At 63.4% G+C, this 111,968-nt stretch carries 105 protein-coding genes, 1 tRNA gene and 1 other RNA gene (1 of these 107 running past the window's edge); 57 read left to right on the top strand and 50 right to left on the bottom strand.

The features are described 5' to 3' along the window. Positions 1-240: the final stretch of an LLM class flavin-dependent oxidoreductase gene (locus ACSQ3L_RS00535; protein ID WP_436158156.1), read on the top strand. 852 nt of this gene lie to the left of the window's left edge; only the last 240 of its 1,092 coding nucleotides appear in the window; its start codon lies beyond the left edge, outside the window; its stop codon occupies positions 238-240. 45 nt (positions 241-285) lie between these two features. On the opposite strand, the gene ACSQ3L_RS00530 is transcribed toward ACSQ3L_RS00535, so the two are convergent. The 13 genes from ACSQ3L_RS00530 to ACSQ3L_RS00470 all read right to left on the bottom strand — a co-directional run bounded on the left by ACSQ3L_RS00530 (position 286) and on the right by ACSQ3L_RS00470 (position 14,302). Then, positions 286-681, bottom strand: a complete 396-nt coding sequence (locus tag ACSQ3L_RS00530) for a RidA family protein (protein WP_436158155.1) — start codon at positions 679-681, stop codon at positions 286-288. Between the two features lie 63 nt (positions 682-744). Continuing rightward, on the bottom strand, positions 745-1,893 hold the full coding sequence (locus ACSQ3L_RS00525) for an acyl-CoA dehydrogenase family protein (RefSeq protein ID WP_436158154.1): 1,149 nt from the start codon (positions 1,891-1,893) through the stop codon (positions 745-747). Positions 1,894-1,972: 79 nt separating this feature from the next. Then, positions 1,973-2,785: an enoyl-CoA hydratase family protein gene (locus ACSQ3L_RS00520; protein ID WP_436158153.1), complete on the bottom strand. Its 813-nt coding sequence runs from the start codon at positions 2,783-2,785 to the stop codon at positions 1,973-1,975. Further along, positions 2,782-3,252 (bottom strand): MarR family winged helix-turn-helix transcriptional regulator, encoded by a 471-nt coding sequence (locus ACSQ3L_RS00515; protein WP_436158152.1) that lies wholly within the window; start codon positions 3,250-3,252, stop codon positions 2,782-2,784. The genes ACSQ3L_RS00520 and ACSQ3L_RS00515 overlap by 4 nt, the downstream gene beginning before the upstream one ends. Next, a complete protein-coding gene (locus ACSQ3L_RS00510; protein WP_436158151.1) occupies positions 3,246-4,004 on the bottom strand; it encodes an SDR family NAD(P)-dependent oxidoreductase in 759 nt (252 codons plus the stop codon). The genes ACSQ3L_RS00515 and ACSQ3L_RS00510 overlap by 7 nt, the downstream gene beginning before the upstream one ends. 199 nt (positions 4,005-4,203) lie before the next feature. Then, positions 4,204-6,498 (bottom strand): bifunctional salicylyl-CoA 5-hydroxylase/oxidoreductase, encoded by a 2,295-nt coding sequence (locus ACSQ3L_RS00505; RefSeq protein ID WP_436158150.1) that lies wholly within the window; start codon positions 6,496-6,498, stop codon positions 4,204-4,206. A gap of 141 nt (positions 6,499-6,639) precedes the next feature. After that, positions 6,640-7,239 (bottom strand): VOC family protein, encoded by a 600-nt coding sequence (locus tag ACSQ3L_RS00500; RefSeq protein ID WP_436158149.1) that lies wholly within the window; start codon positions 7,237-7,239, stop codon positions 6,640-6,642. A gap of 76 nt (positions 7,240-7,315) precedes the next feature. Next, the gene (locus ACSQ3L_RS00495) at positions 7,316-8,152 is read right to left on the bottom strand and encodes an ATP-binding cassette domain-containing protein (RefSeq protein WP_436158148.1); all 837 of its coding nucleotides are present in this window, start codon (positions 8,150-8,152) and stop codon (positions 7,316-7,318) included. Continuing rightward, positions 8,145-9,023 carry an ABC transporter ATP-binding protein gene (locus ACSQ3L_RS00490; protein ID WP_436158147.1) on the bottom strand — a complete coding sequence of 293 codons (879 nt, stop codon included), beginning with the start codon at positions 9,021-9,023 and terminating at the stop codon, positions 8,145-8,147. Before ACSQ3L_RS00490 ends, ACSQ3L_RS00495 begins: the two co-directional genes overlap by 8 nt. Next, on the bottom strand, positions 9,020-9,868 hold the full coding sequence (locus ACSQ3L_RS00485) for an ABC transporter permease (protein WP_436158146.1): 849 nt from the start codon (positions 9,866-9,868) through the stop codon (positions 9,020-9,022). The genes ACSQ3L_RS00490 and ACSQ3L_RS00485 overlap by 4 nt, the downstream gene beginning before the upstream one ends. Beyond that, positions 9,861-10,868: an ABC transporter permease gene (locus ACSQ3L_RS00480; protein WP_436158145.1), complete on the bottom strand. Its 1,008-nt coding sequence runs from the start codon at positions 10,866-10,868 to the stop codon at positions 9,861-9,863. The genes ACSQ3L_RS00485 and ACSQ3L_RS00480 overlap by 8 nt, the downstream gene beginning before the upstream one ends. Before the next feature lie 219 nt (positions 10,869-11,087). Further along, positions 11,088-12,617: an ABC transporter substrate-binding protein gene (locus ACSQ3L_RS00475; RefSeq protein ID WP_436158144.1), complete on the bottom strand. Its 1,530-nt coding sequence runs from the start codon at positions 12,615-12,617 to the stop codon at positions 11,088-11,090. Between the two features lie 110 nt (positions 12,618-12,727). Next, positions 12,728-14,302 (bottom strand): phytoene desaturase family protein, encoded by a 1,575-nt coding sequence (locus tag ACSQ3L_RS00470; RefSeq protein WP_436158143.1) that lies wholly within the window; start codon positions 14,300-14,302, stop codon positions 12,728-12,730. A 120-nt stretch (positions 14,303-14,422) separates the two neighbouring features. Here ACSQ3L_RS00470 and ACSQ3L_RS00465 point away from each other — a divergent pair, with 120 nt between their 5' ends. From ACSQ3L_RS00465 to ACSQ3L_RS00445, 5 genes are all read left to right on the top strand, one after another. Then, positions 14,423-15,214 (top strand): cyclase family protein, encoded by a 792-nt coding sequence (locus ACSQ3L_RS00465; protein WP_436158142.1) that lies wholly within the window; start codon positions 14,423-14,425, stop codon positions 15,212-15,214. 296 nt (positions 15,215-15,510) lie between these two features. Further along, complete coding sequence (locus tag ACSQ3L_RS00460; RefSeq protein WP_436158141.1) at positions 15,511-17,082, top strand: phytoene desaturase family protein; 1,572 nt, start codon at positions 15,511-15,513, stop codon at positions 17,080-17,082. Further along, positions 17,082-17,564, top strand: coding sequence for a MarR family winged helix-turn-helix transcriptional regulator (locus ACSQ3L_RS00455; protein WP_127270494.1), 483 nt, complete (start codon positions 17,082-17,084; stop codon positions 17,562-17,564). Before ACSQ3L_RS00460 ends, ACSQ3L_RS00455 begins: the two co-directional genes overlap by 1 nt. 60 nt (positions 17,565-17,624) lie before the next feature. Beyond that, a complete protein-coding gene (locus ACSQ3L_RS00450) occupies positions 17,625-19,778 on the top strand; it encodes a thiamine pyrophosphate-dependent enzyme (protein ID WP_436158140.1) in 2,154 nt (717 codons plus the stop codon). Further along, positions 19,771-21,351: an indolepyruvate oxidoreductase subunit beta family protein gene (locus ACSQ3L_RS00445; RefSeq protein WP_436158139.1), complete on the top strand. Its 1,581-nt coding sequence runs from the start codon at positions 19,771-19,773 to the stop codon at positions 21,349-21,351. The genes ACSQ3L_RS00450 and ACSQ3L_RS00445 overlap by 8 nt, the downstream gene beginning before the upstream one ends. A 123-nt stretch (positions 21,352-21,474) precedes the next feature. Here ACSQ3L_RS00445 and ACSQ3L_RS00440 read toward each other — a convergent pair whose 3' ends face one another. From ACSQ3L_RS00440 to ACSQ3L_RS00410, 7 genes are all read right to left on the bottom strand, one after another. Then, positions 21,475-21,756: a GCG_CRPN prefix-to-repeats domain-containing protein gene (locus tag ACSQ3L_RS00440; protein WP_436158138.1), complete on the bottom strand. Its 282-nt coding sequence runs from the start codon at positions 21,754-21,756 to the stop codon at positions 21,475-21,477. 113 nt (positions 21,757-21,869) lie between these two features. After that, on the bottom strand, positions 21,870-22,325 hold the full coding sequence (locus ACSQ3L_RS00435; RefSeq protein ID WP_436158137.1) for a periplasmic heavy metal sensor: 456 nt from the start codon (positions 22,323-22,325) through the stop codon (positions 21,870-21,872). Beyond that, positions 22,322-22,774, bottom strand: coding sequence for a hypothetical protein (locus ACSQ3L_RS00430; RefSeq protein ID WP_436158136.1), 453 nt, complete (start codon positions 22,772-22,774; stop codon positions 22,322-22,324). Before ACSQ3L_RS00430 ends, ACSQ3L_RS00435 begins: the two co-directional genes overlap by 4 nt. A 119-nt stretch (positions 22,775-22,893) precedes the next feature. Continuing rightward, positions 22,894-23,436 carry an RNA polymerase sigma factor gene (locus tag ACSQ3L_RS00425; RefSeq protein ID WP_436158135.1) on the bottom strand — a complete coding sequence of 181 codons (543 nt, stop codon included), beginning with the start codon at positions 23,434-23,436 and terminating at the stop codon, positions 22,894-22,896. 45 nt (positions 23,437-23,481) lie between these two features. Then, positions 23,482-23,892 carry an EF-hand domain-containing protein gene (locus ACSQ3L_RS00420; RefSeq protein ID WP_436158134.1) on the bottom strand — a complete coding sequence of 137 codons (411 nt, stop codon included), beginning with the start codon at positions 23,890-23,892 and terminating at the stop codon, positions 23,482-23,484. 185 nt (positions 23,893-24,077) lie between these two features. After that, positions 24,078-24,266, bottom strand: coding sequence for a YodC family protein (locus ACSQ3L_RS00415; protein WP_436158133.1), 189 nt, complete (start codon positions 24,264-24,266; stop codon positions 24,078-24,080). A 139-nt stretch (positions 24,267-24,405) separates the two neighbouring features. Further along, positions 24,406-24,481: transfer RNA gene (locus ACSQ3L_RS00410), tRNA-Thr, on the bottom strand. A 333-nt stretch (positions 24,482-24,814) separates the two neighbouring features. Between ACSQ3L_RS00410 and ACSQ3L_RS00405 the strand changes: the two genes are divergently transcribed. Continuing rightward, on the top strand, positions 24,815-25,963 hold the full coding sequence (locus ACSQ3L_RS00405) for a hypothetical protein (protein ID WP_436158132.1): 1,149 nt from the start codon (positions 24,815-24,817) through the stop codon (positions 25,961-25,963). A gap of 50 nt (positions 25,964-26,013) precedes the next feature. Here the strand turns inward: ACSQ3L_RS00405 and ACSQ3L_RS00400 are convergent, their stop codons facing one another. Then, positions 26,014-26,922: an isocitrate lyase/PEP mutase family protein gene (locus tag ACSQ3L_RS00400; RefSeq protein WP_436158131.1), complete on the bottom strand. Its 909-nt coding sequence runs from the start codon at positions 26,920-26,922 to the stop codon at positions 26,014-26,016. A gap of 25 nt (positions 26,923-26,947) precedes the next feature. Continuing rightward, entirely contained in the window at positions 26,948-28,549 is a 1,602-nt protein-coding gene (locus ACSQ3L_RS00395; RefSeq protein ID WP_436158130.1) for a cisplatin damage response ATP-dependent DNA ligase, read from the bottom strand. A 285-nt stretch (positions 28,550-28,834) separates the two neighbouring features. Here ACSQ3L_RS00395 and ACSQ3L_RS00390 point away from each other — a divergent pair, with 285 nt between their 5' ends. After that, positions 28,835-29,998, top strand: a complete 1,164-nt coding sequence (locus ACSQ3L_RS00390) for an IS4 family transposase (protein WP_436163350.1) — start codon at positions 28,835-28,837, stop codon at positions 29,996-29,998. Between the two features lie 89 nt (positions 29,999-30,087). Here ACSQ3L_RS00390 and ACSQ3L_RS00385 read toward each other — a convergent pair whose 3' ends face one another. Beyond that, a complete protein-coding gene (locus ACSQ3L_RS00385; protein WP_436158129.1) occupies positions 30,088-31,098 on the bottom strand; it encodes a ligase-associated DNA damage response exonuclease in 1,011 nt (336 codons plus the stop codon). A 105-nt stretch (positions 31,099-31,203) separates the two neighbouring features. Here ACSQ3L_RS00385 and ACSQ3L_RS00380 point away from each other — a divergent pair, with 105 nt between their 5' ends. Both ACSQ3L_RS00380 and ACSQ3L_RS00375 read left to right on the top strand, forming a co-directional pair. Continuing rightward, complete coding sequence (locus ACSQ3L_RS00380; protein WP_436158128.1) at positions 31,204-32,121, top strand: class I SAM-dependent DNA methyltransferase; 918 nt, start codon at positions 31,204-31,206, stop codon at positions 32,119-32,121. 379 nt (positions 32,122-32,500) lie between these two features. Beyond that, positions 32,501-32,863 (top strand): hypothetical protein, encoded by a 363-nt coding sequence (locus tag ACSQ3L_RS00375; protein ID WP_436158127.1) that lies wholly within the window; start codon positions 32,501-32,503, stop codon positions 32,861-32,863. On the opposite strand, the gene ACSQ3L_RS00370 is transcribed toward ACSQ3L_RS00375, so the two are convergent. The 7 genes from ACSQ3L_RS00370 to ACSQ3L_RS00340 form a co-directional block, all read right to left on the bottom strand. Further along, positions 32,860-33,801 carry a 2-hydroxyacid dehydrogenase gene (locus ACSQ3L_RS00370; protein WP_436158126.1) on the bottom strand — a complete coding sequence of 314 codons (942 nt, stop codon included), beginning with the start codon at positions 33,799-33,801 and terminating at the stop codon, positions 32,860-32,862. The genes ACSQ3L_RS00375 and ACSQ3L_RS00370 overlap by 4 nt on opposite strands. 27 nt (positions 33,802-33,828) lie before the next feature. Further along, positions 33,829-35,460 (bottom strand): ABC transporter ATP-binding protein, encoded by a 1,632-nt coding sequence (locus ACSQ3L_RS00365; RefSeq protein ID WP_436158125.1) that lies wholly within the window; start codon positions 35,458-35,460, stop codon positions 33,829-33,831. Then, complete coding sequence (locus ACSQ3L_RS00360) at positions 35,457-36,602, bottom strand: ABC transporter permease (RefSeq protein WP_436158124.1); 1,146 nt, start codon at positions 36,600-36,602, stop codon at positions 35,457-35,459. Before ACSQ3L_RS00360 ends, ACSQ3L_RS00365 begins: the two co-directional genes overlap by 4 nt. Further along, a complete protein-coding gene (locus tag ACSQ3L_RS00355) occupies positions 36,602-37,699 on the bottom strand; it encodes a microcin C ABC transporter permease YejB (protein WP_436158123.1) in 1,098 nt (365 codons plus the stop codon). The genes ACSQ3L_RS00360 and ACSQ3L_RS00355 overlap by 1 nt, the downstream gene beginning before the upstream one ends. Before the next feature lie 483 nt (positions 37,700-38,182). Continuing rightward, positions 38,183-40,051 carry an extracellular solute-binding protein gene (locus ACSQ3L_RS00350; protein ID WP_436158122.1) on the bottom strand — a complete coding sequence of 623 codons (1,869 nt, stop codon included), beginning with the start codon at positions 40,049-40,051 and terminating at the stop codon, positions 38,183-38,185. 14 nt (positions 40,052-40,065) lie between these two features. Further along, complete coding sequence (locus ACSQ3L_RS00345; RefSeq protein ID WP_436158121.1) at positions 40,066-41,943, bottom strand: extracellular solute-binding protein; 1,878 nt, start codon at positions 41,941-41,943, stop codon at positions 40,066-40,068. 157 nt (positions 41,944-42,100) lie between these two features. Beyond that, positions 42,101-42,775, bottom strand: a complete 675-nt coding sequence (locus ACSQ3L_RS00340) for a c-type cytochrome (RefSeq protein ID WP_436158120.1) — start codon at positions 42,773-42,775, stop codon at positions 42,101-42,103. A gap of 194 nt (positions 42,776-42,969) precedes the next feature. Between ACSQ3L_RS00340 and ACSQ3L_RS00335 the strand changes: the two genes are divergently transcribed. Together ACSQ3L_RS00335 and ACSQ3L_RS00330 are read left to right on the top strand one after the other, a co-directional pair. Then, positions 42,970-43,698 (top strand): 3-deoxy-manno-octulosonate cytidylyltransferase, encoded by a 729-nt coding sequence (locus ACSQ3L_RS00335; protein WP_436158119.1) that lies wholly within the window; start codon positions 42,970-42,972, stop codon positions 43,696-43,698. Between the two features lie 38 nt (positions 43,699-43,736). Continuing rightward, a complete protein-coding gene (locus tag ACSQ3L_RS00330; RefSeq protein WP_436158118.1) occupies positions 43,737-44,600 on the top strand; it encodes a prephenate dehydratase in 864 nt (287 codons plus the stop codon). Here the strand turns inward: ACSQ3L_RS00330 and ACSQ3L_RS00325 are convergent. From ACSQ3L_RS00325 to ACSQ3L_RS00315, 3 genes are read right to left on the bottom strand one after another with little or no spacing between them, the layout of a single operon-like run. After that, positions 44,597-44,902 carry a Dabb family protein gene (locus ACSQ3L_RS00325; protein ID WP_352604110.1) on the bottom strand — a complete coding sequence of 102 codons (306 nt, stop codon included), beginning with the start codon at positions 44,900-44,902 and terminating at the stop codon, positions 44,597-44,599. The genes ACSQ3L_RS00330 and ACSQ3L_RS00325 overlap by 4 nt on opposite strands. Positions 44,903-44,939: 37 nt before the next feature. After that, positions 44,940-45,884, bottom strand: a complete 945-nt coding sequence (nudC, locus tag ACSQ3L_RS00320; RefSeq protein ID WP_436158117.1) for an NAD(+) diphosphatase — start codon at positions 45,882-45,884, stop codon at positions 44,940-44,942. A 40-nt stretch (positions 45,885-45,924) separates the two neighbouring features. Then, complete coding sequence (locus tag ACSQ3L_RS00315) at positions 45,925-46,344, bottom strand: HIT domain-containing protein (RefSeq protein ID WP_436158116.1); 420 nt, start codon at positions 46,342-46,344, stop codon at positions 45,925-45,927. A 171-nt stretch (positions 46,345-46,515) separates the two neighbouring features. Here ACSQ3L_RS00315 and ffs point away from each other — a divergent pair. The 12 genes from ffs (at position 46,516) to ACSQ3L_RS00255 (ending at position 58,085) form a co-directional block, all read left to right on the top strand. Beyond that, positions 46,516-46,612, top strand: an RNA gene (gene ffs / locus ACSQ3L_RS00310) — signal recognition particle sRNA small type. 105 nt (positions 46,613-46,717) lie between these two features. After that, entirely contained in the window at positions 46,718-48,535 is a 1,818-nt protein-coding gene (locus ACSQ3L_RS00305) for a DNA polymerase III subunit gamma/tau (protein ID WP_436158115.1), read from the top strand. Between the two features lie 31 nt (positions 48,536-48,566). Further along, positions 48,567-48,890: a YbaB/EbfC family nucleoid-associated protein gene (locus ACSQ3L_RS00300; protein WP_013527931.1), complete on the top strand. Its 324-nt coding sequence runs from the start codon at positions 48,567-48,569 to the stop codon at positions 48,888-48,890. A 14-nt stretch (positions 48,891-48,904) separates the two neighbouring features. Further along, a complete protein-coding gene (locus ACSQ3L_RS00295) occupies positions 48,905-49,312 on the top strand; it encodes a hypothetical protein (protein WP_436158114.1) in 408 nt (135 codons plus the stop codon). 134 nt (positions 49,313-49,446) lie between these two features. Continuing rightward, the gene (locus ACSQ3L_RS00290) at positions 49,447-50,373 is read left to right on the top strand and encodes a cell wall hydrolase (RefSeq protein WP_436158113.1); all 927 of its coding nucleotides are present in this window, start codon (positions 49,447-49,449) and stop codon (positions 50,371-50,373) included. Between the two features lie 103 nt (positions 50,374-50,476). Continuing rightward, positions 50,477-51,082 carry a recombination mediator RecR gene (gene recR / locus ACSQ3L_RS00285; protein WP_436158112.1) on the top strand — a complete coding sequence of 202 codons (606 nt, stop codon included), beginning with the start codon at positions 50,477-50,479 and terminating at the stop codon, positions 51,080-51,082. Between the two features lie 23 nt (positions 51,083-51,105). After that, positions 51,106-52,386 carry a lytic murein transglycosylase gene (locus ACSQ3L_RS00280; protein WP_436158111.1) on the top strand — a complete coding sequence of 427 codons (1,281 nt, stop codon included), beginning with the start codon at positions 51,106-51,108 and terminating at the stop codon, positions 52,384-52,386. 261 nt (positions 52,387-52,647) lie between these two features. After that, entirely contained in the window at positions 52,648-54,291 is a 1,644-nt protein-coding gene (locus ACSQ3L_RS00275; protein ID WP_436158110.1) for an ABC transporter substrate-binding protein, read from the top strand. 18 nt (positions 54,292-54,309) lie between these two features. Then, the gene (locus ACSQ3L_RS00270) at positions 54,310-55,377 is read left to right on the top strand and encodes an ABC transporter permease (RefSeq protein ID WP_436158109.1); all 1,068 of its coding nucleotides are present in this window, start codon (positions 54,310-54,312) and stop codon (positions 55,375-55,377) included. 196 nt (positions 55,378-55,573) lie between these two features. Then, positions 55,574-56,500: a nickel transporter permease gene (nikC, locus tag ACSQ3L_RS00265; RefSeq protein ID WP_436158108.1), complete on the top strand. Its 927-nt coding sequence runs from the start codon at positions 55,574-55,576 to the stop codon at positions 56,498-56,500. Beyond that, positions 56,497-57,342 (top strand): ABC transporter ATP-binding protein, encoded by an 846-nt coding sequence (locus tag ACSQ3L_RS00260; protein WP_436158107.1) that lies wholly within the window; start codon positions 56,497-56,499, stop codon positions 57,340-57,342. Before nikC ends, ACSQ3L_RS00260 begins: the two co-directional genes overlap by 4 nt. Beyond that, positions 57,339-58,085: an ABC transporter ATP-binding protein gene (locus ACSQ3L_RS00255; protein ID WP_436158106.1), complete on the top strand. Its 747-nt coding sequence runs from the start codon at positions 57,339-57,341 to the stop codon at positions 58,083-58,085. Before ACSQ3L_RS00260 ends, ACSQ3L_RS00255 begins: the two co-directional genes overlap by 4 nt. Positions 58,086-58,295: 210 nt before the next feature. Here the strand turns inward: ACSQ3L_RS00255 and ACSQ3L_RS00250 are convergent, their stop codons facing one another. Genes ACSQ3L_RS00250 through ACSQ3L_RS00240 form a run of 3 tightly spaced genes read right to left on the bottom strand, consistent with a single transcriptional unit; the run spans position 58,296 to position 63,606 of the window. Then, positions 58,296-61,394: an efflux RND transporter permease subunit gene (locus ACSQ3L_RS00250; protein ID WP_436158105.1), complete on the bottom strand. Its 3,099-nt coding sequence runs from the start codon at positions 61,392-61,394 to the stop codon at positions 58,296-58,298. Further along, positions 61,394-62,470 carry an efflux RND transporter periplasmic adaptor subunit gene (locus ACSQ3L_RS00245; protein WP_436158104.1) on the bottom strand — a complete coding sequence of 359 codons (1,077 nt, stop codon included), beginning with the start codon at positions 62,468-62,470 and terminating at the stop codon, positions 61,394-61,396. The genes ACSQ3L_RS00250 and ACSQ3L_RS00245 overlap by 1 nt, the downstream gene beginning before the upstream one ends. Continuing rightward, positions 62,467-63,606, bottom strand: a complete 1,140-nt coding sequence (locus ACSQ3L_RS00240; protein ID WP_436158103.1) for an efflux RND transporter periplasmic adaptor subunit — start codon at positions 63,604-63,606, stop codon at positions 62,467-62,469. Before ACSQ3L_RS00240 ends, ACSQ3L_RS00245 begins: the two co-directional genes overlap by 4 nt. A gap of 232 nt (positions 63,607-63,838) precedes the next feature. Between ACSQ3L_RS00240 and ACSQ3L_RS00235 the strand changes: the two genes are divergently transcribed. Further along, positions 63,839-65,116, top strand: a complete 1,278-nt coding sequence (locus ACSQ3L_RS00235; RefSeq protein WP_436158102.1) for a 4-aminobutyrate--2-oxoglutarate transaminase — start codon at positions 63,839-63,841, stop codon at positions 65,114-65,116. Between the two features lie 111 nt (positions 65,117-65,227). On the opposite strand, the gene ACSQ3L_RS00230 is transcribed toward ACSQ3L_RS00235, so the two are convergent. Next, positions 65,228-66,481, bottom strand: coding sequence for an NAD(P)/FAD-dependent oxidoreductase (locus tag ACSQ3L_RS00230; RefSeq protein ID WP_436158101.1), 1,254 nt, complete (start codon positions 66,479-66,481; stop codon positions 65,228-65,230). 434 nt (positions 66,482-66,915) lie between these two features. Between ACSQ3L_RS00230 and ACSQ3L_RS00225 the strand changes: the two genes are divergently transcribed. The 18 genes from ACSQ3L_RS00225 to trmB all read left to right on the top strand — a co-directional run bounded on the left by ACSQ3L_RS00225 (position 66,916) and on the right by trmB (position 84,100). Beyond that, positions 66,916-68,205 (top strand): imelysin family protein, encoded by a 1,290-nt coding sequence (locus ACSQ3L_RS00225; RefSeq protein WP_436158100.1) that lies wholly within the window; start codon positions 66,916-66,918, stop codon positions 68,203-68,205. A 116-nt stretch (positions 68,206-68,321) separates the two neighbouring features. Next, on the top strand, positions 68,322-68,633 hold the full coding sequence (locus tag ACSQ3L_RS00220) for a (2Fe-2S)-binding protein (protein WP_436158099.1): 312 nt from the start codon (positions 68,322-68,324) through the stop codon (positions 68,631-68,633). Next, positions 68,599-69,084, top strand: coding sequence for a bacterioferritin (bfr, locus tag ACSQ3L_RS00215; RefSeq protein WP_013527914.1), 486 nt, complete (start codon positions 68,599-68,601; stop codon positions 69,082-69,084). The genes ACSQ3L_RS00220 and bfr overlap by 35 nt, the downstream gene beginning before the upstream one ends. Before the next feature lie 12 nt (positions 69,085-69,096). Beyond that, positions 69,097-70,698 carry a di-heme oxidoredictase family protein gene (locus tag ACSQ3L_RS00210; RefSeq protein WP_436158098.1) on the top strand — a complete coding sequence of 534 codons (1,602 nt, stop codon included), beginning with the start codon at positions 69,097-69,099 and terminating at the stop codon, positions 70,696-70,698. Next, positions 70,698-71,777 carry an imelysin family protein gene (locus ACSQ3L_RS00205; RefSeq protein WP_436158097.1) on the top strand — a complete coding sequence of 360 codons (1,080 nt, stop codon included), beginning with the start codon at positions 70,698-70,700 and terminating at the stop codon, positions 71,775-71,777. Before ACSQ3L_RS00210 ends, ACSQ3L_RS00205 begins: the two co-directional genes overlap by 1 nt. A 1-nt stretch (position 71,778) precedes the next feature. Continuing rightward, a complete protein-coding gene (locus ACSQ3L_RS00200) occupies positions 71,779-72,882 on the top strand; it encodes a DUF1513 domain-containing protein (RefSeq protein WP_436158096.1) in 1,104 nt (367 codons plus the stop codon). A gap of 103 nt (positions 72,883-72,985) precedes the next feature. After that, complete coding sequence (gene tsaB / locus ACSQ3L_RS00195; protein WP_436158095.1) at positions 72,986-73,663, top strand: tRNA (adenosine(37)-N6)-threonylcarbamoyltransferase complex dimerization subunit type 1 TsaB; 678 nt, start codon at positions 72,986-72,988, stop codon at positions 73,661-73,663. Continuing rightward, complete coding sequence (rimI, locus tag ACSQ3L_RS00190; protein ID WP_436158094.1) at positions 73,664-74,158, top strand: ribosomal protein S18-alanine N-acetyltransferase; 495 nt, start codon at positions 73,664-73,666, stop codon at positions 74,156-74,158. Between the two features lie 20 nt (positions 74,159-74,178). Further along, positions 74,179-74,979, top strand: a complete 801-nt coding sequence (locus ACSQ3L_RS00185) for a lysophospholipid acyltransferase family protein (RefSeq protein ID WP_436158093.1) — start codon at positions 74,179-74,181, stop codon at positions 74,977-74,979. A gap of 74 nt (positions 74,980-75,053) precedes the next feature. Next, entirely contained in the window at positions 75,054-76,463 is a 1,410-nt protein-coding gene (miaB, locus tag ACSQ3L_RS00180) for a tRNA (N6-isopentenyl adenosine(37)-C2)-methylthiotransferase MiaB (protein WP_436158092.1), read from the top strand. Positions 76,464-76,546: 83 nt separating this feature from the next. Next, complete coding sequence (locus ACSQ3L_RS00175) at positions 76,547-77,539, top strand: PhoH family protein (RefSeq protein ID WP_023758127.1); 993 nt, start codon at positions 76,547-76,549, stop codon at positions 77,537-77,539. 18 nt (positions 77,540-77,557) lie between these two features. Next, entirely contained in the window at positions 77,558-78,058 is a 501-nt protein-coding gene (gene ybeY / locus ACSQ3L_RS00170) for an rRNA maturation RNase YbeY (RefSeq protein WP_436158091.1), read from the top strand. 28 nt (positions 78,059-78,086) lie between these two features. Continuing rightward, positions 78,087-79,199, top strand: a complete 1,113-nt coding sequence (locus ACSQ3L_RS00165) for a hemolysin family protein (protein ID WP_436158090.1) — start codon at positions 78,087-78,089, stop codon at positions 79,197-79,199. A 16-nt stretch (positions 79,200-79,215) separates the two neighbouring features. Further along, on the top strand, positions 79,216-79,686 hold the full coding sequence (locus ACSQ3L_RS00160; protein WP_436158089.1) for a VOC family protein: 471 nt from the start codon (positions 79,216-79,218) through the stop codon (positions 79,684-79,686). 102 nt (positions 79,687-79,788) lie between these two features. Beyond that, complete coding sequence (gene lnt, locus ACSQ3L_RS00155; protein ID WP_436158088.1) at positions 79,789-81,381, top strand: apolipoprotein N-acyltransferase; 1,593 nt, start codon at positions 79,789-79,791, stop codon at positions 81,379-81,381. A gap of 140 nt (positions 81,382-81,521) precedes the next feature. Then, positions 81,522-81,941 (top strand): helix-turn-helix domain-containing protein, encoded by a 420-nt coding sequence (locus ACSQ3L_RS00150; protein WP_056584860.1) that lies wholly within the window; start codon positions 81,522-81,524, stop codon positions 81,939-81,941. Positions 81,942-82,109: 168 nt separating this feature from the next. Further along, entirely contained in the window at positions 82,110-83,375 is a 1,266-nt protein-coding gene (metK, locus tag ACSQ3L_RS00145; RefSeq protein WP_436158087.1) for a methionine adenosyltransferase, read from the top strand. 23 nt (positions 83,376-83,398) lie between these two features. Beyond that, positions 83,399-84,100: a tRNA (guanine(46)-N(7))-methyltransferase TrmB gene (gene trmB / locus ACSQ3L_RS00140; protein WP_436158086.1), complete on the top strand. Its 702-nt coding sequence runs from the start codon at positions 83,399-83,401 to the stop codon at positions 84,098-84,100. A gap of 66 nt (positions 84,101-84,166) precedes the next feature. Here trmB and ACSQ3L_RS00135 read toward each other — a convergent pair whose 3' ends face one another. Beyond that, positions 84,167-84,334: a hypothetical protein gene (locus ACSQ3L_RS00135; RefSeq protein WP_436158085.1), complete on the bottom strand. Its 168-nt coding sequence runs from the start codon at positions 84,332-84,334 to the stop codon at positions 84,167-84,169. 560 nt (positions 84,335-84,894) lie between these two features. On the opposite strand from ACSQ3L_RS00135, the gene rimP reads away from it, so the two are divergent. The 10 genes from rimP (at position 84,895) to ACSQ3L_RS00085 (ending at position 97,154) form a co-directional block, all read left to right on the top strand. After that, the gene (rimP, locus tag ACSQ3L_RS00130; protein WP_436158084.1) at positions 84,895-85,539 is read left to right on the top strand and encodes a ribosome maturation factor RimP; all 645 of its coding nucleotides are present in this window, start codon (positions 84,895-84,897) and stop codon (positions 85,537-85,539) included. 49 nt (positions 85,540-85,588) lie between these two features. Beyond that, entirely contained in the window at positions 85,589-87,184 is a 1,596-nt protein-coding gene (gene nusA / locus ACSQ3L_RS00125) for a transcription termination factor NusA (protein ID WP_292181226.1), read from the top strand. 38 nt (positions 87,185-87,222) lie between these two features. Then, positions 87,223-87,873, top strand: a complete 651-nt coding sequence (locus ACSQ3L_RS00120) for an RNA-binding protein (RefSeq protein WP_436158083.1) — start codon at positions 87,223-87,225, stop codon at positions 87,871-87,873. Continuing rightward, positions 87,870-90,452, top strand: a complete 2,583-nt coding sequence (infB, locus tag ACSQ3L_RS00115; RefSeq protein ID WP_436158082.1) for a translation initiation factor IF-2 — start codon at positions 87,870-87,872, stop codon at positions 90,450-90,452. The genes ACSQ3L_RS00120 and infB overlap by 4 nt, the downstream gene beginning before the upstream one ends. 125 nt (positions 90,453-90,577) lie before the next feature. Then, positions 90,578-91,003 carry a 30S ribosome-binding factor RbfA gene (rbfA, locus tag ACSQ3L_RS00110; protein ID WP_436158081.1) on the top strand — a complete coding sequence of 142 codons (426 nt, stop codon included), beginning with the start codon at positions 90,578-90,580 and terminating at the stop codon, positions 91,001-91,003. Beyond that, a complete protein-coding gene (truB, locus tag ACSQ3L_RS00105) occupies positions 91,003-92,010 on the top strand; it encodes a tRNA pseudouridine(55) synthase TruB (RefSeq protein ID WP_436158080.1) in 1,008 nt (335 codons plus the stop codon). Before rbfA ends, truB begins: the two co-directional genes overlap by 1 nt. A gap of 43 nt (positions 92,011-92,053) precedes the next feature. Beyond that, on the top strand, positions 92,054-93,148 hold the full coding sequence (gene corA, locus ACSQ3L_RS00100) for a magnesium/cobalt transporter CorA (protein ID WP_436158079.1): 1,095 nt from the start codon (positions 92,054-92,056) through the stop codon (positions 93,146-93,148). A gap of 140 nt (positions 93,149-93,288) precedes the next feature. Beyond that, a complete protein-coding gene (rpsO, locus tag ACSQ3L_RS00095; protein WP_269470859.1) occupies positions 93,289-93,600 on the top strand; it encodes a 30S ribosomal protein S15 in 312 nt (103 codons plus the stop codon). 278 nt (positions 93,601-93,878) lie between these two features. Further along, positions 93,879-96,026, top strand: a complete 2,148-nt coding sequence (pnp, locus tag ACSQ3L_RS00090; RefSeq protein ID WP_436158078.1) for a polyribonucleotide nucleotidyltransferase — start codon at positions 93,879-93,881, stop codon at positions 96,024-96,026. A gap of 108 nt (positions 96,027-96,134) precedes the next feature. Continuing rightward, on the top strand, positions 96,135-97,154 hold the full coding sequence (locus ACSQ3L_RS00085) for a class I SAM-dependent methyltransferase (protein ID WP_436158077.1): 1,020 nt from the start codon (positions 96,135-96,137) through the stop codon (positions 97,152-97,154). A gap of 15 nt (positions 97,155-97,169) precedes the next feature. On the opposite strand, the gene ACSQ3L_RS00080 is transcribed toward ACSQ3L_RS00085, so the two are convergent. The 4 genes from ACSQ3L_RS00080 to fabA form a co-directional block, all read right to left on the bottom strand. Further along, positions 97,170-98,717, bottom strand: a complete 1,548-nt coding sequence (locus ACSQ3L_RS00080) for a putative bifunctional diguanylate cyclase/phosphodiesterase (protein ID WP_436158076.1) — start codon at positions 98,715-98,717, stop codon at positions 97,170-97,172. Between the two features lie 200 nt (positions 98,718-98,917). Further along, entirely contained in the window at positions 98,918-99,730 is an 813-nt protein-coding gene (gene fabI, locus ACSQ3L_RS00075) for an enoyl-ACP reductase FabI (RefSeq protein WP_436158075.1), read from the bottom strand. A 13-nt stretch (positions 99,731-99,743) separates the two neighbouring features. Continuing rightward, the gene (fabB, locus tag ACSQ3L_RS00070; protein ID WP_292181251.1) at positions 99,744-100,964 is read right to left on the bottom strand and encodes a beta-ketoacyl-ACP synthase I; all 1,221 of its coding nucleotides are present in this window, start codon (positions 100,962-100,964) and stop codon (positions 99,744-99,746) included. Between the two features lie 31 nt (positions 100,965-100,995). After that, the gene (fabA, locus tag ACSQ3L_RS00065; RefSeq protein WP_292181253.1) at positions 100,996-101,511 is read right to left on the bottom strand and encodes a 3-hydroxyacyl-[acyl-carrier-protein] dehydratase FabA; all 516 of its coding nucleotides are present in this window, start codon (positions 101,509-101,511) and stop codon (positions 100,996-100,998) included. Between the two features lie 244 nt (positions 101,512-101,755). Between fabA and irrA the strand changes: the two genes are divergently transcribed. Together irrA and ACSQ3L_RS00055 are read left to right on the top strand one after the other, a co-directional pair. Next, on the top strand, positions 101,756-102,187 hold the full coding sequence (gene irrA, locus ACSQ3L_RS00060; protein ID WP_436163349.1) for an iron response transcriptional regulator IrrA: 432 nt from the start codon (positions 101,756-101,758) through the stop codon (positions 102,185-102,187). Between the two features lie 28 nt (positions 102,188-102,215). After that, on the top strand, positions 102,216-102,578 hold the full coding sequence (locus tag ACSQ3L_RS00055; RefSeq protein ID WP_436158074.1) for a DUF4260 domain-containing protein: 363 nt from the start codon (positions 102,216-102,218) through the stop codon (positions 102,576-102,578). Between the two features lie 44 nt (positions 102,579-102,622). On the opposite strand, the gene ACSQ3L_RS00050 is transcribed toward ACSQ3L_RS00055, so the two are convergent. Then, positions 102,623-103,060 carry a DUF302 domain-containing protein gene (locus ACSQ3L_RS00050; protein ID WP_436158073.1) on the bottom strand — a complete coding sequence of 146 codons (438 nt, stop codon included), beginning with the start codon at positions 103,058-103,060 and terminating at the stop codon, positions 102,623-102,625. A gap of 4 nt (positions 103,061-103,064) precedes the next feature. Continuing rightward, positions 103,065-103,604: a carboxymuconolactone decarboxylase family protein gene (locus tag ACSQ3L_RS00045; protein WP_436158072.1), complete on the bottom strand. Its 540-nt coding sequence runs from the start codon at positions 103,602-103,604 to the stop codon at positions 103,065-103,067. Between the two features lie 116 nt (positions 103,605-103,720). On the opposite strand from ACSQ3L_RS00045, the gene ACSQ3L_RS00040 reads away from it, so the two are divergent. Continuing rightward, positions 103,721-104,578 carry a LysR family transcriptional regulator gene (locus ACSQ3L_RS00040; RefSeq protein ID WP_436158071.1) on the top strand — a complete coding sequence of 286 codons (858 nt, stop codon included), beginning with the start codon at positions 103,721-103,723 and terminating at the stop codon, positions 104,576-104,578. Between the two features lie 111 nt (positions 104,579-104,689). On the opposite strand, the gene ACSQ3L_RS00035 is transcribed toward ACSQ3L_RS00040, so the two are convergent. Next, positions 104,690-105,250 carry an SH3 domain-containing protein gene (locus tag ACSQ3L_RS00035; RefSeq protein ID WP_436158070.1) on the bottom strand — a complete coding sequence of 187 codons (561 nt, stop codon included), beginning with the start codon at positions 105,248-105,250 and terminating at the stop codon, positions 104,690-104,692. A gap of 210 nt (positions 105,251-105,460) precedes the next feature. Here ACSQ3L_RS00035 and ACSQ3L_RS00030 point away from each other — a divergent pair, with 210 nt between their 5' ends. Beyond that, positions 105,461-106,462, top strand: a complete 1,002-nt coding sequence (locus ACSQ3L_RS00030) for a 2-hydroxyacid dehydrogenase (protein ID WP_436158069.1) — start codon at positions 105,461-105,463, stop codon at positions 106,460-106,462. 48 nt (positions 106,463-106,510) lie between these two features. On the opposite strand, the gene ACSQ3L_RS00025 is transcribed toward ACSQ3L_RS00030, so the two are convergent. The 5 genes from ACSQ3L_RS00025 to dnaA all read right to left on the bottom strand — a co-directional run. Then, positions 106,511-106,999, bottom strand: a complete 489-nt coding sequence (locus ACSQ3L_RS00025; protein WP_436158068.1) for a GNAT family N-acetyltransferase — start codon at positions 106,997-106,999, stop codon at positions 106,511-106,513. Positions 107,000-107,003: 4 nt separating this feature from the next. Next, positions 107,004-107,759 (bottom strand): molybdopterin-synthase adenylyltransferase MoeB, encoded by a 756-nt coding sequence (locus ACSQ3L_RS00020; RefSeq protein ID WP_436158067.1) that lies wholly within the window; start codon positions 107,757-107,759, stop codon positions 107,004-107,006. A gap of 87 nt (positions 107,760-107,846) precedes the next feature. After that, on the bottom strand, positions 107,847-108,986 hold the full coding sequence (gene recF / locus ACSQ3L_RS00015) for a DNA replication/repair protein RecF (protein WP_436158066.1): 1,140 nt from the start codon (positions 108,984-108,986) through the stop codon (positions 107,847-107,849). A gap of 82 nt (positions 108,987-109,068) precedes the next feature. Then, a complete protein-coding gene (dnaN, locus tag ACSQ3L_RS00010; RefSeq protein WP_256748923.1) occupies positions 109,069-110,187 on the bottom strand; it encodes a DNA polymerase III subunit beta in 1,119 nt (372 codons plus the stop codon). A 308-nt stretch (positions 110,188-110,495) separates the two neighbouring features. Beyond that, on the bottom strand, positions 110,496-111,968 hold a 1,473-nt coding region (gene dnaA, locus ACSQ3L_RS00005; protein ID WP_436158065.1), incomplete at its 5' end, for a chromosomal replication initiator protein DnaA.

Genomic DNA, 111,968 nt, shown 5'->3' with positions numbered 1-111,968 from the left:
AAGGAATTCTCGCAGTCGCACGACCCGCACGCCTATGACCGCTATCGGCAGCGCTTCGCCGGCGGCGCCGGTACTTACCCGCTGATCGGAACGCCGGAAACGATCGCCGCCGACATGGCCACCATTGCCGGGCATGGCTACCAGGGCATCGCGCTGTCCTTCGTCAACTACACGCAGGAACTGCCCTATTTCTGCGATCATGTGCTGCCGATTTTGCGGCAGGCGGGCCTTCGCGAATAATCTATTCCCGGGACAACGAATTGACTATTCCGGGATAACCAGGGGTTATTCCGGGATGACGGCGGTGGCCTGAATCTCCACCTTGGCGCGATCCTCGACCAGCGCCATCACCTGCATGGCGGCCATCGCCGGAAAATGCCGGCCGATCACCTCGCGATAGGCCTCGCCGATGCCCCTGAGGTTGGCCAGATACTCGGCCTTGTCGGTGAAATACCAGGTCATCGAGGTGATGTGCTGCGGCCCCGCGCCGGCCTCGGCCAGCACCGCGACGATGTTCTCGAGCGTCTGCCGCACCTGGCCGACGAAGTCGTCGGTTTCGAACTGGCATTGGCCGTTCCAGCCGACCTGTCCGCCAACGAAGACGAGCTGCCCGTGTGCCGCGACGCCATTGGCGTAGCCGACAGGTTTTGCCCAGCCTTCCGGCTGCAGAATCGTGTGCATTCAAAACCTCCCGGTATTCCAAAACCCAATTTTCAAAATCGAATGCCCGTCAATTTCTCGCCGTCAGGCCGCGCCCATCACTTGTCGCGCGATCACCACTTTCTGCACGTCTGAGGCACCCTCATAGATGCGCAGCGCGCGGATCTCGCGATACAGGCTCTCGACGATATGGCCTTTGCGGACACCGTCGCCGCCATGCAGTTGCACCGCCTTGTCGATCACCTCTTGCGCCTTGTCGGTGGCGAACAGCTTTGCCATCGCCGCCTCGCGGGTGACCCGCGCCGCGCCCATGTCCTTGGTCCAGGCGGCACGGTAGACCAGAAGCGCCGCAGCATCGACGTCGAGCGCCATGTCGGCGATATGTCCCTGGACCATCTGCAACTCGGCCATCGGCGCGCCGAACAGCTTGCGCCCGGCCACGCGTTTGATGCTTTCGTCCAGCGCGCGGCGGGCAAAACCGAGCGCTGCCGCGCCGACGGTCGAGCGGAACACGTCGAGCACCGACATGGCGATGCGGAAGCCATCACCGGGCTTGCCGATCAGCGCCGAGGCGGGCAGGCGGACCTGGTCGAACGACAGCCGCGCCAGCGGATGCGGTGCGATCACCTCCAGCCGCTCGGCGATGCCAAGGCCCTTGGCGTCGCCAGGCACGAGGAAGGCGGAAAGCCCCTTGGCGCCCGGCGCCTCGCCGGTGCGGGCAAAGACGACATAGAGGTCGGCGATACCGCCATTGGAAATCCAGGTTTTTTCACCAGTAAGAACATAGCTGTCGCCGTCGCGGGTCGCGGTCATTTCGGTGTTGGCGACATCTGATCCCGAGCGCGGTTCCGACAAGGCGAAGGCGGAAATCGCCTTGCCGGCGCGTGTCTTCGAAAGCCATTGTTGCTGCTGCGGAGTGCCGAACAGGCTGAGTGCGCCGGTGCCGAGCCCTTGCATGGCGAAGGCGAAATCGGCCAACCCGTCATGGCGCGCGAGCGTCTCGCGCGTGATGCACAAAGTGCGCACGTCGAGCGGACCCGGATTGTCGGTGTCGAGCGCCGTCGGCTTCAGCCAGCCGTCTCGCCCGAGCTTTGCCACCAGCTCGCGGCAAGCGGCGTCGACATCATGATGATCGACCGGCAGGTTTTTCGCGCACCATGCTTCGAGGTGCTCGGCGAGGTGGCGGTGGCGGTCTTCGAAGAATGGCCAGGACAGGAAGGAGCGGTCAGGCATTGGTGCCTCCGCAATTGAGGCCTTGCGCTCTACGGCGCCCCCCTCTGTCCTGCCAACGTCTCCACGGAATGCACCATCCTCAATCCCCCTCGAACACCGGCTTTTCCTTGGCCACGAACGCCTTGTAGGCGCGCTCGAAGTCGCGGGTCTGCATGCAGATCGCTTGCGCCTGCGCTTCCGCTTCGATCGCCTGGTCGAGGCCCATCGACCATTCCTGGTTCAGCTGCGTCTTGGTGATGCCGTGGGCGAAGGTCGGGCCGGAGACGATGCGTGCCGCCATGTCGAGCGCGTCGGCTTCAAGCGCCGCAGCATCGACCAGCCGGTTATAAAACCCCCAGCGCTCGCCTTCGGCCGCCGTCATGGTGCGGCCGGTGTAGAGCAATTCGGCGGCGCGGCCCTGGCCGATGATGCGCGGCAGGATCGCGCAGGCGCCCATGTCGCAGCCGGCAAGGCCGACGCGGGTGAACAGGAAGGCGGTCTTCGCTTCTGGCGTGGCGATGCGGATGTCGGAGCTCATGGCAATGATGGCGCCGGCACCGACCGCGACGCCATCGACGGCGGCAATGATCGGCTTACCGCAATTCAGCATCGCCTTGACGAAATCGCCGGTCATGCGGGTGAAGGCGAGCAACTGCTTCATATCCATCTTGACCAGCGGGCCGATGATGTCGTGGACATCGCCGCCGGAGCAGAAATTGCCGCCATTGGAGAGGAACACCACGGCGTCGACATCGTCGGCATAGACGAGGTCGCGGAAAATGTCGCGCAGCTCGGCATAGCTGTCGAAGGTCAGCGGGTTCTTGCGTTCCGGCCGGTCGAGCCGGACTTTTGCGATCCTGTCCTCGACGTCCCAGAGGAAATGCTTCGGCTTGCGGCCGGCCATCGCGGTCATTCGCGTCCCTCCCAGTTGCTGCGGAACGAGGTCAGCATACCGGTCAGCCGGCGCGCGTCATCCTCGCTGACCTTCCCCAGCAATTCGCCGATCCAGCCTTCATGCGCCGCGGCGATGGCGGCAAAGGCCTCCGTGCCTTCCTCGGTCAGCCGCACCATCGAGGTGCGGCGGTCGCCATTGCGCCGCGCACGGGCGACAAGTCCCTCTGACACGAGCCGGTCGACGATCCCCGTGACGTTGCCGTTGGAGACCAGCAGGAAGCGCGACAGGTCGCTCATCAGCATGCCTTCCGGCACCCTATAGAGGGCTGCCATCACGTCGAAGCGCGGCAGCGTCGTGTTGAACTCTTTCTTCAGGCGCTCGCGCAGCTCGGCCTCGATCGTGCGTGACGCACGTAGCAGCCTGATCCATAGCCGCAAGCGGTCCTTGCCGGGTCCCGACGGCGCGGGCAGGGGGCCGGCTACCATGTTTCGCCTCCTGAGATGGAAATCGCCTGTCCGGTGATCGATTGGGCAGCGTCGCTACAGAGCCACAGCACGGTTGCGGCAACCTCCTGCGGCTGGATAAAGCGGCCTTGCGGATTGGTCGAGGCGAGGCGCGACCGCGCCTGCTCGGCCGAGCGGCCGGTCTTCTCGATGATGCGCTGGATGGACTCTTCCAGCATCTCGGTCTCGACGAAGCCCGGGCACACGGCGTTGACGGTGACGCCGGATTTCGCCGTCTCGGCGGCCAGCGCCCGCATCAGGCCGACAACGCCATGCTTGGCGGCGACGTAAGGCGCGACATAGGCGTAGCCCTTCAGCCCTGCCGTGGAGGCGACGAACACGATCCGCCCCGCCTTGCGCGCGGCCATCCCGGCCAGCGCCGGCTTTACCGTCAGGAAGGCGCCGGTCAGATTGACGTCGAGCGTCCGCTGCCAGTCGGCAAGCGTGGTCTTGTGCGCCGGCGTGCTGCCGGCCATGCCGGCATTGGCGACGACGATGTCGAACGGCCCGCGCGCTGTTTCCGCCGCCTCGTAAAGCGACGCCATCGCCGCCTCATTGGTGACATCGGCGGCGATGCCGAAAATGCCTTTGCTCTCGCCGGCCACCTTGGCGAGCTCCGCTTCGCGGCGGCCGCAGATGGTGACGTCGATGCCGGCACCCGCCAGCGCCAGCGCGATTGCCCGGCCGACGCCAGAGCCGCCGCCGGTCACCAGCGCATGCTTGCCGGCGATCATGCTTCAATCCTCAAAACATGGCGCCAAGTACCCCCACCCCTAACCCTCCCCACAAGGGGGAGGGGGAAGGCCACGGCAGCACCTGTCTGTTGCAAACTTATGCGGTGCCGGCTGAGTCGAATGCGACGCAGTCCCCCTCCCCCTTGCGGGGAGGGGCTAGGGGTGGGGGTACAGCGCTGACGTGGCAAACGAAAAGCGCTCATACTTTCAACCCCGCGGCGGCGTCGCGCTCGGCCAGCCGGTAGAGTTGGTCGCGTCCGGGCAGATAGGGATCTGGCCATTTGACACCACGGTCGCCGAGCGTGACGGCGGCATGCAGCGTCCAGTAGGGATCGGCGAGATGCGGCCGTGCCAGTGCGACGAGGTCGGCGCGGCCGGCCATCAGGATCGAATTGACATGGTCCGGCTCGTAGATGTTGCCGACCGCCATCGTCGCCATGCCGACCTCGTTGCGGATACGGTCGGAAAACGGCGTCTGGAACATGCGGCCATAGACAGGCTTTGCCAGTGCCGAGGTCTGGCCGGCCGAGACGTCGCAGATGTCGACGCTGGCCTCGTGCAGCAGCCGGGCGATCTCGACGGCATCGGCCGGCGTCACACCTTCGATGCCGACCCAGTCATTGGCCGAAATGCGCATCGAGATCGGCTTCTCCGCTGGCCAGGCGGCGCGCACCGCGCGGAAAACTTCGAGGGGATAGCGCATGCGGTTTTCCAGCGAACCGCCATAGGCATCGGTGCGCCGGTTGGTGACCGGCGTGATGAAGGACGACAGGAGATAGCCGTGCGCGGCGTGGATCTCGAGCATGTCGAAGCCGCAGCGATCGGCCATCTCGGTGGACGCCACGAACTCATCGCGCACCCGGTCCATGTCGGCGCGATCCATCGCCTTCGGCACCTGATTCTGCGGCGACCACGCGACGGCCGAGGCCGCCATCACAGGCCAGTTGCCCGAGACCAACGGCACGTCGGTCCCCTCCCAGCCAAGCCGGGTCGAACCCTTGGCGCCGGAATGGCCGATCTGGGCGCAGATCTTCGCTTCGGTCTCGGTGTGGACGAAGTCGACCAGCCGCTTCCACGCCACCTCATGTTCAGGCGCGTAGAAACCCGGACAGCCGGGCGTGATGCGGCCTTCAGGGCTGACGCAGGTCATCTCGATATAGAGGAGCCCGGCGCCGCCCTTGGCGCGCTCGGCATAGTGGGTGAAATGCCAGTCGGTCGGGCAGCCGTCGACGGCCTTGTACTGCGCCATCGGCGAGACGACGACGCGGTTCTGCAGCCTCATGTCGCGCAGCTTGAACGGCGCGAACATCGGCGCGCGGCGCAGGCTGTTGCCCCCGGCGCCCGCCTGGCGCTGGAACCATTCCTCCGCCCCGCCAAGCCACTCGGCATCGCGCAGCCGCAAATTCTCGTGGCTGATGCGCTGCGAGCGGGTCAAAAGCGAGTAATTGAACTGCACCGGATCGAGGCCGAGATAGCGCTCGACTTCCTCGAACCATTCGAGCGAATTGCGCGCCGCCGATTGCAGCTTCAGCACCTCGGTGCGCCGCGCATCCTCATATTTGCGGAAGGCGGCGTCGAGGTCCGGCTCGGTTTCGACATACTCGGCAAGTGCCACGGCACTTTCCAGCGCGAGTTTGGTGCCGGAGCCGATCGAGAAATGCGCCGATGCCGCCGCATCGCCCATCAGCGCCAGATTTTTGTAGGACCAGCGCTCGCACAGCACGCGCGGGAAATTGATCCATGCCGAACCCCTGATATGGTTGGCATTGGTCATCAGCGCGTGGCCGCCGAGATGTTTTTCGAAGATGCGCTCGCAGACGGCGATCGATTCCTGCTGCGACATCGCGCCGAAGCCGAATGCAGCCCAGGTCTGCTCGCTGCACTCGACGATGAACGTCGCCGTATCGCTGTCGAACTGGTAGGCGTGCGCCCACACCCAGCCATGCTCGGTCTTCTCGAAGATGAAGGTGAAGGCGTCGTCGAACTTCTGGTTGGTTCCGAGCCAGACGAACTTGCATTTGCGGGTGTCGATGTCGGGCTTGAAGATGTCGACGAAAGTGTTGCGCGCCCTGGAGTTCAGGCCGTCGGCGGCGACGACAAGATCATGCGTCTCCATATAGGGCTTGGGATCTGCAATGTCGGTCTCGAACATCAGTTTGACGCCGAGTTCGCGCGCCCGGCGCTGCAGCAGGACCAGCAGCCGCTTGCGGCCGATGCCGCAGAAACCGTGTCCTGACGAGACCGTGCGCACACCGTCATGGATGACGGCAATGTCGTCCCAATAGGCAAAGTGCTTCTTGATCCAGACGGCGCTGACCGGATCGTTTTTCGACAGATTGTCCAGTGTTTCGGCCGACAGCACCACGCCCCAGCCGAACGTGTCGTCGGCGCGGTTGCGCTCGAACACCGTCACATCGTGCTCGGCGTCCCGAAGCTTCATCGAAATGGCAAAGTAGAGCCCGGCTGGTCCGCCGCCGAGAACCGCAACCTTCATGTCTGCGATCTCCTCTTCGCTTGCTGGTTTCGAGTATTGCGCCGGAGGCGAATTATTTCAAGCTTAAAGTTTCATATTGAAATGATTCAAGCTCACCCTTGTGTGGCGTGCTTGCGGAACATCCGCAAGCACGTTTTCCCATCACTTTTCCGGGTTCTTCGGGCTCCACAAAACGGTCTCGGCACCCTTCTCGTAGGCCATGCCCGAGGGATAGCTGATCGCTTCCAGCTGCAGCCCCCACGGCGCCTGGAAGTAGAGGATGGTCTGGCCGGCGGCCGGCCCTTCCTTGACCGGCAACGGTCCCATCCTTGTCTTGACGCCCTTGGCGTCGAGATAGGTCTTGGCGGCGGCGACATCGTCGACATAGAAGGCGATGTGGAAGCCGCCAATGTCGCTGTTCTTCGGCGTCAGGTCCTTCTGGTCCGGTGCTGTGTATTTGAACAGCTCGATGTTTGATCCGTAACCGCAGCGGACCATGGTGACCTCTTCGATCACCGCCTTCGGATCGACGCCCAGCAGATCCTGCATGAAGGTGCCCTTGTCGTCGGCGAACGGACCGAAAGACATCGCCTTCTGGCAGCCGACCACTTCGGTGAAGAAGTCGACCGCCTGTTTCATGTCGGGAACCGTGATGCCGGTGTGGTCGTGGCCGCGCATGCCAGGAATCGAACTGGCGGCGGCGATGCCTGCGCTGCCAAGGACAACGGCGGCGAGTGTTGCGTTTCGAAATATCGTCTTCATGTCAGTCCTCTCCATTGGCGGGACCAAGTCGTTGCGGTCGCACGTCCAGCCCCCGCTTTCCGGCGTGCGTTATCATTCATGTCGTGGCCTTTGCGGCGGCAGGGATGTCCAGCCAGCCCGCATCGATCTCGGGCAGCGGAATGGCTGCGATGAGGTCGCGCGTGTAGCTTTGCCGCGGCTTGTCGAACAAGGCGTCGGTGGCGCTGGCTTCGACGATCACGCCCTCGCGCATGACGATCACTTGCCGGCACAGCCGCCGGATGACCGACAGATCGTGGCTGATGAAGGCAACGGTGAGGCCCATCTCGGCGGCTAGCTTTTCCAGCAGGGTCAGGATCTGCGCCTGGGTCGAGACGTCGAGTCCGGAGACGATCTCGTCGGCCAGCACGAATTTCGGCGACAGCGCCAGCGCGCGCGCAATGCCGACGCGCTGGCGCTGGCCGCCCGACAGTTCGTGGCGGTAGCGGCTGGCGAAGCTCTGCGGCAGGCCGACGCGCTGCAGGGCCTCGGCGACGCGCGCCTTCAGATTATCGCCAAGGCCGTTCTGCTTGAGCGGTGCTGCGATGATGCTGGCAATGGTGCGGCGCGGGTTGAGCGACGACATCGGGTCCTGGAAGATCATCTGCAGATCGCGGCGCAATGGCCTGAGCTCCGCTTCCGCCAGATGCGTGATATCGCGGCCCTCGAAGCTGATGCTGCCGGCGCTCGGTTCCAGCAGGCGCACCAAAGCGCGGCCGAGCGTCGACTTGCCCGATCCGGATTCGCCGACGATGCCGGTGACCGATCCTCTCGGCAGGTCGAAATCCAGGCCCTTCAGGATCTCGGCCAGCGGCGCACGGCCGATCAGCGGCTTGCGCGTCATGTCGGGCAGCGCGACCTTCAGCCCGCGCACGGAAAACAGCGGCTCAGCCATGAGGCCGCCTCCAGGTCTGGTCGGCGGCGGCGATCTCGGCGGCCAGTCCGGCCAGCACCGCCTCATCGACCGGCTTCAACGAAGCGAAGGGATCAGTGTAGCGCGGCGTGGCCGCCATCAGCGCCCGTGTGTAGGGGTGCCGCGGGGCGGCGAAGAGAGCGGCCGTTTCGGCCTCTTCCACCACCTTGCCGGCATAGAGCACCGAGACCTTCTGGCTGATCTTGGCGACGACGCCGAGATCATGGGTAACGAACAGGATCGCCGTGCCGTGCTCGCGCTGCAATTGCACGATCAGCCGCAGGATTTGCTTCTGCACGGTGACGTCGAGCGCTGTCGTCGGCTCGTCGGCGACGATCAGCCTTGGCTCGGCTGCAAAGGCGGCGGCGATCAGCACCCGCTGGCGCATGCCGCCGGAAAGCTCATGCAGATAGCTTTTCAGCACACGGTCGGGGTCGCGGATCTGCACTTCGTCGAGCAATTGCCGGATGCGGGTATCGGCCCTCTCGCCACTCCAGCCGAGGATGCGCACCAGCCGGTCGGTCATCTGCGGGCCGATGCGCCGTGACGGGTTGAGCGCGGTCAGCGGATCCTGCGGGATCAGCGCCGTGCGGGCGCCGATCAACGTGCGCCGCGCCTTGGCTTCAAGCTTGCCTAGGTCTTCGCCCTCAAGCAGCATGTCGCCTTCGACAATGCGCACGCTTGATGGCAAGACGCCGAGCACCGCCTTGCCGATCATCGTCTTGCCGGCACCGCTCTCGCCGACCAGGGCGCGGACTTCACCGGGCTGGACGGCGAGCGACACCGAGCGCAGCACGCGCTGGCCGTCGGGCAGCACGGCGCTCAGATCCCTGATGTCGAGACAGGCGCTCATCGCAGCACCGGATCGAAACGCGTCTTCAGCGCCTCGCCGAACTGGCTGAACGAGAGGACTGTCAGGATCAGCGTGATCAGCGGAAACACCAGCACCCACCAGGCCTGATGGATCGACAGCCGGCCCTCGGCGATGATGCCGCCCCAGGTCGGATCGTCGGTCGAGATCGACAGATTGACGAAGGACAGGATCGCCTCGACGATGACGGCGATGCCCATTTCCAGCGACAGCAATGCGACGATCGACGGCACGACATTGGGCAGCACCTCGCGCAGCATGATGCCGATGCGGCCATAGCCGGCGATGCGGGCATTCTCGACATAGTCCATGCGCGACTGGCCCATCGTCTCAGCACGGATCACCCGGCAAAAGCGCGTCCAGTCGATGATGGCGATGGCGAGGATGACGGAGCTGAGGCCAGTGCCGAGCACCGCCACCAGCAGGATGGCGAACAGCACCGGCGGAAACGCCATCCAGACATCGACGATGCGCGAGATGATGCGGTCGGCCCAACCGCCGAAATAGCCTGCGATCAGCCCCAGCGTCGAGCCGACGAGACAGGCCGCGATGGCCGCGGCGAAGGCGACGATGAAGGCGATGCGGCCGCCGAAGATCAGACGAGACAACAAATCCCGGCCAAGGCTGTCGGTGCCGAGCCAATAGCCGGGTTCGGCGCCATCAAGCCAGAAGGGCGGCAGCCGCTCCAGCATCAGGTCTTGCGCCAGCGGATCCTGCGGCGCGACCAGCGGTGCGAAGACCGCAGCCAGCAGCGCCAGCAGCAGCCAGCCGCCGGCCAGCCACAGACGTGGCGACACACCTCGCCTTCGTGCGCGACCCTCATCCATGGCGCAGCCTCGGATTGAGCAGCGCATACATCATGTCGACGCTGAGGTTGATCAGCACGAACAGCAGCGCGAAGACCAGCACGATGCCCTGGATCAGCGGCAGGTCGCGGTTGATGACGGCGTCGATCGCCATGTTACCCAGGCCTTCATAGGAGAACAGCCGTTCGACGATGATCGTGCCCCCGATGAGGAAGGTGAACTGCACGCCGACCAGCGTCAGCGTCGGCAAAGCGGCGTTCTTCAGCGCCTCGCGCAGGATGACCTGCGTTTCCGAAAACCCTTTCACCCGCGCCAGCACGACATAGTCGAGGTCCAGAACTTCCTTCAGCGACTGTTTCAGCAGCTGCGAGATGATCGCCGCCAGCGGCAGCGCCAGCGCCACGGCCGGCATCAGCATGTGCTTCAGCAGATCCCAGGTGAGGTCGAGACGCAGCCGAAGCAAGCTCTCGAAGAGATAGAACTGGGTGACGAAGGGCAGGTCGAGCTGCGGCGACACCCGGCCGGAAATGTCGAAGATCGGCACCAGCACGCCGAACAACAGGATCAGCACCAGGCCCCACAGGAAGTCGGGAATGGAGAGCGCCGCACCGCTGGCGATGTCTATGCCGGCCTCGACCGCCGTGCCGCGTTCGCGCGCGCCGATGACTGCCGTGGTGCCGCCGACCACCACCGCCATGATGAGAGCGACGATGGCGAGCTCCAGCGTCGCCGGCAGCCGGTTGAAGACGAGACCCAGCACATCCTGCCTGAGCGAAATCGAGGTGCCGAAATCGCCCTGGGCGACACCAGACAGCCAGATGAAGAACTGCTGCACAATGGTCTTGTCGAGCCCGTAGAGCGCGCGCAGCCGGGTAATGTCGGCATCCGTCGCGCCGGGTGGCAACATCATGGCGATCGGATCGCCGGGCGCCACGCGGATCACGACAAAGACGACGACGGCCACGCCGAACAGCGTGATCAGCATCGTCAGAAGACGGATCAGGAATCGTTGCAGGAGCATGCCGGCGAGAGCCTAGTGCGTGTAAGCGACTGATGGAGCGAAAACCCCCTCATCCGGCCGCTTCGCGGCCACCTTCTCCCCTGGGGAGAAGAGGTCGCTGACGGCTGAGCCAGTCTCTTCTCCCCAGCGGGGAGAAGGTGGCCCGAAGGGCCGGATGAGGGGGCCTGCGTCGTTAAGAAGATACGCCGTCTCGTGACAGCGCGCCTTCCCCCATATTGGTCAGGCCGGGGTCATCAGGGCCGGCAGCAGTGCGCCGGACACATGCTGCACCACATTGACGCCCTTGGCATGCACGATCGGTTGCGCATACTGGATTAGCGGCAGCACATAGGCCTGCTCGGCGATGTACTTGTCGACAGCCTTCCAGCCGGCGATGCGCTTGGCCTCGTCCTTCTCGCCCCACAGCGGGTTGATCATGTCGATCAGGTCCTGGCTGTCCCACACCGAATGCGGGCTCGGGCCGTACATGGCAAAGCCTGTCGAGGTGGTCGGATCGCCGATGGCGTTGCCCCAATTGTAGAAGGCCGCCGGCGCCAGCTTGTCGGCGGCGCGCAGTTCATAGTGCTTGGCGATCTCGTAGACCTCGATCGTCGCCTCGATGCCGACCTTGCGCCACATGCCGACGATCGCCTGGATCATCTCGTAGTCCTTGGGCTTGAAACCCTTGGTCGTCTGGATGGTGAACTTGACCGGCTTTTCCGGTGAATAGCCGGAAGCGGCGAGCAATTCCTTGGCCTTTTCCGGATTGTGCTCGACCTTGATCGACGCGTCGTAGGCCGCGTATTCCGGCGTCTCCAGCGTGTCGATCGGCTGGCCGTAGCCGCGCAGCAGGCGGTCGACCAGCAGCTTCTTGTCGACGGCCATCACGGCGGCCTGACGGACGTTCTTGTCCAGCATCGCCTCGATGTCGTTGAAGAAGATCATGCCGATGTCGGAGACGTTCTTGCACGAGCCGGCCAGCCCATCCTTGGCGATCAGCCGGTCATACTCCTCATAGGGAATTTCGAGCGTCACCTGCGAGGAACCGGATTCGATCTCGGCGACGCGGCTCGCCGCATCGGCGACGAACTTGATCGTCACATTCTCGAAGGCCGGCTTGCCGCCCCAATAGTTCGGGTTGGCCTTCAGCCGCAGGAAGGCGTTGCGCTCGAATTTTTCGACCATGTAGGGGCCGGTGCCGATAGGCGCCTTCTCGAAACCTTCGGCGCCGACCTTCTCGTAGTAGGCCTTCGGCATGATGTAGCCGGTCAGGAACGACATCCATTTGAAATAGACCGGGTCGAACTGCACGACGTCGCCGGTGATCTTGTTGCCGTCGATCTTGAAATTGTTGACGTTCTTCCAGACGAACTGGATCGGGTTGCCGGTTTTTTCGTCACCCGCCCGCTGCAGCGACCAGACCACGTCCTCGGCCGTGAACGGCGAGCCGTCATGCCAGGTCACGCCTTCGCGCACCGTCATCATGATCTTGGTGCGGTCGTCGTTCCAGCCCCATTCGGTGAGCAGGCCGGGCGCGAAGGACAGGTCGGGCTTTTGCGGAATGAATTGGTCGAACACCGACTGGTAGAGACCCTGGATCGTCGGGTTGACGGCCGAGGGGCCGGTGGTCGGATCCCAGGACGGCAGATTGACATTATAGGCGATGGTCAGTTCGCCGGCGGCTGCCTTGGCGATCCGCGGCAGGCCGACGGCGGCCACCCCGAGTGCCGCGGCGCTGTATCCCAGCAATTCACGTCTGTTGATTGTCATGGTCGTTCCCCTTGTTGGTTTGTTTCTGCGCGGCGTCGTCGTCATTCAGTGGTTCAGGCTCTTTGGGCAGCAGCGCCTTGCCCCTCGTCGCCTCAAGGAATCTTCGGCTCCTACCTCCCGCCAAGCTGTTGCGCGAGCATGTAACCGGAAGCCGCACCGGTACCGGCGCCCGGCCATGTTGCAGCTCCAGTAAGATGCAGCTTGCCGATCGGCGTGTTCCAGTCGGCGTATCCGCGCGCCGGCCGGAACAAAAAGTTCTGCGCCAGATGGTGGCTGCCGCAGACCTGGTCGCCGCCGACGAGGTTCGGGTTTTCGCGCTCGAGATCGATGGGCGAGAACACCGCCCGGCCGAGGATCTTGTTGCGCAGGCCGGGTGCATAGGTCTCGATGATGTCGAGGACACGCTCGGCGTAGGCCTCCTTGACCTTGTCCCAGTGCGCTGGCGCGATCTTGCCGGCGGCGTCGCCTGTGATTTCGGCGGGCAGCATGCGCACCTGCACCCACAGCACATGCTTTCCCTGAGGCGCACGCGACGGGTCGATCGCGGTCGGCTGGCCGACGACCAGCACCGGCTCGTCCGGCAGCATGCCCGCCATCGCCTGCTGATAGGTGCGCGACATGGCGTCGAGCGAAGGCGACAAATGCACATAGGCGAACTGCCGAAGCTCGGGGTCGGCGCGCCAGTCCGGTAGATCGTCCAGTGCCAGATGGATCATCATCGTGCCCGGCGCATGGCGGAACTTTTGCATCGCCGTGTCGAAGCCGGCGTCACCCGAACCATTGGGCAGCAGTTTGCCGGTCAGCGCCTTGGGCGCGACGCCGGCGATGACCGCCCTGGTGGCGGTATGCGTCTCACCGGAGGCAAGCCGCACGCCCGTCGCCTTGCCGGCCGAAACCGTGATCTCGGCCACGTCGGCGCCGGTGAAGATCTTGCCGCCAGCGGAGGTCACCATGCCCGATAGCGCCCGGATGATGGTGTCGGCGCCGCCCTTGCCCAGCACCATGCCAAAGCTCTGGTTGGCCATCGATTCCAGATAGGGGAACACGGCACCGCCGGCGATGTCGGGGGCGAAGTCGAGATGCATGCCCCAGGTGGCGAGCGTTGCCCTGATATGAGGCGACTCGAAATTTTCCTCCAGCCATGCGCGGGGCGAGGATAACAGCAGCCGTCCCGTATCGAGCGCGCCGGCAATGCCCTTCTTGCGCCACAGGTTCCAAGCCGTGCCGGCCAGCGCGCGGGCGCTCATCGGCGATCCCAGCAGCCGGAACAGATGCTCGGCCTCCGCCGGGAAGGCGGCGACCAGTCTGCGCCATGTCTGGGCATCGGCTGCCGAGAAGGCGGCGATGCGCGCGGCGGTCTTTTCCAGATCGTTGCTGACGCCGAACCAGCGTCCGTCCGGGAACGCGCTGGCGAAACAATCGGCGACGGGTGCGAACTCCAGCCCCTGCGCTTTCAATTCATTTGCATATTTCCGGTGGAAGGCCGAGCCGGCGAACAGGCTGAGATTCATCGCGCCGAAATCGTGACGGAAGCCAGGCAGGGTGAATTCACGGGTCTGGACGGCGCCGCCAATTGTTGCGTTGCGCTCGAAAATCCCGATTTTCCAGCCTTTGAGCGCCAGATGCGCGGCGCATGCCAGACTGTTGTGGCCCGCCCCGACAAAGATGGCGTCAAACTCGCTCACGCCCCGGTCCCCATTTCCTTTATGCTTAAAGATAATTGCAGATGCATATGTTTTCGTCTAGTAGGATATTAAGGGCCGAGACGAGCCTTGATCATCATCACGAAAGAGGGAACACAGACCATGGACACCCAAAAACTCCTCGGCGAAGTCGCCGGTCAGCTCCTTTCAGGCGCCATCAAGGTGGTCGACCTGACCGCGCCGCTCGGACCCGACACGCCGCTGATCAAGCTGCCGCCGGAACTCGCCGTCGATACGCCCAAGGTCGAGATCCACTCGATCTCCCGCTATGACAAGAACGGCCCGTGGTGGGCATGGAACTGGCTGAAGCTCGGCGAGCATTCGGGCACGCATTTCGATGCGCCGCAGCATTGGATCAGCGGCAAGGACTATCCGGACGGCGCCACCGACACCATTCCGGCGCAGAACTTCGTTGGTCCGGTCAATGTCATCGACTGTTCGAAGGAAGCCGCCGCCGACCCCGATTTCCTGCTCACCGTCGACCACATCAAGGCCTGGGAAGCCAAACACGGCGCGATCAATGCCGGCGAATGGGTGGTGATGCGCACCGACTGGTACAAGCGCAACGGCTCGGAAGCCGAGTTCCTCAATGCCAACGAGACCGGTCCGCACACGCCCGGCCCGACGGCCGAAGCCATCCAGTTCCTGATCAGCAAGGATATCAAGGGCTGGGGCTCAGAGACGATCGGCACCGATGCCGGCAAGGCCGGCGGCATGGAGCCGCCATTCCCAGCGCATACGCTGATGCACAAGGCCAACCGGTACGGTCTCGCCAGTCTCTGCAATCTTGACCAGCTGCCGCCGAAAGGCGCCATTCTGATCGCCGCCCCGCTCAAGATCGAACACGGAACCGGCAGCCCGATCCGCGCGCTGGCGCTTGTTTCGAAGCAATAGGGCGAGGTGGGTCTTCGGGAGAAGATCATGCGCGAAGGCGAAACCGGAGTGATGATGCGGCAATCGTGCAGTGGTGGCGCTCTATGGCGCCCCCCTCTGTCCTGCCGGACATCTCCCCCTCAAGTGGGGAGATTGGCAGCCTCGGCGCCCCATTCATTCCTGCAGCGTTACAAATTGGCGAAAGCCGTGATGACGGCCGATCTCCCCCCTAGAGGGGGAGATGTCCGGCAGGACAGAGGGGGGCGCCATAGAGGGCTAACCTCGCAAGCCTACCCGCTGCCCACAGGAAACGCCCAATGAACGCCCCCGATCACATCATCGTCGGCAGCGGCATCAACGCGCTGGTTTGCGCGGCGATGCTCGGCGGCAAAGGGGCGCGTGTGCTCGTCCTCGAGCGCAACGACTGCATTGGCGGCTGCATGCGCACCGAGGAGATCACCGCGCCGGGCTTCATCCATGATGTGATGGCAACGACCTTCGTGCTGTTCATCACCTCGCCGGCCTTCGCGGCGCTGGGCGCGGACCTCGCGCGCCACGGGCTGGAGTTCTGCCACACCGGCACGCCGACCGGCGTGCTGCGGCCGGATGGCAGCCATGCCGTGCTCAGCACCGATCGCGCCGCCAACGTCGTCGCCCTCAACGCGATCGCGGCAGGCGACGGCGACCGGCACGCGGATGATGTCGGCGGCATCGAGCGCAATGCCGGCCTGCTGTTCGGTCTGCTTGGCGGCAGCCTGTGGTCCTATCCGACAGCGAAACTGCTGGCCGGCGATGCCTGGCGGCGCGGCCCGCGTGGCATCGCCGCCTTTCTCGGTGAAGCGCTCGTGCCGGCGCGCAACTGGCTGGAAGGCACCTACCAGTCCGAAACCATCCGCGCGCTGTGGGCGCCTTGGGTGCTGCATGCCGGCTTGGGGCCGGAGGATGCTTTCTCCGGTCAGATCGCTAGGGTTATCGCCTTTGCGCTCGAAGCCGCCGGAGCGCCGATCGTCAAGGGCGGCGCGAAGAATCTGCTCTCGGCCTTCGAGGCACTCATCACCGAGCGCGGCGGTGTCATCTCCACCGAGGCCGACGTTGCCTCCATCATCCTGACAGGGGGGCGCGCCACCGGCGTGCGGCTAGCCTCGGGCGAAACGGTCAATGCGAAGAAGAGCATTATCTGCTCGGTGACGCCGACACAGCTCTATGGTCGGCTGCTCGGCGCGGATGCGCCCAAGGCCGATGTCGAGGCGACCCAAAAGTATCGCTACGGCAAAGGCAATTTCCAGATCCATTATGCCCTGGACAAGCCGCCCGCATGGCGCGGCGAGGGGCTGGAAAAGGTCGCCTTGCTGCATCTGACGCCGGGCTTGGATGGCGTGTCGAAAGCCTGCAACGAAGCGGCGCGCGGCATGCTGCCGGAGGTGCCGACCATCTGTGTCGGCCAGCCGCATGCGCTCGACCCCTCGCGCTGCCCGGAAGGCAAGGCGATCCTGTGGCTGCAACTGCCCGAGGCGCCGCGCCACATCAAGGGCGACGCCGCCGGCAAACTGCAAGCACCGGCCGATGGCCAATGGACCGACGCGCTACGCGAAGCCTATGCGGATCGCACCGAGGCGATCCTCGCCAGCCATATCGAGGGCTTCAAGGACAGCGTCATTGCGCGGCGCGCCTATTCTCCGGCCGACCTCGAAGCCATGAACATCAATCTGGTCGGCGGCGACCCCTATGGCGGCTCCTCGACCATCGACCAATCGTTCCTTTGGCGCCCGTTCAAGACCAGCCGCAACCATCAGACCGGCATCAAGGGCCTCTACCATATCGGCGCCTCGACCCATCCGGGTGCCGGCCTTGGCGGCGGCTCCGGCTTTCTCCTGGCGGGGAGGCTGTGATGGAAGAGAAGGTCACTGAGAAGCGCCAGCGCATTTCGACCTTGGGGCAGATCGGCCTGCAGCAATTCGCGCCCTATCTGATGAACCGCATCATGGGACGCTACAACGCCACTCTGCGCGACGACTTTCGCAAGCAGGGCCTGACCATTCCGCAGGTGCGCACATTGGCCGTACTGTCGGTCACCGACGGCATCACCGTCAACGACCTCTCGGTTTACACGGTCATCGAGCAATCGACCTTGAGCCGCACGCTCGACTCGCTGGAGGGCCAGGGCCTTGTGCGGCGCGAGCAGGGGGTAACCGACAGCCGTATCCGCCATGTGTTCCTGACCGATGAGGGCCGCGCCGAGTTCACCCGCGCCTGGCCGGCCATGCATGACGCGTTCGAGGCGATGTTCGACGACATCGACGACGCCGAATATTCCGCGCTCATCGCCACGCTTTTGAAGATGCTGAAGAACATTCGCAAGCACGACATCTAGACCTACGCGCCGCCAATACCGGGCGAAAACGGGCAGGGCGGCAACGGAAGGGAGAAAAAAATGGCCGAACGGTCTTTTGCCAAGGAAGTCGAGAAGCTCAGGCTCGGCGCCGGCGAGGAGTTTGCCGGCGAAGGCATCCTCGCTATCACCAAGGCGCTGCTGCAATGCGGCGTCGGCTATGTCGGCGGCTATCAGGGCGCGCCGATCAGCCATCTGATGGACGTGCTGGCCGACGCACAGGACATTCTGGGCGAACTCGGCGTGCATTTCGAGGCCAGCGCCTCCGAAGCCACCGCCACCGCCATGCTGGCCGCCTCGGTGCATTACCCGATCCGTGGCGCTGCCACCTTCAAGTCGACCGTCGGCACCAATGTCGCCTCCGACGCGCTGGCCAATCTCGCCTCCGGCGGCGTCACCGGCGGTGCGCTGATCATCGTCGGCGAGGACTATGGCGAAGGCTCCTCGATCATGCAGGAACGCAGCCATGCCTTCGCCATGAAAAGCCAGGTTTGGCTGCTCGACCCGCGCCCCAATCTGCCCTCGATCGTCAAGGCGGTGGAGGACGGCTTCGAGCTGTCGGAGATTTCCAACACGCCGGTCATGCTGCAGGTGCGCATCCGCTGCTGCCATGTCCATGGCCATTTCATCGCCAAGGACAACAAGCGCCCGCCGATGACGGTTGCCGACGCGCTGGAAGCGCCGCGCCGCGACACCGGCCGCATCGTGCTGCCGCCCGCCTCCTTCCTGCACGAGAAGGAGAAGGTGCAAAAACGCTGGCCGGCGGCGGTGGATTTCATCGCCAAGAACAAGATCAACGAGTTCTTCGGGTCGGATCATGGTTCGGTGGGCATCGTCCTGCAGGGCGGTATGTACAATTCGGTCATTCGCGCCCTGCAGCGTCTCGGCCTTGCCGACATCTATGGCGACACCGATGTGCCCCTCTATGTGCTCAACGCCGTCTATCCCCTGATCGACGACGAATTCCTGTCCTTCTGCGAAGGCAAGCAGGCGGTGCTGGTCGTCGAGGAAGGCCAACCCAACTACATCGAGCAGGCCTTCGCCGCGATGCTTCACAAGGCCGGGCGAGGCACCAGGCTGGTCGGCAAGGAGCACCTGCCGATGGCCGGCGAATACACCGGCCAGGTCATGCTCGACGGCATCGGTGCCTTCCTGCGCGCCGAGGCGCCGCATCTGCTGCCGGGCGAGGTGCGTGCGCCCAACAAGGTCGGCGACGGCGTCGACACCGCCGATCTGATCAATGTCGTGCCGGGCCGTCCGCCGGGCTTCTGCATAGGCTGCCCGGAACGGCCGATCTTTGCCGCCACAAAACTGGTCGAGCAGGAACTCGGCAAGCACCACATCGCCTCCGACATCGGCTGCCATTTGTTCTCGATCATGCCGCCTTTCGAACTCGGCGCCACCACCATGGGCTACGGCCTGGGGCCTGCTTCTGCTTCGGCGTTCAATTCGCCCGATGCCAAGCGCCGCTCGATCTCCTTCGTCGGCGATGGCGGCTTCTGGCACAACGGCCTGACCTCCTCGATCGGCAATGCCGTGTTCAACAAGAACGACGGCGTCATCGTCATCGTCGACAATTTTTACTCGGCCGCCACCGGCGGCCAGGACATCCTGTCGTCCCGCGCCGGCAACAAGACCAAGTCGACCAAGCATCCGATCACCGAGGCGGTCAAAGGCATGGGGGTCAAATGGCTGCGCCATGTCGACCGCACCTATGACGTCGGCAAGATGCAGGACACGTTGCGCGAGGCGCTGACCACGGAGGAGAGGGGGCCGAAGGTCATCGTCGCCTCGTCCGAATGCATGCTCAACCGCCAGCGCCGCGAAAAGCCGCTGGTCGACAAGGCGATCAAGGGAGGGACCCGCGTCGTCAAACCGAAGTTCGGCGTCGACGAGGACATCTGCACCGGCGACCATGCCTGCATGCGGCTGTCTGGCTGTCCGTCGCTGTCGGTGAAGTCGCTCGACGATCCGCTGCGCGACGATCCGGTGGCGCATATCGATCAGAGCTGTGTCGGCTGCGGCAATTGCGGCGAGGTCGCCGATGCGGCGGTGCTCTGCCCATCCTTCTACCGCGCCGACGTCGTCCACAATCCAAGCCGCTGGGACCGTTTCCTGGAAGCCACGCGCTGCGCCGCCATCGGCCTGTTGCAGCGCCGCCGCGAAAGCCGGCGCCTGAGCTTCGCCGATGCTTGACGCCGTCCCCCCACTTCGTGCCCGCGCCGGCGCCCAGGATAGCGAGCATGTCATCAAGCTCGCCGTGCTGGCGGTCGGCGGTCAGGGCGGCGGCGTGCTGGCCGACTGGATCACCGATGTCGCCGAGCGCAACGGCTTTGTCGCGCAATCGACCTCGGTCGCCGGCGTCGCCCAGCGCACCGGCGCCACCATCTACTATGTCGAGATGGCCCGCGACACCGGCCGGCTGCCGGTCTTCGCGCTGTCGCCATCGCAAGGCGACGTCGATATCCTGATCGCGGCGGAACTGATGGAAGCCGGCCGTGCCATCATCCGCGGCTTCGTCACGCCCGAGCGCACCACGCTGATCGCATCTTCGCACCGCATCGCCGCCGTGTCGGAAAAGATCGAACCTGGCGATGGCCGGGCTTCGTCGTCCAAGGTTCATGCGACGGCGGAGGCCGCATCGAAGCGCTTCATCGCTTTCGATATGGAGAAGATCGCCGCCGACAATGGGTCGATGATCTCGGCCAGCCTGCTCGGCGCGCTGGCGGGGTCCGATGCCTTGCCGTTCACGCGCGAGAGCTACGAACAGGCGATCGGTGCCGGCGGCCGGGGCGTCAAGGCCAGCCTCGCCGCCTTCGGTGCTGCGTTTGATCGCGCGCGCGGTACGGCGGCACCGGCGCCGAAGCCGACCGAGCCCGCGATTGTCGAATCTGTCTCGGGCGCGGGACAGGTGAGTGGCCCGCAAAACCTGCTGCAAGGCTGGCAGGCCTTGGCCGCCCGCATCGATCTTATGCCCGTGGCGGTCCGTGACATGGCGCTCAGGGGCCTAAGAAAAGTCGTCGACTATCAGGATATCGCCTACGGGCGAGACTATCTCGACCGGCTGGACAAGGCCGTCGCGCTGGACGGGCCGGACCGCGGCTATGGCTTGTCCATCGCTGCCGCAAAGCACCTGGCCAACGCCCTATGCTACGACGACATGATCCGCGTCGCCGATCTGAAGACGCGTTCGACGCGCGACAAACGCGTGCGCCGCGAGGTCGGCGTCAAGGACGGCTCGATTCTGCAGGTGACCGAATATTTCCATCCGCGCATCGAGGAGTTCTGCGGCACGCTGCCGGCAGGGCTGGGCAGCTACATCGAGGACCGACCGAAGCTCGCCGCCTTTCTCGATCGCCGCATCAACCACGGCCGCCGCATCCGCACCGACAGCTTCGCTGGCTTTGCAGCACTCTGGTTCATCGGCGGCCTGCGCCGCTGGCGCCGCAGCCTGCTGCGCCACAAGGTCGAGATCGCGCATCTCGATCGCTGGTATGCGCTGGCGCTCGACCATGTGCCCCAGGATTACGCGCTGGCCGTCGAAATCCTCAACTGCCGCCGGCTGATCAAGGGCTACAGCGACACCCACGTCCGGGCGCAGTCGAAATTCGACCGCGTGCTATCGGCGCTGGACCTGGTCAAGGGCCGCACGGACGCCGCCGACTGGATCCGCCGCCTGCGCGAGATGGCGCTGAAGGACGAGAAGGGCGACATGCTCGACGGTGCGCTGAAGACGGTGGCAACGCTGGGGCCGGACCCAATCGGCTGAGATATCTAGCGGGCGTCCACGGATTGGAGTGGCGCTAACCTTAACTCCGGGCTGGCCGGCAGGATTGCCCGGTGCGTGCCGGCGCTGACGCGGGGCCAGGTGCCTGACCCCGCGATGCTTTGATCAGTAACGGTGCCAGCGGCGCCAGTGATGGTGCGGGTGCCAGCCATAGGCCGGAGCGTGCCAGTAGTGGTAGCGCGGGCGCACGATGACGACGCCGTTCGGCACGCAACGTCCCCATCTGTTCGGGTGCCAGCCGATGCCGCAACCCCAGCGGACATTCTCGACCAGGGTGGCCGGCTGGGCAACGGACACGATGGGCATTGCATTGGACGCAGTGGCGGTCACGACAGTTCCACTGACCGCCAGGATGGCTGCTGCTGCATAGTTTTTCAGGCGACTCATAAATTGGGCTCCGGGTGCATTCGAGTTTGAAGATGGCCGCCCCGCACGGTGCGATCGGGCAGGCTTGTCCCTTCCCTTCGTTAAACGGCGTCTCCGGCAGTTTCCGTCGGTCGTCATGGCGATTTTTTTGGCGCAACGGCAGCGCGGCGTTCCATATGGCGCAGCAATGCCTGTGCCAGCACGCTCCGGTTTTCGGGTGATGTGTTTGCCGCGAAGTCGACAATGGCCTGCTCAAGCCGGGTGCGCACCGTCCCGTCGGCGTTGCGCGCCCGCTCCAGGGCAGCAGACAAGGCGGCCTTGTCCATGACAGGCTGCCGCAACAGGTCCGCAGCATCCTGCCTTGCCTGCTGGCCATCGAGAATGATCTGACGGGACTGCACGCGGACCTGGCGCAGCGCCTCGCGGAACGTCTTGCGGTCCTGGTCGGGAAGCTGTCGGCCGGCCGATTCCAGCGAGACGCCCGATTTGGCATTTCTCAGCCAGACCGCGCCACCGACAAATGCGCTGGCCAAAAAGACGTTCAGCACCACGGAAGCAATGACCAGACGACGGACCCAGCTCTTGCTCATAGGCTTTCCTCACCGTTCTCGGCATCGGGGCCGGCATCGCCAAACGCCGTCACATTGGCATCCAGCACAGTGTGGTCCGGCTGGACCTCGGGCGTGACGACGGTCACCAAAGCTAGTCCTGCCACGGCGCCGGCCAGGCCAATGCCGGCGAGTCCCAGCCCCAACCACCAGAACCGCTGTCGCCGGCGCTGGACGAGATGCCGGCCGGCGACCTGCAGGATGCTGTCGTGCAGCGCTTTGCCGGGGTCGTCGACGCGGTAACTGTCGAGCAGCGTGTCGAGTGTCCCGGCCTGCTTCAGGATGGCCTCGCCCGCTTCGCTTGCAGCAAAGACCGTGCCGGCCATCCGTTCAGCCTCGGGCCATCGCCGCAAGTCGCCGCCATAGGCTTCGGCCAGGGTCGCAAAGCGCCTGGCATCCATTGCCGGCTCGTTCCTGGACCCTTCAGCCATGTGTTTTCCCCTTGCCCGTTGGGGCCGCGTGCTCGCATGGCACAGGGCCGACAGGAACCGGCCGCCAGGTGGTGCCGGCAAGGCGCTGTAACTGCCGCGCGGTCATGCTTGTCCGGGTTTCACTCATCGGCGCCATCCCTGGTCAGGATCGTCTGCAGCGAGCGCCGGCCGCGCGCAAGCAGGCTCTCCAGGGCATCGACGCTGATCTGCAGCGTCGATGCCGCTTCGATGTTGGACATCTCCTGATAGTAGACCAAAACGATCGCCTCGCGCTGGCGCGGCGCGATGCGTTGCAGCGCCTGTTCGATCCGATGGGCTTCTTCCCCGCAATGAGCATCGGGAAGCGGCGCAGGGTCGGCGACGTCCGGCACCTCGTCGGTCACCCATTCGCGCCTGCGGCGCAGCCGGTCGTAGCAGAGGTTCAACGTCACCCGGTGGATCCAGCTGTCGAAGCGCGCATTGCCGCGCCGCCAGCTCGACGCATGACGCCAGATCCGGACAAAGGTTTCCTGCGCGACGTCCTCGGCCTCCGCCGCATCGCCGAGCATGCGCACGGCAAGCGCCAGGATGCGCGGCAGCTTGCGCGCGACCAACGCTTGCACGGCTGCCGGATCGCCGGCGCCGACACGGCGAACCAGCTCCTCGTCCGGATCCGCGGCCATCAGTCGGCGCACTCCCGATGTGCATCGCGCGTCATTGCCTCTTGGTCATTGCTCCGGCTTGGGAGCGGTTTTGTGGTCCGGCAGTTCGTCGGCCGTCAAAATGCCGTCGGCATTCTTGTCCAGCCGGGCAAAGCGCTTGGCGAAGAATGCGTCGAGTTCGGCGCGGTCGATAAAGCCGTCACGGTTGGAATCGATCCGCGCGAAGGATTTGGCGGCGTCGCCTTTGACGTTGCGTTTCGCCTGAAAGGCTTCCCATTCCAGCAGGCTGACCTTGCCGTCGCCGTCCGTATCGGCCGCCATGATCGCCTTCTCGCGCCGCTTTTGGAATTTGGCCAGCGTGATATCGGATTTGACTGCCGGGGCAGTCGTGGAGGTGGGCGGTAGTGTCGCTGTCTGGGCGAGAGCCGCAACGGTTTGCAAACTCAGGGCAACGATGACTATCGAACGGCTGATCATGCTTGGCGTCTCCGGTTGGCGCGTTGCAGACGGCCTGTGCCGCCATCACGCTTCAACCGTTAAACGCCGCCAGCCGAGAAATCCGTCGGTCGCGCTGTCGATCCGTTCACGCGGCTGAATCCGCCCTTTCGATGCTAGTTCATTCGACGGCAATGCTGCCAAACAAAGCCGCGTTGGCCGGGCCGCTATTCTGATTGGTCAATCACCACCAACTGGTCCGGCTTGAAGCCGGCATGTTGCGGGGTCCACACATCACCCTCACGGTTGAACCAATGGCACATATACGTGCCCGAGGCAGCGCCGTCGCTGATCGTCATTTTCGGGCCTCCGGACTTCAGCTTGACGACGTCTCCGGTTTTGAAATTGTTGGGCATTTCGACCTCCCATGCTGAGACCACGAGTTTCCCACCAAACCCGAGTCGCGACAATGGCGGATGTGCTTCGCCGCGTCGCAATCCTTTGCGCCAGCGGCGGCGGTGCGGCAGGTGAAAAACGGGAGGAATGCAAGAGAGATGGTGCCGCTTGCGTGACTCGAACACGCGACCCCCGCATTACGAATGCGGTGCTCTACCAACTGAGCTAAAGCGGCCCGGAAGGCCAAGGCCTCCAAGATGGAGGGGGTGATAGACGCAACCGGCCGCGAATTCAAGATGCGACTTGGCAAATCATGCGGGCGTCCCGTGCCGGCATTGAAAGCCGGCCGCCACGTTCTTCGCCAATCGGCCATGACGTGACATCTCGGCGTGGCGCGCACGTTCCTGCGCGTGAAAATCGATGAAACATGCTGATTTCGTTGCCGGAACAGCGCCGGCATGGACTTTGGACACCTCTCCAAGGCAGAATGCGCCGCTCGCCCGTTGATTGATTGGTCGCCTGCGGCTAACGATCACGGCAAAGTTGATGAACGGACAGAGGGACCCGCTTGGACGCGATCGAAAAAGCGATCCGGAACGCCTTGGAGAAAGGCAACGCCGAGGACCGCGCGTTCCGCGAAAAGGTCTATCGCGCCGCTTTTGCCGCGCTTGATCGCGCGCTCCAGGCCAATCCCGGTGTGACCGTGGAAGTAGCCATCAAGCGCCGCAAGGCTATCCAGGCGAAAATCACCGAAATCGAATCCGAGTTCCTGCCGGCGGTGCCGGATGTCGACCCGCAAGGCGATGCACCAGCGGTCGAGCTTGGCGCGGACTCAGCACCCGCGGTCGAGACCGGCCAACAGGCACCGTCGCCCGATGTCGTCGTCGATAGGCCTGTGCAATCCGCCCGATCCGCCGACGACACGCCGCGCTCGCGGGTGCTGCCCGTCGTTCCCGACATCATGCCGGACGCCACGCTTCCCGACGCTCCGTCCATCGACATGTCGGCTCCGGCTTCGGCCGGCGGCGCGACGGAAGTGGCGCCTGATCGCGACGAACGGCGCATTCGAGGGCGTCGCCTGCCGCTGACCGCGATCTTCCTGACAGTGACGCTGCTTGCCGCTGTCGGCATCGGCCTGTTTTTCGCCGTGCAGACCGGCGTCTTCAAAACGTCGGCGCAGCTCGATACCGCCCCGCCGCAAGCGCCGCCGACCGTCGGCGACGACGATTTTACACCGGCCGATGGCGGCCCGGCAAAGCCCGGCGCCGAGGATCAGGCGCGCGACTGGATCAACGTGTTTTCGCCGACCGATGCGTCGCATGTCAGCGCACCGTCGGATGCCAAGGCCGAGGTGATGAAGGACGATACCGGTCCGTTCCTGCGCATCCGTTCCGGCGCGTCCGGTTCGGCAATCAGCTTCGATGTCGGGCAAGGCGTGCTGGAAAAGCTTGCCGGCAAACATGCCGTGTTCGACATCATCGCCCGCTCCGAGGAAGGCAAGGAGACGCAGATTTCCGTCGACTGCAATTTCGGCGAACTGGGCGACTGTGGCCGCAAGCGCTACGCGGTCGGCCAGCAGCAGAACGAATATCTGTTCGACGTGCAGTTCCCCGACAAGCGCCCGGGCTCGGCGGGCACGATCGCCATCAATTCCGACTTCGACAAGCAGGGCAAAGCCGCGGACATCTACGAAATCCGCGTCTCGGTCGAGCCGTAAGACTCGAAGTTGACGGGACATTGGTGATGGCCGGAGCGATCTATACGGACTTACATCACCGGTTTGGGGCTGCGTAGATCACCCCAGGCCGGAGCGGCTTCCAACGCGGCGAAGTTGCCCGTCGCAATTTCCTGACACATGTTCATCAGCGCTCCGCCGACTGCTCGGGCAAGCGAGCCACCAACGCTTATCCGCCGTACACCCGCCCGCGCAATCTGGTCAAAGGTCAGTCCGGATACACCTTGGCCGAGCACATGATTGACGGGCGCGCTGACTGAGCGGCAAAGCGTCTGGAGGGAAACCAGGTCTGGCACGCCGGGCGCATAGACGACCTCAGCGCCGAGTGACTCGAAGACCTTGAGACGGCGAATTGCCTCGTCGAGATCATATGCTCCCTTGCCGAGGCCATCGGCGCGGGCTGTGAGTACGATGTTGTGTTTTCGCGCAGCTTCGGCCGCAGCCGCGACACGTGCGGCCGCAGTGTCGAAATCGCGTATCGGAAAATCGGAATTCGGCTGCCTGTCCTCGATAGAAACCCCCGCCAGTCCAATCTCCGCCGCGAGCCGAACAGTCTCGGCAACACCTTCGGGGGTGGCTGCATACCCATCCTCCAAATCCGCAGTGACCGGCACTTCGGTCGAAGCCGCTATCTCGGCGGCGTATGCCAAGCTCTCATCGCGAGGGACCTCCATTGTCCCATCTTTCCTGCCCTTGGAGAATGCGTAGCCCGACGATGTCGTCGCGAGCGCTTTGAAGCCCATACCGACCATCATCCGGGCGCCTGCAACGTCCCAGGGATTGGGGATCAGGAAGCAGCCCGATCTATGAAGAGCACGAAAGCATTCAACCTTGTCGGATCGGGAAATCACGTGCGCTCCTGCCTGCGACAGGCAATCAGGCTGGAAGCAAATGGTCGCAAAAGCAAGCGACTTCCCGCCCGGACGAACATCAGGTTCCAATCCAGACAGCCTTCCTGCCGGGGATCTATCGGTCGAGCAGCGCCTGCAGCGTCTCGATGTGGTCGGCCTCGTTGGCCGGCTTGTCCCAGCGCAACCGCGAAATGCGGGGAAAGCGCATGGCGACGCCGGATTTATGCCGGGTCGAGCGGTTGAGCCCTTCGAAGGCGACTTCCAGCACCAGGCCATTGTCGCGGTCGGCGCGCACCGAGCGCACCGGGCCGAAGCGTTCGACCGTGTTGTCGCGGACATATTTGTCGATCTGCTTCAGCTCCTCGTCGGTGAAGCCGAAATAGGCCTTGCCGACCGGCACCAGTTCCTCTTCGCCTTCAGCACCGGACCAGACACCGAACGTGTAGTCGGAGTAGAAGCTGGAGCGCTTGCCATGACCGCGCTGCGCATACATCAGCACCGCGTCCACCGTATGCGGATCGCGCTTCCACTTGAACCATGGGCCTTTCGGCCTGCCGGCGACATAGGCTGAATCCCAGCGCTTCAGCATGACGCCTTCGATGACTGGATGCAGTGGCGCCCGCCGCAGTCCCTCCAGCGTCTGCCAGTCGGTGAATTCGACGAACGGTGACAGGTCGAAGCGGCTCGGGTCGAGCGTCTTCACGAAGCTTTCGAGGCGGTCGCGCCGCTCGCGAAACGGAAGCGCGCGCAAATCCTCGCCGCCGATCTGCAGCACATCGTAGCAGCGCATGAAGGCCGGGTACTGCTGCTGCATCTTCGGTGTCACCGTCTTGCGGTTTAGTCTTTGCTGCAGATCCGAGAAGGTGCCGGTCGCCTGCCGGGGATCGCCGACCAGCAGCTCGCCGTCCAGCGTCGCGGAAAAAAGCATGGCCTCGGTGAGGTCCGGAAAGGCGCCCGAAACATCGTCGCCGGTGCGCGAATAGAGCCGGCGGATGCCGCCTTCGGCCACCGCCTGGACACGGATGCCGTCCCATTTCCACTCGGCCGCATAATCCGCCGGATCGAGCTTTTCGAGATCGCCGTCGCCAACGGGGTTCGACAGCATCACCGGGCGAAAAAACGCCATCGCTGTGTTCCGGGGCTTTTCGGCCTTGCCTTCCAGCCACGCGAACAGCGCCGTGTAAGGCGGCGTCAGCCCGTGCCAAAGCTCCTCGATCTCGGTGACATCGACCTTGCCGAAATCCGCCAGCGCCTGTTTGGCCAGCCGCGCCGACACGCCGATGCGCAGCCCGCCGGTGACCAGCTTGATGATGGCAAAGCGCGCCGAGATGCCGGCGCTGTCGAGCAGCCCTGCCAGCACCTTCGGCCCGTCGGAGCGGCTTGCCGCCTGCAGTTTGGCAACGACCTCGCCAAGCGTCGGCTCGCGGTTCGGGATATTTCCAGGCGTTTGCGGCCAGACCAGCGACACCGTTTCGGCCAGATCGCCGACATAGTCGTAGGAATAGCCGAACAGCACCGGATCCATGCGCTCGGTGACCAGCGTGCGCAGCATCGCCGGCTTGACCGCGGCAATGTTGAGATCGCCGGTGATGGCGGCCAGCGCCAGCCCGCGGTCGGGATCCTCGACGCTGCGGAAATAGTCGGTCAGCAAGGTCAGCTTGCCGTTGCGCGACGGCGTCAGCACCAGGCGGTCGAGAAGTTCGGCGAAGCGGTTCATGACGGCGTGAGCCCGGCCAATCGGCGGACGTCGCGTTCTGTCGCGCCCCCCTCTGTCCTGCCGGACATCTCCCCCTCTAGGGGGGAGATTGGCGGCTTAGCTGACGGCTCATTTCCAGCAACGTCGGAGATTAGCGAAAGCCGGCACGGCATCCGATCTCCCCCCTTGAGGCAGGGCTGTCCGGGGAACTTATTGAGTGAATCGAAATGCCGCATGTGCATGCCCCGTAAAACGGGTTTTGTCCGTCTTCTCTCTGGTTGTCGAGACTCAGAAAAGGAACGGGGCATGCGCTTTGCACCTAGCATCTTCGGGCAGCTTCTTGAAGCCATCGATCGGCGTCGATTCCAAGCGATTGTGGATCGCCACGACGGGGATGCCTACGACAAATCGTTCAGGAGCTGGGATCATCTGGTGGCGCTGATCTATGCCCAGTTCTGCGGCAGCAGCGGCTTGCGTGGCCTGGAAGCCGGCTGGAACGCCAACAGCCAGCATCATTATCACCTGGGCAGCGGTCCCCTGACGCGTTCGACCTTGTCGGACGCCAACAGACGGCGTCCGGTGGCCGTCTTTGCCGAGGCGTTCGGCCTTGTGGCCGACCAACTCGACCGGCAGATGCGCCGCGAGAGCAAAGAAATGCTGCGGCTGATCGACTCGACCCCCATTCCGCTCGGCAAACTGTGCGATTGGGCCAAGTCGAATGGGCGCATCCGCGGCATGAAGATGCATGTCGTCTATGACCCGAAGGTCGACTGTCCGCGCGTGCTTGACATCACCGACGCCAACGTCAACGACGCCCAGATCGGCCGCCAGATCACGATCGAAGCTGCGGCGACCTACGTGTTCGACAAGGGCTACTGCCACTACGGCTGGTGGACGGCGATCGCCGAAGCCGGATCGATCTTCGTGACGCGGCCCAAGGCCAACATGGGGCTGGCGCTGGTGTGTGATCGCCCCATAGCCGAGCCGCAGGGCGATGGCTTCCTGGTTCTGGAAGACAGTGAGGTAAGCCTGGTCAGCAAGGGTGTTTGCAAGCTGCCGATGCGCCTGCGCCGCCTGCGCGTTCAGCGCCAAGAGGGCGACACCATTACGCTTTTGACCAACGATCTGGAGCGCTCGGCCGTCGAGATTGGCCGGCTCTACAAAGGTCGCTGGCAAATCGAGCTTCTGTTCCGCTGGATCAAGCAGCACCTCAAGATCCGCAAGTTCCTGGGCAACAACGACAATGCGATCCGCCTGCAACTCTTCGCAGCAATGATCGCATATGCGCTGCTGCGCATTGTCGCGCGCACTCGCCGTGTCCCTATTCCAATCTTGAGGTTCACAGAACTGGTCGCTCAATACTTGTTTGGGCGGCGTAAAATGCAATCCATCGACAAGCCGCCACCGGTCAATCCAAGCCGACCAAGAGACCGAGCCTCCCCCAATCAAATGGCCTTCATATATGAATGACTTTCCCCGGACAGCCCTGCCCTTGAGGGGGAGATGGCCGGCAGGCCAGAGGGGGGCGCCGTAGGGCGCGAAATCGGCCAAGGCTGCCATCAATCGCCCTCGTCCTCGTACCCCACCAGGTGCAGCGGCTTTGCCGCGATGCCTTCGAGTTCGCACCAGCGCACCAGCGCCTCCTCGCGGCCATGCGTCACCCAGATTTCCTCGGCTCCGGTCTCCTTGATGGTGGCGGTCAGCTCGTCCCAGTCGGCGTGGTCGGAGATGATCAACGGCAGTTCGACGCCGCCCTGCTTGGCGCGCTGGCGGATGCGCATCCAGCCCGACGCGAAGCACGAGATCGGATCGGGAAAGCGCCGCGCCCAGCGATCGGCGAAGGCCGATGGCGGGCCGACGACGATGGCGCCCGCGAAGTCTTGCCTGCCTCCGCTTTCGACGGTTGCAGGCTCCAACTGTCCGAGGTCTATGCCCTGGCTCTGATAGTACTCGCTCAGCGTCGCCAGCGCGCCATGGATGTAGAGCGGCTTGTCGTAACCGGCATCGCGCAACAGCCGCATCACCCGCTGCGCCTTGCCCAGCGCATAGGCGCCGACCAGATGCGAGCGCTCAGGAAATTGCGCCGCCGATTTCAACAGGCGGGCGATCTCTTCCGTGTCGGGCGGATGACGAAACACCGGCAGACCGAAGGTCGCTTCGGTGATGAACACATCGCACGGGATCGGCTCGAACGGCGCGCAGGTCGCATCCCTCTGCCGCTTGTAGTCGCCGGAAGCGACGATGCGCGTGCCCTGGTGCTCGACCGATATCTGCGCCGAGCCCAGCACATGGCCGGCTGGATGGAAGCTGACGCTGACGCCGTTGAGGACAATCGTCTCGCCGAACCGGGCCGCTTGCGTCGTGCCGGCAAAATCCTCGCCGTAGCGCAGGCCCATAATGTCGAGAGTCTGCCGCGTGGCCAGCACCGAGCGATGGCCGGAACGCGCATGGTCGGAATGGCCGTGCGTGATCAACGCCCGGTTCACCGGCCGCACCGGGTCGATGAAGAAATCGCCCGGCGGGCAATAGAGGCCTTCGGGCCGGGGATGAAGCAGGTCGCTGGCGCGCATGACCCCAAGATAGGATATAATTCCGTTGCGGGAAGCCTGTTGTAAGTGACTGCTGACTCCCGCATAAAGCACCGCCGGCTTGATCCGCCGACAGGACCCCTCGCCATGAAACCGCTTCAGGCCTCGTCCGGCGATTTGAACGCCGATCGCCGTGCCGATTATGCCGAGATGCTTCATGCGGATGGTGATCATGCGGCAGCCGCCGAATTGCTGCTCGGTGCACTGGAAATGACGCCGCAATGGGCGATGGGTTGGTTTCGCCTCGGCGAAATGCAGCAGGCGGCGGGCGCGCCGGATCTGGCAGCGCAGGCCTGGACGATGTCGCTGCAACTCGATCCGGCGGATCGTCAAGGTGCCGCACTCAACCTGCAATTGATCGGCAAGGTGCCGGCGGTCGACGCGCTCCCCAGCGCCTTCGTCGAGACACTGTTCGATCACTATGCCGAGAGCTTCGATGAATCCCTGGTCGGCAGGCTGGGATACCGGCTGCCTGAGACGCTTGATCGGGCCATTCGAGCGGCAAGGCCCGGCCGCTTCGCGCTGGCGCTCGATCTTGGCTGCGGCACCGGCCTGATGGGGCCGAGGCTGCGGCCGATCGTCGATCGGCTGGAGGGCTATGACATTTCGGCCAGGATGCTGAGAAAGGCGCGGGCCAAGGGCGTCTATGATTTCCTCGACAAGGCTGATCTGCGAGATTTTGTCCGTGCCGGTCCGAAAGCCGATCTGGTGACGGTGGCCGATGTTTTCATCTATGTCGGCGGGCTGGACGGCGTGGTGAAGACGATTGCCGGCTTGCTGGCCAGGGATGGCCTGTTCGCGTTTTCCGTCGAGACGCTGACTGGCGATGGCGATTTCGTGCTGCTGCCGTCGCGCCGCTACGCGCATGCGCAACACTATGTGCGCGACGTCCTGGCCGCCAACGGGCTTTCGGTCCTGTCACTGGAATCAACCGCGATCCGGCAGGATCGTGGGCAACCCGTCAACGGGTTGGTCGTTGTGGCCAGGGCTCCGAACTCAGGTTGACAAAAAGACCTGACGACAGCCAGTTCGGCGGTGTCGGCAGCTTTTGTGCTGGTAGCTTTTCCATAATAGGAATTTTTTCTTGACTCCATGCCGTCAGCTAAGGTACAAGTTTGCCTATGGTGCTGATTTGCGCCAGTGACCCGCCGCACAGGCGGGTTTTTCGTGTAGTGCTCCGTCAGCCGACGCGCCGGCGAAGGCTCCGAAGCAACCGTTAACCCGAGTTCGTAGCCCTGTCGTTGCGGCAGGCAAGCTGCCGGCGGCTTCAGGGGTCCGTCGCCGCCTCGCAAACATTCTTGCTGTGAAAAAGTCCGATTTGCATGCGCGACTGATATTTGCGATCAGGTCGCGTCAGGGCGGGATATCAGGAGGAGCATAGTCGATGCGCTGGAACATGATTGTCTTGGCATCTTGCCTGCTGACCGCGGGCTGCGTAGGCGGCACCTCGATGGCCGAGAGGCAGGACGCCGACATACAGTCTTCCCTGCAGTATGACACCGTGCCGTGCGATCAGTTGCTGGCGCAGCGCAACGGCTTGGCGCAGCAATACAATCTGTCGACGAAGGCCAAACCGACCTTCTCCAATCCGGCGATGGGCTTTGGCCCGTTCACGCCGGACATGCGCTCCAAGGCCAAGCGCGATGCCGACAAGGCGACCGGCGAGATCGATGCCATGAACCGGTCGATCGATCGCCGCCAGTGCGGCCAGCCGGACAAGCAGAAGAAGCTGGCGCTGCCTGGCTAATATCCCGCCTTGCGGTCCACCAGATTGTCGAGCTTTTCGCCGCGCTCGAAGGCGTCCATCTGGCGCAGCATGATCGGCGCCAGATGCACGGGATCGGAGGTCGCCGCCGCGTGCGGCGTCACGAATACTTTTGGATGACCCCACAGCGGACTGGTCTTCGGCAGCGGTTCGACCTCGAACACGTCGAGGCTCGCCTCCTTCAGCGTGCCGTCGTTAAGCGCCCGCACTATGTCGGCGTCCTTCTGCAGGCGGCCGCGTCCGGCATTGATCAGCACCGAGCCGCCGAGGCCGTTGCGCTTCCTCAATTCCTTCAGCACGCCATAGTTGATGATGCCCTTGGTCTCCGGCGTCAGCGGCAACAGCACGACCAGTATGTCGGTCGCCTTGAGGAAGGGGATAAGTCCAGCCTCGCCCGAATAGGTGGCGACACCTTCCATGGCCTTGTCGCTGCGCGACCAGCCGTTGACGGCAAAGCCGAGCGACAAAAGCACCGAGGCCGCGGCGCGGCCGAGGCTGCCGAGACCCATGATGCCGACCGAAATGTCACCCGCCGGCCTTTGCTGTGGCTCGTGCCAGATCTTCTTCAGCTGCTGCGACCGGTAGAGCAGGCCCTGGCGGTGATGGTCGAGCACCCGCCAGACGACATATTCGGTCATATACTGGGTCAGGTTGTCGGCGACGACCTTGACGATCGGCACATCGGGCAGGCCCGGATCGGCGAAGATATGGTCGACACCCGCGCCGATCGAGAAGATGGCACGCAGATTGGGCAACGAAGACAACAAATTGGGCTTCTGCTTCCACACCACCGCATAGGTGATCGAGGGGTCGCTGGGGCCGTCCGGTTCCAGCACCACCTCGCGTTCGGCCGACAGGAGCTCGCGCCAGCGCTGCGGATGAAAGCCGGTGACGGCAAGCAGGATGCGGCCTTTTTCCATTGCGGTCTGTTAGTCCCTTTAAGCAAATTACTCGCTGACGATGCCGACCGGCGCCGTCTCTATCTTGAAGGCGGCCGAAATCAGCGCCCGAGTATAGTCGGTTTGCGGATTTTCAAAAATCTGTTGGGAAGGGCCGGCTTCGACGATCCGGCCATTGCGCATGACGATGACGTCGTTGGCCAGCGCGCGGATGACTTTCAAATCATGGCTGATGAAGAGATAGGCGAGATCGTGCTTGGCCTGCAGGCTGCGCAGCAGGTCGACGACCTGCGCCTGCACGCTCATGTCGAGCGCCGATGTCGGCTCGTCCAGCATGACGAAGCGCGGGTTGAGCACCATGGCGCGAGCGATGGCGACGCGCTGGCGCTGGCCGCCGGAAAATTCGTGAGGATAGCGATTGCGTGTCGCCGGATCGAGCCCGACTTCCTTCAGCACGGCCGCTACCTTGTCGTCGCGCTCATCGGGCGACAGCTTCGGCTCGTGGATCTTCAGGCCTTCTTCGATGATCTCGGCGATCGACATGCGCGGGCTGAGCGAGCCGAACGGATCCTGAAAGACGATCTGCAATTCGCGCCGCAGGGGCCGCATGGCGTTAAAGGTGAGCTGGTTGATGTCGCGGCCGTTGAACTGGATCGCCCCGGTCGACGAGATCATCCGCGCCAGCGCCAGGCCGAGCGTCGTCTTGCCGGAGCCGGATTCGCCGACCACGCCCAGCGTCTGGCCGGCACGCACGGTGACGTCGATGCCGTCGACCGCCTTCACATTGTCGACGGTGCGGCGAAAGAAGCCCTGCTTGATCGGGAACCAGACTTTTATGTCCTTGCCCATCATCACAGGCTTGGCGGCGGCATTGGCAGCTGGCGGTTTGCCTTTTGGCTCGGCCGCCAGCAGATGACGCGTATAGGCATGCCGCGGATTGGCGAAGATCTCCTTGGTCGGGCCGGTCTCGACGATCTTGCCCTTGGTCATCACGCAGACCCGGTCGGCGATCTTGCGCACGATGCCGAGATCGTGGGTGATGAACAGCATCGACATGCCCTTGCGGCTCTTCAAGCCGGCCAGCAATTCGAGGATCTGTGCCTGCACGGTGACGTCGAGCGCCGTCGTCGGCTCGTCGGCGATCAAAAGTTCCGGTTCGTTGGCCAGCGCCATGGCGATCATCACGCGCTGTCGCTGGCCGCCGGACAGCTGGTGCGGATAGGCGTCGAGGCGCTTTTGCGGATCGCGGATGCCGACCTCGTTGAGCAGGGCCAGCGTGCGCTCCTTGGCCGGGCGATCGGCCATGCCCTGGTGCAGCTTCAGGATCTCGACGATCTGCTGCTCGATCGTGTGCAGCGGATTGAGCGAGGTCATCGGCTCCTGGAAGATCATGGTGATCTTGTTGCCGCGCACTTGCCGAAGCTGCTTCTCGCTCATGGCCAGCAGGTCGGCGCCCTGGAACAGGATCTTTCCCGAGGGGTGGCTGGCGCTGGGATAGGGCAGCAGCTTCAGCACCGACAGCGCCGAGACCGATTTGCCGGAGCCGGATTCGCCGACCAGCGCCACCGTCTCGCCCTTGGCGATGTCGAACGAGATGTGGTCGACGGCCAGCGACTGCTGTCCGCCTTGCGCAAAGGCGACGCTGAGATCCTGTACGCTGAGCAAGGGGGCTTCGCTCATCGGAACGTCTTGCGCGGATCGAAGGCATCGCGCGTTGCCTCGCCGACGAAGACGAGCAGCGACAGCATCAGCGAGATGACGATGAAGCCGGAAATGCCGAGCCACGGCGCGTTGAGGTTGCGCTGCGCCTGCTTCAGCAGTTCGCCCAGTGAAGCGGAGCCGGGCGGCAGGCCGAAGCCGAGATAGTCGAGCGAGGTCAGTGTCGAGATCGAGCCTGACAGCAGGAAGGGCATGAAGGTCAATGTCGCCACCATGGCGTTGGGCAACAAGTGCCGGAACATGATGGTGCGGTTGGGCACGCCGAGCGCGCGCGCCGCGTTGACATACTCGAAATTGCGGGCGCGCAGGAACTCGGCCCGCACCACGCCGACCAGCGCCACCCAGGAAAACAGCAGCATCAGGCCGAGCAGGATGAAGAAGCCCGGAGGCAGGATGGCGGCGACGATGAGCAGGAGATAGAGCACCGGGATTGCCGACCAGATTTCGATGAAGCGCTGGAACAGCAGATCCGTCCAGCCGCCGAAATAGCCTTGCACGGCGCCGGCCGCGACGCCGATCAAGGCCGAACCGGCGGTCAGGATCAGGCCGAACAGCACCGAGATGCGGAAGCCATAGATGACCCGCGCCAGCACGTCGCGGGCCTGATCGTCGGTGCCGAGCCAGTTCCAGTTGCCGATGTTGCAGGCAGGGTCGGCCGCCCCTTGCGGATACTGGACGCAGCGCGCCTTGGCGTCGTATTCCCATGACGGCTTGGCGGGCGCTGCTTCCGGAATAGCGTTGTTGACGGTCTGATAGGAGTAGCGGATCGGCGGCCAGATCATCCAGCCATTGGCGTTGATCTCGTCCTGGATGACCGGGTCGCGATAGTCGGTGACAGCATAGAAGCCGCCGAATTTTTCCTCGGGGTAGGCGACCAGCACCGGAAACAGGATCTCGCCCTTGTAGGAAGCAATGATCGGCTTGTCGTTGGCGATGAATTCGGCAAACAGCGACAGCACGAACAGGACGAGGAAGATCCACAGCGACCAGTAGCCGCGCCGGTTGGCTTTGAAGTTCTGCAGGCGGCGCTTGTTGAGTGGCGACAGCCAGGGCCGCGCGATCCGCTCCGGTGCTGCTTCAGCAGTGGCGCTGGCCCCCGACATCAGACGTCTCTCCGCTCGAAATCGATGCGCGGATCGACCCAGGTGTAGAGCAGATCGGACAGCAGACCGACGAACAGCCCCAGAAGCGAGAAGATGTAGAGATTGGCGAACACCACGGGATAGTCGCGCTCGACCACCGACCGGAAGCCGAGCAGGCCGAGGCCATCGAGCGAGAAGATGTTCTCGATCAGCAGCGAGCCGGTGAAGAAGGCCGAGATGAAGGCGCCCGGAAAGCCGGCGATGACGATCAGCATGGCGTTGCGGAAGACGTGTCCGTAGAGCACCTGCCGTTCCGACAGGCCCTTGGCCCGCGCCGTCACCACATACTGCTTGCGGATTTCTTCCAGGAACGAGTTCTTGGTCAGCAGCGTCGTGGTGGCGAAGGCCGACAGCACCAGCGCGGTCAACGGCAAGGTCATGTGCCAGAAATAATCGACGATCTTGCCCCACCAGGAAAGCTGATCCCAATTGTCCGAGGTGAGGCCGCGCAGCGGAAACCAGTCCCAGAACGATCCGCCGGCAAACAGCACCATCAGCATGATGCCGAACAGGAAGCCCGGGATGGCATAGCCGACAATGACGACGCCGCTGGTCCAGACGTCGAAGGGGCTGCCGTCCTTGACCGCCTTGCGGATGCCGAGCGGGATCGAGATCAGGTAGGACAGTAGCGTGATCCACAGCCCGATCGAGATCGACACCGGCATTTTTTCCAGGATCAGGTCGAGCACCGAAATGTCGCGGAAATAGCTGTCGCCGAAATCGAAGCGTGCATAGTTCCACAGCATCATGCCGAAGCGCTCGAGGGGTGGCTTGTCGAAGCCGAACTGCTTCTCCAGCTTTTTGATGAATTCCGGATCGAGGCCCTGCGCACCGCGATATTTCGAGCTGACATCGCCGGCGGCATCGAAGGTGGCGCTGCCGCCCGCGTCGCCACCGCCGCCGCCGAGGCGATCGCTGCCGCCCTGGTTGGTCAGCCTGGCGATGACCTGTTCGACCGGGCCGCCAGGGGCGAACTGGATGACGGCGAAGGATATCGCCATGATGCCGAACAGTGTCGGGATCATCAACAGGATGCGGCGCAGGATATAGGCGCCCATCAGTTTTTACCCTCCCCCTTGTGGGTAGGGCTATCGCATATGGATTCTTTCGAAGAGGACCCCCACCCTAGCTTGCTGGGGCGAGCCGCGGGTCTCGCCCGTCCTTCGGACCCCCACAAGGGGGAGGGAACGCTGCCGCGTGCCTTTAATTCTTCTTTGGCGCCGAAAAGACAGGCGACTAGCCTGGGTCGGCGCCAACGGAAGTCTCCCTTCCCCTTGTGGGGAGGGGTCAGGGGTGGGGGTCCGTGCCGCGCAGACATCTCAGGAATTCCATATGCGATAGCCCTGCCTTTGTGGGGGTCCGAAGGACGGGCGAGACGCGTGGCTCGCCCCGGCAAGTCGATCCGCGAAGCGGAGCGGGGCGGGGGTAATCTCAAGGCAATGCCGGCGCTAGCACCCCCACCCCGGTTCGCCATCCGCGCTGCGCGCGGAGTGCTCACCGACCCTCCCCACAAGGGGGAGGGTGAAGTGCTGCGCAACATCTCAGCCTTTGCCAATTTTTGCCGCCTTGCCCTTATCGAACCACCACAGCGTCTCGACCGGAAAGCCGAAATCGGGCTTCTGCTCGACAAAGCCGAACATGTCCCAATAGGCGACGCGGTGATTCGCCAGATAGTATGTTGGAATCCAGTCCAGCCGCGCGCGCAAGACCCGGTCGAGCGCTCTGAGCGCCGTGACGAGTTCAATTCGGCTTTTCGCCTTGCTGGCCGCCACGATCAGCGCGTCGATGGCCTTGCTTTCCGTGCCCGGATAGTTGCGCTGCCCCGGGATTTTAGCCATCCGGGAATCATAGAGCATCTGCAGGCTGTCGTCAGTCGGCGTCGCCCCGATCGACCAATGCAGCACGGTAAGATCGAAGTCGAAGTCGCTCTGCCGTTGTTCATATTGCGCCGAATCGACTTGCCGGATCGAGGCGTCGATCCCGATCGCCTTCATATTCTCGGACCACGGGGTGTAGATGCGAACGATACCGTCATCCTCCGTCAGCATTTCCACCCGCAGCCGCTCACCCTTGTCGTTGACGACGAAACTGCCGGCGCGCTTCCAGCCGGCTTGCGCAAGCAATCTCGAAGCCTCGCCCAGCAGCTTGCGGTCATGGCCCGAACCGTCGGAGACGGGCTGCGTTACCGCTTCACCAAAGACCTCTGGCGGCAACTCGGCGCGGAACGGCTCCAGCAGGGTCAATTCCTCAGCCGAGGGCAAGCCTTCGGCCTTGTAATCCGACCGTTCGAAGTTCGATTGAGAGCGCTCGTAAGAGCCGTAAAACAGCGCGCGCTTCATCCATTCGAAATCGAAGCACCGGGCGATTGCCCGCCGCACCCGCTCATCGCGGAACTGCGGACGACGCTGGTTTAGCGCGACGCCCTGCATGTCTGGCGTCTTCTCGCCGGGAAATTCCCGTTTGACGACCTTGCCGTCCTTCAGCGCCGGAAAGTCGTATCCGGTCGCCCACATCCGCGCGCTGAATTCCTCGCGAAAATGCGTGTCGCCTTTCTTGAAGGCCTCGAATGCCGCCTGCCGGTCAAGATAGAAGTCAATGCGGATGCGGTCGAAATTGTAGAAGCCGCGGTTCACCGGGAGATGGCGGCCCCAATAGTCGGCCACGCGGTCATATTCGACAGTCTGTCCGGCCGCCACGCGCCCAATCTTGTAGGGTCCCGAGCCAAGCGGCGGTGTCATGGTCGAGGCATCAAAATCGTTGGCCGTGTAAAAGGCCTTGGAGACGATCGGCATCCCCACGATCGCAAGGATGTTTTGCGCCGACTGCTCGCCATTGAAGGTGAGATCGACGGTGGCGGGATCGACCGCAACCGCGTCGGTCATGTACCGCAACGCCTGGGAAAGGTTCGGATGGCCCTTGTCCTTGTAAAGCTTCAGCGCGAAGACAACGTCTTCCGCGGTCAGCGGCGAGCCGTCATGGAAACGCGCTTGCGGCCGAAGGACGAAGCGGAAGCCGTTGCGGTCTGGCGACAGGGTAACGGTTTCGGCAAGCAGGCCATAGACCGCATCCGGCTCATCGAGCGCGCTTGCCATCAGCGAATCGAAACAGAGTTCGGTACGCGGCGGCGCGTCCCCTTTCAACACCAAGGAATTCAACGTGTTGAAGGTCAGGAAGCTCTGATTGAGGGCTGCGTTCGGCGGCGCGAAATTCATCTGGCCGCCCTTGGGCGCGTCCGGATTGACATAGTCGAAATGCGTGAAGTTCGGTCTGTATTTGAGGTCGCCGAAGGCCGACAGGCCATGCAGCTTGATGCCGGTCGCAATTTCGGCGAAGGCCTTGCCGGGCAACAGGGCGGCGGCGGCAGCAGCGCTGCCCAAGGCCAGGAAGTCGCGGCGGGCAAGGGCCGCCATCAATTGCCGCCCCATCAATTGCCGCCCTTGTATTTGGCCGCCAGCGCCTTCTCCTTGTCCGGGTCGATCCACCAGGAATCGATGTCGGCGCCGGCGTAAGCGGGCTGCTTGTCTGGAAAGCCGAACTTGTTCCAGTAGGCCAGCCAGACCGCGGACCGGTAATATTGCGGCACGACGTAGAAGTTCCACAGCAGGATGCGATCGAGCGCATGAGTGGCGGCAACAAGGTCGTCGCGATCGGTGGCAAAGATAATGCGATCGACCAGCGCGTCGATGATCGGATCCTTGATGCCCATCAGATTGCGCGAACCGGGCGCATCAGCCGCCTTCGAGCTCCAGAAATCGCGTTGCTCGTTGCCCGGCGAATCCGACTGCTGCAGGATGCCGGTGACGACATCGAAATCGAAATTGTTGACGCGGTTGATGTACTGCGTCTGGTCGATGATGCGCAAAGTTGCATCGACACCGATCTTACGGAGGTTGGCGATGTAGGGGCTGGCGATCACCTGATCGGTGTCGTTCCAACCGAGGATCTCGAATTTGAACGGCGCGCCGGTCTTGGCATTGACCATCTTGCCGCCCTTGATCACCCAGCCGGCCTTGGCGAAGAGATCGACCGCCTGTTTCAGGTACTTCCGTTCCGCCTGCGGTGAATCGTAGACCGGCAGCTTGAATTCCTGGGTGAAAAGTTCGGGCGGCAGCTTGTCGCGGTATTGTTCCAAGATCTCCAGTTCCTTGCCTTGCGGCAATCCGCTCGACGCCAGTTCGGTGCCCTGGAAATAGCTCGATGTGCGGGTGTTGAAGCCGAAGAACAGCGTGCGGTTCATGCTCTCGAAATCGAACGGGATGGTCAGCGCTTCACGCACCAGCCGATCCTGGAACAACGGCCGTCGCTGGTTGAGGGCGAAGCCCTGCATCGGTTCCGGCGCCTGGGTCTGAAAATCCTTCTTGATGACGTCGCCGGCCTGGAATGCCGGGAAATTATAAGCCGTCGCCCATTTGCGCGAACTGAATTCGCGGTTGATGTCTTCCAGCCCGCCCTTGGTGAAGGCGAGCCAGGCGGCATTGTCGTCGAGGATATAGGTGTAGCGTCGCGTGTCGAAATTCTCGCGGCCGATCTTCACCGGCAGCTTGGCCGCCCAGTAGTCCGGCACGCGCTGCCAGATGATCTCCGAGCCCGGCTTAAAGCTGGCGATCTTGTAGGCGGCCGAACCGAGAGGAATTTCCAGCGTCGGCTTTGTGACGTCACGCTTCTTGCCGTTGGCATCGGTGCCTTCCCACCAATGCTTCGGCAGCACGGCAAGATCGCCGATGATCTTGGGCAGTTCGCGGTTGCCCTTCTGGTTGAAATGGAACTCCACCTCGCGGTCTGAAATCTTCACCGCATCGGTGACGTTGTCGAAATAGCGACTGTATTGCGGGCTGTTGGCTTTGAGCACCTGGAACGACCAGATCACGTCATCGACGGTGATCGGCTGGCCGTCATGCCATTTGGCGCGCGGGTCGAGCCGGTAGGTGGCGGAGGAATAGTCGGCCGGATATTTGTAGGCATCGGCGATCAGCGGATGGCTGGTGCTGCCTTCGTCGGTCGCCTGCTCCATCAGCGTGTCGTAGAGCAGGCCACCGCCGAACCCGACGAGGCCGGCGGCTGGTGATCCCTGGACGATGTACGGATTGAAACTGTCGAATGTACCGGGCACCACCGAATTCAGCGTGCCGCCCTTGGGCGCGTTCGGGTTGACATAGTCGTAGTGCTGAAAATTGTCGCCGTATTTGGACTCGCCGATCAGCGATGAGGTGGTGCGCCATTCGTCGGCGCGGGCAGCCTGCAATCCTGCCGCCAGAAGGACTGCCGCCAGCATCGACTTGAGAAGCGTCCAGCCAACCGTCATGCACTATCCTCTTCGCAATGCCCGTTCATAGGCAATCTAGATGATTTGGCGCTCGTGAAAACCGGCATGCGCGGCTTTGTCGCCGCCTGTGCGGTTTTCCCAACAAAAAAGCCGGGCTGAACCCGGCTTTTTCAAGATCGTTGAGGTGACAATTTGTTTATTTGGCCGGTGCGGCCGGAGTTGGGGCGGCGGGAGCGGCTGGCTTGGCGGCGCCTTCAGCAGGCTTGGCCGGAGCGGCTGCATCGGCCGGCTTGGCGGGCGCGGTCGCGTCGGCGGCCGCACCCGGCGCCGGCAATGGCTTGGGATTGTCCGACAGCGTGCGCAGATAGGCGATGACGTTGGCGCGGTCTTCGTCCTTGGGCAGGCCGGCGAAGCCCATGGCGGTGCCTTTTACGAATTTCTTCGGCGAGGTGATGAAGTGGTTGATGTTGTCGTAGGTCCACTTCTCGGCGCCGCCCTTGGAGAATTCCTTCATGCCGGCCGAATAGGCAAAGCCTTCATGCTCGGCCACGGGGCGGTCGATGAGGTCCCACAGATCGGGGCCGACCTTGTTGGGGCCGCCCTTTTCGCCGGAATGGCAGGCCTGGCACTTCTTGAAGACCGCCGCACCCTGCTCGACATTGGCGGTCGCCAGCAGATCGGCGATCGGCTTGGCTTCGGCGGCAGGCGCGGCCGGGCCGCCTTCGGCTGGCTCGGCGGCCTCGATGGCGAAACCGGGCTTTTCCGGCGCCGGCGAGGCAAACAGCGCATCGGACACAATGCCGACCGAGAAGACGACGAAAACGGTTCCGAGCAATGCGGCGAGCAACTTGTTGACTTCGGTGGAATCCATACGCCCCTTGCTCCCTTTTCCGGCGGACAGAACCGTCCACTCCGTCCGTCGGTATCGTGGCCAGCCCTGCCAGGGCGGTCAAATCGGGCGGAAACTAGGTCTTTTGCTGCGGCGTTGCAACACCTATAAGGGCGCTTCCAGTGAGACCTTTTGCCACTTTCCCTGTCCTCTTTTTGAGACGCCTTGCACCCGAGATGTCCACGCTGATCCTGATCCCGGCCCGCATGGCTTCGACCCGCCTGCCGGGCAAGCCGCTGGCCGACATCGCCGGCGCCCCGATGATCGTTCATGTCGCCCGCCGCGCCGCCGAGGCGGGCCTCGGCCGGGTGGTCGTGGCGACCGACACGCAAAGCGTGGCGGAAGCGGTGCGCGCGCATGGTTTCGAGGCCGTGATGACGCGCACGGATCACGAATCCGGCTCCGACCGCATCCACGAGGCGCTGGTCGCGCTCGATCCCGAGCGCAAGGTCGAAACCATCGTCAATGTGCAGGGCGACCTGCCGACCATCGACCCCGGGATCATCGCCGCGTCGCTCAGGCCGTTCGAGGACGGCGCGGTGGACATCGCCACGCTCGGTGTCGAGATCGTCCGCGACGAGGAAAAGACCAATCCCAACGTCGTCAAGATCGTCGGTTCGCCACTCTCCGGCACCAGGCTGAGGGCGCTCTATTTCACCCGTGCCACGGCACCCTGGGGCGAGGGGCCGCTCTATCATCATGTCGGCCTCTATGCTTACCGCCGCGCCGCGTTGGAGCGCTTCGTCGCGCTGAAGCCGTCGCCACTGGAACGCCGCGAGCGACTGGAACAACTGCGGGCGCTGGAAGCCGGCATGCGCATCGACGCGGAGATCGTCCAGTCGCTGCCGCTCGGCGTCGACACGCCGGAAGATCTGGAACGCGCCAGAACCATCCTTTCAAACTAAGATTCCTTCGAACAGAGCCTCTAGAATCGAGAACTGGCATGCCTGAAAAGACCAACAGAATATCCTTCCAGGGCGAGCCGGGCGCCAATTCCGACACCGCCTCGCGCAACGTCTACCCTTCGATGGAGCCGTTGCCGTGCCCGACCTTCGAGGACGCGTTCAACGCGGTCGAGACCGGCAAGGCCGACCTCGCCATGATCCCGATCGAGAACACGATTGCCGGTCGCGTCGCCGATATCCATCATCTGTTGCCGGAATCGAAGCTGCACATTATCGGCGAATATTTCCTGCCGATCCATTTCCAGCTGATGGTGCTGCCCGGCGTCAAACGCGACGAAATCAAGACCGTGCACAGCCATATCCACGCGCTTGGCCAATGTCGCAAATACATCCGCAAGAATGGCTGGAAGGCGATCGTCGCCGGCGACACGGCCGGTGCCGCCAAGATGGTCTCCGAGGTCAAGGACCGCACCATGGCGGCGCTGTCGCCGGCGCTGGCGGCGGCGCTCTATGGGCTGGATATCATCGAGCAAAATGTCGAGGACACCGACTCCAACGTCACCCGCTTTGTCGTCCTGACCAAGAACAAGCAATGGGCCGAACGCCCGTCGCCTGACGTCAAGATGATGACGACCTTCATCTTCCGCGTCCGCAACGTGCCGGCCGCGCTCTACAAGGCGATGGGCGGGTTCGCCACCAACGGCATCAACATGACCAAGCTGGAGAGCTACCAGTTAGGGGCTTTCACCGCGACGCTGTTTTATGCCGACATCGAGGGCCATCCCGACGATCCGCTGGTCAAGCTGGCGCTGGACGAGCTCCGCTTCTTCTCGCGCGAAGTGCGGATCCTCGGCGTCTATCCGGCGAGCGAGTCGCGTGAGCAGTGGAAGGTGGCGGACTAAATCACCGCGCCCAGCGGCACATAGTCGATCTCCATGAAGGTCTCGACCTCCGGCACCCAGCGGTCGCGCACGAAGGCGACATGGTCGGGATGGTCGTTGTATCTCGTGTAAGCCGCCTGGTCGGCGAACTCCATCGAGAAGCCGAAGTGATAATCGTTCTTGGGGCTGATCTGCCGCAATTGCTCGAAATGCGTGACGCCCCTGATCGCGGTGAGGATTTTCTTGGCGTCAACCAGGAACCTCCTTTCCTCCAGCGAGTGCGGCGGATGCTTCAGCGTGAAGACGACGGTGTGACGGATCATGTGCTGCTCCTGCAATGTCTTTGAATAATCGCGGCCATCATTCCGAGTCGACCCAGGCGCGGATGAGGTGATGCGCGATGGCGCCTTTCGGCGGCGTGACCAGATTGTCCTTGTGCGTCCTTTCCAGCATCAGGCGCACCTCGTCGCGAAAGAACCAGCGGCAGTCTTCCAGCTCGTTGAAGTCGGCCTGGATATCGTCGTTGAGCGGCTCGCCAAAACAGCCGATCATCAGCGAATAGGGAAACGGCCAGGGCTGGCTGGCATGGTAGACGACGCGGCCAAGCCTGATGCCGGCCTCCTCCAGCGTCTCGCGGCGCACCGCCGCTTCGATCGTCTCGCCCGGCTCGATGAATCCGGCAAGGGCCGAGTACATGCCCGGCGCGAAATGCCGGCCACGCCCGAGCAGGCACTTCTCCCGCGTCGCCGTCAGCATGATCGCCACCGGATCGGTGCGCGGAAAATGCTCGGTGCCGCAATTCGGGCAATGACGCTTGTAGCCGCCGGCCCGCATCTGCGATTCGGTACCGCATTTGCTGCAGAAACGATGGCTGGCATGCCAGGCAAGCAGGGCCGCCCCTTGCGCCATCGCGCCGGCCGCCCCTTCGTCGATCAGTCCTTGCATGTAGACCGAGCGATAGTCGATGGCCTTGATGATTTCCGGAAGCTGTTCCGGATCGACGCCGGCGGGCACGGCAAGCACCGGCCCTTGCTCGGAAAAACCGAGCAAGATGCCTTGCGCCAGGGAAACCTTGAAGGGCTCGCTCTCGATCGCACCGAACCAAGGGTCGAGAGCGCCGCCATCCCCGAGCTTCAGATAGAGCCTGCCGCCATGCATCAGCAGCAGCCGCGTCGCTGGGTCGGCGAGCGCCTTGTCCACTGAATCGTCGGCGCGGTTCTCGGATTGTCGGTCGATCGTGTTGCCGGCAAAACCGACGAACTGGCTCGGCTCGCGCAAGGGCGCGTCAAACAGGCGGAAGCTCATGGGGACTCTGGGTACGTTGCGGGATGGACACGGGGAACGCTTATAACGCCGCCTTGATCGTTTCGGCAAACCGCCGCAGGTCGGAACGTTGATAGGGCTCACGCAGGCCGTATCCCCACACCGGGCCTGGCCAGCCGGGATCGCCTTCCGAACGCGCAACGATATGGATGTGCAGCTGGCGCACGATGTTGCCGAGCGCGCCGGTGTTGATCTTGGTGCAGCCTGTCGCCTTCTTCAGCGCCTGTGCCACCATATTGGTCTCGAAGGTCAGCATCGCCTGGTCGAGCGGCGTCATATCGTGGATTTCCTCCGCTCCCGGCCGCTGCGGCACCAGGAGCAGCCATGGCCAGCGACGGTCGTTCATCACGCGTAGTTCGCACAGCCCAAGCCACATCACCTGCTCGCTGTCCGCCTCGAGGCGAGCATCCAGCGTGAATCCGGCCTTCAGGCCCGGCATCATCGGCGTTTCCCTCGCTTTTCTTGGTTTCTTCAAACGCAGAACGCTAGAGCGGCGGCAAGAGGGCTGCAAGCGAATCATTGCGCTCCTCACGGTTTGGTGCGCCAATTCCATATTTTTGCGATTTCGTCGGCGCACTTGCATTTCGTCGCGCAATTGCCGATATGGAAAGTGGGAGGTTGGTGGTGGACGATCCACTCGCCAACCGGGTCAGGTCCGGAAGGAAGCAGCCCCAACGAGCCCGGAACGGGTCATTGTTCCAGCCTCCCACCTCATCGGCCCCTCTCGCGACATTGACGACGCATTGCAGCGCGGGCGAGACTATGCGCAGGAATCGGCCGCCTTCGGGCGCGGTCATTTGGAGCTTTACGGGCGAATGAGCGAAGCCGGAAATTCGGGACCAAAAAGCCTGGAGATAGGCAAGGCCGCCGCCTATCGCGTGCTGGCGCGCAAGTACCGTCCCTCGAACTTCTCCGAGCTGGTCGGCCAGCAGCCGATGGTGCGCACCCTTACCAATGCCTTTGCCACCGGCCGCATCGCCCAGGCCTGGATGCTGACTGGAGTGCGCGGCGTCGGCAAGACCACGACAGCGCGCATACTCGCGCGCGCCCTGAACTATAAAACTCCGACCATTGACCAGCCTTCGGTCGACCTTGCGGTGCTCGGCGAGCATTGCCAGGCGATCATGGAAGGCCGCCATGTCGACGTCATCGAGATGGATGCCGCCTCGCACACCGGCATCGACGACATCAGGGACATCATCGAGCGCGTGCGCTATGCGCCGGTCTCGGCCCGCTACAAGGTCTACATCATCGACGAAGTGCACATGCTGTCGACGCAGGCCTTCAACGGTCTGCTGAAGACGCTGGAAGAGCCGCCGCCGCACGTCAAATTCATCTTCGCCACCACCGAAATCCGCAAGGTTCCAATCACCGTCCTGTCGCGCTGCCAGCGTTTCGATCTGAGGCGCATCGACGCCGGCGCGCTCGTCGCGCATCTGTCGTCGATATCGGCAAAGGAAGGCATTTCGGTCGACGACGACGCGCTGGCGATGATCGCGCGCGCGGCCGAAGGCTCGGCCCGTGATTCACTCTCCATCCTCGATCAGGCGATTGCCCATGGCGCCGGCTCGGTCAGCGCCGATGCCGTTCGGGCTATGCTGGGGCTTGCCGACCGCGCCCGCATCGTCGACCTGTTCGAACATGTCATGAAGGGCGATGTGGCGGCCGCCCTTGGCGAGTTCCGCGCGCAATACGACACCGGCGCCGATCCGGCCGCCGTGCTGACCGATCTTGCCGAATTCAACCATCTCGTCACCCGACTGCGTTTCGTGCCGACGGCCATCGAGGATGCCTCGCTGTCCGAGGACGAACGGCAGCGCGGCGCGGATTTCGCCAGGACGCTGTCGGTCAGGGTGCTGTCGCGGACGTGGCAGATGCTGCTCAAGGGCATTCCCGAGGTGCAGTCCTCCAACCGGCCGGTGAGTGCCGCCGAAATGGTGCTGATCCGGCTGGCGCACGCCGCCGACCTGCCGACGCTGGACGAGGCGTTGAGATCGCTCGAGGGCACAGCGCCGGTGCAAAATGGCGCGCCGCGCCCGAATGGTGCGCCTGCAAGTTCCAGCAATGGCGGTGGCGCCAGCGCGGTGGCGCAGACGCGCATGCCTTCCGGGCCGGGCGGCGCACAGACCATGCGGCTGGTCGAGGCCACGCCTGCCCCCGTTGCCTTCGTCGCGCCGCCGGAACCGGTCGTGGAGGCGCAATCGGTGCCGCTGAAATCGCTGGCCGACATCATTGCCCTGGCCGACGCGCAGCGTGACATCGCCTTCAAGGTTCAAATCAAGAGCTGCATCCGTCTGGTGCGTATCGAGCCCGGCCGTATCGACGTCGGCCTGACCAGCGATGCGCCCAAGATGCTGCTCAACGACCTGACGACGAAGTTGCGTGCCTGGACCGGCCGCAGCTGGCTGGTCTCGCTGTCGAAGGAAGAGGGTGGCCAGACGCTCGCCGAAATGGAATCGGCCAAGCGCGAGACCGCTTTCCTCGATGCCAAGAGCGACCCGACCGTGGCCGCCATCCTGGCCCGCTTTCCCGGCGCCAAGATCATCGACGTGCGCATTCCAGACGCGCCGGAAGCCGAAACGCCCGAGGCCGAAGTGCCTGTCGAGCCGCCGGCGGACGACGACGAAACCTGACCATAGCCACGAATCCGCAAAGGACCAGACCATGAAAGATCTTCTCGGCTTGATGGGCAAGGCGAAAGAAATGCAGGCCAAGTTCCAGGCCATGCAGGACGAGATCGCCACGCTGGAAGCGTCCGGCCAGGCCGGCGGCGGCCTGGTCAATGTGACGCTGACCGGAAAATTCGAGATGAAGTCGCTGAAGATCGATCCGTCCTTGTTCAAGGAGGACGATGTCGAGATCCTGGAAGACCTCGTGCTGGCCGCCCACAACGACGCCAAGACAAAGGTCGAGCAGATCATGCAGGAAAAGACCAAGGCATTGACCGCCGGCCTGCCAATCCCGCCGGGAATGAAACTGCCCTTCTAGCCTTCGGTGCGGCCATGACCGAAGAGCCCTCCGAAAGATTGATCGAGCAACGCATCCGCAACAGGATCTACGAGATCCTGGAAATCCTGGCCGATTGCGACGACGGCGTCGATCTGGTCGGCATCAAGGGGTACTTCAATCTGTTCGAGGATTTCGTCCATCGGCCGTCGATCGAAGCCGGCACATCGGCGCTTTCGAAGGACGAGCGCGCGATCGTGCTGGAGATCGCTGAATTCCTGGAGGCGGCCTGCGAGACAAATCCGGACTTCACCAAGGCCGAGTTCATCGACAGCGACTGGCCGGGAAAGATCGCGCCGACGGCCAGGGACGCGCGGACGCTGTTTCTTCGGCGCGGCCTGTTTTCGGAGAAAGTCGAAGAGGCTGAACCTAGCCAGCCGGCCGCGATTGCAGCTGGGCGCTAGCCCGCATAAAGCCATGCAACCGTGCCAATTTGGCAACAGTGCCTCATTAATAACGTTTTGGCCATCTTTTTGCCGGAAAGTGTCTCATTCTTGCCGCAGCCTGGGGGCGGGCATGGAAGTGAGAGGGTTACCTGTTGATTGCCACGCGATGGAAGACGCCGCTGTTGCTCGGCGCCGTCATTTCACCCTTGTTTTTGGCTGCCTGCAGCCAGACCGCTTCACACGGCATGTCCGTCGCCAGCCTGACCGACGCCATCACGCCGAGTTTCCTTAGCTCCCGGGCTTACAGCCACACGCCGAAGGACAAGGAATGCCTGGAGCGGGCAATGTTCTTTGAGTCCAACCGCTCGAGCCGCGACGGCATGATCGCGGTCGGCACCGTGGTGATGAACCGGCTGCGTTCCGGCAACCACGGCAGCACCATCTGCGAGGTGGTGGGCGAGCGCGGACAGTTTGCGCCTGGCGTCATGACCAGGCCGATGAATTCACGCGCAATGCCCGATGTCGAAGAAGCTGCCGACGCGGTGCTCAAGGGCGAGCGCAAGGCCAAGCTCAAGAACACGATGTATTTCCATACCGCCGGCTTACGCTTCCCATACAAGAACATGCACTACACCATGGTTGCCGGCGGCAATGCCTTCTATGAGAAGCGCGGCCGCAACTGGCAGCCGTTGCCGGATGAGCCGCAGGTCGCCATTGCCTCGGCGGCGCCCCAGAAGCCGGCCGCGCCGGTGATAATGGTCGCTTCCGCCGAGCCGGCACGTCCGGCCAAGCCGGCAACCGGTCGATCCGCTCCCGCCGAACAGACCTATGTGACCGCGGCAGCGGCGCCGACCGCAAAATCAGCGCGTGTTTCGGCGGAGCCGACGGTGGTGGCGATGCAGGAGCCGATGGAGGAACCGGATGCCGCCCGTTTTGGCGGAACCTTGAACACAAGGGTCATCTCCTCGGTTCAGGACGCGCCGCAAGAGGCGTCGATGGGATTCCAGTCGACGCCCGAAAACACCGACGCCATCGGTGCGATGATTGTCAGTCAGGGCCGGCCGCTCGAAACCAACTGATCTCCACGCCGTGGCTCGCCCTATGGATCCGCCAAGGCCAATATGGCGGGTCATGCGGATGCGGGATGTTCCAAAGCGCTCTGAAAAATCCTAGATCAGTGCGATGTCCAAGCGAATCGCCGGTCCCGAGATCGAACGCCTGATCCAGCTCCTGGCCAAGGTGCCGGGGCTTGGTCCCCGTTCGGCCAGGCGTGCGGCACTCCATCTGATCAAGAAGAAGGAGCAGCTTTTGTCGCCGCTCGCCGCCGCCATGGCCGAGGCGGCCGACAAGGTGCGCATCTGCTCGACCTGCGGCAATGTCGATACGTCGGACCCTTGCATGATCTGCACTGATCCGCGCCGCGACGCCGGCACCATCATCGTCGTCGAGGACGTCTCCGACCTGTGGGCGCTGGAGCGGGCGGCGGCGATGAATGTGTGCTACCACGTGCTCGGCGGCACGCTGTCGCCGCTCGACGGCATCGGCCCCGACCAGCTCAACATGCGCTCGCTGGTCGACCGTGTCGCCGGTGGCGAGGTCAAGGAGATCATCCTCGCCGTCAACGCCACGGTGGAGGGCCAGACCACCGCGCACTACCTCACCGACCAGCTGTCTGGTTTCGACATCAAGGTGACACGGCTGGCGCATGGCGTGCCGGTTGGCGGCGAGCTCGACTATCTCGACGAAGGCACGTTGGCCGCGGCGCTGCGCTCGCGGACGGCGTTTTGACAAAGTTGGCGGGGATGCGGATCATGATTTTTGCGCGTCCATCAAGGCTGGTGACGGAACGCAAGCCTCTGAGATTGGCTCTGCTTTCCCTTCTTGTAGCTCTCCTCGCCGTTTTCCTCATCACCCCCGCCTCCGCGTCAAACATCGACGATCAGTTCCGCACCTGGCTGCAGAACGACCTATGGCCGCAAGCCAACGCGAAAGGCATTTCCAAAAACACCTTCGATGCCGCCTTCGACGCCATCAAGCCCAATCTGAAGCTGCCCGACCTGGTCAAGCCGGGCGAGAAGGCGATCACGCCGCAGAAGCAGCATCAGGCCGAATTCGGCTCGCCCGGCGCCTATTTCGCCGAGAAGACGGTTCGCGCGGTGACGGCAGGCGGACGGGCGCGGGAAGCCACCAATGCCAGGACACTTGCAGCCATCGAAAAGCGCTATGGCGTGCCGGGCGAAGTGCTGCTGGCGATCTGGGGCCGCGAGACTGGCTTTGGCGCGGCCAAGATGCCCTACGACGCCTTCGAGGTGCTGGGCACCAAGGCGTTCATGTCGACCAAGAAGGATTTCTTTCGCACCGAGCTTTTGGCCGCACTGGAAATCGTCGAGCGTGGGCTCGCCCCCGTCGGCGCGATGAAATCGTCCTGGGCCGGTGCGCTCGGCCAGCCGCAATTCATGCCGACGTCGTTCCTGAAACATGCCGTGGATTTCGACGGCGACGGCCGCGTCGACATCTGGAACTCGACGCCGGACGTGCTGGCCTCGATCGCCAACTATCTCGTCCATTATGGCTGGGTGAGAGGCCGTGGCTGGGGATTCGAGGTGACGGTGCCGGAAAGCGTTTCCTGTTCGCTGGAAGGCCCGGACCAGGGCAAGAAAATCTCCGAATGGGCGGCAATGGGCATTAGCCGTGTTGGCGGCAAACCGTTTCCGGCGAGTGAGCTGAAGGCCGAAGGCTTCCTGCTGATGCCGGCAGGGCGCAGCGGCCCGGCCTTCATCGCCACGCCCAATTTCTACGTGCTGAAGGAATACAACACCAGCGACCTCTACGCGCTGTTCATCGGCCATGGCGCCGATCGCATCGCCCGTGGCGACGCGAATTTTGCCGGAAGCTGGGGCGCGGTCGGCGGGCTGCACCGTTCGGACATCGCCGCCCTGCAGCGGGCGCTGGAAGCCAAGGGTTACGATGTCGGCAGCGCCGACGGCCTGCCCGGCTTCAAGACCCGCCGCTCGATCGGCACATGGCAAGCCAAGAATGGCCGCGCCGCCACTTGCTTTCCTGATGCCGGCCTGGTCGCAGCGCTGAAATAGCTCCGAGTCAGCAGGTTTTTCTCAACTGGCAGCCTCGATTGGCTGGCCTGTGCGTCGACACCCCCGCCGGTCTTTCTGGCCCAATGAGCCGTCGTGCAAATGCTCGTTGCCCGCCACGAGACTGCCGGATATGGTGTTGACCAACTGGACAAAAACCGCAACGGTAAGAGATCAGAAGGGCCGTCTCCAGGCCCGAAAAGAATTCCGCAGCCCTGAGCCGGGAACTCAGGTCAACAAACAACAAAACAGGGAACAATCACCATGATGATGGAAAACTTTGCTCTACGCTCCCGCATCTTGCTCGCGGGCGCAGCCATGTCCGCGCTGCTTCTGGCCGGCGCGCCAGCCGGTGCGGTCACGCCCGCCGACACGCTGGTCGAAGGTTTCGCCATCGACGACATCATCACCATGGATCCGGGCGAGGCGTTCGAGCTGTCGACCGCCGAGGTCACCGGCAACACCTATGACCTGCTTGTCCGTCTCGACCTCAGCGACACCTCCAAGGTCAAGGGCGACCTTGCCGAAAGCTGGACCGTCTCCGACGACGGCCTGACCTACACCTTCAAGCTCAAGCCCGGCCTGAAATTCGCTTCCGGCAATCCGATCACGGCGGCCGACGTCGCCTGGTCGTTCGAACGCGCGGTCAAGCTCGACAAGAGCCCGGCCTTCATCATCGGCCAGTTCGGCATCAGCGGCGACAACGTCACCGAAAAGGCCAAGGCGATCGACGACGGCACCTTCCAGTTCACAGTCGACAAGGCCTATGCGCCGAGCTTCGTGCTGAACTGCCTGTCGGCAACGGTCGCCTCGGTGGTCGACGCCAAGCTGGTCAAGGAACATGTCGCGGCGGTCACGCCAAGCGCCGATTACAAATGGGATAATGATTTCGGCAATGCTTGGCTGAAGACCGGCTATGCCGGCTCCGGCGTCTTCAAGCTGCGCGAATGGCGCGCCAATGAGGCTGTCGTTCTCGAGCGTAACGACAATTACTACGGCGAAAAAGCCAAGCTTGCCCGCGTCATCTATCGCAACATGAAGGAAAGCTCGGCCCAGCGCCTGGCGCTCGAAGCCGGCGATATCGACGTTGCCCGCAATCTCGAGCCGAACGATCTCGACGCCATCGCCAAGAACGCCGATCTGACCTCCACCAGCGCCCCCAAGGGCACGGTCTACTACATCAGCCTCAACCAGAAGAACGCCAACCTTGCCAAGCCGGAAGTTCGCCAGGCGTTCAAATATCTGGTCGACTACGACGCGTTGAGCTCGACCATCCTGAAGGGCATCGGCGAAATCCATCAGACCTTCCTGCCCAAGGGCGTGCTCGGCGAATTGGATGAGAATCCGTTCAAGCTCGATGTCGCCAAGGCCAAGGAATTGCTGGCCAAGGCCGGTCTGGCGGACGGTTTCAGCGTAACCATGGACGTACGCACCGGCCAGCCGACGACCGGTATGGCGGAATCGATCCAGCAGACGCTGGGACAGGCCGGTATCAAGCTTGAGATCATCCCGGGCGACGGCAAGCAGACGCTGACCAAATACCGCGCCCGCAACCACGACATCTATATCGGCCAGTGGGGCCAGGATTATTTCGATCCGAATTCCAATGCCCAGACCTTTGCCTCGAACCCGGACAATTCGGATGCAGCCAAGTCCAAGACGCTGGCCTGGCGCAATGCCTGGGATATTCCGGACCTGACCAAGGAGACGGAAGCGGCGCTGCTCGAGAAGGATGCGGGCAAGCGCGCCGATATGTACAAGGGTCTCGAGAAGAAGATCCTCGACACCAGCCCCTTCGTCGTCATCCACCAGCAACTGGAAGTCGCCGGCCTGCGCAAGAACCTCAAGGGCTTTGCGCTCGGCCCGAGCTTCGACACCAATTTCGTCGGACCGGTGTCCAAGGAATAGTGCTCGCGGACACGCCGCATGAGCATGGTTGAAAAAGAAGTGGCGGCGGGGCGTGGCAGCGCCCGCGCCGTCGCTATTGCATCATCGCTTGGCCGTTTCCTGGTCATCGCGATCACGACCTATCTTGGTCTGCTCGCGGTCACCTTCTTCATCGGCCGGGTCATTCCGATCGACCCGGTGCTGGCGGTGCTTGGCGACCGGGCGCCGGCCAATGTCGTCGAGCGCACGCGACGCGAGATGGGCCTCGACCTGCCATTGATCGAGCAGTTCTACATCTATGTGAAAAATGCCCTGAACGGCAATTTCGGCATCTCCGTGCTGACCACCAATCCGGTCATGACCGACATTCGCCGGGCCTTTCCCGCGACCATCGAACTGGCGACGTTGGGCACGCTGATCGGCTCGTTCATCGGCGTGCCGCTCGGCGTGCTCGCCGCGGTCCGCCGCGGCAGTCTGATCGACCAGATCGTGCGCATCATCGGCCTGATCGGCTATTCGGTGCCGATCTTCTGGCTCGGCCTGCTGGCGCTGGTGCTGTTCTACGCCAAGCTGCAATGGGTCGCCTTCCCCGCCCGGCTCGACGTCGTCTACGAATACACCTTCACGCCGATCACCGGCTTCTACCTCCTGGACTCCGCGATGCAGGGCCAGTGGGATGTTTTCTACGATGCCTACCGCCACATCGTCCTGCCGGCCTCGCTGCTCGGCTATTTTTCGCTCGCCTACATCAGCCGCATGACGCGTTCCTTCATGCTCAACGAACTTTCGCAGGAATACATCGTCGCGGCGCGCGCCAAGGGCCTGTCGGAAACCCGCATCATCTGGACCCACGCGCTGCGCAACGCCGCCGTGCCGATGGTCACCGTGATTGCGCTCTCCTATGCCAACCTGCTCGAAGGCTCCGTGCTCACCGAAACAGTGTTTTCCTGGCCCGGCATCGGCCTCTACATTACCAATTCGCTGCAGAACGCCGACATGAATGCCGTCCTTGGCGGCACCATCGCTATCGGCTCGGTGTTCATCGGCATCAATCTTTTCTCCGATCTGCTCTACCGCGTGCTCGATCCGAGGACCAAGGTTCAATGAGCAGAGGTAACCTACTTTCGGGCCTAGCTACGGCCAATCACCCCCACTCCGGCCCTTCGGGCCACCTCTCCCCCTGCCCGGGGGAGAGGAAAAGCCGGTCGCACGCTTGGCGCCTTTCCTCTCCCCCGTCGAACGGGGGAGAGGTGGTCTGCGAAGCAGACCGGAGTGGGGGTCGACAGCCCCAGGAGGCATCGTCATGACCGCCTCCGATGCCCGCCCTCTCTCTCACCGTGACTGGCTGCTCAGCGAGCGGCCGGCATCGCGCTCCCAGGCCAGGCTCGGCCGCGCCTATGTCGCTTGGCGGCGCTTTTCCGCCAATAGGCTGGCGTTTCTCGGCTTGCTCATCATCATCGCCTTGCTGGTTGTTGCCGCCCTTGCGGGCGTGCTGGCGCCCTATTCGCCGACATTCGGCGACCTCAAGGGGTCGCGCCTGCTGGCGCCGAGCGCCGAGCATTGGTTCGGCACCGACGATCTCGGCCGCGACATCCTTTCGCGCATCCTCTACGGCTCGCGCTGGACGCTCTATGTGGTCATCCTTGTTGCCGTCATCGCCGCTCCGATCGGCCTGTTGGTCGGCACCGTCGCCGGCTATGCCGGCGGCTGGACTGATGCCATCCTGATGCGCATCACCGACGTCTTCCTCGCCTTCCCCAAGCTGGTCCTGGCGCTGGCCCTTGTCGCGGCACTAGGCCCGGGCATCGAGAACGCGGTGCTCGCCATCGCCATCACCTCGTGGCCGCCTTACGCGCGTATCGCGCGGGCAGAGACGCTGACGGTGCGCAATTCGGATTACATCAAGGCGGTACAGTTGATGGGCGCCTCGCCCTTCCGCATCGTGCTGCGTCACATCATGCCGCTCTGCATCTCCTCGCTGATCATCCGGGTGACGCTCGACATGGCCGGCATCATTCTGATCGCCGCCGGCCTCGGCTTCCTCGGCCTCGGCGCGCAACCGCCGCTGCCGGAATGGGGCACGATGATCGCCTCGGGTCGCCGCTTCGTGCTCGACCAGTGGTGGGTCGCCGGTGCGCCGGGCTTCGCCATCCTCATCGTCAGCCTCGGCTTCAACCTGCTTGGCGATGGCCTGCGCGATGCGCTCGATCCGCGGAGCGGCGACCAATGAGTAGGGGGACGAAGACGCTTCTCGACGTCGATGATCTGCGCGTCACCTTCCCGACCCGCACCGGGCTGATCGAGGCGGTGCGCGGCGTCTCCTTCTCGCTCGGCCGTGAACGGCTCGGCATCGTCGGCGAGTCCGGCTCCGGTAAATCCCAGACCGGCCGCGCCATTATGGGCCTGACGCCGCCGCAGGCACGGATATCGGCTAACAAGCTCGCTTTCGACGGCATCGACCTGCTCAGCGTCTCGCCGCGCGAGCGCCGGGCGCTGCGCGGAAAGCGCATCGCCATGATCCTGCAGGATCCGAAATATTCACTCGACCCGGTGATGAGCATCGGCCGCCAGATCGTCGAGACGCTGCGCACGCATGAAAAAGTCGGCAAGGCCGAGGCACGCGACCGCGCGCTGGCGATGCTGGAGGCGGTGCAGATACGCGATCCGTCCCGCGTCTTCGACCTGCATCCGCATGAAGTGTCCGGCGGCATGGGCCAGCGCGCCATGATCGCCATGATGCTGATCGCCGGGCCGGAAATGATGATTGCCGATGAGCCGACCTCGGCGCTCGATGTCACCGTGCAGCTTGATGTGCTCGGCATCCTCGACAAGCTGGTCAGCGAGCGCGGCATGGGGCTGATCTTCATCTCGCACGATCTGCGCCTGGTTTCCTCGTTCTGCGACCGCGTCATCGTCATGTATGCCGGCAAGGTGGTCGAGCAACTCAAGGCCTCGGAACTCGGCCACGCCCAGCACCCCTACACGCGCGGCCTGCTCAATTGCATGCCCAAGATCGGCGCCGACCGCCACCCGCTGCCGGTGCTCGACCGCAAGCCGGAGTGGGCGGCATGACCGCAGCGATCGCCGTCGACAGGCTGGAAGTGATCTTCGACCGTTTCCGCGCGCTGAAGGGCGTCAGCCTCGACGTGCAGCCGGGCGAATCTTTCGGCCTGGTCGGCGAATCCGGTTCAGGCAAGTCGACGCTGTTGCGGGCCATCGCCGGCCTTGCGCCCGTTGCTTCGGGCAGCATCGCCGTCAATGGCAAGACGCTCGGCGCGCGCCGCGACAAGGCGTTTTACCGCGAAGTGCAGATGGTCTTCCAGGACCCGTATGGTTCGCTGCACCCGCGCCAGACCGTCGACCGGCTGCTGCAGGAGCCGCTTGCCATCCATGGCTTTGACGACGGCGAAAAACGCATCCAGCGGGCACTCGACGAGGTTGGTCTAGGAAACGGCTTTCGCTTCCGCTACTCGCACCAGCTCTCCGGCGGTCAGCGCCAGCGTGTGGCGATCGCACGTGCCTTGATCCTCGAACCGTCGATCCTGCTGCTCGACGAGCCGACTTCGGCGCTCGACGCCTCGGTGCAGGCGGAGGTGCTCAACCTGCTGGAAGAGGTCCGCCGGCGGCGCAAGCTGACCTTCCTGATGGTCAGCCACGACCTCGCCATCATCACCCATATGTGCGAGCGGCTGATGGTGATGCAAAGCGGCGAGGCGGTGGAGAACCTCGCGGCAAACGATCTTGTCGAACGCCGCGTGACCAAGGACTATACGCGCAATCTCTTGCGGGCCAGCGATGGGTTTGTGAGGGCGTAGTTCCGGAGGTCGCGTTCCGTCATACCCCCCTCTGTCCTGCCGGACATCTCCCCCGCAAGGGGAGAGATTGGCAGTTTCGTTGACCGCCCTCTTCCTGGAACGTCGGCGATTGGCGAAAACGATGGCGACATCCGATCTCCCCCCTTGCGGGGGAGATGTCCGGCAGGACAGAAGGGGGTGGGCGGGAACTCGGCGATCGTGTTTTGCGGCTCAGGCCGCTCCACCTTGCGTCACCGTTTTCTCCCGGACGCCGGCGCCCTCGGCCGCTTTCGGCTCCTTGATCCTGAACCACGCCACATAGAGCGCCGGCAGGAACAGCAGCGTAATCGCCGTGCCGGCAATGATGCCGCCCATCATGGCATAGGCCATCGGTCCCCAGAACACTTCGCGTGCGATCGGGATCAGTGCCAGGCTGGCTGCCGCCGCCGTCAGCGCGATCGGCCGCATGCGGTGTTCCGTCGCTTCGATGACAGCGGCCCAGCGGTCCTTGCCCTCCCGCACGAGATCCTCGATCTGCACGATCAGGATCACTGAGTTGCGGATAAGGATGCCGATCAGCGCCAGCACGCCGAGGATGGCAACGAAGCCAAGTGGTGCGCCGCTGGGCACCAGCGCCGCCACCACGCCGATCAGGCCGAGCGGCGCCACCGCCACGACCAGGAACAGCCGTTGGAAGCTCTGCAACTGGATCATCAGGATGGTCGCCATGACGAACAGCATCAGCGGCACCACGGCCGCGATCGGACCTTGGCTTTTGGCGCTTTCCTCGACCGAGCCGGCGGTTTCGACCGAATAGCCCGGCGGCAGCTTGGCGATGAAGGCATCGACCGATGGCTTCAGTTCGTTGACCACGGTGGCCGGCAGTGTGTCTCCGACCAGTCCAGCGCGCACGGTGATCGTCGGAATGCGGTCGCGTCGCCACACGGTCGGCTGTTCGAGGTCGTAGCGGAAATTGGCGACGGCCGCGAGCGGGATGGCCTCGCCGGTGCTGGTCGGCAGCTGCATGTTCTGCAGCGTCCCGATCGAGCCACGTTCGGCATCGCGTGAGCGCGCCACGACGTTGATGAGATAGGTGGCGTCGCGCACCTGCGTGATCGTGGCGCCACCGACCGTGCTGTTGAGCGCGCTGGCGATGTCGGAGGAGGTGATGCCGAGCTGGCGTGCCTTGTCCTGCAGCACGTCGACTCTCAGCACGCGTTGCGGCTCGTTCCAGTCGAAGGTCGGCGCGGCGAGCTTCGGATTGGCCGAGATGACGCCGGCGAATTGCTGCGCCACCTCGCGCACCGTCTGGATGTCGGGTCCGCCGACGCGATACTGCACCGGACGGCCGACCGGCGGCCCGAGTTCGAGCAGCTTGACGAAGGCGTCGGTGCCAACGAACTCCTCGCGCAGCAGCTTCTCCAACGCCGGCTTGACCCGGTTGCGGGCTTCGATGCTCTTGGTGACGATCACGGTCTGGCCGAAATAGGGGTTGGCCGGCTGCACGTCGTAGGCCAGCACGAAGCGCACCGCGCCCTGGCCGATATAGGACGAGAAATGGTCGATGTCGGAATTGCCGACCAGCGCCCGCTGCTCGAAGCGCTCCATCTGGTCGCGCGTCTCGGCGATCGACGAATTCTGCGGCAGGTTCCAGTCGACGATCAGCTCGGGCCGGTCGGAGGGCGGGAAGAACTGCTGCTGCACCAGACCGAAGCCGGCGATCGAGGCGGCAAACAACAGCACCGTGGCGATGATGGTCAGCCAGTGATGGCGCACCGAGCCGACAAGCACGCGCCGGAACAGCGCGGTGAGGCGGCCAGGTTGATCGTGGTGTTTCGCTTTCATCGTCGCCGGCAGGATCGTGACGCCAAGCAATGGCGCAAACAGCACCGCCACGATCCATGACACCAGCAGCGACACGGCGATGACGACGAACAGCGTGAAGGTATATTCGCCGGCGGCGCTGTTGTTGAGGCCGATCGGGATGAAGCCGGCAACCGTGACCAGCGTGCCGGTCAGCATCGGGAAGGCGGTCGAGGTGTAGACATAGGTCGCCGCTTTGCGCAGATTGTCGCCGACCTCCAGCCGCGCCACCATCATCTCGACCGCGATCATCGCGTCGTCGACCAGGAGGCCTAGCGCGATGATCAGCGCACCCAGCGAAATGCGCTGCAGCGAAATGCCGAGATAAGCCATGACCGTGAAGGTGATGGCCAGCACCAGCGGGATCGACAACGCCACGACGAAGCCGGCGCGCATGCCGAGGCTGATGAAGGACACCGCGAGCACAATCGCCACCGCCTCGAACAGCGCGCGGGTAAAACCCGAGACGGCCTCCTCGACGATGACGGGCTGGTCGGCGACCAGATGCACGCCGACGCCGACCGGCAGGTCGGCCAGCACCTTGTTCATCTCCTTGTGCAGCGCCTCGCCGAATTCGAGCAGATTGGCGTTGGGTTTCATGCCGATGGCGAGCCCGATCGCGTCCTGGCCGTTGAAGCGGAACAGCGCCGTCGGCGGATCGGCATAGCCGCGCGTGATCGTCGCCACGTCGCTCAGCCGGAAGAAGCGGTCGTTGACGCGCAGATTGATGGCGCGAAGGCTATCCTCGGAGGTAAACTGGCCGCCGACGCGCACGCTGATGCGCTCCGGCCCGGACTGGATGACACCGGACGGCGTGATCGCGTTCTGTGCCTGCAGGCTCGCTACGATCGCCTGCTGGTTGAGGCCGAGCGCCGCGATCTGGCGGGTCGAGAATTCGAGATAGATCGCCTCGTCCTGGGCGCCGACCAGATCGACCTTGCCGGCATTGGGCACGGTGAGGATTTTGGTGCGGGCATCCTCGACATAGTCGCGCAGTTGGCGTGGCGTCAGCCCGTCCGATGTGAAGGCGTAGATGTTGCCGTAGACATCGCCGAAGCGGTCGTTGAAGAACGGTCCCTGCACGCCTTGCGGGAACTGTGCCGCGATGTCGTTGACCATGTTGCGCACCTGAATCCAGTTCGACACGACATCGCGCGCCTTGGTGGTGTCCTTCAGGTTGACGAAGATGACAGTCTGGCCGGCGGTGGTGACGGATCTGGTGAAGTCGAGGCTGTCGAGCTCCTCGAGCTTCTTCTCGATGCGGTCGGTCACCTGTTGCACGGTCTCCTTGACCGACGCGCCGGGCCAGGTGGCCTGGATGATCATCGTCTTGATGGTGAAGTTGGGGTCTTCCTCGCGGCCGAGATTGAGGTAGGAGAAGATGCCGGCCACCACGAACACCAGCATGAAATACCAGACCATGGAGCGGTGGCTGAGCGCCCAGTCGGAGAGATTGAAGCCCTTCATCAGACGCCGCCCTCCGGCACTTTGACCTTCTGGCCTTCGCTCAGGCTGTGGACGCCTGCGGTGACCACGCGCATGCCGGCCTCAAGCCCTTCGGCGACGGTGAAGGTGGCGGCACCCTTGGCGGCCACCTTGATGTCCTTCGCACTCACGCTCGATGTCTGCGGGTCGACGATCCAAACCTTGTCGGAACCGTCCTTCTCGAGCAGCGCCGACAGGGGCAATTCGATCGTCGGCGTCACCTTGGTCATGCGCGTCGCCGTCACCGTCGAGCCGAGCCGGAAGGCCTGCGGCGGATCGGTGAGCGTCAGCTTGACGCGCCTGGTGCGGGTCGAGCCCTCGGACTGCGGCGCGATCTCGCGCAGCTTGGCCTCGGTCCGGATCGTCGGCAGCGATTGCAGGATGACCTGGAACGGCGTGCCGGCCGTAAGGTCGCCGGTCAATTGGTCGGGAATGTCGACCACCGCCTCGCGCAGGTCCGAGCGCGCCACCGTGACGACGGTCTGGCCGGGCGAGACCGTCTGGCCGACCTCGGCGCCGACGGCCGTGACGACGCCGTCGAAGTCCGAGAACAACCGGGCATAGCCAAGCTGCTCCTGCGACTTGGCGAGTGAGGCCTTGGCCCGCTCGACGCTTGCCTTGGCCGCTTTTCGCGCCTGCTGCGCGGTATCGAAGACCGCCTGGGAGGTGTTGGCGGCGGCAAGCAGCTGGCGCTGGCGTTCCTCGCCGGCGGCGGCGTTGGCAAACTGCGCCTCGGCATTGGAGAGCTCCGCCTTGGCCGCCTGAACGGCCAGTTCCAGTGCGGTCGGGTCGAGCGCGGCGATGGTCGTGCCCTTGCTGACGATGTCTCCGACCTTGACGTCGCGCGACACGACCCGGCCAAGCAGGCGGAAGGCGAGGTCGGCGCTGACCTGTGGCTCGACCGAACCGGCAAAGCCGAAGATCTGGGTGGTGCGCGGCTCGATCACCACCGACAGCACCGGCCGGATGATCTCGGGCGGCTTTTCATCGGACTTGGAGCAGGACGCGAGCGCGCCAAGCATGAACATACCGAGCAGGAGGGATGGCAGCCGGCTCATTGGCCCGCTCCGGATATCTCGATGGTCTGTCCGGGGCTGAGCAACTGTCCGCCCGCGGTGACGACGCTTTGGCCCTCGTTCAGTCCCTTGGCAATCGCCACCGTGCCGGAATCGAACGCCAGCACCTCGACCGGCGCCATCGTCACCGCCTTGGTCGAGGGGTCGACGATCCAGACCGCCGGCTTGCCGGCGCTGGACGTCAGCGCCTGCCAGGGCAACAGGATCGCCTTCGCTGGCTTGGTGCTGACCGAGCCGATGACGGCTGCTCCCAGTGGCATGCCGGCGGGCGTGTCGGGAATACCGACCTTGACCCGGATCGAACCGGAGGCCGGATCAACCGCCGGCGAGATTTCGCGCACCTTGCCCGTCGCCCTGACCTGTGGATCGGACAACAATGTGATCGTCACCGCCGGAGCAGCCGGCGTCCTGGCAACCAGTGTCTCCTGCACGTTGAACACCGCGTCCCGGTCGCCGTCCTCGGCGACGGTGAAGACGGTTTGCGCCGCTTGCACCACCTGGCCGGCTTCGACCTGCCGGGCGGTGATCACACCGGCGGCTCCTGCCTTGAGTTCGGTGAAGGACAGGTTTTGCTGGGCATTGGCGAATGCACTCTGCGCGGCATCGACGCTGCCTTGCGCCACCTTCTGCGCCTGGTCGGCCGCGTCATAGTCACGCCGCGTGGTGAAGCCCTGGGATAGCAGTGTCTTCTGCCGCTCGAAGGCGGCGGCGGACTGGGTCAGCTGCGCCTGCGCGGCATCGAGATCGGCTTGCGCCGAACGCAGATCGGATTCCTGCTCCTGCGGGTCGATGCGGGCAAGCACCGCGCCTCGGTCGACATGCTGGCCGACATCGACGAGCCGTTGGGCGACGCGGCCGCCCACGCGGAACGACAAATTGTTCAGCGTGCGCGCGGCGATCACGCCGGTCAGCGAGGTTCTCGGCGCATAGTCGGCCATCGCCACCGTCTTGGTGCGCACCATGATGGGCAGTTTTTTGGCCGCTGCCTCCTGCTTCTGGCAGCCGGACAGCAGCAGCACCGCCGTGCAGGCGAAGATCGTTGAAGCGGCTGGAAAAGACAAAAGGCCGGGAGCTTGGACCGATGGCGGCGAGACGGACGATGTCGCGTTCCTGCTCATGGCTCCCCCTGCCTGCGTGGGACGCTCCCACCGCGGAGCCTCGCGGGCTGTCCGAAGATAGTCGATCCCCTGGAAAAGGGAACCTCCCTCGTTCGCACATCGGGCGACTGTAAGCCGGGATCACAGGCCCAATCGCCTGCCGGTGGTGCCGGCTTGAGGAAAACGTGAAATAAGGTCAGAAGACGTCTCAACAGCATCAAACAAGAACGGGCGCCGCCCGGCGAGGGATACGATGAAGAATTCAGCCATTTCCGAACGCAAGAACCAGTCGATCTCGCGCGGCGTCGGCATGACCACGCAGATCTATGCCGACCGGGCCGAGAATTCGGAGATCTGGGATGTCGAAGGCCGCCGCTACATCGATTTCTCGTCGGGTATCGCCGTCGTCAACACCGGTCACCGCCACCCCAAGGTGATCGAGGCGGTCAAGGCGCAGCTCGACCGCTTCACCCACACCTGCCACCAGGTGGTGCCCTATGAGAGCTACGTGCGGCTGGCCGAACGGCTGAACGGCATGCTGCCCGGCAAGTTCGAGAAGAAGACGATCTTCGTCACCACCGGCGCCGAGGCGGTCGAGAACGCCATCAAGATCGCCCGCAACGCTACCGGCCGTCAGGCTGTCATCGCCTTTGCCGGCGGGTTCCATGGCCGCACCTTCATGGGCATGGCGCTAACCGGCAAGGTCGTGCCCTACAAGGTCGGCTTCGGCGCCATGCCGGGCGACGTCTACCATGCGCCGTTCCCGGTGCCGCTGCACGGTGTGTCTACAGCCGATTCGCTTGCCGCACTCGACCGGCTGTTCAAGGCCGATGTCGACCCGGCCCGCGTCGCTGCCGTCATCATCGAGCCGGTTCAGGGCGAGGGCGGCTTCTACGACGCACCGCGCGAGTTCCTGACGGCGCTGCGCAAGCTCTGCGACCAGCACGGCATGCTCCTGATCGCCGACGAGGTGCAGACCGGCTTTGCCCGCACCGGCAAGATGTTTGCGATGGATCACCATGAAGTGGCGGCCGACATCACCACCATGGCCAAGAGCCTGGCCGGCGGTTTTCCGCTGGCCGCGGTCACCGGCCGTGCCGAAATCATGGATGCGCCCGGCCCCGGCGGGCTCGGCGGCACCTATGGCGGCAGCCCGATCGGCGTCGCCGCGGCGCACGCCGTGCTAGACGTCATCGAGGAGGAAAAGCTCTGCGACCGCGCCAACACGCTGGGTGCAAGGCTGAAGCAGCGGCTGCAGTCGATCCGCGACGATGTGCCTGAGATCGTCGACATCAGAGGCCTCGGCTTCATGAACGCGGTCGAGTTCAACGACGTCAAGAAGGGCCTGCCGTCGGCCGAGATCGCCAACGCGATCCGGCTGAAGGCACTCGACAAGGGCCTGATCCTTTTGACCTGCGGCGTCTATGGCAACGTCATCCGCTTCCTGGCGCCGATCACCATCCAGGACGAAGTGATGAACGAAGCGCTCGACATCCTGGAGAGCTCGATTCGCGAAGTCTGCGCTGCCTAGCGCAAACCCCTACCTCCCTCTTGTGGGGAGGTCCGGGTGGGGGGCCTCGCGCAGACCCCCACCCCGATGCTTCGCATCGACCCTCCCCACAAGGGGGAGGGTAGGCTCCTGCTAACCCGCAGCCCTGGCAGGTTCATCCTGCTGAAACGCGGCAAGTGCCGCTTTCAGCCCCTCAGGGCCAACTGTGATCGTTTCCGGCGTCGGCGAGAAGCCGGCGCCGAGCATCTTGCGGCCAAGCATGTGGTCGCCGGGTCGGTTGACGGATTCGATGCCGAGCAACCGGTCGCCGGCATAGTGATAGATCGAGAATTTGTTGTCGGGCAGGTCGCCCAGCACGACATGGCTGTCGCCACCGGCGGTCAGGCCGACCATCTGCAGCTTCATGTCGCCGATGTCGGACCAGAACCATGGCACTGCCGAATAGGCATCGGTATGGCCGGTGATGGTGCGTGCGGCAAGCCGCGCCTGGTCGGTGGCGTTCTGCACCGATTCCAGCCGAACGTCGCCGCCGGTGAACCAGTGCCGGTAGGAAGCGGCGTCACCAATGGCAAGAATCTCCGGCACCGACGTGCGCATCTGGTGGTCGACGCGGATGCCGTTGGCGATGCCGAGGCCGGCGGTCTGCGCCAGTTCGACATTCGGCACGGCGCCGATGCCGACGACGACCATACGCGCCGGCAGCCTTTCGCCGGCAGAGGTGATCGCGGCCGCAACATGGCCGTTCTCGCCTTCCAGCCTTGCAATCGAGATGCCGGTGAGGATGCGCACGCCTGTCGCTTCCAGCCGTTGCCGGACGTGGCTCGCCACCACCGGCGCCACGGCGCGGCCGAGCAGCCGGTCGACCGCCTCGACCACTGTCACCGTGCGGCCGGCGGCCCGCAGTGTGGCTGCGATCTCCAGCCCGATGAAGCCGCCACCGAGAATGACCACCTCGTCGCTCTGTGCGCTGAACTCCCGGATCAGCCGCGCATCGGCCAGCGAGCGCAGCGACAGCACGCCGGACAGATCCGCGCCGGGCAGCGGCAGGAGGCGCGGGCGCGAGCCGGTCGCCAGGATCAGGTGGTCGAAGGCAAGTGCGCCGCCGCCTGATATCTCCAGGCTGCGGCGCCCGGCATCGATGCGATTGATCCTGACGCCCGGCCGGTAGTCGATGGCGCTGCCGGTGTAGAAGGCCTCGCCGCGCAAGGGTTGCGGCTTGGCCTCGGCATCCTTGATGAAAGTCTTCGACAGCGGCGGCTTGTGGTATGGCAGTTCGTTCTCGTCACCGACGAGGATCACCGGCCCGTCATAGCCGTCCTCACGCAGGCTGGCGGCCGCTTGCACGCCCGCATGACCCGCGCCGACAATGACCACACCGTTCTTCATCGCATTCCAATCCCGTTCTATCCTAGGGTGTCTCGCCAAGTGGCAATTGTCTGGCGCCGCCGCAAGAGAGCTTTTGCGGGTCGCACCCGGGATGGCGGCTGTCAATCGCACAGTTCACCGGCAGGATAGGATGCAGGCAAAGGCATAAAGTTGACAGTCGTAGTTTAGAATAATTCTAAACTATTGTTTCAATTGACTTTTCTTGCGGATTGTCATTGACATCCGACGATGTCGCAGCTTTATGGAAGCTCGCGCGTCAGCGCATCCCTTTAATGTCTGGGCCTTGAACCCTTTCGATTGGAGGCATTTTGGTGTCTTTTTTCCGCGAACCGCGCGATGGCGCGGCATCTTTTGCGCTCAATGGCATGCCTATGGCCTGGCGCCGGCTGCCGCGCGCGCCGTTTACAGAAATTCCGAGAAACTGGAGAGCGATTATGACAGCACGATATGGCGGCAGGCTCGCCGCGATCGGCGCCACGGCCCTGCTGACGGCGGCGGTGTTCGTGTTGCCGGCAAAGGCCGAAACCGATGCGAAGGCGGTCATCAAGACCTATTCCGACATCGCGCTCGCCAAATATGAGGATTCGCTGACCACCGCGCAGGCACTCGACAAGGCGGTCGACGCATTGCTCGCCAAGCCATCGGTGGAAACCCTCAACGCCGCCCGTGACGCCTGGAAGGCATCGCGTGTGCCTTACCAGCAGACCGAGGTCTACCGTTTCGGCAACAAGATCGTCGACGACTGGGAAGGCAAGGTGAATTCCTGGCCGCTCGACGAAGGCCTGATCGACTATGTCGCCAAGAGCTACGGCACCGAATCGGACGCGAATGCGCTCTATACAGCCAATGTGATCGCCAACAAGGAGATCGAGGTCAACGGCAAGAAGGTCGATGCTTCGAACCTGACGCCGGAATTCCTCTCCGGCACGCTGCAGGGAGCTGGCGGCGTCGAGGCCAATGTCGCCACTGGCTATCACGCGATCGAATTCCTGCTTTGGGGCCAGGACCTGCATGGCACCGGTCCTGGTGCTGGCGAGCGCCCTTATACCGACTACGACCTCAAGAACTGCACCGGCGGTAATTGCGACCGCCGCGCCCAGTATCTGAAGTCAGCCGCCGACCTTCTGGTTTCCGATCTTCAGGAGATGGTCGGCAACTGGAAGGAAGACGGCGCGGCGCGCAAGGCCCTGGTCGATGGCGAGCCGAACACCGCCATCACCACCATCTTCACCGGCATGGGCTCGCTGTCCTACGGCGAACTGGCCGGCGAACGCATGAAGCTCGGCCTGCTGCTGCATGACCCGGAGGAGGAGCACGATTGCTTCTCCGACAACACCTACAACTCGCATCTCAACGACGCCATTGGCATTCGCGCTGCCTACCACGCCAGCTATACCAGGTTGGACGGCACCGTCGTTTCGGGTCCCTCGGTGGCCGATATGGTGAAGGCGGCCGATCCGGCGATCGACAAGGAACTGTCGGATAAGCTCGATGTCACCGTCGCCAAGATGGAAGCGATCAAGGCGCGGGCAATGGCCGGCGAGGCCTATGACCAGCAGATCGCCGAGGGCAACACGGAGGGCAATGCGACCGTGCAGGCGGCGATCGACGCGCTGATCGACCAGACCAAGTCGATCGAACGCGCCGTCGGTTCGCTGAAGCTCAGCACCATCGCCTTCGAAGGGTCCGACAGTCTCGACGCACCGGACAAGGTGTTCAAGTAACCGTCGAAAGGCTGGAGCCTGATCCGGAGCCGGACAACCGGCTTTGGAGAACGGGCTCCGGTTAAGAAATCAAGCCACACGGCGCGGGAGACGCCGTCAGCCAGCCGAGCAAGCCAATGCTGATTTGTCATTGCAATATCATCACCGAGAAGGAGATCGAGCAGACGATCGTCGGCCTGCTGGACCAGGATCCCTGGCAGCTGATCGTGCCGGCGAAGATCTATCATGCCATGCAAAAGCGCGGCCGCTGTTGCGGCTGCTTCCCAAATGTGGTGGAAACGATCATTCGGGTCACCGAAAATTACCACGCCCGCTCGGAGGCGAGCGGCGTGGATGTCGTTTCACACCTGGATCGCGTCAGAGGCCTGCGCGTCCAATACGGGAGCAGAAATCATGAAAGGCGATCCGCAAATCATCGAGCGGCTTAACGAGGCCCTTTTTCTGGAACTCGGCGCCGTCAATCAGTATTGGGTGCATTTCCGTCTGCTGGAGGACTGGGGATATGCCAAGCTGGCAAAGAAGGAGCGGGCGGAATCGATCGAGGAGATGCACCATGCCGACAAGCTCGTGGCCCGCATCATCTTCCTTGAAGGCCATCCGAACCTGCAGTCCGTGGCGCCGTTGCGCATCGGGCAGAACGTCAAGGAAGTGCTCGAATCCGACCTTGCCGGCGAATATGACGCGCGTACCGCCTACAAGCGCTCGCGCGAAATCTGCAACGACGCTGGCGACTACGTGACGATGAAGCTGTTCGAGGAATTGCTGGCCGACGAGGAGGGTCACATCGACTTCCTCGAGACGCAGCTCGACCTGCTTGCCTCGATCGGCGAGGAAAAATACGGCCAGCTCAACGCCGCATCGGCGGACGAGGCGGAGTAAAGGCATGCGGGAATGCGGCGCCTGCTAGAATTCGTGCGCCGCTCGCGGCGGGCCGATGGCTCGCCGCTCCCTGAGAAGACGCCGGCCGGATTGGGGCGTCGGCGCTGCGTCATCCTCGTGATGGCACTCACTTCTTCGGCGATTGCCGGCGATCTGCAACCTGCCGGCCTCGCCACCACGCGTACCGACCTCAATGCGAAGGACCAGGCGCGCGTCATCGCCATCACCGGGCCGACATCGGATTTTTCCAAGCCGGAGCAGTTCGAGCTGATGCAAGGTGGCGCCGGTACGTCCAGAAAGGACGTCAGCCGCGATTCCTTCTCGCAATCCTCGGCCAACATCACCTTCGAGGAAGAGGGCGACTTCAAGCTCGGCAATGCCCTGTTTCGCAAGAACTGGGTTTCGTCGCCATCCTCGACGCAGGCGTCGGACGGACTTGGCCCCCTGTTCAACGAACGCGCCTGCCAGAACTGTCATCTGAAGGATGGCCGCGGCCGCCCGCCGCAAGGCGCCGCCGGCACCACGTCGATGTTCCTGCGGCTGGCCCGCGACGCCAGCAACGCGGAAGAAAGGGCAGCCCTCGCCGATCACAGGGTGCTCAATTTCCCCGACCTGGTCTACGGCACGCAATTGCAGGAGCTCGCCGTACCTGGCCTGCTCAGCGAAGGCAGGATGCATGTCGACTATCAGGAACGGCAGGTGAAGCTGGCGGACGGCGCCGTGATTTCCCTGCGCAAACCCACCTATTCAGTCGTCGATCCTGCCTATGGACCACTCGATCCACGCACCACGCTGTCGCCGCGCCTGACGCCGCCGATGATCGGCCTTGGCCTGATCGAACAGATTGCGCCGGCGGACATTCTTGCCCATGCCGACCCGGATGACAGAGACGGCGACGGCATTTCCGGCAGGCCGAACATCGTGCGTGGTGGCCAAGGCGGCGAACCGACGCTTGGTCGTTTCGGCTGGAAGGCACAGACCGCGTCGATCCGCCAGCAGGTGGCTGACGCCTTTGCCGGCGACATCGGCATCTCGACGCCTGAAGAGCCACAGCATTGGGGCGATTGCACCGCCGCGGAGGCAAAATGCCTGGCCATGCCGAACGGCGTGCAGCAGCGTCTCGGCCCGGTCGAGGCGCCGCCTCCGGTGGTGGGTCTCGTCACCTTCTATTCGCAAAACCTGGCATTGCCGACGCGCCGCGACCTCGACGACACAGACGTGCTGGCTGGCAAAAAAATATTTTACGAGATCGGCTGCATTGCCTGCCACACGCCGAAATTCGTCACGCGCCGAGACACGCCTAACAAGGCACAGGCCTTCCAACTGATCTGGCCCTATTCCGACTTCCTGCTGCACGACATGGGACCTGATCTGGCCGATGGCCAGGCGGTGGGCGATGCGACGGGCGATGAATGGCGCACGCCGCCGCTGTGGGGCATCGGCCTGACCGGGACGGTCAACGGCAATTCCTTCTTTCTGCATGACGGACGTGCGCGCAGCCTGGCCGAGGCGATCCTGTGGCATGGCGGCGAGGCGCAGAAAGCACGCGACCGCTTTGCCGCCGCCAACGCAGCCGACCGTGATGCGCTGCTCAAATTCCTGGAGTCACTGTGATGCTCAAGCGCTCTGCATTGTTTCTCGTTCTTCCGCTGGCTTTGCTGGGCGTTGTCCCTGCGTCGGCGGCGGTCAAAGCCTCCGACATCATCCAGCGGGCGATCGATGGCTTTGTCCGCCCGGCCTATGCCAGCCTGCATGAGCATGCTGAAACCTTGACCGGATCCATGCGCAAGCTCTGCGCCACGCCCTCGCAAGGGGAGCTTGATGCGGCGCGCACCGAATTTTCCGCCACCGTCTATGCCTGGTCGTCAGCCGAAATCATCGGCTTTGGGCCGATCAAGGAGAACAACCGGCTGGAACGCATGCTGTTCTGGCCGGATCGCAAGAGCATCGGTCTGAAGCAGGTGCAGGCGGCGCTGTCGGCCAAGGATCCGACCGCAACCGATCCGGCACAGCTTGCCGGCAAGAGTGTCGCCATGCAGGGCCTGGGCGCACTGGAATTCGTGCTTTTCGGCGACGGCGCCGATGCACTTGCCGGCAAGGATGATCCCTATCGCTGCGCCTATGGCGCCGCAGTCGCCGGCAACATCGAAGCCATGGCCGGGGACGTCAGCGCTGCCTGGAACAGGCCGGACGGCTTTGCAGCGCTTTGGGCCAATCCGGGGCCTCAGAATGCGCTCTATCGCGACGGCAACGAAGCGGTGACGGAGCTGGTCGGCGTCCTCATCAATGAGCTGGAAATGGTCCGCGACGTGCGCCTGAAAGGGTTTTTCGGCGGCAAGCCAGAGGCGGACAAGCCGAAACAGGCGATCTACTGGCGCTCGCAAAACACCGCCAATTCGCTCGCCGGCAATTTGTCCGGGATAGACACGCTGTTCCAGGCCTCGAAGCTTGGCGACGCGTTGCCGGCCGATGCGCGCTGGATGGCGGAATCGATCCACATTCAGTTGGTCAACGGCGTCGCCACCGCCAAGGCCGTCAGCGGTCCAATCGACAAGGCGCTTGCCGATCCGGCACTGCGCGACAAACTCGACCATTTCGCGCTGATCACCTCCAGCCTGTCGACCCTGATCGGCACCAGGCTGACCGCCGAATTCGGTCTGACCGCCGGCTTCTCCTCGCTGGATGGGGACTGAATTGAAAACCCCTCTGATCGATCGTCGCGATTTCCTGAGGGCTGCTGGCGTTGGCTTCATGGCCGCGATGGCGCCGTCGGCCTGGGCAACGACGCTTGCGGCCGACGCCGTCTTCGCCACCGCTTTCGTCAAGCGCGACGGCAGCTTTGGTGCTGCCGTCCTGTCCGAGGCTGGCAAGGTCCTGCATGCGATCGACCTGCCCGATCGCGGCCACGACGTCACTTTCGATCCGGTGTCGAAACGCTCGGTGGTCTTCGCTCGCCAGCCCGGCACGTTCGCCGTGGCCTTCGATCATTCGGGCCGTGACGCGCCGCTGACCATCGCCAGCATCGCCGGCCGGCATTTCTTCGGCCATGGCGTGTTCTCAGTCGATGGTGCGCTGCTCTATGCCACCGAAAACGACTTCGACAACGCTGCCGGCGTCGTTGGCGTTTACGATGCGCGGGCGAAGTTCAACCGCATCGGCGAATTCCCGACCTATGGCATGGGGCCGCACGAGCTTCTGCTGCTGGGTGACGGCAGGACGATCGCGGTTGCCAATGGCGGCATCGAGACCCATCCAGACTATGGCCGCGCCGAACTCAACATCGCCACCATGAAGCCTTCCTATGTGCTTATAGACCGCGTCACCGGCGACCTCATCGAGAAGCACGAATTGCCGGCCGCACTGCACCAGCTGTCGATCCGCCACATGGACACCGATCGGTCCGGCACCGTCTGGTTCGGCTGCCAGTACAGGGGTCCGGGCACCAATCGCCCCCTGCTGGTCGGCCGCGCCGCGCGCGGCAAGGATCTGCAGCTGCTCGACATGCCGCAAGACGTGCTGTCCGGCTTCCGTAACTACATAGGCTCGGTCGCCGCCAATCCGGCTGCCGGCACCGTCGCCGTCTCCTCGCCGGAAGGCAACTCGCTTGTCGTGATCGATTCGGCCAGTGGCCGGATCGTTTCGAACAGCGCGCTGGTCGAGGTCTGCGGCGTGGCGCCCGACGGACCCGGCTTCATGGCCACCACCGGCGCAGGCGAGATCATCGAGGGCGGCGGTACGACACGGTCCGAGCCGGACTATGTCTGGGATAACCACATGCTGCGCATCGAGCAGGTCTGATAGAGCGTCAGCCGAAGCGAAGCCGCTTAACGAATTATGCACTATCCCCTTGCGGTGACGGGCCGTGGCGGGCACAGGGATTGTTTCTCGAACCGGTCGTCTTATGAAACTGCTTGCCATCGACTGTGCCGCCAACCTCTGCGCCGCCTGCGTCTATGACGCGGCGGCAAAGCAGGAGCTTGGCCGTTCGGTGCTCGATCTCGGCAAGGGCCATGCCGAGCACTTGATGGCTGTCATCGCCGAAGCGCTGAAGGCAGCCGCAACCGACTATGCCGGCCTTGGCGCCATCGCCGTCTCCGTCGGCCCCGGTTCCTTCACCGGTCTGCGTGTCGGCGTCTCGACCGCGCGTGGCCTGGCGCTGGCGCTGAAGATCCCGGCGATCGGGGTGACGACGCTCGAGGCGCTGGCCGCTGAGGCTACAGCGATATTTCCCGGTCGCGCCGTGCTGGCGGCGCTCGATGCCGGGCGCGAGGAAATCCATGCGGCCTTCTACGATGAAATGTCAGCTTTGACTTACGGTCCGGCTGTAGCCACATTGGCGGAAGCCCTGACCATGGCAACTGGAAGTTCTTCGGTGCTTGCTGGTACCGCGGCGGCGCTAATTGCTGCTTCGGCCGGGCGCGGCTTCGACGTCGGCCCTCAAACAGCCACCGCCGACATTGTCACCTACGCTCGCCTGGCTGCCGCCAAGGGGGAAGGCGAAAGGCCGAAACCGCTCTATCTGCGCGGTGCGGACGCCAAGCCGCAGGCCGGGTTCATTCTTTCAAGGCAACAAAATTAGATGCGCATACCTTTTCTTCAACCACGCCGCCGCGACTATGCGCTCGAGCCGCTGAGGATCTCCGACAGCCATGCGGTTTCGCTGCTGCATCGCGAGGATTTTGTCCGTCCCTGGACCGATGGCGAATTCGCTGCCTTGCTCGAACAGGATACCGTATTCGGCTATGCCGCGCGCGAAACCGGACAGGGCGCCAAGCCGCCGGTCGGCTTCGTACTGGCGAGGCTCGCGGCCGGCGAGGGCGAGATCTTGACCGTCGCGGTGGCGCGATCGCATCGCCGGCAGGGATTGGGCTGGCAATTGATGGACGCGGTGCTGCGCGAACTGCACGCGCAGCGCGCCGAAGCGCTGTTCCTGGAGGTCGACGAGACCAACGTCGCCGCGATCGCGCTCTACCGGCGACTGGGCTTCCGCGAAGTCGGCAAGCGCGCCAATTACTATAAGTCGCCCGAGCGTGGACCGACCGGCGCGCTTGTCATGCGCCGCGATCTTCGCTAGCCAGAGGCCGGGGTAGGGCGATGATCAAGAAAATCAGGATTTTCCTGGCGCTGGGCCTCGTTGTCGCCGGTTCGCTGGTCCTCGTGCCGTTGCAGATACTGTCGATGAAGACCGGCTGGTGGCCGGAAACCTTTATCCTCAAGATCTGGCACAAGCTGATCATCAGGGCGCTCGGCATGCGCATCCATGTCAAAGGTACGCTTTCCGACAAACGCCCCTTGCTGGTTGCCTCGAATCACATCTCCTGGACCGACATCATGGTGCTCGGTTCCATGGTCGACGTAAAATTCATCGCCAGGGCCGACATGGAAGGCTGGCCGCTGATCGGCATGCTGTCAAAGCTGCAGCGCACCGTGTTCATCGAGCGCGAACGCAAACGTTCCTCGGGCGATCAGGCAAGCGAGATCGCCAGCCGCATGGCCAAGGGCGATGCCATGGTGCTGTTTGCCGAGGGCTCGACCGGCGACGGCAACATGGTCCTACCGTTCAAGAGCACGCTGTTCGGCGCCGCCTCGATGGCGATTTCGGAAGGCGCGGCCGAGCAAGTCTTCATCCAGCCGGTGGCGATAGCCTACACGCGTCTGCATGGCGTGCCGCTCGGCCGCCGGCACCGGCCGCTTGCCGCCTGGATCGGTGACGAGGATTTGATGCCGCATCTCAAGGTGCTGCTGGCGGAGGGCGCGCTCGACGTCGAGGTGCATTTCGGCGAGCCGATCGCCTTTTCCAAGGGCTCGAACCGCAAAGAGACGTCGAAACTGATGGAAAGCCAGGTGCGCGAGATGATGCAGTCAGCACTTGCCGACCCGCGCCCGAGCCGTTAGCCGCCGCATGCCCCTGCAGGCGCATGCCGAGAATCGTCTGTTTTTTGTCACGGAAAGGCGTTAGAAGCCGCCTGATGGACTTGAACACGATCGAAAGCGACGACATCGGCACTGCGGCCGGACAGCCGGCGGTGCTTTCCCCAGCAGCGAAAAAAGTCTTCATCAAGACCTATGGCTGCCAGATGAACGTCTATGATTCACAGCGTATGACCGATGCGCTGGCCGCCGACGGCTATTCCGCGACCGACGCCATCGGCGAGGCCGACCTGGTGCTGCTCAACACCTGCCACATCAGGGAGAAAGCGGCCGAAAAGGTCTATTCCGAGCTCGGCCGTATCCGCGACATGAAAGCCGAACGTGCCTTGGCCGGCCGCGAGATGCTGGTCGGCGTCGCCGGCTGCGTGGCGCAGGCCGAAGGCGCCGAGATCATCCGCCGTTCGCCGGCCGTCGACCTGGTCATCGGCCCGCAGACCTATCACCGGCTGCCCGACGTGCTGGCGCGGGTGCGCGGCGGCGAAAAGATCGTCGAGACCGACTACGCCATCGAGGACAAGTTCGAGCACTTGCCGCAGCCGAAGCGCGCCGAGGTCATCAAGCGCGGCGTCACCGCCTTCCTCACCGTGCAGGAAGGTTGCGACAAGTTCTGCACGTTCTGCGTCGTGCCATACACCAGAGGCTCCGAAGTCTCGCGGCCGGTGGCGCAGATTGTCGCGGAGGCCGAGCGCCTGGCGGAGGCTGGCGTGCGCGAAGTGACTCTGCTTGGCCAGAACGTCAATGCCTGGCATGGCCGGGGCGAGGACGGCGAGGAATGGGGCCTTGGCCGCCTGCTGTTCAGGCTGGCCGAAATCCCTGGGCTGGCGCGTCTGCGCTACACCACCAGCCACCCGCGCGACATGGACGACGAGCTCATCGCCGCCCACCGCGACCTGCCGGCGTTGATGCCCTATCTGCATCTGCCGGTTCAGTCCGGGTCCGACCGCATCCTCAAGGCGATGAACCGCAGGCACACGGCCAAGGATTATCTGGCGCTGCTCGACCGCATCCGCACTGCCCGGCCGGACATCGCGCTCTCCGGCGACTTCATCGTCGGCTTCCCTGGCGAAACCGAGGCGGATTTCGAGGCGACCATGGACCTGGTGCGCCAGGTGAATTACGCCTCGGCCTTCTCGTTCAAATATTCGCCGCGCCCCGGCACGCCGGGCGCCGAAATGCCCGATCATGTGCCGGAAACGGTCAAGGATAAGCGCCTGCAGCGACTGCAGGCCTTGCTTGTGAAACAGCAGCAGGATTTCGGCTTGAGCCTCGTCGGCAGCACCATCGACACGCTGATCGAGAAGCCCGGCCGTCAGGCTGGCCAGAAGGTTGGCCGCTCACCTTGGCTGCAGCCGGTTATTGTTGATGAAAAGGCCGGCGAAATCGGTGACATTATCCAGGTGCGAATCACGAAGACGGGCTACAACAGCCTGTTCGCCGAATTGGCCTGAGGGTCTCGGCAGATGAGGAGAGACGGTTGAGCGCAGCAGAGCTGAAGAACCCGCCCCCGGTACCGGCATCTGGGGCTTCTGACATGGCGCACATCGTTCTGACTTTCGACAACAACAAGCTTGCCAGCGCCCTTTACGGTCAGTTCGACGAAAACCTCGCCAGGCTTGAGCAAAAGCTCGGCGTCGACATCCGCTCGCGCGGCAACCAGCTGACCATCAAGGGGTCGGCGTCGGCCGCGGAGCAGGCGCGCCGGGCATTGGACAATCTCTACGGCATTCTCCAGAAGGGCGTCGATATCGGCCAATCCGACGTTGATGGCGCCGTGCGCATGGCGATTGCCGCCGACGATCAGCTGACGCTGCCGACGCTGGAGCGCAAAGGCAAGGTCTCCGCCGCCCAGATCGCCACCCGCAAGAAAACGATCTATGCCCGCTCGCTCAACCAGGACGCCTATATGCGGGCGCTGGAACGGTCGGAACTGGTGTTCGGCATCGGCCCGGCCGGCACCGGCAAGACCTATCTGGCCGTGGCGCATGCGGCGATGCTGCTCGAGCGCGGCATGGTCGAGCGCATCATTCTTTCGCGGCCGGCGGTCGAGGCCGGTGAGCGGCTGGGTTTCCTGCCGGGCGACATGAAAGAGAAGGTCGATCCCTATCTGCGGCCGCTCTATGACGCGCTTTACGACATGATGCCGGCCGACAAGGTCGAGCGCGCGATTGCCGCCGAAGTGATCGAAATCGCGCCGCTCGCGTTCATGCGCGGCCGCACGTTGGCGCATGCCGCCGTCATCCTCGATGAGGCGCAGAACACCACGCCGATGCAGATGAAGATGTTCCTGACGCGTCTCGGCGAGAACTCGCGCATGATCGTCACCGGCGATCCGACCCAGATCGACCTGCCCTCGAACACCAAATCGGGCCTGGTCGAAGCCTTGCGGGTGCTGGACGGCGTGGCCGGCGCGGTCACCGTGCGCTTCAACGACGGCGACGTGGTCCGCCATCCGCTGGTGGCGGAAATCGTCAGGGCCTACGACCGGGACGCCAAGCTGGCGCGCGGCCTCGGCGCCGAGAATTGATGTCGACGATGCGGCGTCATGCCTGAGGACATAATATCCGGCGACGGGAATGTTCCCGTCGACATTGATATATCTATCGAAGCTGGCGATTGGCCCGATGAGGCAAGCCTGACGCGGCTGGTCGATAGGGCCGTCGCGGCTGCTTTTGACGAGACCGGCGTGGTCGGCCATTCCGAACTCAGCCTCGTTTTTTCCGACGACGCCCATATCCGTACCCTCAACGCCGGCTGGCGCGGCAAGGACAAACCGACCAACGTCTTGTCTTTTCCGGCTTTTCCGTTTGCGCAGGGCGGCCCTTTGCCGCCGATGCTGGGCGACATAGTGCTGGCCGCCGAGACGGTCGCGCGTGAAGCGGCACTGGAAGACAAGCCTGTCGAGAACCATATCTCCCATCTCGTCATCCATGGCCTGCTGCATTTGCTGGGCTACGATCATGAGACCGACACTGAGGCCGAGGCGATGGAGGCCATCGAACGCGCAGCGCTCGCAAAGCTTGCCATTCCCGATCCCTACGCGTAACTACATCTGACCAATTGACCGGACGACGATGAACGACAAACCAGAGACTGCCGCCCGCCCCGACGCCGGCAGTGCGACCAAGGCTTCCGATACGTCGGAAGAGGGATCAAGTCCGAGTACCGTTACCTCTGGTGCTGCTAGTACCTCTGGTGCTGCTAGCACTGGCAGCGTTGCCAGCGAGACATCGTCTGCCGGTCCGTCCCTGTTCGACCGCGTTCTCGGCCTGTTTCGGCAACGCAATGGAACCAGCCTGCGCGAGGAAATTGCCGGCGCGCTTGCCGAGACGACCAGCGATGCCGGCGCCTTTTCGCCCGGCGAACGTGCCATGCTCAACAACATCCTGCGGCTGCGCGAGGTGCGCGTCGAGGACGTCATGGTGCCGCGCGCCGACATCCAGGGGGTCGAGATCACGACGACGCTCGGCGATCTCCTGGGCACTTTCGAGCAATCCGGCCATTCCCGCATGCCGGTCTATTCCGAGACCCTCGATGATCCGCGCGGCATGGTCCATATCCGGGACGTGCTGGCCCACATCACCAAGATCGCGCGCGTCAAAAAGGGCCGCACGACCAGGAAAACACCCGTCGCCACGGTTCTCGATCTCGCGCGGGTCGACCTCGCACGCACCATTGGCGACCTCAATCTGATCCGTCCGGTGCTTTTCGTGCCGCCGTCGATGCTCGCCTCCGACCTGATGGCTCGCATGCAGACGACGCGCACGCAAATGGCGCTGGTCATTGATGAATATGGCGGCACCGATGGCCTTGCCTCGCTGGAAGACATTGTCGAGATGGTCGTCGGCGACATCGAAGACGAGCATGACGACGACGAGCCGATGATCACCCAGAGCGGTGACGGCGTGTTCATCGTCGACGGCAAGGCCGAGATCGACGATGTCGCCAAGATGATCGGCGGCGACTTCGCCGCCGGCGAACATGGCGAATATGTCGACACGATTGGCGGCATGATCTTCAACACGCTCGGCCGCGTTCCGGCCCGCGGCGAGGTGGTACAGGCCATACCCGGCTTCGAGTTCCACGTCCTCGACGCCGATCCGCGCCGCGTCAAGCGCGTGCGCATCGTGCAGAGCCAGAAGGGCGAGCGTCGCCGGCGTGCCACGGCGCGCGCCGAACAGGCGTGAGCGTTTCGCTCGCACGATGACTATCGACGACCCGTTCAAGCATCCAAGTCTGGGCTCCGGTGTTTTCTATAAGGATCCTCGTGCCGCGCTGGACTGGCTGGAAGCCGCCTTCGGCTTCGAGCGCAGCATGGTGGTCAGCGATGCCGAGGGAACGCTCGTTCATGCCGAGATGCGGTTCGGCGACAGCTACATCATCGTCGATTCCGAATGGGCCGATTACGTCGCCAGCCCGGCTTCGGTCTCGGGCAAGAACACGCAATCGGTCTATGTCAGGCTGAAGGATAGCATCGACGCACATTGCGAGCAGGCCCGGGCGGCCGGTGCTGATATAATCCAGGAGCCGGCGGATCAGTTCTACGGCGAGCGCCAATATCGGGCACGCGACCCCGAGGGTCATGTCTGGACTTTTACGCAGGCCATCCGTTCGGTCCCGCGCGAGGAGGCCGAGCGGCTGGGCGGCGTTCGAATCGACGGCTGGCACCGGTAGAGCGGTGGCGGAGCTTGCGTCACGGCGAGCCATCCGGCGTTTGGAGCGCGGGGCGCGGCCTGTTAAATCTTGCTTCCTGATTCGCGCAACTCGGAAGTATGCATGGTGCGCCTTGCCGGCCGGATAATTCTGCTTTGGGGTTGGCGCCGCGCGCTCGTGGCGTTTCTCGCAGGCGCTCTGGCGGTGCTCGGTCAGGCGCCCTACGACTTCTTCGCCGCCTGTTTCATCTCGTTTCCGCTGCTGGTCTGGCTGCTCGACGGCGCCACCGGCGAAGCCTCCGGCAGCCTGTTCCGGCGTTTGCGGCCGGCCTTCGCCGTCGGCTGGTGGTTCGGCTTCGGCTATTTCCTCGCTGGCCTCTGGTGGATCGGCTCGGCGCTGCTGGTCGAGGCCGACAGCTTTGCCTGGGCGCTTCCCTTCGCCGTGGTCGGCATCCCTTTCATGCTCGCCTTCTTCTACGGCTTTGCGGCCATGGTTGCGCGGCTGCTGTGGAGCAACGACATCGGCCGCATCGCCGCCCTTGCCTTCGGTTTCGGGCTGGCGGAATGGCTGCGCGATTTCCTGTTCACCGGTTTTCCCTGGAATGCCATCGGCTACGCGGCCATGCCCGTGCCCTTGCTGATGCAGAGCGTCTCGGTGACGGGTATGATCGGCATGAACGCGCTCGCGGTGTTCGTCTTCGCACTGCCGGCGCTGGTGGCGGCGCGCTTGCATCTTCGCCTCGGCGCGGCGCTGTTTGTCTTGCTTGCCGCTGCCCATGTCGGCTTCGGCTATGTCAGGCTTGCCGCTCCCGAACCGCAAGCTTCGCGCAGCCTGGATGTACGTATCGTCCAGCCGGCCGTGGACTTGTCGGAAAAGTGGGACGCCTCGGTTCGGGACCGCATCTTCGCGGTCCTGATGGGGCTCTCGGCCAAGGCACCGGTATCAGGTCATCAAAGGCCACAGCTGATCCTGTGGCCCGAAACCTCGGTGCCGTTCCTCTTCACCGAGCGTCCGGATGCATTGACGGCGCTGGGCGACATGCTCGGATCCGGCCAGATGCTGATCGCCGGCGTCGTCCGCGAGGAAGGCGGCTCGGCCGCGAACGCCGACAGCCGCTATTACAACTCCGTGGTCGCGATCGACGACAAGGGTGAAATCACTGACGCCGTCGACAAGGTTCATCTGGTGCCGTTCGGCGAATACTTGCCGTTCGCCGATCTGCTCGATCGTTTCGGCATCGAGCAACTGGTCGCTGGGCCGATGAGTTTTGCGGCCGGCAATGAGCGGCACGCCATAACGTTGCCCGACGGCATCCGTGCGCTGCCATTTATCTGTTATGAGGTGATCTTTCCCGATCTTGTGGCAGTTGACGCTGCGTCAGCGCAGCTTATTGTGAATGTTACCAATGATGCGTGGTTCGGCGACACGCCGGGTCCGTATCAGCATTTCAGGCAGGCCCAGATCCGTGCGGTGGAAAATGGATTGCCATTGGTGCGTGCTGCCAACAACGGTATCTCGGCCGTCGTTGACCCGCGCGGGCGCATCATCGATGCGCTGGCGATCGACGCCCGTGGCGCCATCGATGCCCATGTACCGATTTCCGGACAGGCGCTCATATCTCCCGGCCAACGACGCATTAACGGAATGCTGATCATGTTGCTGTTTGCCGTTGGGGCAGTGCTGTTGAACGTAAGGCAAAGGCTACGGGTGAATTGACAGCCAACACATTAGAAACTCATACTGTAAGCGCCTGAAATTTTCTCGAAGTCGGTGGATCGTTCTGTTGGGGCAGTTGCCTCCGGCTTTGTTTGGGCGAGAAAAAATAGTGAAAGCCGAAAAAATTCGGCGAGGAAAAAATGACAGAAGATAACAAGAAGAAACCGAATCCGATCGATATCCACGTTGGCAGTCGCATCCGGCTTCGCCGCAATATGCTGGGAATGAGCCAGGAAAAGCTGGGAGAAAATCTCGGCATCACATTTCAACAGATTCAGAAATATGAAAAGGGCACCAACCGCGTCGGCGCCAGCCGTCTGCAAGCGATCGCGTCCATCCTCGGCGTGCCTGTCGCCTTCTTTTTCGAGGATGCGCCCGGCCAGGAGCCCGTGGCGGGCCGCGGATTTGCCGAGGATGCGTCGATGGCTTTCGCCGTCGAATTCTGCGGCAGCCCTGAAGGGCTTCAGCTCAACCGGGCCTTTGTCAAGATCGCCGACGCCAAGGTGCGCCGCAGGATCATAGACCTGGTCAAGTCCCTCTCCACCGACGATGCCGACTGATCCGCGATCGAGCCAGGACCGGCGGCGGCCTGCCGCCGGTGGCACAAGATAATTGCGTCGACATTCATGCCAGAGCCGAAGCATCGCTTGACGAGCGGCGCATCGTCCCGCTAACACGTGGCGCGCCAAATCGGCAGCCTGCCGATCGTTTTTCAAGAGGGGACACCCGTGACGCGGCAGAACTACTTCTTTACCTCGGAATCCGTTGCCGAGGGCCATCCCGACAAAGTCTGCGACCGGATCTCCGATGAGATCGTCGATCTGGTCTATCGCGAAGCCAAGAAGACCGGGATGGACCCATGGAAAGTCCGTGTCGCCTGCGAGACGCTGGCCACCACAAACCGCGTCGTCATCGCCGGCGAGGTACGCGTCCCCGAGACGCTGCTGAGGAAGGACAAGGAAGGCAACATCCTTACGGATGCCGCCGGCCATCCGGTCGTCAATCCGGCCAAGTTCAAGTCGGTCGCTCGCAAGGCGATCCGCGAAATCGGCTATGAGCAGGCCGGCTTCCACTGGAAAACGGCGAAGATCGAGGTCCTGCTGCACGGCCAGTCGCCGGATATCGGCCAGGGCGTCGACAATGCCTCCGACCGTCAGGGCGAAGAGGGTGCCGGCGACCAGGGCATCATGTTCGGCTATGCCTGCCGCGAGACGCCGGATCTGATGCCGGCGCCGATCTACTACAGCCACAAGATCCTCGAACTGCTGGCAGCGGCGCGTCACGAAGGCAACGGCGAAGCCGGCAGGCTCGGGCCGGACGCCAAGAGCCAGGTCACCGTCCGCTATGTCGACGGCAAGGCCGCGGAAGCGACGCAGATCGTGCTGTCCACGCAGCATCTCGATGCGAGCTGGGATTCGAAGAAGGTCCGCAAGGTCGTCGAGCCCTATATCCGCGAGGCACTGGGCGAACTGAAGATCGCCGACAACTGCATGTGGTACATCAACCCGACCGGCAAGTTCGTCATCGGCGGGCCGGACGGCGACGCCGGCCTGACCGGCCGCAAGATCATCGTCGACACCTATGGCGGTGCGGCACCCCATGGCGGCGGCGCCTTCTCCGGCAAGGACACCACCAAGGTCGATCGTTCGGCGGCCTATGCGGCGCGCTATCTGGCCAAGAACGTCGTCGCGGCGAAACTCGCCGACCGCTGCACCATCCAGCTTTCCTACGCCATCGGCGTTGCCCAGCCGCTGTCGGTCTATGTCGACCTGCACGGCACCGGCAAGGTCGACGAGGCAAAGCTCGAGGAGGCGCTGCGCTCGGTGATGGATCTGTCGCCGTCCGGCATCCGCCGTCACCTCGACCTGAACAAGCCGATCTACGCCAAGACGTCGTCCTACGGCCATTTCGGCCGCAAGGCCGGCCGCGACGGGTCTTTCTCCTGGGAAAAGACCGATCTCGCCAAGGCGCTCAAGGACGCGGTCGCCGCCTGATAGCGGCGCCGCACAGTCCCGCCATGGACCCGAAGGACAGACCAAGCCGCGCGACCGAAGCCTTCTTCGGTCGCCGGCGCGGTAAGACCATGCGGCCGCAGCAGGCAGCAGCACTGGAAAGCGGCTTCGGCACCTATCGGCTCGATCTCACGGCCGAACCGCCGGCCGATCTGCACACTCTGTTTGAAGCCGATGTTAGTGCGGTTCGCCTCGAGATCGGCTTCGGCGGCGGCGAACATCTCCTGCATCGCGCCACCGAGGCGCCGACTGTCGGCTTTATCGGCGTCGAGCCGTTCGTCAACGGCATGGCCAAGATGATGATGGCGGTGCGGGAAAAACCGCTCGCCAATCTGCGGGTTTATGACGACGACGCCACAAGGCTGCTCGACTGGCTGCCGCAAGCCTCTCTCGACGGCATCGATCTGCTTTATCCCGATCCCTGGCCGAAGAAGAAACACTGGAAGCGGCGCTTCGTCAGCCCGGTCAATCTCGAGCGGTTCGCGCGTGTGCTGAAGCCGGGTTCAAAATTCCGCTTCGCCTCCGATATCGACACCTATGTCAACTGGACCCTGCTGCACTGCCGTGCGCATGGCGCATTCGCGTGGCAGGCTTCGGAGGCGGCAGACTGGCACCGGCCTTATGATGGCTGGCCGGGTACGCGTTACGAGGCCAAGGCCATTCGCGAGGGCCGGCGGCCGGCCTATCTTACCTTCGTTCGGAAATAGCGGGTGGCTTGAAGGCGCGCTTTACCTCGACGGGGAACCTCAGCTCCCCATGTCGGGCTGATGGGTCTAGAAGCGGCGGCCGATGCGATCGAAGGCGGCAGGTTCGACGCCGAGGTTGCGCAGGTCGTCGGCGCGCGGCCTGCGGCCGGCTTCCACGGCTCGGGAGGCGGCAACGGCGCTGCCGAATACGGTGAAGAGATCGCCGATTGCCGAAAATATCTTGCGGTTGCTCATGGTCATGTCCTTTCGCGCGCTTGTGGCGCTGCCACATTTGTGCAGCGCAACATAAATAGGTAGTTTCAGCACCGATCGCACGGGGTGTCGCCGCATAGGCGCCATGCGCCCCGTGCAACGCTGGTGCCCGCCGCCATCGACGGCCGCGTTGCCGACGTAGCACAGGGCTCCGAACTCAGGTTAACAAAAGGCCTCGCGGCAGCCAGTTCGGCGGTGCTGGCAGCTTTTGTGCCGGTAGCTTTCATAATAGGAATTTTTTCTTGACCCCGTGCCCTCAGCTATGGTACGTATTTATCTATGGTGCTGATTTGCGCCAGTGACCCGCCGCTGATGCGGGTTTTCATTTGATGCTCCGGCAGCCAATGCGCCGGCGAAGGCTCCGAAGGAACCCGCTAACCCGAGTTCGTTGCCCTGCCGACCAGCATAGCGGGCTTGAAACCCAGGCCATGATCGTTTATATCAGCCTCAAATTCTTGGTCGGTATGACGAAGAGTGGGTCCACCCGGTCCCGCTCTTTTTTATTACCTGCCGATAACTTCGGTTACAACGACAGGGCTTCAATGACTGCAACGGCAAGCGAGGGCGACGACCGCATCATCCGCGAAAGCGGTATCGATGCGCGCATTGCGCTGATCGTCCAGCCGGTTCTGCGTGGCATCGGCTTCCGCCTCGTGCGGGTGCATCTGTCAGGCCAGAACGGGCTGACGCTGCAGATCATGGCCGAACGCGAGGACGGCACTATGACCGTCGAGGATTGCGAAGAAGTCAGCCGCGCGGTGTCGCCGGCGCTCGACGTCGATGATCCGATCGAAAAGGCCTATCACCTAGAAGTCTCGTCGCCTGGCATCGACCGGCCGCTGGTCCGCAAATCGGATTTCACGACCTGGACGGGTCATCTGGTGAAGATGGAAACATCGGTCGTCGTCGCGGACCGCAAGCGCTTCAAAGGCAAGATCGCCGAGGCCGGCGAAGACGACGTGCTGATCGAGCGCGACAAGGCCGCCTATGGCGAGGAGCCGACGGTTCGCATCCCCTACGATGCGATTGCCGACGTGCGCCTGATCCTGACCGACGACCTCATTCGCGATGCCCTGTCGAAGGACAACAGGGCGCGCAAGGAAGCCAAGAAACGCCGCGGCGAACCGGACGACGACGAGTCGGGTACGGAAGCTGACACCGCGGAAGAACACGAACAGGAACTATGATTGAGCTGCCGGGCGCAAAGGTCCGGCAAACAGGCTCGGGAGAAAAACGATGGTTGTAAGCGCCAACAGACTTGAATTGCTGCAGATCGCTGATGCGGTCGCGCGTGAAAAGTCGATCGACAAGTCGATCGTCATTGCCGCCATGGCCGATGCGATCCAGAAGGCGGCGCGCTCGCGCTACGGCCAGGAGACCAACATCCGCGCCGACATCAACCCGAACACCGGCGAGATGAAGTTGCAGCGGCTGATGGAAGTGGTCGAGAAGGTCGATGACTACGCCACGCAGATCGCCATTTCCTCGGCCCGCGAGCGCAATCCCGACGCCCAGCTCGGCGACTTCATCGCCGAACAGCTGCCGCCGATGGATTTCGGCCGCATCGCCGCCCAGTCGGCCAAGCAGGTCATCGTGCAGAAAGTGCGCGAGGCCGAGCGCGACCGCCAGTATGACGAGTACAAGGACCGCATCGGCGAGATCGTCAACGGTACCGTCAAGCGTGTCGAATATGGCAACGTCATCGTCGATCTTGGCCGCGGCGAGGCGATCATCCGTCGCGACGAACTGATCCCGCGCGAGAACTACAAATATGGCGACCGCGTCCGCGCCTACGTCTACGACGTGCGCCGCGAGCAGCGCGGGCCGCAGATTTTCCTGTCGCGCACCCATCCGCAGTTCATGGCCAAGCTGTTCACCATGGAAGTGCCGGAAATCTATGACGGCATCATCGAGATCAAGTCGGTCGCCCGCGACCCCGGTTCGCGCGCCAAGATCGCCGTCATCTCGCGGGACAGTTCGATCGATCCGGTCGGCGCCTGCGTCGGTATGCGCGGCAGCCGCGTCCAGGCCGTCGTCGGCGAATTGCAGGGCGAGAAGATCGACATCATTCCGTGGTCGCCATCGGCCGCATCCTTCATCGTCAACGCGCTGCAGCCGGCGGAAGTCGCCAAGGTCGTGCTTGACGAGGATGCCGAACGCATCGAGGTCGTGGTCCCCGACGACCAGCTGTCGCTGGCCATTGGCCGCCGCGGCCAGAATGTGCGTCTCGCTTCGCAGCTGACCGGCTGGGATATCGACATTCTGACCGAGGCCGAAGAATCCGAGCGCCGCCAGAAGGAATTCGTCGAGCGTTCGTCGCTGTTCATGGAAGCCCTCGACGTCGACGAGATGGTCGGCCAGGTGCTGGCCTCCGAAGGCTTCACCAGCGTCGAGGAAGTCGCTTATGTCGATTCGGGCGAGATCGCCTCGATCGATGGCTTCGACGAGGACACCGCGTCGGAAATCCAGACCCGTGCCCGCGAGTATCTGGAGAAGATCGAGGCCGAGCACGACGACAAGCGCAAGGCGCTCGGCGTTTCGGATGAATTGCGCGAAATCCCCGGTGTCACCACCGCCATGATGGTGACGCTTGGCGAGGACGGCGTGAAAACGATCGAGGACTTCGCCGGCTATGCCGCCGACGACCTGACCGGCTGGAAAGAACGCAAGGACGGCGAGACAAAAGTCTATCCGGGCGTGCTGGCCAATCATGGCGTCACTCGCGCAGATGCCGAGCAGATGGTTCTGGCCGCTCGCCTCAAGGCCGGCTGGATCACCGAAGACGAGCTTGCAGCCGAAGAAGTCACGGCTGACGAAGCCGTTGGTGCGTGAGGTGAAGCCGCATCGCACCGAACCCGCCCTTGGACGAGATGAACGATCGCACCTGCATCGTCACCCGCAGGCAGACCGAACCGGATGATCTGATCCGGTTCGTCGTCGGCCCGGATTCGGCCGTCGTTCCCGACATCAAGAGAAATCTGCCCGGCCGCGGTTGCTGGGTGAGCGCCGACCGCCTACATATCGACAAGGCTGCGGCGAAGAACCTCTTTGCCCGCGCCTTCAAGGCACAGGTGATCGTGCCGCCCGATCTTGGCGGTTTGGTCGACGGGTTGCTTTCAAGATACGCGCTGGGCATGCTCGGTCTTGCCCGCAAGGCAGGCGCGATCGCGCTGGGCGCCACCAAGGTCGAAAGCGCTGTGCGCAGCGGATTGGCGCTTTTCGTGCTTCACGCGACCGAGGCGTCCGATGACGGCGTTCGCAAGATCAGCCAGGCGCGACGGGCGACAGTCCATCTCGGCGGCCCCGCTATCCTTGCCTACAAACTTTTCTCCGAGGCCGAGTTGAGCTTGGCATTGGGGGGTACAAATGTGATACATGCTGCCGTTCTCGCGGGAGACGCGGGCAGGGCGGTCCAGAAGCGCATGGTTGCGCTCGACCGGTATCGGGGCGGTTCCCCGGACGATCTGGCAATGCTTGCGGCTGTTGCTGACGAAGATGATGCCGCAGAGGATATGGAATGAGCGATACGAAATCGGGTGACGACAATACGCTGAGTGTGACGCCGAAGAAGACCTTGACGCTGAAGCGCCCCGGTATGGAACAGGGCACTGTGCGCCAGAACTTCTCGCACGGCCGCACCAAGCAGGTCGTCGTCGAAACCAAGAAGCGCAAGTTCTCGATGCCCGGCGACAAGCCGGAGCCGGTTGCCGCCCCCGTCTTCACACCGAAGCCGGCGGTCGTGGCCGCACCCGCCGTCGTGCAGGAAGCACCGAAGGCGCCGCCACTCCCACCCCCGCCGCCGCCGGCCCCGGTCGAGCGCAGCGGCATGGTGCTGAACGAACTGTCGCGCAGTGAAATGGAAGCACGCCGCAGGGCACTCGAAGGCTCGAAGGTTCGTGAGGTCGAGGACCGTCAGCGCGCCGCCGAGGATGCCAAGCGCCGCGCCGAGGACGAAGAACGCCGCAAGCGCGAACGCGATGAATCCGCACGTCGCCAGGCCGAGGAAGAGGCGCGGCTGCAGACCGAGGCCGAGTCCCGCCGTCGGGCCGAGGAAGAGGCACGCCGCCGCGCGCCGCTGACCGCCGAATTGGCGACGGTCGACGACGAGGAAGGGGTCAAGCCGAAGCGGGTTGGTGCCGGCGCACCAGTGCGCCGTCCGGTCACGCCTGAAGTGGCGCGTCCGGCCAAGCCGACCAAGAGCGAGGAAGATCGTCGCCGTGGCAAGCTGACGCTGAATTCAGCCTTGTCCGACGAAGATGCGCGAGCCCGTTCGCTGTCGTCGATGCGTCGTCGCCAGGAAAAATTCAAGCGCGCGATGCACAATGAGCCGCGCGAGAAAGTCATGCGCGAAGTGATCCTGCCAGAGACCATCACCATCCAGGAACTGGCGCAACGCATGTCCGAGCGTGCAGTCGACCTGGTCAAGTTCTTCATGAAGCAGGGCCAGATCCTGAAGCCGGGCGACGTCATCGACGCCGACACGGCCGAACTGGTTGCTACCGAATTCGGCCATACGGTCCGCCGTGTCGCCGAGTCCGACATCGAGGAAGGCCTGTTCAACATCGCCGACAATGCCGAGGACCTGGTTTCGCGTCCGCCTGTCGTGACGATCATGGGCCATGTCGATCACGGCAAGACCTCGCTGCTCGACGCCATCCGCAACGCCAATGTCGTGTCTGGCGAAGCCGGCGGTATCACCCAGCATATCGGCGCCTACCAGGTCGAGAAGAACGGTCACAAGATCACCTTCATCGACACGCCCGGCCACGCCGCCTTCACGGCGATGCGTGCTCGTGGCGCCCAGGCGACCGACATTGCCATCCTGGTGGTTGCGGCCGACGACAGCGTCATGCCGCAGACGATCGAATCGATCAGCCACGCCAAGGCGGCCGGCGTTCCGATCATCGTGGCGATCAACAAGATCGACAAGCATGATGCCGATCCGCAGAAAGTGCGCTCCGAGCTGCTGCGCCACGAGGTCTTCGTGGAATCCATGGGCGGTGAAGTTCTGGACGTCGAAGTGTCGGCGACCAAGGGCACCAATCTCGACAAGCTGCTCGAGGCGATCCTGCTGCAGGCCGAAATTCTCGACCTGAAGGCCAATCCGGATCGTACCGCCGAGGGTGTCGTCATCGAGGCCCAGCTCGACAAGGGCCGTGGCCCCGTTGCCACCGTGCTGGTGCAGACCGGCACGCTGATGCCGGGCGACATCCTTGTTGCCGGCAACGAATGGGGCCGGGTGCGCGCGCTGGTCAACGATCGTGGCACGCAGATCAAGGAAGCGCCGCCCGCGATGCCGGTGGAAGTGCTTGGCCTGCAGGGCACCCCGCAGGCCGGCGATCGCTTCGCCGTGGTCAACAACGAGGCCCGTGCCCGCGAGATCACCGAATATCGCCAGCGTCTGGCGCGCGAGAAGGCGGTTGCCAAGCATGCCGGCCAGCGCGGTTCGCTCGAGCAGATGATGTCGCAGTTGCAGACGAGCGGACTGAAGGAATTCCCGCTGGTCATCAAGGGCGACGTGCAGGGCTCGATCGAAGCGATCAACGCCGCACTGGACAAGCTCGGCACCGACGAAGTGCGTGCACGCATCGTCCATGCCGGCGCAGGTGCCATCACCGAAAGCGATGTGTCGCTGGCGGAGACTTCGGGTGCCGCGATCATCGGCTTCAATGTCCGCGCCAACGTCCAGGCGCGTGCCGCTGCAGCGGCTGCTGGCATCGAGATCCGCTACTACTCGATCATCTACAACCTTGTGGATGACGTTAAGGCGGCTCTGTCGGGCCTGCTGTCGCCGGAGCGTCGCGAGACCTTCATCGGCAATGCGCAGATCCTCGAAATCTTCGACATCACCAAGGTCGGCAAGATCGCCGGCTGCCGTGTCACCGAAGGCAAGGTCGAGCGTGGTGCGGGCGTGCGCCTGATCCGCGACAACGTCGTCATCCACGAGGGCACGCTGAAGACGCTGAAGCGCTTCAAGGACGAAGTTTCGGAAGTTCCCGGCGGCCAGGAGTGCGGCATGGCCTTCCAGAACTACGAAGACATGCGCGTCGGCGACGTCATCGAGTGCTTCCGCGTCGAGATGGTGACCCGGACACTCTGAGTTCGAGTGACTTGTTGATACCGGGCGGTGGTCGAAAGGCCGCCGCCCAAGGTCTATTGAGAATGGCCATATGAGACATGCGGCACGGTCCCATCCCGCGCCTCACGCTTTCGGGAATGAGAAAAATGCCCCGTCCAACCGCTTCCAGCCCATCCCAGCGCATGCTGCGCGTCGCCGAACAGGTGCGCCATGCGCTGTCCGAAACCCTGCAGCGCGGCGAGATCATCGATCCGTTGATCGAGAACACCGTGGTGTCGGTCTCGGAAGTGCGCATGTCGCCCGACTTGAAGGTCGCCACCGCTTTCGTCTCGCCGCTCGGCGCCAAGGACACCGATGCGGTGGTCGAGGCGCTGAACAAGCATGCAAAATTCGTCCGTGGCCGTGTCTCGGGCGCGCTGCGGCAGATGAAGTTCATGCCGGAGTTTCGCTTCAAGCTCGACACCTCTTTCGACAATTTCGCCAGGATCAACGACCTGTTGAAATCGCCCGAGGTGGCACGCGATCTGGGTTCTGAAGACCAGGGCAAAGACGACAGCAAGGACACCGAATAGTGGCACGTCGCGGCAAGAAGAAGGGCCGGCCGATCTCGGGCTGGCTGATCCTGGACAAGCCGGTCGGCATGGGCTCGACCGAAGCCGTCTCCAAGATTAAATGGCTGTTCCAGGCGGAAAAGGCCGGCCATGCCGGCACGCTCGATCCGCTGGCGTCCGGTATGCTGCCGATCGCGCTCGGCGAGGCCACCAAGACCGTGCCTTACGTGCAGGACGGCGCCAAAATCTATCGCTTTACCGTGGCGTGGGGGCAGGAGCGCTCCACCGATGACCTCGAGGGTCCGGTGACGAAGGAGTCCGACCTGCGTCCATCGGAGGCCGAGGTGCTTGCCTTGCTGCCGAAATACACCGGCGTCATCATGCAGACGCCGCCGCAATTCTCGGCCATCAAGATCGCGGGCGAGCGCGCCTATGATCTGGCCCGCGATGGCGCGACGGTCGACATACCCGCGCGCGAGATAGAGATCGGCCGTTTGGACGTTGTCGAGCATAGCGCCGACCAAACTGTTTTCGAGGTCGAATGCGGCAAGGGCACCTATGTGCGCTCGCTAGCCCGCGACATGGGCCGCGATATCGGCTGTTTCGGCCATATTTCCGAACTGCGCCGGGTCGAGGTCGAGCCGTTCACGGCGGAGGATTTCGTCACCATCGCCGAACTGGAAGCCGCCCGCTTCGGCGTGCAGGACAACTCGGACGTGACGGACGCCGCCAACACGACAGAGGCAGCTGACACGACAGAAGCCGCAGACGCGGTGGAAGCACCGATCGACTTCGACGCCATCGATGCGCTTCTGGTCGATACATCGGCAGCCCTCGATTGCTTGCCGCAGATCGCCATCAGCGACGATGCGGCGACCAAGATCCGCCTCGGCAACCCGGTCATCATCCGCGGCCGGGACGCGCCGGTGGAAGCCGAGGAAGCCTGCGCCACGGCGCGCGGCAAGCTGGTCGCCATCGGTGCCATCGAGCAAGGCATGTTCAAGCCCAAGCGGGTCTTTGCCGGGTGACTCCTGTCGTCTAATGTCTGACCAGGACTCGCGTGAGGGGTATATGGCAAAGGCTGAGACGATCAAGAAGCGGGCACCGGCAACCACGCGGCGGTCGCCGGTCGGCTCTTCGCCGGGCACGCTGATTGCCGACCCGGCGGCGCGGCGCTCAGAACTGCGGCTGACCCTGATCTCGCCCCAAAAATTCAAGACCATCGAAAATGCCAGCATCGACGACCTCAACACCCATTGCGACAAGTGGCCGGTCATCTGGCTGGATTGCACCGGCCTCGCCAACATCCCGCTGATCGAAGAGATCGGCCGCATTTTCAGCCTGCATCCGCTGGCGCTGGAAGACGTCGTCAACACCGGCCAGCGGCCGAAAGTTGATTTCTTCGAGGATCATGCCTTCGTCGCCCTCACCATGATCGACGACGCCGCATCGCATCGCTACGAGCAGATCGCCGTCTTCTTCGGCAGGAATTTCGTCATCACCTTCCAGGAGCGCGAAGGCGACCCTTTCGACCCGGTGCGCAAGCGCATCGAAAGCTCGATGCCCAACCGGCTGCGTGAACGCGGCGCCGACTACCTTGCCTATGCCTTGATCGACGCCATCGTCGACAGCTATTTCCCGCCGATCGATGCGGCCAGCGAACTGGTCGACCACATTGAGGACGAAATGCTGCGCAGCCCGCAGAAGCATCAGATGCAGCAGCTTCACCAATTGCGGCGCGGCACCAATGTGCTGAAAAACGTACTGTGGCCGCTACGCGACGCGCTGGCGACGTTGATCCGCAGTGACGTGTCCTATGTGAGGGCTGAGACCAAGGTCTTCCTTAACGACACGCTCGACCATTCGCTCAGGCTGATCGAACTGGTCGAAACCCAGCGCGACATGCTGACCGGCCTGATCGAGATGCATCTGTCGCTAAGCCAGGCGCGCACCAACGACGTCATCAGCTATCTCACCATCGTCTCGGTCATCTTCATGCCGCTGACCTTTCTAGTCGGCATCTGGGGCATGAATTTCGATCCGGGGTCTTCGCCCTGGAACATGCCGGAACTGAAAGCCTACTACGGCTATCCCTTGTCGCTCCTGTTCATGGCGCTTGTCGCTTTCGGGCTGATTGCCTTCTTCAAATGGAAGAAATGGCTTTGACAAGGATAAAACCGCCCATTTCGGCCTGAAAAGCCGGCTTGTGAATTGGGCTGGTGTTTTGCAGGGAATTGCACTATATGCGCCGCAGCATAGCGCTATGACGCTTTGCTTGCACCGGCCCCTGCTGGACGACATCCCGGCTGAGGGCGACCCGTTTCCTCAAACAGATAAGGAAAAACACGATGTCGATTACTGCCGAGCGCAAACAGGAATTGATGGGTGAATTCGCAACCGCCAAGGGCGATACCGGGTCTCCGGAAGTCCAGGTGGCCATCCTTTCCGAGCGCATCAAGAACCTGACCGACCATTTCAAGGACCACAAGAAGGATAACCATTCCCGCCGTGGTCTGCTTGCTCTCGTCTCCCAGCGCCGCAGCCTGCTTGATTATCTCAAGCGCAAGGATGACGCGCGCTATCAGACGCTGATCGAGAAGCTCGGTCTGCGCCGTTGACGAATTGACCGGCGGGCTTTCTTCGGAGAGCCCGCCGGTCGCGCATTCTGCCAGTCGTATCGACTGGCCAGACCCGGTTTCGATCGTGCAGAGGGCACTCGAAACCGCCCATGGACGGTCATGGGGCAGGATTGCAGGACGCTCGCGCGCGCACCGCGCCGGAATCACCCGAGCTTCCCGTTGTCTTGCCCGTGGCTGCCCGAGAAAGGAAGCCAGGGAAAGGGCATCTCCGCGCACCGTGAAACGGCGCGGCCCTTTCCTCATATTAAGGACAAGAAATGTTCAATCACCACAAAGTGGAAATCGAATGGGGCGGCCGTCCGCTCATCCTCGAAACCGGCAAGATCGCGCGCCAGGCTGATGGCGCGGTGCTCGCCACCTACGGCGAGACCAAGGTCCTCGCTACCGTCGTTTCGATGAAAGAGCCGAAGCCCGGCCTCGATTTCTTTCCGCTGACCGTCAACTACCAGGAAAAGACCTACGCCGCCGGCAAGATCCCGGGCGGCTATTTCAAGCGTGAAGGCCGTCCGAGCGAGAAGGAAACTCTGGTTTCCCGCCTCATCGACCGCCCGATCCGCCCGCTCTTCGCCTCCGGCTACAAGAACGACACCCAGATCGTCGTCACCGTCGTCCAGCATGATCTCGAGAACGATCCGGACATCCTGTCGATCGTTGCCACCTCGGCCGCTCTGACACTCTCGGGCGTTCCCTTCATGGGTCCGGTCGGCGGCGCCCGCGTCGGCTACATCAACGGCGAATACGTGCTCAACCCGCATGTCGACGAGATGCAGGAGTCCAAGCTCGACCTCGTTGTTGCCGGCACCGCCGACGCCGTGCTGATGGTCGAGTCCGAAGCCAAGGAATTGGGCGAAGAGCTGATGCTCGGCGCCGTCATGTTCGGCCACAGGGGCTTCCAGCCAGTAATCGACGCCATCATCAAGCTGGCCGAAGTCGCCGCCAAGGAGCCGCGCGACTTCACCGCGCCGGACTATTCGGCGCTTGAAGCCGAGATGCTGAAGATCGTTGGCGACGAACTCAGCAATGCCTACAAGAACGTCGACAAGCAGAAGCGCTACGCCGCCGTCGACGCCGTCAAGGCGAAGGTCAAGGCAGCGTTTGCCCCGGCCGAAGGCGAAGACGCCAAGTACACCTCCGAGCAGATCGGTTCGGTGTTCAAGGAACTCCAGGCCAAGGTCGTGCGCTGGAACATCCTCGACACCGGCTCGCGCATCGATGGCCGCGACCTGAAGACGGTCCGCAAGATCGTCTCCGAAGTCGGCGTCCTGCCGCGCACCCACGGTTCGGCGCTGTTCACACGCGGCGAGACCCAGGCGCTGGTCGTTGCCACGCTCGGCACCGGCGAGGACGAGCAGTATGTCGATTCGCTGACCGGCATGTACAAGGAGAAGTTCCTCCTTCATTACAACTTCCCTCCCTACTCCGTCGGCGAGACTGGCCGTATGGGTTCGCCGGGCCGCCGCGAAATCGGCCATGGCAAGCTCGCCTGGCGCGCCATTCGCCCGATGCTGCCGAGCGCTGACCAGTTCCCCTACACGCTGCGCGTCGTCTCGGAGATCACCGAGTCCAACGGCTCGTCGTCGATGGCGACCGTCTGCGGCACCTCGCTGGCGCTGATGGATGCCGGCGTGCCGCTGGCCAAGCCCGTCGCCGGCATTGCCATGGGCCTGATCAAGGAAGGCGAGCGCTTCGCGGTTCTGTCCGACATCCTGGGTGACGAAGATCACCTCGGCGATATGGACTTCAAGGTCGCCGGCACCGCCAACGGCATCACGTCGCTGCAGATGGACATCAAGATCGAGGGCATCACCGAGGAGATCATGAAGATCGCGCTGGACCAGGCCAAGGATGGCCGCCAGCATATCCTCGGCGAGATGGCGCACGCTCTGACCGGCGCGCGTTCGGAACTCGGTGAGTTCGCACCGCGCATCGAAGTGATGCACATCCCGACCGACAAGATCCGCGACGTCATCGGCTCGGGCGGCAAGGTTATCCGCGAGATCGTCGAAAAGACCGGCGCCAAGATCAACATCGAGGACGACGGCACGGTCAAGATCGCTTCGTCGAACGCCAAGGAGATCGAGGCGGCCAAGAAGTGGATACACACCATCGTCGCCGAGCCGGAAGTCGGCGAGATCTACGAAGGCACGGTCGTCAAGACCGCCGACTTCGGCGCTTTCGTCAACTTCTTCGGTCCGCGTGACGGCCTCGTCCACATCTCGCAGCTTGCCAACGACCGGGTCGCCAAGACCTCGGACGTGGTCAAGGAAGGCGACAAGGTCTGGGTCAAGCTGATGGGCTTCGATGAGCGCGGCAAGGTCCGCCTGTCGATGAAGGTCGTCGACCAGGCCACCGGCAAGGAACTCGCCCGCGACAAGAAGACCGAAGGCGAAGAAAACGCCGCCTAATTGGTCTGAGATCATAAATCGAAGCGGGCGCGGCTTATGTCGCGCCCGTTTTCATTTTCAGCCCCAGTTTTTCAGTTTCGGACCGTCTAGACAGGTCGAGATCGAACAATGTCCGCCGAGCCGTTGAAGACGCTTTTCCATCCCTTTGAGGCAGAGGCTGTTGCTTTGCCGGTAAGGGGCGAGCGCGCGCTGTTTCTCGGCGCTGAGCCAGGTTTTCGCCTGCCTGAAGGCTTCGAGGCGACGCTTCACCTCGTGCAGGGCTTCCGGCCGCATTTTCGCACGCTGCAGGCATCCGGCGCCATCGTCACCGCGCAAGCGGAAGGCGACAGCTTCGATATGGCACTTGTGCTGGCCGGCCGGCATCGCGGCCTGAACGAAGTGCGCATCGCTGAGGCGCTTGAGCGCGTGGCACCGGGCGGCTTGGTCGTCATTGCCGGCGGCAAGGACGATGGCATTGCAAGCCTGCGCAAGCGCGTTGACGAACTTCTGCCACTTGAAGGCCATCTGCCGAAATATCACGGCATTGCCTTCTGGTTGCGCCGCCCCGCCGATCTGGCCGCCGCGGAAGACTTGCGCGGCACCAATCCCGCCTTGCTGGTTGAAGGCCGGTTCCACACCGCGCCCGGCATGTTTTCCTTCGACCGGATCGATACGGGCTCGAAACTGCTGGTCGAGAACCTGCCTGGCGATTTGCGCGGCAGCGTTGCCGATTTCTGCGCCGGCTGGGGTTATGTGGCTGCCGAGATCGCCGCCCGCTCAACCAGCGTCTCGGCGCTCGACCTCCATGAGGCGGATTTCGCCTCGCTCGAAGCCGCAAAGCTCAATCTGACAGGGGTTAACCAGTCGATCGCCAGGAATTTCTTCTGGATCGATCTGCTGAAGGAACCGGTCGAAAAGCGTTACGACGCGATTGCCATGAACCCGCCGTTTCACCGAAGCCGCGCGGCCGAGCCGGAGATCGGCGCCGGCATGATCCGCGCCGCGGCCAAGGCCTTGAAGCCGGGTGGGCGGCTGTTCATGGTCGCCAACCGCCAGCTTCCCTATGAGCCGGTGCTGTCGGCCGCCTTCTCGAGCCATGCCGAACTCGCCCGCGACGGCATGTTCAAGGTGCTTGTCGCGCGGCGTTGATACAACGCACCGCGTTCAATGCAAATTGGCGACGCGTCGGACCTCGTCGGTGACATGCGCGTCGCCAACCCTGATCTGGAGCGGTGCCGGCCTGCCGTAAAGGTAGCCCTGCACCACTTCGCAGCCGGCTGCCCTGAGCAGCGTCGCCTGGCTTTCGGTCTCGACGCCTTCGGCAATGATGCTGACGCCAAGCGCACGCGACAGCCCGACGATGGTCGAGACAACCGCGCCGGAGCTGGTGTCGGTGTCGAGGCGGCTGACGAAGGACCGGTCGATCTTCAGCTTGCCGAACGAAAAGTCGATCAAATAGCTCAAATTGGAATAGCCGGTGCCGAAATCGTCGACGGCGACCGAGATGCCCATATCCGCAAGTTGCTTCAGGATGGCGGCGGCGCGGTCGCGGTCCTGCATCATCGCGGTCTCGGTCACTTCCAGTTCCAGCCGTGACGGCTTGATGCCAGTGCTCGTCATGGCGTCGCGCACGGTGCCGACGAAGTCCTTGGTCATGAACTGCACGGGCGAGATGTTGACGGCCACGAAGCAGTCGTCGGGCAGATGCTGGGCGTCGCTGCAAGCCTTGCGCAGCACCCATTCGCCGATCGGGCCGATCATGCCGGTTTCCTCGGCGATCGGAATGAACTCCATCGGCGGGATCATGCCGCGTTCGGGATGCCGCCAGCGGATCAGTGCTTCGTAGCCGACGATGCGGCCTGTTGGGAGATCGAGCTGCGGCTGGTAGTGAAGATCGAAGTCGCCGCGCTCGAAGGCGATGTGCAGTTCGGATTCGACCCATTGGCGATGGTCGGCGACCCTGCCCATTTCGGCATGGAAGACGGACCAGTTACCGACGCCGCTGGCGCGGGCATTCTGCAGCGCCAGATTGGAGCGGCGCAGGATGAGGACAGGATCGACGCCGTCCTTGGGCATCGCCACGATGCCCACCGACAGGCTGACCGATTGCAGGTGCGTGCTGAGCTCATAGGGCTCCATCATCTCGTCGATGAGCCTCTCTACGGTGCTGTCCAATGACCCGGGCACCTGGTTGTCGGGGAGCAGAATCGCGAATTCACCGGCGCCGATGCGTCCGATCAGCGCGCGCTGCGGCACGCAGGTCTTCAATCGCTTGGTGAAGGCGCGGATCAACTCGTCGCCCTGGCTGTAGCCGATGGCGTCATTGATCTGCTTGAACCGGTCGATATCGATATCGATGAGGAACATCGGCTCGCCGGTCCGGCTTGTCGCGCATGCCGCCTCGGCAATCTTGCCGACCATCGCCGGGCGCGCCAAAAGGCCGGTCAGCTTGTCGAAATGGGTTTCCGTGAAGACGAAATCCACCGATTCATCGACACCTGCGAAGAAGGACATCGCGGCTATCGACGCCGCCAATGCGCAAAGAGCGGCCATTACTGCGACCATCATGTCCGCGGAGATGCCGGCAAAGCCATTGCCGAGACCGAGCTTCAGGCCCCAGAGCCCCAGGACGAAACTGCCGATACCCGAGCTTGCTATGGTGAGCAGTCGGAACACCGGTGTTCGCTTCGGGTTGCTGACGGCGGCGGACATTGAAAGATCCCCAGAGTACGAGGCTTTCTAGCGGATATCTCCTTAAAATGAGTTTCCGCGAATGCGTCCAATTTTATTGGACTAAAGTATTTCTTGAGCTGGTTAAAGCGCGTCGCGTTGAAACGGATTTAGTCGGCGCACCTTAAGCTTTTGTTTTATAAATGTCGTTGTCCCAAAACGGCTGTGCACTTTTGGGCGCATTAGTCTCGGCCGCCGTCGGTCTGCTTCAATTCGTCGAGCGTTGGCATGGAAACAATGTGGTAGCCGGAATCGACATAGTGGATTTCGCCTGTAACGCCGGAAGACAGATCCGACAACAGATAAAGCGCCGAGCCGCCGACCTCGTCGATGGTCACGGTGCGGCGCAGCGGCGAGTTGCGCTGCTGGTAGGAGAACATGTGGCGCGCGTCGGAAATACCGGCGCCGGCCAGCGTGCGCACGGGTCCAGCCGATATGCCGTTCACCCTGATGCCGCGCGGACCGTAGTCATTGGCGAGGTAGCGCACACTGGCTTCCAGGCCTGCCTTGGCGACGCCCATGACATTGTAGTTCGGCATGACGCGGACCGACCCTGCATAGGTCAGCGTGATCATCGACCCGCCGTCCCGCATCAAGGCGGCGGCATGGCGGGCGATCTCGGTGAAAGAGTAGCAGGAGATCACCATGGTGCGGACGAAATTGTCCCGGCTGGTGTTGGCGTAGAGGCCCTTCAGCTCGTTCTTGTCGGAAAAGCCGATGGCGTGGACGACGAAGTCCAGCCCGCCCCATTCCTTGCCCAAGGTCTCGAAGGTGGCGGCGACCGAAGCGCTGTCCTCGACGTCGCACGGTACGACCAGCGAGGCGCCGAGCTTGTCGGCGAGAGGCTTTACCCGGCGCCCGAAGGCATCGCCCTGATAGGTGAAGGCGAGTTCCGCCCCATGTTCGGATAATTTCCGGGCGATGCCCCAGGCGATCGAATGATCGTTGGCGACACCCATGACAAGCCCGCGCTTGCCCTTCATCAGTCCGTCCATGGCCGGCAAATCCTTATGCGGAATAGCGCTGGAAAACGAGCGTGGCGTTGGTGCCACCGAAGCCGAACGAATTGGACAAGACAGTGTCGATCCTGGCGTCGTCGATGCGCTTTCGCACGATCGGCATGCCCTCGAATTCTGGATCGAGGGTCTCGATATGGGCGCTTTCGCCGATGAACCCGCCCTGCATCATCAGGATCGAATAGATGGATTCCTGCACGCCGGCCGCGCCCAGCGAATGGCCGGTCAGCGACTTCGTCGAGGTGATGTACGGCATCTCTGGGCCGAACACTTCGCGGATCGCACCCATCTCCTTGGAATCACCCACCGGCGTCGACGTGCCATGGGTGTTGATGTAGTCGACCGGCGTGGAAACCGTGGCCAGCGCCTGGCGCATGCAGCGCACCGCGCCTTCGCCCGAAGGGGCGACCATATCGTACCCATCCGAGGTCGCGCCGTAGCCGACGATTTCGGCGTAGATCTTGGCGCCGCGCGCCTTGGCATGCTCCAGTTCTTCCAGCACCAGCACGCCGGCGCCGCCGGCGATGACGAAGCCGTCGCGGTTGGCGTCGTAGGCGCGCGAAGCGGTCGATGCCCTGTCATTGAATTTCGACGACATGGCGCCCATGGCGTCGAACAGGTCCGACATTGTCCAGTCGAGATCCTCGTGGCCGCCGGCAAAGACCATGTCCTGCTTGCCCCACTGGATCAATTCGTAGCCATTGCCGATGCAATGCGCCGAGGTCGAGCAGGCCGACGAGATCGAGTAGTTGACACCGTGGATCTTGAACCAGGTGGCAAGGGTTGCCGATGCGGTCGACGACATCGCCTTCGGCACAGCGAACGGACCGATGCGCTTGGGACTGCCGTTCTTCAGCGTGGTTTCGGCCGCCTCGACGATGGTGCGGGTGGAAGGTCCGCCCGATCCCATGACGATGCCGGTACGCTCGTTGGTGATGTCGCTCTCGCCGAGGCCCGCATCCGCGATCGCCTGATCCATGGCGACGTGATTCCACGCAGCGCCTTGGCTCAGGAAGCGCAGCGCACGGCGATCGATCATGGCCGAGGGATCGAGCGTCGGCGCTCCCCAGACCTGGCAGCGGAAGCCATGCTCGGCGAAGGAATCGGAGAAGCTGATGCCGGATTTGGCGTCATGTAGCGAGGCTTGCACCTCGTTGGCATTGTTGCCGATCGACGACACGATGCCGAGGCCTGTGACTACGACCCGTCTCATGGGCTGCTCCTTCCAGAGTGTGCGGTAACGATCAGGCGACCGCCGACTGCTTTGACAGACCCACCTTGAGATCCGTTGCCGCATATATGGGCTCGCCGTCTGCCTTCAGCCAGCCATCGGCGATGCCGAGCACCAACCGTCCGCGCATCACGCGCTTGAAGTCGATGCCGTATTCCACTTTCTTGACCGCCGGCGTCACCATGCCCTTGAATTTGACCTCACCGGTCGACAGCGCCATTCCCTTGCCGGGTTCGCCGAGCCAGCCAAGGTAGAAGCCCGTCAATTGCCACATGGCGTCGAGGCCGAGGCACCCCGGCATGATCGGGTTGCCGATGAAATGGCAGGCAAAGAACCACAGGTCCGGCTTGATGTCGAATTCCGCGCGGATGAAGCCTTTCTCGAAGGCGCCGCCGGTCTCGCTGATCTCGGTGATGCGGTCGAACATCAGCATGGGCGGATAGGGCAGTTGGGCATTGCCCGGCCCGAACAGTTCGCCGCGAGCGCAGGCCAGCAATTCGTCGTACTCGTAGCTGGATTTACCCGCCATCAATCTCGTCCCCATATCGTTCCGGGCTATCGGGTGCCCTTGTCGTTGGTTTCCTAACACAATCTGTTTCAGGCCGGAAACCGGCGTTTGCGCTTAACCTGCTCGTCTGCCTGGGTCAATGCGCGCTATTGATCGCATTCGGGCGACAGAATATATGTCTTCGAGAGGTCCGGTTTCGGCAGATGTCCATGTTTTTGCCATTCTGGGCGTGTCTTGGGGCGGAACTGTGGGGTTCGACGAGAAGATGGACCTGGACGGCCGGAAGGAAAATGTCGCTGTGGACAAGCGGGTTCGTGAAGCCGGCCTGAGGCCGACGCGTCAGCGCATTGCGCTGGCCGACCTGCTTTTCGCCAAGGGCGACCGTCACCTGTCGGCCGAGGAATTGCACGAGGAGGCGGTCGCCGCCGGCGTGCCGGTATCACTGGCCACCGTCTACAATGCCCTTCATCAGTTCACCCAGGCGGGACTGCTGCGCATCCTCGCCGTCGAGGGCTCGAAGACTTATTTCGACACCAACACCTCCGACCACCACCATTTCTACATCGAAGGCGAAAACCGCATATTCGACATCGACAGCGGTCCGGTGACGGTTGCTAACCTGCCGGAGCCGCCGGAAGGGATGGAGATCGCCAATGTCGATATCGTCGTGAGGCTGCGCCCCAAACGCCGCGAATGACCGGCGAGGCCGGAATGATCGGTGAGGGATGAAATCCCTCGATCTTGTGATCCGGCTCGAATGGGCAATCGTGGCGGTGGCTGCCGTCGTTTTCTACGGCTCAACCGGCATCTCCTGGTGGCTCTTCGGATTGCTAATCCTGGCGCCTGATCTGTCAATGTTCGGCTATCTGGCCGGACCGCGCGTCGGTGCCCTTGCCTACAACGCCTTGCATATCCTGATCGTGCCCGTGCTGCTGCTGCTGCTGGCCGGGCATCTGTCCGGCAATGCGATCGCGATGGCGGTTGCGCTGATCTGGATCGCCCACATCGCCATCGATCGAGCGCTGGGCTACGGCCTGAAGCTGCCGACTAGCTTTCAGGACACCCATCTCGGCCGCATCGGGCGCTGAATGACCAGCGTCTGATACAGGCGGCCGGACCGCTCATAGCTGCGTTAGATATCGCCGCCTGACACCGGCATAGTGGAAACCGTCTCGAGCATTCGCTCCGTCGTGTCGAACAGTTCTTGTGCGAGATCAAAAAGCCGGGGATAGGGCGAGAACACCAAAACCGGGTTCAAGGCGCGGACTGTTACGCCGGCCGCTTGTTCGCTGACCACGAACTTCAACGGCGCTTCGGGCACGGCGCCGGGATCGGTCAGCAACAGGCGCGCCATGTATCGGGGGTGGAACCAAAGCAGTTGGCGGAGCCGAACGGTGGCGATCCCGCCTTTTTTGAGCAGGGCCTGCGGATCGATCTCATGGATGATCCATAGCTCGGCGGCAGCGATGGCGTCGCGAAGCCGGTGCAGTGTCTCATCGAAACCATAGCTGGAGGGAATGACGATCTGGTGCCGCGGAACGGTCGCCATCGCACTCGGATCGAGGGTCATGAGGTCAGTCATTGAGAAGCACTGTCCGTGGAAAGTCGAGTTCTGGCTGGGCGAAGTGATTGAGGATGTTGGAATAGAAGTTGAGTGCCACATGCGCGATCACCTCTGCCAGTTCCTCGTCGTCGAGGCCCGCGGCCCTGGCGGCGCCGAATGCCTGGTCGGTGACGGCCCCGCGACTACGCGCCACATCCGCAGCCAACGCCAGTATGGCCGCCACTCTGGCATCGCTTGAATCACCCCTGCGATTTAGCTGCAATTCCGCATCGGAGATGCCGATCTTGGATCCGCGAAATGCGTGGGCCGAAACGCAGTATTCGCAATGATTCACCTCAGCGGTTATCAGGGCGATCTGCTCGCGCAATTTCGAACTGAGACGGCCACTCTGCAGTGATTCGCGAAATTGCAGATAGCCTTTGAGAGCGGCCGGAGAGTTGGCCAGGACGCGATAAAGATTTGGGACGCGTCCGAGCTGGCGTCGCGTTTCAACCAGAAGCCTGCCGGCTTCCGTGTCGGAATCTTCGTTCATTGGCGATAGGCGAGACATTCAATCTTTCTCCTTCCGGGTCAGCCGGCAGCCGCCGGGCTCTGTCGGGATTCATATGACTCGACTGGAAGCATTTTGAAATGTCATAGTAGATGTCTCTATGATATGAGAATGAAATGAAACATCTTGCCATGGAACAGCTTCGCAGCTTCGTTCTTGTCGCCGACTGCGAGAGCTTCACCACCGCGGCCGATCTTCTCGGGACCACCCAGTCGGCGATCAGCTTGCGGGTCCGCAAGCTCGAGCAAGCGATGGAGCGGCGCCTCCTGGCGCGGACGCCGCGCGCGGTTTCGCTGACGCCCGAGGGGGCGCGGTTCCTCGCTTCGGCGCGGCAGGTCCTCGAGGCTCATGACCGGGCCGTGACTACATTCGATGCCGGCACGCAAACCACCACGCTGCGGGCGGCCATTGGCGATCACGCCGCTGGTGCCCTTCTGGGGTCGGCGTTTGGGCGTCTGAGCCAGGTCTTTCCGGAATTGCTACTGGAAGTGTCGGTGGGTCTCTCAGCCGAAATGCAGGCCCGCTATGACGCAGGCAAAGCCGATTTCGCCGTCGTGCGCATGGACATCAGCCGGCGCCAGGGCATCCCGCTCTACAGGGACCAGCTTGTCTGGTGTGCAAGATCGCCTGATGTCTGGCGGTCAGCTGCCGCGTTGCCGCTGTTGGCGTTGCCCGGATCCTGCGGCGTCCGACTGGCTGCGGAACGCGCGCTCGATGGCAGCAATACCGCCTGGCGCCTCGCCTTTACCGGGGGTTCGGTGACTGCGTTGCAATCGGCCGTCAGCGCGGGCCTGGGAGTGGCGGCGATCGGGCAGAGTCAGGTACCGGTCGACTGCGTGATACTGAACCGGTCGCACGGATTGCCGGATTTGCCAGCCAGCAGGATTACGCTTCTGACACGGTTGAGCAACCCGCTGAGAGGCGCGCTCGCGGCCGCCTTCGCAGCGGACGCGAGCGATCGGCGACGTGAATGACAATGCTGCAATTGCGCTTGGTGAAGCGGAGCCGCAATCACCTTGTCGCCGTTTCCGTGATTGCCCGGCCTATATCTGACCCGCGTCCTTCTGAACTTCGCGATGAGGTGGTCAGTCCTTGACCCGTTCGCCGGGATAGGCACCCCAGACGATCGACTGGGCAAGCCAGCCGGTGTGGCCATCGAACGTCATTTCGCACCACTGGCCGTCGCAGGATTTGATCGTGCCCATGACGCCCGGCTCGACCATCGCGACCACCCTTGCGTCCTTGTCGGGGCTGTTGAGAAGGTTGATCTGGGCGCCCTTGCCGCGCTGCCACGGCGCGACGATTGCCGTGCGCCGGCCGGACAGCAGCGACTGGTTGATCCAGCCTTCCGAACCATCGGCATCGCGCACGCGGCGCCATGTGTCGAATTCCTGGATGATCTCCATCGGCAGGCCGGCCTTCATATACATCCAGTCGACAGAGTAGTTGGCGCCGGGGCCGACGCGCGAGTTGACGCGGCCGGATTTCAGGCTGACGAATCGTGGCAGCGGCAGGCCGCTCGGCCCGAGCGTGACGGGACTCTGGGCGGGGGCTGCCGCACTCTGCGCCGCGGCAAGCGGAGAATAAAGCAGAGCGCCGAGAAGTGCTGCACTGAGGGTCAGGCGAAGCGACGCGAAACCAGACACTTTCATTCCTTTCGGCGCTTGCCCATTGGCCCCTGCGCCCCTTTTTCTTTGTCTTCGGCGGCACCACTTGTTACAGGGAGTAATCGGCACCGCGACCGGCTTTCAGTTTCGCCGGTCTTGGTTAAAGAGGTCTCAACGAGATCGGGTTAGAGCAATTCCAGTGAAGCGGTTTTGCGTTTGGAATTGCGGCAAATACTCGAGAGGGAAACAATGGCAGGCAAAAAAAGGCCTCTCGTCGTCATCACGCGCAAGCTGCCCGATCCGGTCGAGACCCGCATGCGCGAACTGTTCGACGCCCGGCTGAATGTCGAGGACAGGCCGATGACGCAGCCGGAACTGGTCGCGGCGGTCAAGGAAGCCGACGTTCTGGTGCCGACCATAACCGACAATATAGATGCGGCGCTGATCGCCCAGGCCGGCGACAACCTCAAGCTGATCGCCAATTTCGGCAACGGCGTCGACAAGATCGATGTCACGGCCGCGGCCAAGAGGGGCATCACCGTCACCAACACGCCGAATGTCCTGACCGAGGACACCGCCGACATGACCATGGCGCTGATGCTGGCGGTGCCGCGGCGGCTCGCGGAAGGCGCCAATGTGCTTACCGGCGACAAGAAATGGGCCGGCTGGTCGCCGACCTGGATGCTGGGCCGGCGCATCTGGGGCAAGCGTCTCGGCATTGTCGGCATGGGACGCATCGGCACCGCCGTCGCCAGGCGGGCCAAGGCCTTCGGACTGTCGATCCACTATCACAACCGCCACCGCGTGCTGCCGGCCGTGGAAGACGGCCTGGAGGCAACCTATTGGGAAAGCCTCGACCAGATGCTGGCCCGCATGGACATTATTTCGGTCAACTGCCCCTCGACGCCGGCGACCTTCCATCTGCTTTCGGCGCGGCGACTGGCGCTGCTGCAGCCCACCGCCTATATCGTCAACACCGCGCGCGGCGACATCATCGACGAAGACGCCTTGATCAAGCTGATTCAGGACGGCAAGCTCGCAGGAGCCGGCCTCGACGTCTACGAACACGAGCCGGCACTGAATGGCAAGCTGCTGAAGCTGGCCGCCAAGGGCAAGGTTGTGCTTCTGCCGCATATGGGTTCGGCGACGCTCGAGGGCCGCATCGACATGGGCGAAAAGGTCATCATCAACATCCGGGCATTCGTCGACGGCCACCGCCCGCCGGACCGCGTGCTGCCGCTCAGAACTTGATTCTATCGCAGCGCGACCTTCTCCGGCCTTTCGAGTGAAAGTCCAGACTTACAAAAGAGTCTTGCGCATGGTGATCGAGGTCGGCCTGGCATAGCCCTCGTGCGCCGTCCGCTCCGTCTCGTGAAAACCGAGGCGGGCAAAGGCTGCATGGTTTTCGGTCAGCTCGATGCGCGTCTGAAGCTCGATAGCGGCTTTGCCGCGGTTGCGAGCAAGATCTTCGGCCGCCTGCATCAGCCGCCGGCCAAAGCCTTGTCCCTGGCAGTCCGGCGCGACAGCGAGCTTGCCGACATAAAGTTCCGCCACCCTTTCAAGGGCAAAGACGCAACCGACGATCCTGTCGTCCTTGAGCGCCACGAAGCCGGTCTCCCGCCGCGCCTTGTCGCGCAGGGTGTCGGCGGTCAACTGATGGGCGGAGGAGGGCGGGTCGATAATGCCGTCCATCGAAGCGAAGGCACGCATGATCAATGCGAGCACATCGTCCCAACGGTCGAAATCGGCCGGGATCTGTGTGATCGAGACAGCTTCGACACGGTCCAATGGGTCAGGCTCTCTTGTAGCGGATGGTGTCGAAGCGCGCCGCCAGCGCATCATAGAGCAGCAGCCGGCCGACCAGCGGCTCGCCGATGCCGGTGATCAGCTTGATCGCCTCCATCGCCTGCAGCGTGCCGACGACGCCGGTCAGCGCGCCAAGCACGCCGGCTTCGGCGCAGGACGGCACCAGCCCAGGCGGTGGCGCCTCGGGAAACAGATCGCGATAGCTTGGGTTGGGCTTGCCGTCCTTGCCGTCCTCGAATGGCTTCAGCACGGTGACGGAACCATCGAAGCGTCCGACGGCAGCATGCACCAGAGGTTTCCCTTCGCTCGCGCAGGCATCGGCCACCGTGTAGCGGGTTTCGAAATTGTCGGAACCGTCGACGACGATGTCATAGCGGGCGACGAGGGCAGCCGCATTGTCCGGGTTCAGCCGGATTGCATGCGTTTCAACAATTGTGTTGGGATTGATGCGGGCGATCGCAGCCTTGGCGCTATCGGTTTTCAGCATACCCACGGTGTCGGTGCTGTGAATGACCTGACGCTGCAGGTTGGACAGCGAAACGGTGTCGTCGTCGACCACGCCGAGCGTGCCGACACCGGCAGCGGCAAGATATTCAAGCACTGGCGCGCCCAGCCCGCCGGCGCCGATGACAAGCACCCGCCCCTGTTTCAGCCTTTGCTGGCCGGCCCCACCGATTTCGGGCAGCACGATGTGGCGGGCATAGCGTTCTATCTCGTCGGCGGTCAGGGCGGCAGTGGTCATTGCCTGACCATACAGGGACTGAAAAACCTTGTCAGGAGCCAATACACCTGGTGCATGTCGGCCAAGAGTACGAAGCACACACAAGATTTAGATCGTTGGCCCAACCGTACCATGGTCGACCGTCAGGAATTGCGCACGCCCCTTGAGGCTGGAAAACAGCGCCGCATCGGTTCCGGTCATGAACGCCTGGCAGTTCAAGTCTTCGAGGATGGAAAACAGCGCCGCGCGCCGTCCGCTATCGAGATGCGCGGCGATCTCGTCGAGCAACAGGATCGGCGTCATGCCCGACATTTCGCCGGTCAGCCTTGCATGCGACAGCACGATGCCGACCAGCAGCGCCTTCTGCTCGCCGGTCGAGCAGAGTTCGGCGGGCATCGCCTTGGGACGGTGCCGAACCACCAGGTCCGAACGATGCGGGCCATCGAGCGTGCGCCCGGCGGCGCGGTCGCGGTCACGGCCCTCGGCAAGCGTCCGGCGGAACCGCTCCTCGACATCGACCGCCGGCGCGGTGGCAATCTCAGCTTCCAGGTCACCCGAAAGACCGATATCGGCCTGCGGAAACGGTCCCGTGTCGGGCAGCCTGTCGATCATGGCGGCGAGCAGGCGCACCATCTCGGCTCGTGCTGCGGCGATCGCCACACCGGTTTCGGCCATCTGCGTCTCGATCGCGTCGAACCAGCTGTTGTTGCGGGAGCCCTCGGTAAGCAGTCGGTTACGGCCGCGCATCGCCTTCTCGTAGTCGATCGCACGTTGCCCGTGGCCGGGATCGATCGCCAGCACCAGCCGATCGAGAAAGCGCCGGCGATCCGCGGCCGGCCCGGTGAACAACGCGTCCATCGCCGGCGTCAGCCACACCACACGCAGCCATTCCAGCATCTCCTCGGCAGAACGCGCCGAAGCGCCGTTGATACGCACCCGTCTGCCGCCTTCGCCGGCATTGTCGCCGCCGGAAATGCCTGTTCCGATCTCGACCTGGCCGTCAGGTCCGTCGAGCCGGGCGTGCAAAGCGAAACCGCCGTCGCCGCCTTCGCGCGCGACGTCAGCATAAGGCGCGCGGCGCAAACCACGCCCTGGTGTCAAAAAGGAGATCGCTTCGAGAAGATTGGTCTTGCCGGCACCATTGTCGCCGGAAAAAACCACGGCGCCCGGCTCCAGATCGATCGCTAGCGCCGCGTAGTTGCGGAAATTGGTAAGTGTAAGCTTACTTATGTGGTTTTGTGCTGGCAACCGCTATCCGCCCGTCGAAGTTGCCGCAAACTCGCTCTTGCCACCAGTCTATCACAAGACCAAATTGCTGCCACCGCGCCGGCTACACCCGCATCGGCATCAGCACATAGAGTGCGGTCTCGTCGGCCATGTCGTGGATCAGCGTCGGCGAGCCGGCGTCAGCCAGCATGAACTTGGCCTCCGTGCCGGTCAACTGTGCGGCAACGTCGAGCAGGTACTTGGCATTGAAGCCGATTTCGATCGGGTCCGATGAGTAATCCGCCGCCAGTTCCTCGGTGGCGCTGCCTGAATCCGGATTGTTGACCGCAAGGGTCACCTGGCCTTCGCTGATCGAAAGCTTCACCGCGCGGCCACGTTCGGAAGAGATGGTCGAGACGCGATCGACGGCGGCGGCAAAACTCTGGCGGTCGATGATCAGCTTCTTGTCGTTGCCGGTCGGAATGACCCGCTGATAGTCGGGGAAGGTGCCGTCGATCAGCTTCGAGGTCAAAACCACGCTGCCGATGGTGAAGCGGATCTTGGTGTCCGACAGTTCTGTGGTGACCGCAACGTCCGGATCGTCGACCAGCTTCTGCAACTCGCTCACCGTCTTGCGCGGGATGATGATGCCCGGCATGCCCTCGGAGCCCGCCGGCGCGTCGATCTCGGCGCGCGCCAGACGGTGGCCGTCGGTCGCCACCGAGCGCAGCTTCAGCTTGCCGCCGACCTCATGCGTGTGCAGGTAGATGCCGTTCAGATAATAGCGCGTCTCTTCGGTGGAGATGGCGAACTGGGTCTTCTCGATCAGGCCTTTCAGGGCAACCGAGTCGAGACGAAAGATGTGTGAGAACGACCCGGCCGAAAGCTCTGGGAAGTCGGATTGCGGCAGGCACTGAAGGCGGAAGCTCGAGCGGCCTGACGTCACCGTCATGGCGTTGCCGTCCTCGTCCGTCTTCAGCATCACCTCGGCGCCATCGGCGAGCTTGCGCACGATGTCGTAGAGCAGATGTGCCGGAACCGTCGTCGCCCCGCCGCGCTCGACCTTGGCGGGCGTCGCTTCCGTCACCTCGAGGTCGAGGTCGGTCGCCTTCATTTCAAGGCTGGCGCCCTCGGCGCTGAGTAGCACGTTGGACAGGATCGGTATGGTGTTGCGCCGCTCGACCACACGGTGAACGTGGTTGAGCGACTTCAGGAGATTTGACCGTTCCAGGATAACACGCATGACGAAACAGGCTCGCTTGAATGAATGACGGGTCACCAGTGAGCGGCGTCCCGCGAAAGGTCTGAACAGGCTCAGAATCTCCGTAAACTGACAGGAAAAAACCAGCAAACGCAAGTCCGCGCCACCGGTTCGGGCCGGCTATGCCGGCTTTCTGGGGATAAACGGCACGAAGTCCGCGAGCCGGTGTCGTAAAACCGAAATCCGGGTCATTTCCAGGCGGCGCCGCGAGCCCATTCCGGGCTCCGGGCCGTACTGGCAAGCCATTGAATTCCGGTGTTGTTCCCGCTGGCTCGGGCTTCCCCGGACGGTCAGGCCTGGTCGTTGATCAACCGCCTCAGGAGTTCGAGTTCCTGCGCCAGCGTGTTGTCGTTGCCGGAAAGGTCCTCGATCTTGCGCACGGCATGCAGCACCGTGGTGTGATCGCGGCCGCCGAAACGCCGTCCGATCTCGGGCAGCGAGCGCGGCGTCATCACCTTCGACAGGTACATCGCGACCTGCCGCGGCTTGACGATGGTGCGCGTGCGCCGGTTGGACAGCAATTCGGTCTTCGATACATTGTAGTGACGTGCGACGATGCGCTGGATGTCCTCGATCCGGACCCGCTTCGGCTCGCCGGTGCGATAGATGTGGCCGAGAATCTCGTCGATCCGGTCGATGGTGATCTGCGGCTCGAAGGACTGACGGAACAGCAACTGGTTGAAGGCGCCTTCCAGCTCGCGGCCACTGCCGGTCACGGTGCGGGCGACGTGATTGAGGATCTCTTCCGAAATGTTCAGCGACGCGTCGTCGACCCTGGCAGTGGCAAGGCGCAGTTTGAGCATGCCAAGGCGCATGGCGAAATCGGGCGCCGACATTTCAAGCGCGACGCCGCCATTGAGACGCGAACGGACCCGCGGTTCAAGCGATTCCAGCTCCGACGGCGGCCGGTCGGCGGCAACGACGACCTGCTTGGCGCTATCGAGCAACATATTGATCAGATGGCAGAATTCATGCTGGATCGACTTGCCCTGCAAGAACTGCATGTCGTCGATGATGAGCAGGTCGATGTCGCGCAGCTGTTCCTTGAGCGTCAGCGCATTGTTGTCACGGATCGCGGTGGCAAAGCGCCACATGAAATACTCGGCCGTGAGGTAGACGACGCGCGACTTGGGGTTCTGCTTCAGCGATTCCGCAGCGATTGCCTGCAACAAATGTGTCTTGCCGAGCCCGACGGTTGCGTGAAGGAAAAGCGGGTTGAAGCGCACCGCGCTCGATTGCGATTCCGCTACTGCCTTGGCAGCGGCAAAGGCCACCCGGTTCGACGGCCCCTCGATGAAGGAGCCGAACGTGTAGCGAGGATCAAGCGGCGACCCCAGCACATTGTGGCGGAATTCGCTCTCGACCGGTGTGCCCGGACGCGGAACCGGTGAACGCTCTGTCCGGCCGGGGCTCACGGTACCGGCGGCAAGCGCCGTCTGCGTCTGCCGCGTCATCTTGCGTGCCGGCGTCACTTCCGGCTCGGCCTGGCTGCGTCCCTGACGGGTTGCCGTTCGCACGACAATGTCGATCTTGAGGAGATCGGGATCCTCCTGCTTCCACAACTCGGAAATGAGGTCGAGATAGTGGCCGTTGATCCATGAGCGCAGGAAGGCGGTGGGCACCGAGATGCGGACAATGCCCTTGGAAGCCTCGGCGACCTTCATGCGGCCAAACCAGCTCGAATAGACTTCGGTTCCCAGGCGCGCCTTCAACTGGGTTTTGACCCGGTCGAATTTCTGTTCCGCGTCGCTGGACACCGCCAT

The sequence above is a fragment of the Mesorhizobium sp. LjRoot246 genome (assembly GCF_964254115.1).
In the GTDB taxonomy this organism is placed as follows: domain Bacteria; phylum Pseudomonadota; class Alphaproteobacteria; order Rhizobiales; family Rhizobiaceae; genus Mesorhizobium.
Note: the sequence above shows the minus strand (reverse complement) of the source record. Positions and strands in the feature narration are given on the sequence as shown.

What these genes read in the sequence shown, in the direction of transcription:
- ACSQ3L_RS00530 (WP_436158155.1), bottom strand. Translation starts at nt 681, where the DNA reads ATGCACACGATTCTGCAGCCGGAAGGCTGGGCAAAACCTGTCGGCTAC.
- ACSQ3L_RS00525 (WP_436158154.1), bottom strand. Translation starts at nt 1,893, where the DNA reads ATGCCTGACCGCTCCTTCCTGTCCTGGCCATTCTTCGAAGACCGCCAC.
- ACSQ3L_RS00520 (WP_436158153.1), bottom strand. Translation starts at nt 2,785, where the DNA reads ATGACCGCGATGGCCGGCCGCAAGCCGAAGCATTTCCTCTGGGACGTC.
- ACSQ3L_RS00515 (WP_436158152.1), bottom strand. Translation starts at nt 3,252, where the DNA reads ATGGTAGCCGGCCCCCTGCCCGCGCCGTCGGGACCCGGCAAGGACCGC.
- ACSQ3L_RS00510 (WP_436158151.1), bottom strand. Translation starts at nt 4,004, where the DNA reads ATGATCGCCGGCAAGCATGCGCTGGTGACCGGCGGCGGCTCTGGCGTC.
- ACSQ3L_RS00505 (WP_436158150.1), bottom strand. Translation starts at nt 6,498, where the DNA reads ATGAAGGTTGCGGTTCTCGGCGGCGGACCAGCCGGGCTCTACTTTGCC.
- ACSQ3L_RS00500 (WP_436158149.1), bottom strand. Translation starts at nt 7,239, where the DNA reads ATGAAGACGATATTTCGAAACGCAACACTCGCCGCCGTTGTCCTTGGC.
- ACSQ3L_RS00495 (WP_436158148.1), bottom strand. Translation starts at nt 8,152, where the DNA reads ATGGCTGAGCCGCTGTTTTCCGTGCGCGGGCTGAAGGTCGCGCTGCCC.
- ACSQ3L_RS00490 (WP_436158147.1), bottom strand. Translation starts at nt 9,023, where the DNA reads ATGAGCGCCTGTCTCGACATCAGGGATCTGAGCGCCGTGCTGCCCGAC.
- ACSQ3L_RS00485 (WP_436158146.1), bottom strand. Translation starts at nt 9,868, where the DNA reads ATGGATGAGGGTCGCGCACGAAGGCGAGGTGTGTCGCCACGTCTGTGG.
- ACSQ3L_RS00480 (WP_436158145.1), bottom strand. Translation starts at nt 10,868, where the DNA reads ATGCTCCTGCAACGATTCCTGATCCGTCTTCTGACGATGCTGATCACG.
- ACSQ3L_RS00475 (WP_436158144.1), bottom strand. Translation starts at nt 12,617, where the DNA reads ATGACAATCAACAGACGTGAATTGCTGGGATACAGCGCCGCGGCACTC.
- ACSQ3L_RS00465 (WP_436158142.1), top strand. Translation starts at nt 14,423, where the DNA reads ATGGACACCCAAAAACTCCTCGGCGAAGTCGCCGGTCAGCTCCTTTCA.
- ACSQ3L_RS00460 (WP_436158141.1), top strand. Translation starts at nt 15,511, where the DNA reads ATGAACGCCCCCGATCACATCATCGTCGGCAGCGGCATCAACGCGCTG.
- ACSQ3L_RS00455 (WP_127270494.1), top strand. Translation starts at nt 17,082, where the DNA reads ATGGAAGAGAAGGTCACTGAGAAGCGCCAGCGCATTTCGACCTTGGGG.
- ACSQ3L_RS00450 (WP_436158140.1), top strand. Translation starts at nt 17,625, where the DNA reads ATGGCCGAACGGTCTTTTGCCAAGGAAGTCGAGAAGCTCAGGCTCGGC.
- ACSQ3L_RS00445 (WP_436158139.1), top strand. Translation starts at nt 19,771, where the DNA reads ATGCTTGACGCCGTCCCCCCACTTCGTGCCCGCGCCGGCGCCCAGGAT.
- ACSQ3L_RS00440 (WP_436158138.1), bottom strand. Translation starts at nt 21,756, where the DNA reads ATGAGTCGCCTGAAAAACTATGCAGCAGCAGCCATCCTGGCGGTCAGT.
- ACSQ3L_RS00435 (WP_436158137.1), bottom strand. Translation starts at nt 22,325, where the DNA reads ATGAGCAAGAGCTGGGTCCGTCGTCTGGTCATTGCTTCCGTGGTGCTG.
- ACSQ3L_RS00430 (WP_436158136.1), bottom strand. Translation starts at nt 22,774, where the DNA reads ATGGCTGAAGGGTCCAGGAACGAGCCGGCAATGGATGCCAGGCGCTTT.
- ACSQ3L_RS00425 (WP_436158135.1), bottom strand. Translation starts at nt 23,436, where the DNA reads ATGGCCGCGGATCCGGACGAGGAGCTGGTTCGCCGTGTCGGCGCCGGC.
- ACSQ3L_RS00420 (WP_436158134.1), bottom strand. Translation starts at nt 23,892, where the DNA reads ATGATCAGCCGTTCGATAGTCATCGTTGCCCTGAGTTTGCAAACCGTT.
- ACSQ3L_RS00415 (WP_436158133.1), bottom strand. Translation starts at nt 24,266, where the DNA reads ATGCCCAACAATTTCAAAACCGGAGACGTCGTCAAGCTGAAGTCCGGA.
- ACSQ3L_RS00395 (WP_436158130.1), bottom strand. Translation starts at nt 28,549, where the DNA reads ATGAACCGCTTCGCCGAACTTCTCGACCGCCTGGTGCTGACGCCGTCG.
- ACSQ3L_RS00390 (WP_436163350.1), top strand. Translation starts at nt 28,835, where the DNA reads ATGCGCTTTGCACCTAGCATCTTCGGGCAGCTTCTTGAAGCCATCGAT.
- ACSQ3L_RS00385 (WP_436158129.1), bottom strand. Translation starts at nt 31,098, where the DNA reads ATGCGCGCCAGCGACCTGCTTCATCCCCGGCCCGAAGGCCTCTATTGC.
- ACSQ3L_RS00380 (WP_436158128.1), top strand. Translation starts at nt 31,204, where the DNA reads ATGAAACCGCTTCAGGCCTCGTCCGGCGATTTGAACGCCGATCGCCGT.
- ACSQ3L_RS00375 (WP_436158127.1), top strand. Translation starts at nt 32,501, where the DNA reads ATGCGCTGGAACATGATTGTCTTGGCATCTTGCCTGCTGACCGCGGGC.
- ACSQ3L_RS00370 (WP_436158126.1), bottom strand. Translation starts at nt 33,801, where the DNA reads ATGGAAAAAGGCCGCATCCTGCTTGCCGTCACCGGCTTTCATCCGCAG.
- ACSQ3L_RS00365 (WP_436158125.1), bottom strand. Translation starts at nt 35,460, where the DNA reads ATGAGCGAAGCCCCCTTGCTCAGCGTACAGGATCTCAGCGTCGCCTTT.
- ACSQ3L_RS00360 (WP_436158124.1), bottom strand. Translation starts at nt 36,602, where the DNA reads ATGTCGGGGGCCAGCGCCACTGCTGAAGCAGCACCGGAGCGGATCGCG.
- ACSQ3L_RS00355 (WP_436158123.1), bottom strand. Translation starts at nt 37,699, where the DNA reads ATGGGCGCCTATATCCTGCGCCGCATCCTGTTGATGATCCCGACACTG.
- ACSQ3L_RS00350 (WP_436158122.1), bottom strand. Translation starts at nt 40,051, where the DNA reads ATGGCGGCCCTTGCCCGCCGCGACTTCCTGGCCTTGGGCAGCGCTGCT.
- ACSQ3L_RS00345 (WP_436158121.1), bottom strand. Translation starts at nt 41,943, where the DNA reads ATGACGGTTGGCTGGACGCTTCTCAAGTCGATGCTGGCGGCAGTCCTT.
- ACSQ3L_RS00340 (WP_436158120.1), bottom strand. Translation starts at nt 42,775, where the DNA reads ATGGATTCCACCGAAGTCAACAAGTTGCTCGCCGCATTGCTCGGAACC.
- ACSQ3L_RS00335 (WP_436158119.1), top strand. Translation starts at nt 42,970, where the DNA reads ATGTCCACGCTGATCCTGATCCCGGCCCGCATGGCTTCGACCCGCCTG.
- ACSQ3L_RS00330 (WP_436158118.1), top strand. Translation starts at nt 43,737, where the DNA reads ATGCCTGAAAAGACCAACAGAATATCCTTCCAGGGCGAGCCGGGCGCC.
- ACSQ3L_RS00325 (WP_352604110.1), bottom strand. Translation starts at nt 44,902, where the DNA reads ATGATCCGTCACACCGTCGTCTTCACGCTGAAGCATCCGCCGCACTCG.
- nudC (WP_436158117.1), bottom strand. Translation starts at nt 45,884, where the DNA reads ATGAGCTTCCGCCTGTTTGACGCGCCCTTGCGCGAGCCGAGCCAGTTC.
- ACSQ3L_RS00315 (WP_436158116.1), bottom strand. Translation starts at nt 46,344, where the DNA reads ATGATGCCGGGCCTGAAGGCCGGATTCACGCTGGATGCTCGCCTCGAG.
- ACSQ3L_RS00305 (WP_436158115.1), top strand. Translation starts at nt 46,718, where the DNA reads ATGAGCGAAGCCGGAAATTCGGGACCAAAAAGCCTGGAGATAGGCAAG.
- ACSQ3L_RS00300 (WP_013527931.1), top strand. Translation starts at nt 48,567, where the DNA reads ATGAAAGATCTTCTCGGCTTGATGGGCAAGGCGAAAGAAATGCAGGCC.
- ACSQ3L_RS00295 (WP_436158114.1), top strand. Translation starts at nt 48,905, where the DNA reads ATGACCGAAGAGCCCTCCGAAAGATTGATCGAGCAACGCATCCGCAAC.
- recR (WP_436158112.1), top strand. Translation starts at nt 50,477, where the DNA reads ATGTCCAAGCGAATCGCCGGTCCCGAGATCGAACGCCTGATCCAGCTC.
- ACSQ3L_RS00280 (WP_436158111.1), top strand. Translation starts at nt 51,106, where the DNA reads ATGATTTTTGCGCGTCCATCAAGGCTGGTGACGGAACGCAAGCCTCTG.
- ACSQ3L_RS00275 (WP_436158110.1), top strand. Translation starts at nt 52,648, where the DNA reads ATGATGATGGAAAACTTTGCTCTACGCTCCCGCATCTTGCTCGCGGGC.
- ACSQ3L_RS00270 (WP_436158109.1), top strand. Translation starts at nt 54,310, where the DNA reads ATGAGCATGGTTGAAAAAGAAGTGGCGGCGGGGCGTGGCAGCGCCCGC.
- nikC (WP_436158108.1), top strand. Translation starts at nt 55,574, where the DNA reads ATGACCGCCTCCGATGCCCGCCCTCTCTCTCACCGTGACTGGCTGCTC.
- ACSQ3L_RS00260 (WP_436158107.1), top strand. Translation starts at nt 56,497, where the DNA reads ATGAGTAGGGGGACGAAGACGCTTCTCGACGTCGATGATCTGCGCGTC.
- ACSQ3L_RS00255 (WP_436158106.1), top strand. Translation starts at nt 57,339, where the DNA reads ATGACCGCAGCGATCGCCGTCGACAGGCTGGAAGTGATCTTCGACCGT.
- ACSQ3L_RS00250 (WP_436158105.1), bottom strand. Translation starts at nt 61,394, where the DNA reads ATGAAGGGCTTCAATCTCTCCGACTGGGCGCTCAGCCACCGCTCCATG.
- ACSQ3L_RS00245 (WP_436158104.1), bottom strand. Translation starts at nt 62,470, where the DNA reads ATGAGCCGGCTGCCATCCCTCCTGCTCGGTATGTTCATGCTTGGCGCG.
- ACSQ3L_RS00240 (WP_436158103.1), bottom strand. Translation starts at nt 63,606, where the DNA reads ATGAGCAGGAACGCGACATCGTCCGTCTCGCCGCCATCGGTCCAAGCT.
- ACSQ3L_RS00235 (WP_436158102.1), top strand. Translation starts at nt 63,839, where the DNA reads ATGAAGAATTCAGCCATTTCCGAACGCAAGAACCAGTCGATCTCGCGC.
- ACSQ3L_RS00230 (WP_436158101.1), bottom strand. Translation starts at nt 66,481, where the DNA reads ATGAAGAACGGTGTGGTCATTGTCGGCGCGGGTCATGCGGGCGTGCAA.
- ACSQ3L_RS00225 (WP_436158100.1), top strand. Translation starts at nt 66,916, where the DNA reads ATGACAGCACGATATGGCGGCAGGCTCGCCGCGATCGGCGCCACGGCC.
- ACSQ3L_RS00220 (WP_436158099.1), top strand. Translation starts at nt 68,322, where the DNA reads ATGCTGATTTGTCATTGCAATATCATCACCGAGAAGGAGATCGAGCAG.
- bfr (WP_013527914.1), top strand. Translation starts at nt 68,599, where the DNA reads ATGAAAGGCGATCCGCAAATCATCGAGCGGCTTAACGAGGCCCTTTTT.
- ACSQ3L_RS00210 (WP_436158098.1), top strand. Translation starts at nt 69,097, where the DNA reads ATGCGGCGCCTGCTAGAATTCGTGCGCCGCTCGCGGCGGGCCGATGGC.
- ACSQ3L_RS00205 (WP_436158097.1), top strand. Translation starts at nt 70,698, where the DNA reads ATGCTCAAGCGCTCTGCATTGTTTCTCGTTCTTCCGCTGGCTTTGCTG.
- tsaB (WP_436158095.1), top strand. Translation starts at nt 72,986, where the DNA reads ATGAAACTGCTTGCCATCGACTGTGCCGCCAACCTCTGCGCCGCCTGC.
- rimI (WP_436158094.1), top strand. Translation starts at nt 73,664, where the DNA reads ATGCGCATACCTTTTCTTCAACCACGCCGCCGCGACTATGCGCTCGAG.
- ACSQ3L_RS00185 (WP_436158093.1), top strand. Translation starts at nt 74,179, where the DNA reads ATGATCAAGAAAATCAGGATTTTCCTGGCGCTGGGCCTCGTTGTCGCC.
- miaB (WP_436158092.1), top strand. Translation starts at nt 75,054, where the DNA reads ATGGACTTGAACACGATCGAAAGCGACGACATCGGCACTGCGGCCGGA.
- ACSQ3L_RS00175 (WP_023758127.1), top strand. Translation starts at nt 76,547, where the DNA reads ATGGCGCACATCGTTCTGACTTTCGACAACAACAAGCTTGCCAGCGCC.
- ybeY (WP_436158091.1), top strand. Translation starts at nt 77,558, where the DNA reads ATGCCTGAGGACATAATATCCGGCGACGGGAATGTTCCCGTCGACATT.
- ACSQ3L_RS00165 (WP_436158090.1), top strand. Translation starts at nt 78,087, where the DNA reads ATGAACGACAAACCAGAGACTGCCGCCCGCCCCGACGCCGGCAGTGCG.
- ACSQ3L_RS00160 (WP_436158089.1), top strand. Translation starts at nt 79,216, where the DNA reads ATGACTATCGACGACCCGTTCAAGCATCCAAGTCTGGGCTCCGGTGTT.
- lnt (WP_436158088.1), top strand. Translation starts at nt 79,789, where the DNA reads ATGGTGCGCCTTGCCGGCCGGATAATTCTGCTTTGGGGTTGGCGCCGC.
- ACSQ3L_RS00150 (WP_056584860.1), top strand. Translation starts at nt 81,522, where the DNA reads ATGACAGAAGATAACAAGAAGAAACCGAATCCGATCGATATCCACGTT.
- trmB (WP_436158086.1), top strand. Translation starts at nt 83,399, where the DNA reads ATGGACCCGAAGGACAGACCAAGCCGCGCGACCGAAGCCTTCTTCGGT.
- ACSQ3L_RS00135 (WP_436158085.1), bottom strand. Translation starts at nt 84,334, where the DNA reads ATGAGCAACCGCAAGATATTTTCGGCAATCGGCGATCTCTTCACCGTA.
- rimP (WP_436158084.1), top strand. Translation starts at nt 84,895, where the DNA reads ATGACTGCAACGGCAAGCGAGGGCGACGACCGCATCATCCGCGAAAGC.
- nusA (WP_292181226.1), top strand. Translation starts at nt 85,589, where the DNA reads ATGGTTGTAAGCGCCAACAGACTTGAATTGCTGCAGATCGCTGATGCG.
- ACSQ3L_RS00120 (WP_436158083.1), top strand. Translation starts at nt 87,223, where the DNA reads ATGAACGATCGCACCTGCATCGTCACCCGCAGGCAGACCGAACCGGAT.
- infB (WP_436158082.1), top strand. Translation starts at nt 87,870, where the DNA reads ATGAGCGATACGAAATCGGGTGACGACAATACGCTGAGTGTGACGCCG.
- rbfA (WP_436158081.1), top strand. Translation starts at nt 90,578, where the DNA reads ATGCCCCGTCCAACCGCTTCCAGCCCATCCCAGCGCATGCTGCGCGTC.
- corA (WP_436158079.1), top strand. Translation starts at nt 92,054, where the DNA reads ATGGCAAAGGCTGAGACGATCAAGAAGCGGGCACCGGCAACCACGCGG.
- pnp (WP_436158078.1), top strand. Translation starts at nt 93,879, where the DNA reads ATGTTCAATCACCACAAAGTGGAAATCGAATGGGGCGGCCGTCCGCTC.
- ACSQ3L_RS00085 (WP_436158077.1), top strand. Translation starts at nt 96,135, where the DNA reads ATGTCCGCCGAGCCGTTGAAGACGCTTTTCCATCCCTTTGAGGCAGAG.
- ACSQ3L_RS00080 (WP_436158076.1), bottom strand. Translation starts at nt 98,717, where the DNA reads ATGTCCGCCGCCGTCAGCAACCCGAAGCGAACACCGGTGTTCCGACTG.
- fabI (WP_436158075.1), bottom strand. Translation starts at nt 99,730, where the DNA reads ATGGACGGACTGATGAAGGGCAAGCGCGGGCTTGTCATGGGTGTCGCC.
- fabB (WP_292181251.1), bottom strand. Translation starts at nt 100,964, where the DNA reads ATGAGACGGGTCGTAGTCACAGGCCTCGGCATCGTGTCGTCGATCGGC.
- fabA (WP_292181253.1), bottom strand. Translation starts at nt 101,511, where the DNA reads ATGGCGGGTAAATCCAGCTACGAGTACGACGAATTGCTGGCCTGCGCT.
- irrA (WP_436163349.1), top strand. Translation starts at nt 101,756, where the DNA reads ATGGACCTGGACGGCCGGAAGGAAAATGTCGCTGTGGACAAGCGGGTT.
- ACSQ3L_RS00055 (WP_436158074.1), top strand. Translation starts at nt 102,216, where the DNA reads ATGAAATCCCTCGATCTTGTGATCCGGCTCGAATGGGCAATCGTGGCG.
- ACSQ3L_RS00050 (WP_436158073.1), bottom strand. Translation starts at nt 103,060, where the DNA reads ATGACCCTCGATCCGAGTGCGATGGCGACCGTTCCGCGGCACCAGATC.
- ACSQ3L_RS00045 (WP_436158072.1), bottom strand. Translation starts at nt 103,604, where the DNA reads ATGTCTCGCCTATCGCCAATGAACGAAGATTCCGACACGGAAGCCGGC.
- ACSQ3L_RS00040 (WP_436158071.1), top strand. Translation starts at nt 103,721, where the DNA reads ATGAAACATCTTGCCATGGAACAGCTTCGCAGCTTCGTTCTTGTCGCC.
- ACSQ3L_RS00030 (WP_436158069.1), top strand. Translation starts at nt 105,461, where the DNA reads ATGGCAGGCAAAAAAAGGCCTCTCGTCGTCATCACGCGCAAGCTGCCC.
- ACSQ3L_RS00020 (WP_436158067.1), bottom strand. Translation starts at nt 107,759, where the DNA reads ATGACCACTGCCGCCCTGACCGCCGACGAGATAGAACGCTATGCCCGC.
- dnaN (WP_256748923.1), bottom strand. Translation starts at nt 110,187, where the DNA reads ATGCGTGTTATCCTGGAACGGTCAAATCTCCTGAAGTCGCTCAACCAC.